Consider the following 91628-nt stretch of genomic DNA (forward strand, 5'->3'; position numbering starts at 1 on the left):
TTTTGTCAGATGTCAATCCAGTTTGGCTAACTGCTTTGATCTCATAGTTGTATGTTGTTTCTTCATTTAGTCCTGCATCTTTAAATTCTGGATCATTTGTATTACCAACTAATTCACCGTCACGGTAAACGTTGTATGATACAGTATTGGCTTGGCCATTCCATGCTAATTCTACAGAAGAAGCAGTCACATTTGCAGCACGTACATTTTGTGGTGCTTGTGGTTTCACAGGAATAGCTGAATCACCTTTCACATCAACATCAATCACGTTGTAGAATGCATTAGCTGTATCCGCTACATCCCAAACAGCTAAAATCACATGGTAACCTAAACGATCACTTGGTACGTTGATTGCGTGTGATGTCGTTGTTGCTGGTGTGCCATTATGGTTGATCGTACCAATCAATTCAAAATCAGAACGTTCTAATTTATCGTTTGGATTCCAATCTGCTTTTGTCATGTAATAATGCCATTTTGTTGTTGCATGTCCAACAGTATAGCGCCATGTAAATAAGTTTGCTCCTTGATCGATCGATTGTTTTGTCCAAAGTGATGAAGTTTGTTGATCAAGATTGAAATCACCAAGTGAACCACCTGCTGATGCAATTTGTCCATCAGCTGGTCCAGCTTGTGGGTATCCTTTTAAGGCTTCTAAAGATTGAGGTTCGTTGATAACCGCTCCATATTTTTGGAAAGCAACATTCCAGTTTGTGTCTCTGTCTAAATGTCCTTGGTACCCACGACTGATAGGAGACTGTACATATCCGTGTGCAGATGCTTCATTCCCACCAATTGCTAGACTTGCTCCAAATAAAATACTTGAGCATAAAATGGTTCCTAAAATTTATTTTTTCATGTTTCCCTCCGTAATTAACGATTAATATAGATAACTTCAACTTTTTTCAAAAATTTCATATTATGTATTTTTTTGTTATCTTAAACTAAGAATAACAGACAAATATGTTTAAATCTAACCAGTTATTACCGCAAGCAAGGTAATAATAAATTACAAAAAAAATGTTGAATCACCGTACAAAACGTTCTTTAAACAAGATTTTATGGATGTATTTTAGTATTGGAATAATTGAAAAAAATATTGATCGTCTATATTCTTGATTTTTTATTATAAATCAGCAAATTTTTAACTATTAAAATTTCGTTATTTCTTATTTATGAAAAAAACTATAACTCTAACTATAATAACAACTAACCCCTTACTCTTTTGCTAGTGTAAGTTCATTCATTTGCGGTATCGATTGCTTCATCATATGATGATACAAAGGGGGAGTATTTATGAAAGCTTGGCTGATCGTGCCCTTTGCCGTTTTATTGTTTTCATTAACGGGTTGTGAAGAGCCACAGCAGATGACTGTTCCTGATCAAACGAAAAGCACTAGTTCTACTGTCGAACAAATAACCACTGAACAAACCGATCATTTAATCGAAGAAACGGAGGAATCGCTTGTGAGTTACCCATCTGGCAGTTTATTAGCCGCAGTCGAAGACAACGATCGAAAGAAAGTTGAGGATATTTTACAAACAGAGTATTCAATCGATGAACAAAATGACAAAGGCGAAACACCTTTACTAATTGCCACACATCATGATTTTGTCGAGATCGCCAAACTTCTGATCGATCATGGTGCGTCAATCGATATCCAAGATGCGATTCAAGACAGCCCTTACCTTTACGCTGGAGCACAAGGAAAAACAGAGATCCTATCTTATATGTTGGAACAGCGTGAACCAAATCAAGCAATCGTCAATCGTTTTGGCGGTAATGTCTTGATTCCAGCAGCTGAAAAGGGCCATTTAGACAATGTGAAACTCCTGTTAACCGACGCACGTGTGGGCATCGACCATCAAAATAATTATGGTTATACCGCGTTGATTGAAGCAGTTGCTTTACGTGATGGTTCTGAAATCTATCAACAAATCGTTCAAGAACTGTTGAATCATGGCGCAGACAAAACGTTACGTGACAATCAAGGGAAAACTGCGGAAGATTACGCAAGAGAACTGGGATATACTGAGCTATTGGCACAACTATCTCAATCATAATATAAATATAAACGCTGAAAAAACTCCCTCAAATGCGGTGTACACGCATTTGAGGGAGTTTTTTCATCCTATTTTTATTTGCCGATCACGTTGAAATTATGATTCACTTTTGCATCTATCACTTTTTTTCGTTTGAAATAGTCGGCAATCAATTCGGTCATATCGATTGGATATTCTTTTACGATCTTCTCCGCTGAAAACATCTTATAATTTCCACCACCAACTGCTCGATATTGATTGATCACCACTTCTAGTGGTTTATCTAAGGGAATCGGTTCCCCTTCTTTTTCAAAGCGCGTTACACGATGCCCGATGGGGTGATTTAAATCAATTGTGTAATTGATACCTTCATACATATCATAGTTATAATATTGAGGTTTGGGTTGGATATACTTCGGATCAAACGTAATTCCTTCATCGGTTGCCATTAAGTAACCAGCCGTTTGTTCGAGTGCTGCTTTCAGTTCTTGTCCCGTCACACGTACAACAGCCAGAGTATTCGGGTAAATATAATTCGTAAGAATATGACGCATACTGACAGATTGTGGCAAACCAGTCACTTCATTATTGAATAAGGCTGTTCCTGAAATCTCTGCTCCAGTCGCATCCATCTGTATTCGATTGATCAATTCAATATATGGATGCTCATTGACTCTAGCTGCCATTGGATCAATAATCCGTAGATCGCCCAGCACTTCTCCCACTGGTTGGTCTAGCCACACATCTAATGCTTTTGAGACTAGTCCAACTTGTTCAAGAACACTAGGATCTGGAGATGCCTCGTTCGTCGGATAAAGTTGACACGAGTGGTCTAAGACGATAAACTTATTATCTTGCTTTTTGACAGTTAGTTTGATTGCTCCTACAAAAGCCCCACGATATCCTGGTTGGATCACTGGTACACCATTGACGACTTCAGCAATTTCACGATGTTGATGCCCTGTGACTAACGCATCGATCCCAGGTACTTCTTGTAATAATTGACTTCCTTCGTTTTCACCAGTCATTGCTTCAGTCGGCTCGTTTGTTGTTAGATCTTTTTCAAAACCACCATGGTATCCAACGACGACTAAATCTGCTAACTCACGTAATAGTGGCACGTACTTTTTGGCCGTTTCCACAGCCGACACAAAGTGAAGATCCTTGATTGTTTCAGGATTTTCCCAGTTTGGGATATACTGGGTCACTAGTCCCAAGACCGCCACTTTAATCCCTTGTTTCTCAATGATCTGATACGGAGGTAAAACCGATTCCTGTTGATTCTTCCTTAACATATTGGCTACGACTATTGGGAAATCATAGGATTGGATTGCTTCATTCAAATAGTTCCAGCCATAATTAAATTCATGATTACCTAACACACCTACATCATAGTTCATGCCGTTTAGAAGCTTTGTTAACGTCGAGACAGAATACTCCGGTTGTTTTGCAACAAAATAACTAAGTGGCGAACCTTGGATAAAGTCACCGTTCTCAATCATGAATACCGGACCGCTTGCTGCTTGTCTTAATTCCTTCAGTTTTCCAGCTACCTTCGCCACACCAAATGGTTGTTCTAGGTCACTGGCATAATTCGTCGGCAGAACGTAGCCGTGCATGTCACTTGTTGCAAGGATCGTCACTTCCATTATTTCACCCTCTCAGTCGTTTTTATTGGTTCCAAGCATCTTCTAACTGCGGTACTGAATCTGTGATCAATTGATCTGTATCTTGATTTGTGTTAGCTAATATATTCTCCATGATCGTACGTATTTCGTTGAACGCATTGTCACTATTCTCCACGACTGGAATCGAGAACAATTCTTTCGTTGCCTCTTCTAACTGTCGTGGGACTTTTGTTTCCGATGAATTTTTGTAGTCATCACTTTCTAATACTGATTCGATCGTTGGCATATAGCCAGTCATGGTTGCCCAATACAATTGGTTTTCTGGCTCTGATAAGAATTTCATATATAAAAACGCTGCTGTCCGTTCTTCTGGTGTGGCACTACTGAACATGTAGAGATCCGTTCCTTGTTGTAAATTGATTTTTTCAGGGCGTGGAGCAACATCATACGTAAATACACCTTCCGTATCTTTCTTCACATATCCTTCCCCTGCAATCGATCCGATAAACATAGCTACTTTTTGATTGGCAAAAGGCCCTGATAAATAGTTGTCTGATCCCGCAATCCGGAAGTATCCATCTTTGACACCCTCCGCGTAATAGTTGATCAATTCTTTTGATTTGTCACTGGTCAAATCTAACTCTTTGTTAAATTCAACCCCTTTGTTTTCCATACCGATCGTATAATAGTTGTTCAAAGAATCAAAGCCGGCACCTACAACTTCGCCATCCGTTGCTTCATAAATCTTTTGGGATGCTTCTTTGAGTTCAGCGAATGTCGTTGGTACAGCGACATCATATTTTTCCAACATATCTTTGTTATAAAAGAGCATTTCAGTCGATTTATTAAAAGGAATACCGTACTGGACATCATTGATCTTGGCGCCATCCAGCAAAGAGGTACGAATCGCTTCTTGGTCTTGCCAACCAATCGTGTCATTATCGATCAATGGTTGGAGATCAACGAGCATCTCGTCTTGTGCAGCATCGTATAACCAACCAGGATAAGCTTGAGTAATGGTTGGTAGATCTCCTGGTGACGGAAGAGTGGAGTTGATCTTTGCTTGTAGATCAGAATATTGGGCTTGGTTTTGTAATTCGACTTTGATAGTTGGGTTTGCTTTAACAAAATCATCAGTCATCTTTTGTAACGCTGTTTCTTGCGCACCGTTCATTGCATGCCAAAAGGTGATCGTCGTGTCTTTTGTTAAATCAGTGACAATTTCTTCACTTGACGAAGATGCGTTCGAGCCAGTGTTCCCACAGGCGCCTAAAGTCATTACAGCTGCTGATGCTACCAAAAACTTACTAATAGTTGTCCATTTCATTTTTCATTTTCCTCCAATTATAGTTGAATGGTTTCGCCTCTTTGTACTAATACTCTGCTTCCATATGGATTATGCATACTCTCAGGTTTTAACGTATGGATTGGGACCAACATAGCTGGTTTTATCCGATCGATGATTTCTGCTAGATCCGCAGGTTTTGCATGACCTGATAATGATAACTGCTTAAACTCCACTTGTTGCTTTTCAAAAGATGCTCTAAAAATCGCGTACTGGGGATCAAACTCGCCTAATGGTTGGGCATCACTGTGTATATACAGACCTCCTTTTTGTAATGAGTCAACCTTACCAACAAATTGCCAAAAATAATCTGTCGAATCTGCTAATAAAGTATCGTAAGAATACTCAAGTTGTGGATCTAATGTATCGATCCGCTCTTTCTTCTCAGCGTAGTAATAAGGGACTTCTCGTTTTGCGACTTTTTGTAAGAGTAAAGCCATTTCTGCTTCCACAACTACTTGTCGTGGGGAGGCATCGATCAAAGCTTCCCAGCGTTTGATGTTCGCTGGATAAAAATTGAAGGTCAATTGACGATTCTCGTTTTCTTGGATCAACTTCACCAGTTGCTCCGTCAGTCCTCTTTCGCTATCTAGTGATGTCACATGTTTCTTTTCTTTCTCTGGGAAACTAATGCTCACTCCTTCCAGCATCAATACATCGACCTTCTGTGCCGCTTCACAAAACTCTTCTGTCAAATGTCGGTCAAATCCATGAAGACGAAGGTCACCTGAATAAGCAATCAAAGCAGTTGGTGTTTCGATAAGAAAGGCTGCTGCCCCATATGCATCATGATCCACAGGAAACAAACGTATCGTTATTTCGCCAATGTGAATATCTTGATCAGGCGCAATCGTTTTGATCATTCGTGTATTTCCTTCTATATAAGGGGAAGGCAACAAGAATGTCCCGTTACGATTTAAGCTTTCCAATAAATCTTTGGTCGGCTCTAATGTATATAAGGGGATTTTTGGATCAAGATAATTGATCATTTTTGTATGATCCAAGTGAACATGCGATAAAAATACTGCAGTATTTTTAAACTTAGTCTCTTGCTTTTGTGTGGTCAATCGAGGATCATAAATATCAATTGCTGGAATAAATCCTACATCTAGTAAAGTTGGTAGCTCTTCATTTGGTAAGTTGATCTCAGGATGATATTCTGTCCCAAAGTCAAAAAAGATTCTATCGTCCCCGTAAGCAATTTCAATGACTGTTCCACCGATCGTCATGAGCCCACTATGAAAGGTAATACTTGTTTTTTGATTAGCCTTTGATCCCATTTTTTGCCACTCCTCGGATGATTTCTTTTCTAAAAATAAAGTAAATAAGCACAATTGGTAATACCGTTAAGGTGGCTGCTGCTAATTGTAAGTGGACATCACTGCCACTTTCGCTCGTAAATGCAGATAAGCCATTGTTCAATAATCGAAACCTTTTGTCATTTGTGACCAATAACGGCCATAAAAAGGAGTTCCAACTCGAAATGAAAGTCAAAATTCCTACTGTGACCAGCGCTGGCTTAGACATAGGAACAAGGATCTTTTTTATATATTCCATATCAGATGCGCCATCGATCTTAGCTGCTTGATAAAAGGAACGTGAAATACTTTTCAAGTAATTAGTCAAATAATAAATATAAAAAATACTCGTCAAAAACGGTAAAATCAAGGCAGTATAAGAGTTCAACAAGCCTAAACGTGCGATTGTATTATAATTCGTAAATATGATCGACTCGTATGGAATCATCAACAGAGAAATCAATCCTACCATCACTACTTTCTTGTAGCGAAATTCCAAAGTTGCTAAAGCAAATGCTGCCAACAGTGAAGTGATAATGGTTGCCAATGTGGTTACTAACGATACAAATGACGTGTTGATGAAGTATTGAATAAATGGCGCTTTTTCAAATACCGCGAAATAATTCACCCATTGAAAGGAATCAGGTATAACAGTTGGTGGAATACTTGTCGCTTCCCGATACGTCATCAATCCACCGAGTATCATATAGATAAATGGAAAAACAGTAATGATTCCTAGGAGTGTCAAAAATAAGAGTGAGAGCAATGTAACGATTTTTTTCATCTTTGTCTCCCCACTTTCTTCAAAATCAACTGTTGGAAAAAAGTAATACTTAGAATAAGCAAGAATAAAACAAGTGTTGCTGCCATAGCTAGACCTGGTCTACCTGCAACGTGGAACTTATCATAAATGTAAAATACTGCGGTCATCGCACTTTTTGCAATTCCAGCTTGACCACCAAACAGTGCATAAACTTGCGTGTAGATTTTAAATGCGCCAATCAAATTGACTGTTAAGAGAAACGTCAATGTAGGAAGCAGTTGGGGCAAAGTGATTTGTAAAAAAATCTCCCATTCATTTGCGCCAAACATTTTCGCGATCTTGTAATGCTCTTTGTCAATGTTACGGAATCCGGCTAATAATATGATGATATTGAAAGCTAGACTTGTCCAAATACCAAAGAGGATCAAAGTCGGCATACTCATTGACACACTATCTAACCAATTCACGCGGGGAAGCCCAACAAACTCGAGTAAATAATTGATGAGTCCGTAAGATCCGTTGAAAAAATAGCGAAAAACAATACCGATCGCTATTGTACTCGTGACATAGGGCATAAAAAAAATCGCTTCAAAAAATGACTTATACTTTACTTTTTCAAAAATCACCCACGCAATTGCTAATGAAAGAATCAAAGCAATTGGTACGACGGTAAAACTGTAGAATGCAGTATTTTTCAATGCGCGAAAAAATACCGGATCACTAAACAACCGTTGATAATTCTCAACTCCTGCAAAGCGAGGATTGATCAATGTCCCTTTTTGAAAGCTCATAAAAAAAGCTCGAAAAAGCGGATAAATATTGAATACGAAAATTGCAAGTAATGCTGGAAGCAAAAAATACCAAGCCTTTAGCTGATTTTCAGAGTTATAATTCTTCTTTCCCATCAATAGATCCTCTCTCCATCAAGACTGAATAAGAACACTTTAGGATAAGCCAAATTAAACGTAACCTCAGTTCCTTCAGTAATCTCATTTTCCACTCGTACAATCGACTTTACTCGCTCTCCTGCAAGTTCAAAGTGTAAAATCCGTTCACGACCGATCAACTCAACACTTTGAATCTTCCCTTTCAAAGGTCCATTATCGCTTGGAAAGATATCTTCAGGACGCATGCCTAAGTAATATTTACCATTTGTGATTGATTTTTTGAAACGCTTTTCCATAAAATGAGTAAGTGGTAAATCAAATGACGCATGTTTGACCCGATCATCGATGACTTCAATCGGTAAAAAATTAATAATTGGATTACCAATGAATTTCGCCACGAATAAATTTTCTGGCTCTAAATAGAGATTTTGAGGGTCATCTTCTTGTTGTATCTTGCCATCTTCCAACAAGATGATTTTGTCACTGATCGATAGAGCTTCCTCTTGATCGTGGGTGACAAAAATCGTCGTGATCCCCACTTCTTTCACTAACCTGCGAATTTCTTCACGGATCTTCAAGCGTAGTCGAGCATCGAGATTACTTAAAGGTTCATCCAATAATAAGACTTCTGGTTCTTGTACTAAGGCTCTCGTGATGGCTACTCGTTGTTGTTGCCCACCAGATAAAGTCCCAGGTTTCTTGTTCTGCAACTCTTTGATATTGGTTAAATCCATATATTTTTCAGCAATCACTTTTGCTTCGCCTTTTTTCTTTTTATTATCCCCAACTAATAAAGGAAACATGATGTTTTCTAAGACAGTCATGTGTGGATACAACGCGTAATTTTGAAAAACAAAGCCAATATTACGATCTTTAGGTTCTGTTTTTATGACCGATTGCCCGTTAAAACGAATATCGCCATCTGTCGGTTGTAATAGTCCTGCGATGAGGTTCAACATCGTTGATTTACCACAGCCACTAGGGCCTAAAAGACAAACAAGTTCTCCTCTTTCAATCGTAAAATCTACTTGCTTCAATGCTTCAAAGCCATTATCAAAAGTTTTCTGTAATCCGATCACCTCAATCATAAGTGACCCTCCGCTCTTCCTTATATTTTTTATGACAGTTGTTTTCTTTCACATCTTCATCTTAACGTTCGAATATTTAGATTACATATATTATTTGTAAATATCTTGAAAATATTCTTAACTCCTAGTTTTTATGTTTGTTTTATTGTAAAAAATTGAAATCAACGTTATAAAATGATGCTTATAAAAACTCTTCATATAATATTTCAATAAAAGGATAACAAAGAAAAAATGCTTTATCTATAGCAATATTTAACGTCAATACGAGAAATAACAGTTATCTAGCAGTTAAACCTCGAAGATTGCTATGGAATAAGCATTTTGTTATTTTTTTAATATCAAAAAAATCGTAATTTACATATTATTTTTATGATAAATACGGAATTCAAGTGACTTAACCGATTGATAAAAGACAAACAACGAATATTCGAAAATATGTACAAACAAACAGACCACAAAGAGTTAGAATAAAAACTACTCTTTGTGGTCTGTTAGAATGTTTAGTCGATCTCTTTCTTGATCAGATCATTACATCTGAGTAAGCGATCTTTGCTTAAAGCTTACGTGCAAAGAATGAAACGATCAATACTAAAATGATTGCTCCGATAAGTGATGGTACGATTGCCATTCCACCGATCACTGGACCCCAAGTACCTAAAAGTGCTTGACCAATAGCTGATCCAACTAAACCTGCGATCACATTCGCAATGATTCCCATTGAAGAACCTTTATTTGTGATTGCTCCTGCAATTGCTCCGATAATACCACCAACGATTAATGACCAAATAAATCCCATGATTATTTCCTCCTAAAATTCTATAAAATTAAGTTTATTGTACGCGTGGTTCATTGTTTTCTTTTACTTTTTGCGCACCTTTGCCAACAGCTGATTTTGCTTTGTCAGTTTGTTTTGAAGCAAATTGACCAGTTGATTTTGCTGCATCAGTTACTTTATCTTGTACTGTTTCTTGATCTTTTTCGTATTCTGCTTGTGTTTTGATGTCAACAACATTTACGTTAACTTCGATCACATCAAGATGAGTCATTTCATTTACTTCTGTGCTGATCAATTCTTTGATTTGATCGTAAATGTTTTCGATATCTTTTCCATATTCAACAACTACATCTAAATCAACAGCAACTTGTTTTTTACCAACTTCTGCGTTGATTCCAGCAGTCACGTTATCTGTATTGACTAATTTTTCAGCAATATTTGAGAAAAATCCGCCATCAAGAGTCAACAAACCGTCAACGTCTTTCAATGCGTAACCAATGATTTTTTGAATGACTTTGTCTTCATAAGTCAATTCACCTTTTGCTGCAGTATCAGCAACTGGATTTGTACCTGTAGTAGTGTTCACGTTTTTGAAATCTTTGTTTTCCATATTAAATTCCTCCTATGATTTGAAATATTCATCTAACAATTTGGTTTCTTTTAAATAAAAACCAATACCCACACCAATAGCGGTCATGATCAATATTAAAAGAGTTTTGAAAAATCCAACTGTTAACCATAAAACGGCTAATAGTAAGCCAAGACCCCCAAAGATAATAGGGAGCTTATATAGTGAAAAAAATTCTTTCATTTGTGTGCCCTCCTATTCTACTCGTGAGTGCTGGTTGTCTTCATGATCTTTTTCTTCTTGATAACTACTATAATTGACAGCTACTTTGATCTCTTGTTCTGAACCAAGGACATTGGCAACTTGATCTCTCACTTCTTGCATCAACATTTCTGTTTTGCCAATCAGAGAAGAAGTACGTTTTAGATCGCCTTTTACATGAATATTGATTTTCTGTTTTGTTGATCGTACTTTGACTTTTGGTGATTGGATGAACTCTTCTTCGTGTAGATACGAACGAGTCAGTCCTTCAATTGCTTTTTTATCCAACGTCAATTTTCCATCTTTGTGCTTTAATACGAATGTTCCTTTCGATTTTGGATAGAAAAGAACAAATAATAAGATGAGAACGACAACAATTGCAAAAACGACTGCAACCCAGAAAATAAATTGTTGCATATAATAATTTGTTATCGTAAAAAAGCGAAAACGTTCCAATTGTTCAGGTAAGATATATGGTGCATTAACTAGAGCGATGATCAAAAGTACTGAAAGTAAAATTATGCTTACAATTACACCGATGATCTTTACCCCCTTATTCATTTTCCACCTCCTAAGTATCTTATTTTTTATTTTTCAACACATGACCAACAAGTATATCGCTTGAGGAACCCATAGAAATACCTACCTAAAGTAAGCGCTACCAAAAAGTGCAGGCTCAAAATAACTTTGGTACTCCCTCCTGAATAGAAATCTTAAATAACAGTAACAATTATTATATAACTTCTATTGTTTCTTGCTGGCTATACTACAAGGATAGTATTCAAGATTAAAAATTGCAAAGATAATGCTCATTTATATTACAAAATAAAAAATAAAAATGACAAAATGCAGCAAGAAACGATCATTCCCCACTTTCAAACCAAATGTTTTAATGTTTTATTATAAAGGATGATACCCTTTTCAAAAACCATTAAAATATTTTATAATAAGTAAAAGAAAAATGTTAGAATAATAGTTATTCAATTTAGTAAAACTATTACTCTTAGAAAGAGGTGTCATATGCTAAAAAAATCCATATATGCATTTATAATAACGATTATTTACTTGATTGTTTCCAATGCTGGTAATCTATTTTTTGGGGTGTTTAAAGAATTTAGTTGGACCACTACTCTGTGGGAATCATTGTTTTTCTTTTTATTCGTTCTCTTACTACAAAATTATCGAAAGAAATGAATGGGTATGAATATCAAAAAAAAAAAAAGCGATTTAGATTTTTTCTAAATCGCTTTTTTATTTTTATTTATTCATTTCATTTTTTAATGCTTCAGGCATTTTGGGTTTGTAGATAACGAATGTGCAATCTGCACCGATCGTTCCCATTGCGTAAGTTGCGATAGCAATCGCCATTGTTGAGATAACCTGCATCATTTGTAATTTCTTTGTTTTTAGACTTGTTAACATATTTACTCTACCCCTTTATTTTTAATAAACATCAACAATATAGCAATTGCTAGACCTAACAAAAGATATGTACGAATACTGTCACTAGGTAAAAGCAAGCCGATCGTTGTGATGAACAAAATAATAAGAACCGCTTTTCTTAATCGGAAAGGTCCTTTTGCTTGATTGATCGTCCGCTCTTTTACGAATATTCCTAAACCCACAAATAGAATTCCGAGAACAAACACAGGACGAGTCGATTCAAAACCAAGCGAAGCGGTGATCCATGGCAAAACAACCAAGAAAAGCACACTAAGTATTGTACAAACTGCACTGTTACTTGCATGAAATCCTTTCGTGGTAAAACGAACTGAGATGAATACAAGGTGTGTGATGAATACTGCTCCCACAATATGTAAGAGAAACGCAATACCATACATCACGATCATCTTGAACAGATCAACAAATAGGATCGATAACCCATATTCCACCTTTGCTTGTTCAATCGGTGAAAGTCCTAATTGTGAAGCGAAATGTCCACTTATTTTCTTTGATAATTTTTCCTCTATTGAAATGTACTCTTCAGTCATCTTTCACGCTCCTTCGCAGTTTATTATACCTATTTTATAAATCTATGGATTATTTTATCAAAAGTGTTTCTTTTTTTGTCAAAAGTGCAAAAAACGATGCGTTTATGCTTTGGGCGAAAACTCATTTTCAAAACGAGTAGCTAATTTTTTTAAGTATCTGGTAGATACTAAACATTCTTCCCCGTTCGTCATAATCACTTTTCGCTCTTTTTTATTGATTTCTGCTATATTTGCCAAATTGACGACAAACGATTGGTGACAGCGACACAAAGAATCACTTAATTTTTCGATTTCTTTAATTCTCCCCGCATACTCAATCATGCGATTGTCCAAGTGTACGATCAATTTATGTGGTGTTGAACTTGAACTAAAAAAGAGAATTTCATCCACATATAATTTTACATCGACGGCACCGCTTTTTAACCAGATCTGTTCCCTGGTAGACAACGCAGTATTCATATAGCGTTCGATCGAAATTTCAATACAACTGTTGATTTTTTGTTGCAATTGTTCTTCATTATCTTTGATTATATAATCCAACGCCTCTACCTTATAAAGAAAAGTAAGATAGACAAAATCGGTATAAGTCGTAACAAAAATGATTTTGGCTGTTGGATCATACTGTCGGATCTGCTTTCCTAGTTCCACACCATTGATATCTGAATTTAAATCGATATCTAAAAAATAGATACCCTCTGTTTTGTTAGTTGACACGTAGGATAAAATATCATACGGGTTATCTGCAGCTAGTTGGAACTCCACATCATAGTCCATCATCATCACGTAATTTTTAATAATATTGGTGATGCGGTTACGATGGATCTCTTCATCATCACAAATAAAAATTTTTAACATAGTTACCCCTCTACCTCACATATAGTTATGATTTGTATAAACTTTTCATCTTGGATCTTTGTATCTAAAAATACATTTGCATTCAACTGGACTAGCTCATCCAGATTTGTCAAACCTATCCCAGAATTACCGGGTTTTGTCGTAAAACTTGCTTTCTTTAAATCATGTAATTTAGGCAAATCATGTGGACAGTTATTGATCAACATAAATGTACAGTCTTTATGGTCTGCCACGATTGCTAGTTCAATTTCTGGATGTTCAATTTCTTCTGAGGCTTCAATTGCATTGTCCAAGATGATCCCCAGCATTCTTACGAGTACCATCGTAGACACTTCCACATGATTGACCACTTCAGGCACAGAAATGCTCACATGGATTCCTTTCTGGTGTGCCATATATAACTTACTCATGATCACACTTTTGATTTCTCGAATTTTTATATTTGAAATCGAAGACATCCTAAAAATTTCTTGGTCAAAAATCGATCCTGTCGCTTTGATACTATTTCTAAAATAATCCTTTAGACCTGTTAAATCTTCAGTTTCGATATACTCTTCCAATGAAATTAGAATATTTTTGTAATCGTGTTTAAATTTTAGAATCTCTAAATAATTTTTTTCAGCTTGTTCACTATATTCGATCAAGTAACTCATTTGACGTTTTTGCTCTCTATTTTCATATTCCGTTCTTTTTATGAAAATAAAAGAAAAACAAATGATCGCTGACAACAGCCCATACAATATCATGAATAGCTCATGTGCATCGATCAAATAAATTCGCAAATTTGGAAATCTTTCAATGACCACCAGACAAAAATAGACACAAATCGTCGCTGTTGCGATGATTCCGCTGATTTTCATCGTCAAGAGATCTTTGTAGCACTTTTCTAATAACCATGTTTTGAAAATATATGCAAAGAAGAAAAAAAGAAGGGTTCCTAGAATCACAGTTAATCTTATGTTTAGAACCAAATGAAGAATCGTATAACTAAAATTGATGATATAATCGGAAAAAATATATAAACAGAATGTGACAGAAGGGATAAATAGCGCAATATAAATATTTCTCCGGAAGTAATAGGTTACGGCACATAAACTAGCCCATAAAACTGCAGTTGCAAAAAAATTCATCAAAAAATAAAGTGCCATATAGCAAATGATTCCAATGATTGACAAAATGACGTAATACCGATTTTTTAAATGCGTTTCCAAATAGCTAGTCACCCAAAAGATGCAAGCCGTTTGAACGATGACAATCAACAAGCTTTCCAGCGTGTCTAAATTCACAAAATATCCCCCTAATTTAAGTAAGTCCTCACGTGCACAACAAACCAAAAACAACAAAGAATTGCTTCATTACCCATTTCTCTTAGACAAAGACTAATTTCTTCATTTTATGTACCTTTCGATAACAAAAACGTTTTAATCCTTTTCACCAAAAAAGATTGTAGCACATTTCACTAGTCTTTTGGATTACATGTTGATTAATAAACTGCGTAGAACTTTTCATTTTTTCGGTGCAGCCAAGGATTTTTTCTGGAAGTAATAGTCTATTTACATCAATTGTATGTTGTGCTATAATAAATATATTGCGAATCATATGTTATACGACATCTTAATTTGTTTTTATGAAATTTAATCCCACTGGCGTAACTAAAGGGTTACAAGGATGTATTAGTGGTTAGGGAATACATTGTTTAAATGAGAAAGAGTTAATATAGAGTAATCGCCTCTTTAGAGGTTTTAAGTAACACCAATGCTTCGTTAGATTGCCTTTTCTTCGGAAAAGGCAATCGTTCAACCATCTTTTTATCGAAAAACGATATATTATAGTTGAATATCAATATATACATTCTATTAGGAGGTTAAATAAATGAAAAATCATTCACGCTTTTTAAAAACAACGACTATCGGAATATGTGTTGTTTTCGGACTCTTTGGTCTGTTGTTGGGTACTCAGTTACTGACCAAAGAATCAAATGCCCCCTTAGATTGGCAAACCACCCTATTGAGTTTAGTCATTTTCACCACTCTACTATCAGGTATCATTATTGGCGGTATCATTTTTAAATTATTAACAATCATCTCTAAAGACCAAACATTTTCTGATCATTCACATCGTTTAGTTAGCTATATCCGAAAAGTAATGATTTTCTTATCACTCAGTACTTTTGGTATTTTACCAAAATTCTATCAAATGGCAGATGCGGATGACGCGCCTGGATTGATGCTATTAGGTTTTGCACTGGTTTTCTTACCTTTTGCGGGGTTAGTATTAATGAATGTCTTGATCAAAATATTGGAAGAAGCAATTCGTTTGAAGAAAAATGACGAATTGACCGTGTGAGGTGTGAGATGGCGATCATTGTTAATTTAGACGTAATGTTAGCAAAGCGGAAAATGTCAGTAACAGAACTAAGTGAAAAAGTGGGTATTACCATGGCTAATCTTTCAATTTTAAAAACTGGAAAAGCGAAAGCGATTCGCTTCACCACATTAGATAAAATCTGTGAAGTTTTGAATTGTCAGCCAGGAGACCTTCTTGTCTTTGAAAAAGATCAAGAAATCTAAATAGTTTTGGTGTTATAAAAATGCAAGCTCCATAATCTCAAGATTTGGAGGACTTGCATTTTTTTATTCGTAATCAAGCCAGTAATTCTTGATAAAAGTTGATCAGATTATGGATCTCTCTCGCTTTTGGAAAGACGGATATACCGAATATAGGGATATTATAGGTTTTATCAATCGTAATATTTGAAATAATACAATCAAAATTTTCATAATTGATTAAATCTTGGGACAAGGTTTGATTATTTCTAGCAACAAATTCAAAATGATTACCCAATTGTTGGTCTAATTCACTGAGTAAATAGGCGTCATATTTTAGTGTAGAGTTGGTGATGACTAACGCGCGAACTTGCTTATTATCTTCGAATTTTTTTATTAAATCTGGCCAATACAATAATATTTCTGTAAACATAGTTGTCGCAAATTCTTCGAAATCATTTAGTAGGATATGATGTGTATGTACATAATGTTTTAACTTATTCCATAATCGAAGCTGGATTTTATTCATTTCTGAGTGACTATTTTTAAAAAAAAGAGAATTTTTTTGATAACTTATAGAGAAAGGCACCGTGCTTTGTTGTAATAAAATAGTTACTTTACGAAAGATCTTTTTTTTATCTTCGCACACAATTCCATATTTTTCTTCCACTTCTTTGATAAAACTATCAATTGCAAATAGAATTGGATTTTTTTGATTCAAAGAACCTCTGTCGAATAATTGAAAAATAAATGCTTGATCGAATATAAAACTTGCCAAGTGTTCATTAATCAATTCGTTGCTCTTTGGTAGACGCAAACGTTTATTTGATAGTATTTCGTACTTGAATTTTTTTTGTTTTTTACTAACCGAAACTACCCCATTATCATTTTGTAGCAATAATATCCGAGCAGCAATCCAAAAATGAAATATTTTTTCTTCTTGCGGTTCCAAACTAATCAGTGCTTGTTGCAAGTTGTTTTCTTCAACAAAATCCTGCGCAAGTTGAGTCACCATCAACCGAAAGGATGCAGGAAATGCATCTTCAAAATAATGATATTTTTCCATTAAGAACTGAACGGTCATTTCAGTAATGACTTGATCGTTTCCAACAAGTTTGATCAGTGCTTGTACTTTCAGATCATAACTCTGTAACATTGGATTGATTTTATCGACGATTCGCCGCAAGGTACTTTCAGAAATAAATAAATAGTCTGCTAATTCAAGATAATTCTTGAATTTATGTAATAAAATAGCTTCCAAGTAGCGATATTCAATCGACTCTTGCTTGATCACTTGATAGATATAATCTTCCGTGACATGAGGTAGAATTGTTGCTTTCACTCCCTCTTCTCGAGTCATTTGGATTTTGATATCGTTGGCATAAGAATGAATATCAAGCAAGTCATTTCTTAACGTTTTGGCTGAACAACCAAGTAAATTTTCTAAGTCGTTAAAGCGATAGGTATCACCTTCAAATAAGTATTCCAGTAACTTCAATTGTCTTTTTAATTTTTTTGACAAAATCTTCAACATTTCTATTCACCTCACAAACAAATAAAAAACACTCAAATTTGGGTTTCCCTTCCTTTGAGTGTTTCCCATATTTAATTTTAGAGGTCTTTTTTCTTCTCTAAAAACTATTTTTTCTACTATGAATAAAAAAGTGGATAAAAAATGTCTTAATTTTATTTATCGGACTCTTTTTCCAACTTTTCAGTCGATCGTTTTTTCCAGAAGAAGATACCGCCAACCAAGGCAAGTAACATAGTTCCTATTACTGAAAGAAGTGTGTTTCGAGTGTCATTTGTTTGTGGTAAGTTGCCTGTTGCTTCAAGATCACTTCTGTCATCTTGTCCACTTTCTCCATTTTCACAGCTTTCACTTCCAGCACCCTCTTCGCTAGCACCTGGTTTATCTTCTGCACCTGGTTTATCTTCTGCACCTTGTTCGTCCACTGAGTATCTTCCTTGAACACTCGCAGGACTCAATTCTAACTGCAATCCTTCATCTGGAACAATCGTCACATCCATACTTTCTATTGCTTCTCTGCCATCTTGGATACGCACTCTCGCATGCCAAATGAATTGCCTAAATTAGTGGTACTGATAGTATTTATCCACGTAAGTTGATAACTGCCATCATCCGCGATCGTAAATAGCTCTTGCGACATAGGATTCGAATCATTTTGACGCATCGTAACTTGAGGATTGGTCGTGGAAATCAATGGTTTTATTTCGATTTCAATAGGAAGCGTGACAGCAGGTCTACGGTTTGATCACTAACTCTAATTTCAATGCTTTACTTACCTCTAATTGACTTGTATCAGATTGCGTTACCCATTCATACTCTACCGTTCCCCTCGTATTGTGGGCATCCACAAAATTTTCTGGATCAGGAATACCCTGTTGATGTTCCAGAATCAATGACTCAGATTTTGGAGTAAGGCGAATACTGCCAATGTCAGTTCCAGAGAAATCGACAATGAAACTAGTTGAGCTACTCTCCAATTTCCAACATCCATTATTTATTCCCTGGGAATGTCCCCAGTAAGAAAATGGGAATCTGCGGATTTCGAATTCTTCTTCTTGAGGTAGTGCTATTTTTAAACGGGTAAAGACCACATTCATTTCCCCTTCTGTTCGAGTATTATGTAAGGCGCTTAATGAAGGTGTGACTTGCATTGGCCAAGTTCCCACTCTTTGGATCAGAAATCACCGTATAAACTGCTCGTTGAGTATGATCATTTCGGCGCAAAGGGCTTAGATCTTCGACGATATATCGAATAAAATCATTATAACCAAAACCCGGTGTTCGGTAGTACATAGGTGTGACATTTCTTAAAATAACTTTATCACCTATGTTAAAATTATCTTGTGTTAGATCTAGGTTGCTTCTGATCCCAGCTCTTAAATGCCCCGTCAACATGTCCCCTAATTGCCTATCCCGTAGGTTACTTACATACGGAATCCATGAAGGTAAATCTTGTGCGTGGATGGGATTTAATAGTTGATCTAACGAATCACTCCGTTCTATTATCTCTTCTTTACTTAAATTCTTTAACTCCTCTTTGCTTAGTTCATTTATTTCCTTCGAGTCATTTTGCTCTTTCTCTGGTTGTTTCACTTTTTCATTTGTTTCTTTTTTACTTTTTCCACATTCTTTTTTTTCCCTCTCATTAGTAGTCGTTCTTGCCTGTCTACTTTGAATCAGACCTAGTTCATGGAATGCGGTCACTGCTTGAACGACTATGTCATTGAGATTGCCTAAAGTCAAACCTAGGATCAAAGCACTGTTCAACAGTTTTCTTCTTGTTCTCAAATTATTTCCTCCCTTTATCAAACAATCAGAGAAAAACTTTTTTGTTTGGTTCATTCTCTGTCGATAGTCGTTTCTTTTTTTTAAAGGATGTTCATAGTAATTCAAATGACTCTTTTATAAAAACGTTATGTATTTTGCGTTTCTTAATCGTCTTTTTACTATTCACTCCTTTTTCAAATCATTTAGAAAAGCATTGAAAAGCTTTACTTCTTCAATTTTATCGGTCATCATCGTCTTGCGTAACGTCATTTTTCCCTTTTGATTAGGAGTAATTGAAAGAAGATTTTTTGTGAGAAAATAATTTACTAATCATCTACTTGCAAAAACGCCGAAAGGACAACAAAAAAGAAGGATCTTCACTTCGTTGAACAAGTCAACTTGTAAAGATCCTTCAATCAAATTCAAGATAATTGAATGTTACCGATTATTTCAAAGTAAAAGAATTTTTGCTTCCATTGCAAATTTCTTCTTTATTCTTATAATTTACGCGCAAAGAATGACACGATCAAAACTAAAATAATCGCACCAATCAATGAAGGCACGATTGCCATACCACCAATGACTGGTCCCCATGATCCTAATATTGCTTGTCCGATTGCTGAACCAACAAGTCCTGCAATGACGTTCGCAATGATTCCCATTGAAGAACCCTTATTTGTGATTGCTCCTGCAATTGCTCCGATAACTCCACCTACGATTAATGACCAAATAAAACCCATCTGTATTTCCTCCTATAGTGTCTAGCCGATTTTTTCAATGCGACATCTCATTTTTTAATTAAAAGTATTGACTCACCAAGATATTTTATTGTACTCTTGGCTCGTTATTTTCTTTTACTTTTTCTGTTCCTTTGCTTGCTGCATGTTTTGCTTTATCTGTTTGTTCTGACGCAAATTCTCCAGTTGCTTTTGCAGCATCCGTCACTTTATCTTGGACAGTGACTTGATCTTGTTCAAATTCTTCTTTTGATTTGATATCTGTTACATTGACATTCACTTCGATGACATCTAAGTGTGTCATATTCGCTACTTCTTCACTGATGATCTCTTTCATTTGTTTAAAGATATCTTCAATGTCTTTGCCGTATTCAACGACGATCGACATATCAACAGCCACTTGTTTCTTACCTACTTCTGTTTCGATCCCAGCTGTTTCATTGTCAGTATTGACTAATTTTCCAGCTACATTAGAGAAAAATCCTCCGTCTACTGTCAATAGTCCGTCGATACGTTCTAATGCGATCGCAATAATTTTTTGAATGACTTTGTCATCATAAGTTACTTCACCGTTCATCGATTCTTCACTGCCCTTCACTTCATTTTTCTGTTTGTTTGCCTCATGAGTTGGAGTATGCACACCAGGAGTTTTTGCTTCATGATGTGGATGATCGTGGTGTTCTTTTTGATCATGCGCTACTTTTTCTTCTACATGCGGCACCACTGGATCTGGATGTGCAGACACTGGCGCAGTTTTATTTTTTTCATCTTTGATCCCTTGTGCTTGATTCGGTGTTGTTGGATCTGGATGTGCTGATTTCGGTGTATTTCCGTTTTGATTTGAATGATTGTTTTCCATGGTAAAGCCTCCTAAGATTTAAAGTAATGTTCTAAAATTCCGGTTCTTTTTAAATACATGCCGATGGCTACACCAAGCGCAACCATAATCACGATCAGCAATGTTTTAAAAAATCCGACAGCTACTAGTAAAATAGCTAATATCAATCCAAGCGCGCCACAAATAATTGGGAGCTTGTATGTCGAAAAGATCTCGTTCATTTTCTCTCCCCCTTACTGTACTCGTGAGTGTTCGACTCTTTTTGATTGTGGTGAGTCAAAACCGGTATAATTGATCAGGACATTCACTGGTTCATCTGTACCGATGATTTGTTTTACATCACGCTCAATGTCTGTCATCAGTGCTCCTGTTTTACCGATTAATGATGACGTACGTTTCAACTCGCCTTTTACTTTTACGTCAATTTTATTTTTTGTTGCTTTGATCGTTACTTTTGGGGAAGAAACAAACTCTTCTTTCGTCAATCGTGAACGAACCATTCCTTCGATTGCTTTTTTGTCTAATGTTAACTCGCCATCACCTTTTTTTAGTAAGAATGAACGGTAAGTTTTTGGGTAGAATAATAAGACTAGAATCAATATAAGTGTCAACACAGCAAAAGCTGCGGTTACCCAAAAGACATATTGTTGTACGTAAAAGTTAGTTAATGATAAAAAGCGAAATTCTTCTAACTTAAACGGCAATGGATAAACTGAGCTTAGCAACATTGCAAATATTAAAATAGACAGCAGAAGGATCAGTAAGATCGCTCCTATCGTTTTGGCTCCTTTGTTCATTGTCTCGCCCTCCTAGCTTCTTGTCACTGATTATAGATTAATGGCTTCTCCACCAGTGATACCGTAAATCTGTGCTGTGACATAGCTTGCTTTGTTGGATGCAAGAAAGACATAAACAGGCGCTAATTCAGCTGGTTGTCCTGCACGTTCCAACAATGCTTGTTGACCAAACTCAGGTAGATCTTCTTTTGGTTGACCTGCATCTAGTTGTAATGGTGTCCAAATTGGTCCTGGTGCTACGCCGTTGACACGAATTCCTTTTGGTGCTAATTGTTTTGCTAAACCAATGGTGAAGTTTGCAATCGAAGCTTTAGTCGCTGCATAATCTAACAAGTGTTCACTTGGATTGAATGCTTGGACTGAAGTCGTTGTAAGGATTGCTCCTCCTGCTGGAATATGTGGAATTGCTTCCTTCACAAGTGCAAACATTGCGATGATATTTACAGCAAAAGTATCTTTTACTTGTTCCAATGGGATTTCTGCAATTGAAGGGGACGAAATTTGTTGCGCCGCATTAAGAACAAGTGTGTCTAATCCACCAAAAGCATCCACTGTTTTTTGGATGATTTCTTTTGGTGCAGCTTCATCTCGCAAATCATAAGGTAATAGTAATGCTTTACGTCCAGCTTCTTCGATATAATGGGCCACTTGTTGCGCGTCTTCTTCTTCACCTGGGAAAAATTGAATGGCTACATCTGCACCTTCTCGTGCAAAGGCAATAGCCGCGGCACGTCCAATACCAGAGTCTGCACCTGTGATCAAGACACGGCGATTTGCTAATTGCTCTGTGCCTTTATAGCTTTCTTCTCCACAATCAGGTACAGGTTTCATATCCTTTTGCAAAGCCGGAGTTTCTTGATCCTGTTTTGGAAATTCTTCTGTGTGATATAGTTTTCTTGGGTCGATTAAATTTGGTTCTGTCATGTTGATCCTCCTAGTTTTTAGTCATAACTGACGTTATAAATTTGGGCGTTTAAGCCCATATTGGTTATTTCGTGTAATCTTTTCTAAATAAGTGATACCCTAAAGCAGCAGCAGCAACGATTGAGCCCCCTAATACTAAGAGGAAACCAGTTGCTGAATCTTCTCCTGGTAAACCGCCTGTGTTCATTCCCCAAATACCTGCGATCATCGCAGGCACAGAGATGATCAATGCGGTAGAATCCAGATATTTCATCAGATGATTCAAATTGTTGTCCATCATGCCATTGAACAGATCACCGATACTTTCTAACAGATCGCGATAAATCAAAATCATCTTCTCTGTTTGACGTTGTCTCAAACGAACGTCATAAAGCAACTGTTCATCATTGACACGTTCTTTGAATTCAGGAGTCTCCCAGAGGAGGTCCATTGTCTCTTTTTGATCCCGCAACGTATGATCGATATAAACAATATCTCTTTCTAAATCAGCCTGCTTATACAATTCTTCATTTTCTGTCGTTTTTCGTGCTTCTTGATCTAGCGAATCAATACGCGTTTTCATTTCACGAAGTTCTTTGACAAAATGGGTATAAATATCTAATGCCGCATAAACAATCACTTTTTCGAAAGAATCGATTTTATTACCATGATGTTCAATCAGCCGATCGATAAAATTGGTTTTTTCGTCTCGACAAGTAATCAATAAGTCATTTGATATGACGAAAGATAATGGTGTCAGACGACGTTCGATTTTTTCTTTTTCACTTGAAAGGTTGAGCAGTACTAAGGAAATCGGGTTGTTCAAACTTGTTCCTGATAGATGTTCTAAGCGGGAGACCTCTTCTGGATAAGTCATACCAACAAATATATCTTCAGGGAGTTGATAGGTTCGAGTTACCTGTTCGATTTCCTCAGTATCGCTCGTATCAATAACAAGCCAATTAAAATGTTCTTCATCTGCGGCTATTACTTTCTTGTTTTCATCAATCAAGTAATATTCCAGCATGGTGAATCGTCCTTTCTAGTGTACACTCAGCTAAAGAAACAATTAGTTAGTTTGATGTTATGATCTAGTACAGCAATCTCGTTTTCCAATGAGAAACTATTTAATACATGATCATAATCCATCGTCAAATGTTTGCCTAAATAGCATTGTTCACTTTATGATGTATAGATTTCTAGCGAAGGATGATTGATTTTTGTGACGTATAGTCCAAACTCAGTAACAAAAGGGATAATTTGAAAAAAGCTACCTTTCGCACACGCTCCTTTGTCTCTAAGGAAAGGATCTTTACTATTGATCAATGCAAGCGCTAATTTTGATTGTTCGCCTGCTTTTTCCTTTAAGATGTCCATCGCATTTCTTGTCAGCGTAATTTCCATATCGATCATCTCCTCTATTAATAGTAAGTTTTTTCTATTATCGATCAATGACTCAATTCAGTATTTCGTTGAACACGAGCGTACAATGGATATTTAGGGAATGATTTAACACAACGAAAAGCGGTCATATTTGCATACTTTTCATAGTATTTTTTACTAGCACCTTTAAACTCTTCACTCCATGGTTTGATATGCCCAGAGTAATGGATGATATAAGGCTTACGACGTGCTTCTTCGTACTCTTCTTCTCCTTGAGCCGTTGGATGTTGTTTTGCTTTCGCCATGATGTAACCTTGTGCATTCCATTTTGGATGCAAAGCAATCCAACGATCGTGTAAGATAGCATTCAAAGCATCTTGGTCATGGAATCGAAGTTTTTCTGGGTTTTCTTCGATGAATTTTAGAACGTTTTTCGTGATGTTTTGTTCTAACCATTTTTCAACATTGATCAGCATCAAGCCGGAGTTAAAGTAACGCATTGAATCTGCTTCAATCTCCATTTTTTCAAGACGTTGGTGGAAACCAGCATCTTCAACTGCTGCCATCACTGCGCCATTAAACTCTAGATCCCATAGTTTACTGATATCATTCAACGCGATCATGTCACAGTCCATATAAAGGATACGTTCGACATTTTTCCCTCTAAATAACTCAGGGATCGCAATACGATAGTATGCTGTTTCAGGGATACGATCACTTGTCACTAAGTTTTTGAAGAATTTTTTGTTGATTTTCAAAAATTCAACATCTGTATTCATTCGTGAATTTTTCACTGAGTAACGTAAAAGATTTTTACTTTCTAATTCAATATCATCATCAATCACGTAGAAACGTACAAACACTTTCGGGTCACTATTTTCTAAAATCGACACAAACAGTGCTGCTAGATGAGGCACAAATTTTGTATTACAACTAGAGACAACTGCTACTTCTTTTCTTCTATTCATTTACCTCGCCTACTTTCATTAATACGCTATGCGCTAGATTTTTTAGATAGATTTGTGTATAAGGATGATCCTCTAATGTATTCCAAGGTTTATCATGCCCTGTGAAATGGACGATTGAAGGAGCTTCATTCCCGCTCTTATATAATTCTTCATATTTCTTATCTGGAGCTGGATGGCGTTCAAAAATCAATGAACATTGCATGTTCCATTTTGGATGAAGTTGTTCCCAATCTCCATATAAGACACCATTCAATGCGTCTTGGTCATGATAGATAATCTGTTCACCATTTTCTTTTAGGAATTGGATCGTTTTATCTGTAATGTCTTTTTCATTCCATTGATCAATATCGATCACCATGACACCTGAGTTAAAATAGTATTCTTCTGAATCGATCCCTAGGCGCTTCAACGCTTTTGTTTGTCCTGGATCAATTACTGCCCCAATTGTTTTACCGTTCAATGATTCGTCATATAATGCAACGATATCATCTAACACTAAAACGTCTGCATCTAGATACAACACTTTTTTATAATTGTATTTTGCTAAGATCTTAGGTAGAGAAATTCTTAAATACGCCGTTGTTGTAATGTGGTCACTGACTAAGAAATCTTCATATACATCTTTCTCCACTGTCAAGAATTGGATGCTTGCATGTTCTGAGTGTTGTGCAACTGTCTGACGCAATCCTTCTTTACTATATTCTGATAGGCCATCATCAATCACATAAAAATATATATGTCTCATCTTATTCGCATTTTCCAGTGCCGTTGCAATCATTACGCTTAGATAAGGAGCATAATTTTCATCTGAAGCAGTCACAACCGGTACAGTCCCATACTTAATCTCCATCAAAATCACTCCTTTTTTTAATCTTTTTCTAACCTGTTCTACATCTACAATATTCCTACTTTTTCATGAAAGCAAAAGATATGCTTTGTTTTTTATGAATATTACCCAAAATTTGCCCTTTTTTATGAAAATGAAAACGAAAACATTAAGATTGTTATGCTTTTTTATACAGAGGTCTTAACCATTTTCTTACTAATATTCTTTTCTCCATTTATGAAAAATCTTTTTTGAAAAAGTTCAAAGAGTTAAAGCATTTTATTTTTATTTTAGAAGTTTCTCATTTAAGCTATTGGTGAAAGAAAAAAGACTAAGGGAGCGTAAAAAGATGAAATTAGCAGCTATTGATCTAGACGGGACCTTGCTTGATTCCCAAGGAGTTGTCCCACAAGAAAATATACGCGCATTAAAAGCTTTCTCCTCTAATGGAGGAATCGTAACGATTGCAACAGGAAGAAATAGTATTTCTGCCAAGGATGTCTTTGCACAATTAGGCGTCAGCGGCTATTTGATTTCTTCTAACGGTGCATTGATTTCCGAAATGAAAGATGGCAAGATCGATTATGTATTAAGACGCTCAAAAATCGAAGTACCTATACTTAAAAAGGCCTTTTATTTAGCAAAAGAAGCAAAAATATCGATCATCGCAAGTCGAGAAACACAAGATGATCAAATCACTTTTGATGAAACTGCTTTAGTAAAAGACGATCCTTATTATCAACACTTCAACTTGCAAAATCATTCCTTTGATGAGATCACAAAACAGTTGGACGATCCTTCCTTAAGCTATTTGAAATTAGCTCTGACGGATAAAAATGAGGAAAAACTACAAAAAATCCAAGCAGAGTTGAAGAAAGAAGGAATTGATTCTGTTTTTTCAGACCCACATTTCCTAGAAATCACTCCTAAAAATATTACAAAGGCCCACTCACTCTTATTTCTAACTGAGTACTTAGGGTTATCTTCAGAAGACGTCATGGCGTTTGGTGATCAAGAAAATGATTTGGCAATGCTTGAATTCAGCGGATTAAGCGTGGCTATGGGCAATGCGCAAGAACATGTGAAGGATTTAGCAGATGAGGTGACAGAAACCAATGATGAAGCCGGTGTCGCAAACTTTTTGAATGATCACTTTTTATAAGGAGAGATGATAGATGTTAGTTGTTATCGATATGCAAAATCATATTTTAGATCCAACTAGTGAATTTTATATCGAAGATGCTGAAGCATTAGTTGAGCGAGTAAACACACGTTTAAACCAAGCACGTGCAGCGAATGAATACGTACTATTCACTCGTGATATCCCTATTGATCGGAAAGATGAGGCAGAAAGTGAAGATCTTAAAATCATTCCCACGCTCTCTCCTCTACCAAATGAGCGGGAAATCAAAAAATACTACTTTACTCTGCCGCCAGAAACATTAACAGAGATCAAGCATTCCATTTTTGAACGTAAAGAAGAACAAAAAACGATTGAAGTGGTTGGGATCGAAACTAATTTGTGTGTCTTATCCAACACAATCGCTTTACAAAGCGCCTTTCCAGAAGCTGACTTTATCATTGATTCGTCACTAGTCAGCAGCCGTGTTCACGAGCCACAAGCACTTAAACTTCTAAAAGACTTTAATGTCTATGTCAAAGATTAAATGGTCGAAACGAATCTAAAAACATAAAAAAAGGTGGAATGAAAGTTCCACCTTTTTTTATGTTTTTTTCAAATTATACGTCTACAGAAGAATCATGTTTTTTATCGAAATATTTGTTCAGAATCGCATAACATGCTATCTTTTATCTAGTGAATATAAATCTAGTATATTCTCAAATAGAATAACTCAAAATACAATTTATGCACGAATAAAATATAGCTATGGGAGTTTATTTATTATGCTGGAATTGAGCCGACTTGCTTTTATTTTTCCTGTTTTTATATTTGTACCGATTGTCTTTTCGTTTATCAAATGGACGAAAGAACGAAAAAAAATCGCTTTAAGTAGTTTGCCTGCGATCTATTTTATGTATAAAATATTAAACTATCAGTTTTTCGAACCCTTCCAGATCTTCACATTTAATTTAGTTGGGTTCATTTTCTCCATACTCTTTGTCATTGGGTATTTATTTTATCTAAACAGAAAAAATAAACGTTAACTCTCATAGATGATTATTTAGAGAAAGGTGAGGTAAAATGACGATTGAAGAAGCGATTTTACTGGATACACTGCATTGCCGTTTAAACTTCCTCAAAGATAAAAAGCATTTAACTACACCACAGGTTGCTGAAAAAGTGAACTTACCGATTGAGACATATAAAAACTATGAAGATGGAAAAAATATACCTAGTATCATCGAATTGATCTTTATCGCAGATTTTTACGACACGACCATCGATTATTTGATTGGTCGAACGGAAGCATCCTAAACACTTAATTCACTGTTTTAGAAAGAAGGAAATATTATATGCGCTTATGGCATCAAAGCCTCTTGCAATCACTTCCGCGCCAACAATTATTAGGACAACATCGCGAATGTTGTGCTCTGAGAGGCAATGGTTGGGGACGAAAACATGCGACTGTCGATTACGTTTTTACACATTCGCCTTACAAATTATTTCAGTATCATTTGTTAGTAATGGAAGAAATGAAGAAACAAAATTATAAACCTGGTGAGGAATGGTTTGATCCCTTGTATCGTGGAAAAATTTGTGAACCTTATTCTACCCTTTCCCCTATTGAATGGACCTCACCACTTTATCCAGAACATGATCAAATCTACTTAGCCGAATGTGTGGCAAACTTAGAACAGAAAGGGATCATCTTGTAAACAAGCAATAATACATTGCTCTATCAAACCTCTCGATTGCTGAATCGAGAGGCTTTTATTGAAATTAGACATAAAAAAAACTGCTCTTTCATAAGAAAGAGCAGTAAGATATCAATCGTTTGATTATGCTTTAACGATGTTGATTGCTTGAGGGCCACGTTGTCCATCTTCAACATCAAAAGTCACAGCTTGACCTTCGTCTAATGTTTTGAAACCGTCACCTTGGATAGCTGAAAAATGAGCGAATACGTCATTTCCATCTTCACCAGTGATAAATCCAAAACCTTTGTCTGCGTTAAACCATTTTACTGTACCGTTATTCATGTATATTTCCTCCTGATACGTATCAACGTACGTTTATAGTGCAATAAATATTTGATAGGCAAAAGGAGTCTTATAATGTTTAACTTATAGCTCAAATTACGTTTCAAAATAGATTACTTTTACACTATAGCATGCCCTTTTAGAAAATACAACTATAAACCCTCGGTACTTTCAATTTCTCTATTCATCTCATTTGTTTGATTTGTTCATTAGATGAAGCAATGTCTTTCTTCTGATAAATCATTCCTAACTTCTGCATCAAAAACCGGTCACTCACATTAGACAGCATTCGTCTAATTCCGCTGATAGCTTCCTCTGGCGCAGATCCTTGAACAAACCAGAAAACCGATTTTTGATACAAAGGAGCATCTGGTGTGTCTAACCCATACTCAAATAGATCCGTCCAGCGATCAATAAATGTTTTTAACAAACCGGTCACATCCCACCAGTAGATGGGCGTACCAATCACCAAGACGTCAGCTTGTTTGATTACTCCCATGACTTTGTCAAATTCATCCTTTTCGGTCATCTGTCCTAACTGATTGATCGAATAATCAACTAAATGCAGGACCGTATAGTCGATATCCTTTAAGATTTTTTCTCCCCATTTAACGGTCATCCCCTCTTTGTTCGGGCTTGCATTAATAAACAAAATGCGCATATTAACTCCTCCTCTACCCAGTTTTTCATCCTGACTCTCTTTTTCATGTAAACTCTTGGTTTATTTTTATATTCGAACGATTATGATATCAAAACGATACTTTTCTTCATCAAATATAACATTTTTTACATAAAAAAAACAAATATTAAAAAAATCATCATCCATTAAAACTCTCTGTTATTATGTTCATCTTAATGATAAAATAAAGTTTGTTTGTTATTATTTCTTTATATAATTATAACGTTGTGCTTTCTTCTACTACTTTTCTTTTTTGATTTATCTACACTCTCTAACTGGCTTTCGTCGGTTCGATTCCGACATAGAGAATACGGTCAATCACCGTAAATAAAACCAATCGCTTTTATTAGGGGGAGCTTTGCATGAAAGCGATCTATTTTTCGTAGAAACAGGAGGAAAAAATGAATTTATTGTTGTTATTGTTAGGATTAATCAGTTTGATGCTTGGTCTACATCTATTTAGTCGATCAAGTAAAAGAAATGGAAAAGCTTGGCAGCGCCATCTCATTTTATTTAGTGCTTTATTCGGTTTACTACTGGTCAGTAGCGCTTGCGGATCTGGTACCAATCAAGCGTCAAAAGCAGATACCGCTACTTCGGAAACAACTTCAACATCTAGTGAAGAAAAAGCCCAACGAGAAGCGGCGGAAAAGAAAGAATTAGAAGAGAAAAAGAAAGAAGAAAAATTAGCAGCTGAGAAAAAAGCACAAGAAGAACAAGCGAAACGTGAAGCAGATAAGAAAGCGCAAGAAGAACAAGCAAAACGTAAAGCAGATAAGAAAGCGCAAGAAGAACAAGCAAGACTTGAAGCGGAAAAGAAAGCTCAGGAAGAACAAGCTCGTCTCGAAGCAGAACAGGCAGCACAGGCAGCGGAACAAGCGCGTATCGCTGAAGAAGCTCGTGTAGCTGCTGAACAAGCAGAAGCCCAGCGCGTGGCACAAGAACAAGCAGCCGCAGCTCAAGCGCAACAGGCACAAGCAAATGAAGCACAAGTCTTAGTTACCAGAACTGGAGCAAAGTACCATACGCATAAGTGTGGTAACGGTGACTACTATCCTGCGACAATGAGTGAAGCATTGGCACGCGGATTGACCCCTTGCGAAAAATGTTACTAAAATAATTTATGCAGTATACGAAATGATCACTCTGATCTCGTATACTGCTTTTTTCTTATCAATTTCATAATCTAGTCTACATCTTCTTATCCCTCCTTTTCACTTATGTAATCCAATTTTTTTGTGTCAATGATCCACTTCAAATAATAATAATTATTATTTAATAAAAATACAGTTGATTCAATTCACCTATCTGTGCTATAATAGTTATGGAATTTCGTTATCAACGTATCGTTGCCTTTCAACAGAACAATAAGAAAGGAGAATGACTATGACATTCTATAACAAAGAATTACAATATCGTGTCACTCTTAATACCGATTTAAATCTTTTCGTCGTGTTCGACAAAGAAGATAGCAATCGTGTTGCGACTGGTGTAACGATCGAACAAGCAGTGCAAGAACTTAAAAAATCCGCATAGGAGTGAAAACCTCGAATGGACGATTGCAACTCTAGTTCACAATAAGACACCTACTTGAAAGGTCAAAGTAGGTGTCTTAAATTTTTATATGCGTGATGAAACTCCACTCTTATCTTACATATGACGATCGAATGATTCTAGCTTGTTCTTAGGAATATTCTCTTTTTCAATTATTTGATCCTATTTTTAGCAATTTGAATAAGTACCTGATTTGCACTAATCTTCAACTAATTCTTACAATCTTTTTTACTTTGTGCTAAAATTTCTTTTTCAAGATGAAAATATTTTTGTCTTTAGAAGCCGTTTACAAGGAGGTTTGGAAGTGAAATCAGCGATAGCTTATTCTTTATGTGATACAAGAAATTGACGCTTCGATGTTTTCAATATGCTATGGAAAAAAATCTAACCGTATGGATTTTACTATTATGTTTGATCATTGGACTAGCTTTATTACTTTTTAATGTGATTAGTTGGACAACATACTTTGTTGTAGTATTAATTATTGCTGGATTGACGTTCTTTGAAAAAAAGCGACGCTCAAACCTTAATAAGTAAAACTCTTTTGATTATATAAAGGCAACGAAATCTGCATTAGAAATGCATTGCTAAATAAGCGCCACTACTCGAAAATCATTTTCATGATTTCGAAAAGGGTGACGCTTATTTATAATGATGTGAATTTTAAACATTTCAATTATATTAAATGATAGAAGTGATGAGATGACAAATACACTTTTTATCCCACTAAGTTAGTGTAATAATTCTGGCAGTCCAAATACTTCAAATCCATAGATTCTTGCTGCAGTGTCTGATCCTTGTGTTGGTTTGTCAATACGTAATCGGACATATCGTGCAGATTGTACTGCAAAAGTCTCGCCGGAGCTACTCGCCGTATTATTGGTAGTTTTGGCAACTTCTTTATATATCGCTCCATCTTCACTTATTTCGATCGCATATGCTTTTGTATTCATGTCAGGACTTTCTCCACCTGCTTGCGCATGGTCTATGCGAACTTCACTAATGGTTTGAACATTCCCTAAATCAAGTGTCAATTCGTGTGGTGGCATACCCGTTGCACACCATTTAGTCGTCAAGTCGCCATCGATTGCAAAATGAGGGGCTTCCGCTTCGTTGGTATAAGAGGAAGCGGTCGCTTTCGCATTTCGTGATAACAGCGGTAACTCCATTGGTACTTTATTAGAAATTGTAATCAAACCATTTTTTTCAGCAGGTGTCTCCCCTGCTTGATTGCTTGCCGTTAATTTGACTTTATAAACACCTTCTTTGTGGTAAGTGACAACTGGCGAATGTTCATGACTTGTCGTAATATCCCCACCTTCAAATTCCCAAGTAACCGTTTCAGTGTTTAAGGATGACGTGTTTGTAAAAGTAATCGCTGATCCTGGAGCAGCTAACGTTCTTGAAGCAGTAAAATCAGCTCTCGGCACTTTATTATCCGGCCAATCAAAAGAAACGGCCTCTGAAGGTTCACCTTGATTACCCAGCGCATCAACAGGCACGACAATCAATTTGGTTTGCGCGGTGTCTAAGGTTCGTTCAAGGGCATTGATATAATGATTCGTAGCTGGTGTTGCTCCTAAGAAAGATTTTGAGTTATCAGGATTCAACCGGTAGATCTCATAGTAGCATGCTTGACTCTCCGTCTCATCCCAAGCCAGTCGTATGCCAGCGTATCGCCCTTCCTCTTCATCAAATGCAACATCTTCAAGCCTCAGTCCCGAAACTTTTGTGGTTGGAAGTTCCTTTCCATCTGTCAGTGCTAATTGACCCAAGTGTAGCGCGTAATCGGACTGAGTCTCTGAAGAAGCAAGCTGATAAGAGAGTGTGTTGATTTTTTCTCCTGCCAACCGACTGACATCATAGCTGACAGTCGTCCAATCACGACCGATTGGCTCACTTGCCGAGATGATTTCTTTTCGTCCGTCAGCCATTTCTAAAACTAAGTCAAGTTGGCTCATGCTCGTTGCTTTTGCCGTTGTTGTGATAGAAGTTTTATCGGAAATGATTCCATCCATTCGATACAGTTTGATTGTGCTTGTTGCCTCGTTCACCATACTCCCTTTAAGAAGCAAAGAATTTCCGCCACGAAACGCCTCATCGTAATCCATCTCAACGGCTAATTGATTTTCTCCTTGATGATCAAAGATCCAACGATACGTTGGCATCACGTCTTGCATACTGCGATTATTCCACTCTAGATCAGATACTTTTTTTCCATTGATAAAGTATCCATACCCATTCCCCATACTAAAATTCGTCACAAAAGGCATGCTGGTAATAGCGCTCTGCTCTACTGCATACGTAGAGATCCCAGGCCATTCTTTTTCTACCGGTGCCTTCCCTTTCGTTGGATCACCTTGTTCATTTACCCAAAAACGCAATTCACGACGTTGAAAAACAGCAGGATCACTAGCTGATGTGTATGTCCAACTTGGCACATATAGACCTAACGAAGTATACGGAGTGCCCGTTTCATCTGTGAACAACCGCCAATTCACTGGTGTATCATAGCCATTTTGTTGGACATCAATGCCCGCATATAATTGATAAGGATCAATGCCTAATTCATTTGCTTTCTTTTTAGAAGCTTTCAATAGCTCTTGACTAGCTAAACGATCGGTGTTCCACCAGAAATTCAAAAACATGCTATCTGCTAAAGGATTCATCTCCGCATCGACTAAAAAAGCTTGGTTTTTATCCGTCAGTGCATTTTGCCAATCCATCTTCCCTTCCGAAGTCATTGAATCATACCACATGATTTCTAATGCTGCTTCTTTTTGCTTGAATTGTTTGATGAATTCTTGCATCAAATCCGCATGTTTTTTACTCAATCCTTCTGTCGTATTCGCCCCTTCTACCTTTTTATGATTGTTTGCATCGTCAAAACTTGTGACTAATGTGTCCGTTTCCTGATTGATGAACCAGCCATCAAACCCATATCGAGTAGCTACTTCGATCAATTGATCGACTAAAGGAAAAGTACCATCCTCATCTTTTTGCAAGAATGTATCCAACCATTCGATTTTACCGCCATGAGCAGACTGCGGAAAGAAAACTGTCCCTAATACTGGCACGCCATTTTTATGGGCTGCATCAATGACATCAGGACTTGGCGGTACAATGATCCCTTCACCAGACGAACCACCCCAATACACAAGTTGATCGATATATTGCCAATTGGAAAATACATTGGCATCAAAAGTATTGATACCTCTAGGCGCATTCCCACTTGTACTGCTATTCATGATCGACAAAGCGACAACTTTCATTTCTGGTGTCTGCGTGTCATTTGAAGTTGCCAGTGCGTTTTTATCGATCCGTTTTGCCAAAGGTACTTGGCTAACATTATAAGGTGCATCTGGATCTTTAGAAAATTCCCATTCTAGCAAGTCTTTAGGAAACCAGTAAGACGATTCTGGCTGATTATCCATTCCTCGTTGGTAAGTTGCTGCTTCTGTTTCTTTGTAATCAAACGTTTTAGTCTCTGCGTGATACGTTGTCCCACTACCAATTGCACTTGCTATTACTACTGCACAAAAGAGTCCGACCGCCATTTTTTTCTTATCCTTCATCTCCGCTCCTCCTAAATTTAATTGATTCACAAAAATGATAACGTTTTCTTTGTTTTAGGTATATGAACAAATCATAGAACTTTCACAACAAATTATAGGTAACATGAACAAAAAAACTGATTTTGATCGTCGATCGAAATCAGTTTTTGTATTGTTGATTCGCTATTATGCCCTTTTACGATAGATTTTATTTGAAACCCTCATGAAACCAATCAACTATAATAAAACTTGGATTGTCTGTCAGCATGATTAGTTACTTCAACATTTTGACTTTTCGTCGTTTGTTCAGTGATGACGGATTTTTCAATCATTCATTCCCTCGCTGAAAACTCGAATCTCATAAACGATTTCTTCTAATGTTCCAGTGGAAGCTTCTGCTTCGATCGCAAGAACAGTCGACTTTTTTTTAAATATTTCTGGAAACAACTCTGGAAGGCGCTCACCGTAACTTTTAGGACTAAATCGGCATGCGTATTCTCCACTAGGTAAAATCTTGATATTGTTACCGACATTTTTTGTAGGCTTGATTTCTATATACATATACTGGTGCACGTTTTTATCAATAAATTCATAGAGAATACCAAAATCATATAAAGGCTCATACCCTGCTTCCATCGATCGATCAAACAAATTGGCTGCTTCTGTATAAAGTGTCTTTTTGTTATCAGTCTGTTGATAAGGAAAAACATATAAGTACTTTTCTGACAATTGCCGAATATGTTGCTTTTTAGAATGTCGATATGTTTTTAACAAATTAATTTCTTCTTTTACCTCTTGCATTCCTTTTAAATTTTGTTGGAGCGAATCGATTTTTTGTTTCATTAATTCTTCGCTATATGATAAAAAAGATAGGTAATCGATGGAATTATTCGGATCACTGAAGCGATGTAATTCCTTTAAAGGCAACCCAATCTCTACACATGCTTGAATCAGCTCGACCGCACTCACTTGCGCTAAGGAATAATAGCGATAGCCAGAATCTGGATTGATGTATACCGGCAATAATACCCCGACTTGTTCACAATATCTTAACGATTTAATATTGACACCGGTTATTTTCGCCAATTCTCCGATACTCAACAATTCACTTCTTTTGTCCATTTCTCTCATTATAATTCTCCTACATGATAATAATCTTTAATATCAAGCGTTCAGATACTGATTATATCATAAACTATTTTTACATATTATATTTTATCGTTATTTTTTAATCTAAAACCATTCACATAGATTGCTTTATTTAATATTTTTCATCCATAAATTTTGATAAACAGCTATATTTATAACGTTTTAAATTCATCTTTATTTTAGTTATATATAAAAAACAAATGAACCATTAACACAATTTCAATGATTCATTAGATAAAGATATAATAATTCCGAATCTTCTCTATTTTTGAGACAACTAAAAAAACTACCACCATCAACTTTATCTATGCTGATAGTAGCAGTTTTCTCTTACTTAATAGATATGATAATCCGACTGTCCTTCTTGTTCAATTGTAATGACTAGTCGATGCGGCAAACAGATACTTGTTTGTCCAGGTTCCGAGATCCAGCCAGTTCTGACAGCGATTTGATCGGGACTATTATCTTCTTTAACTCTGATCTTGCCTTCATGGATTTCGACAATATTGTATTGGGTATCAGATGGATAGTAAGTCACCATCTTGCTACTGATTTCATCTAAATCAAATCGTTCGACTTCTTTTCCGTCGATTTTGACTACTGCATACTTCACACTATTACCGATTTCTGCGTTATCAAATGACAAAGCAAAGACAATTGTCGGAACGAAAGAAGCAACTACCAGAATACTAATAATGATGATATCCCAAGGTTTTATACCTGATTTACGAAAGTTGTGCATATTGATTGTCCTTTTGGATTTTCTTATTCTATCCTTTTATCGATCTTCTAAATAGATGTTGATTTGTTGTTCGTCATCATAATCCAGTTGATCAGTTTCAAGCATTTCCATTAATTCTATTTTCAAGTCTACAGGAATCTCCCAGAAGCCGTCAATAGATTTGAACAAATCGGCGTCATACTTTTGAAAAATAGGATAAATGTCCAAAAATTCTTCAAAGGACAAGTTTTGTTTTTCGTAATAGTCTTTGACAAGGCCTTGCTCTAGCGCATGTTCTGTAGGAAGGCCAGTTTCTGTGATCAGTTTCTTATCGACCATCGCACGATAGAATTCCCCTTTATCTACAGGTTCTTTCACCGTTTCCGAATAATATTTGATTCCTTGTTCGACTAATGGCGGATAAATAATTTCCATTTCTTGAACCCCCTTGCAGCTTCCAATCGGTTATTCTGTCACTTTGCGTCCTTTATAGTAGCCTTTTAAAGAGACATGATGGCTTCGACGATAATCACCAGTCAACTCGTCAAAAGAAATCTCTGGTTTCGTCAAACTTTGGTGTGTTCGTCGCAAACGTTTTTTTGCTTTCGATGTTTTTCTTGCTGGTACTGCCATAACTTTTTCCTCCTATTTTACCAACTTGCTTTTTTAACTCCTGGGATCAATCCTTGATGTGCCAGTTCTCTAAAAGTGATTCGAGACATGCCAAATTTTCTCATGTAGCCTCGAGGACGTCCATCTGTTTGATCTCTAAGTTTTAAACGATTAGGATTAGACTCTTTGGGCAACTTAGCTAGTCCTTCATAATCATTTGCTGCTTTCAACTCTTGACGTTGTTCACTATATTTATTGATCAAAGCTACTTGCTTATTCATTTTTGCAATTTTTGATTTTTTTGCCACTAATAATCTGCTCCTTTATTTCACTTTATATTATACAAATCGTAACTATTACGTTTTAGGTAGAACAACAATACCATGTATTTATTTGTTTGTCAAAAAAGTAACACTAATAAAAAATATGGCTGATCGACCTTGTACTGAGCGTGTGTTTTTGAGAACATTGAAAAAGCACCCATGATATGTATCACATCCATCACGGTGAGCTTTTTTTATTATTAACTACCTCAAATGTAATTAAACAATTCAGCCATTATATATTGATTTTTTGCAATGCTTTCGTAGGCACTTCGTTTTCTGATACTTCACTCCAGCGCTTTCCTTGTAAACCTTTTGCATCGATTTTACAAGTATCGACCTTACTTTAATTTGTGATCCGCTAATTTTATTTACTGTTTGTTGAGTGTCATCTTCATCGTATCCTTCAAACGTCTAGAGATAATCCTTCCCTTTTTTATCCCCACTACTTGTTTTGACATAGTATTCTTTCACTTCTTTATCAGATAAAAAATTATCCGTTAATGCTTGAAAGCCTTCTGTCTTTGATTCAATAAAAAATGCACCGATTCCTAAAATAAGCGCAATTACTAATAATCCTTTTACTAGTTTTCCCATTATCATTTCCACTTCCCTATTCTTTTTCACTTCCTGTCTAAATTATAAAATAAGGCAATGATCCGAAATCTATTCTTCCTATGTTTAACTTACATTAACGTAATAGAATTTGTTTCTAACCATTGATTTTGAACTAGATAGAATAATGCAATAAAAAAAACCCATAAAATCCAAACTATTCTCGGATTTTACAGGTTATGGGAAAAGAATTACTGCAACCATTGTTTTTGTTAAGCTTTAGTCTATCTTACAACTACCGCATATTTACGTGCATTATAAATATTCTCAAATGTTGCCCGATTCATCCAATAAGAACCACTGATAGGATCAGATACATGGACTTGATTACTTCCTTTATTATATCCATCAAGAGTGACCGCATGATTATTATTCGCTGCGATACCAAAATTCCAATTTCCCCAACGGATTGGCTGAAAGTTGATCGTCACCCAAGCAACAACCGGATGGCCATTTTTGACTTCGTTTAACAACGTACTCATCGAGCTACCTGAAATATTTTGGACATTTCCGTACTTCTTGCCCCACGCCGTCAAAGGTGTAGGATAAATTGCAGAATAAGTCCATGAGTTTTCGACAAATGGGCTGCCGACAAAACCGCTGTTTGGATTACCATTCGGAGATTTAGGAATTGTATTCAAAAATTGAGTCAAACTCCAGTTGGTGATCTTTCCTTTATATTGAAGTGCCTGTAATAAAGAAGCCCCTTCACATCCACTTGGCGCACCCAACGCATATTGGTTGTAATTTTTCACACCCAATAGCTTATAGTCCTCTTGATTTTGTTGACCACTGCCAACTGCGTACCAACCAACACCTTCATAGACCCAGCCTTGTTTCGTGATTACTTTTTTCTCGTTTTCATCTAATGTGTAATGGTGCCAGTTCACTCGTTTACTATATAAACGACTGACAGGAATGGCATTCGCTCCTTTATAGGAATACCAACCGATTCCTTCATACTTCCAGCCTTGTTTCGTGATACTATCTCTTTCTTTTGCGTTCAACGTATAAAAATGTTCTCCATTGTAGCGATTGTACAAACGATAGACTGGATCACCACTTGTCGGTGCCTGCCAACCAACACCTTCGTAATTCCAACCAATCCTTCTTAAATGATCTCGTTCACCAGTATCTCTCGTGTAAAAATGCTCCCCACTATGTGGATTGAATAAACGATACATTGGAATCGTTTGCACAGCTGCTCGAAATAATCTTGGAGAACCTTCGATCAATTCCTCTTTTGGCGCTTGCGTGATATCAGCTTCGTTTTTACCAGCTTTTTCCGGCGCTTGCAAAACTACTTCTACTCCATCGACGATTGCAGTTTGTGGTTGCTCTGGTTGAGCTTCTTTTGCTTCACTCGCTTGTACTGGTGGTGTTTGTTGTGTCTCTTGCGCGGGTATCTCTGTTTCTTTCTCTTGACTGACTTCATTCGTTTCTGTACTTTTTATCTGTGGAGCTGCTGACGTTTGAGTCGATTCAGTCGAGGTTTCCATTGTAGACGAATCCTCTGCAAAAACTTGACTCACACCAAACGAACTCGCTAAAATCGCAAGTATCGTGAACCCACAAATCCCCTTAGAAATAAATCCCCTTTTCATCTTTTTCCTCCTCATAAATGAACAAAAAATAGCAATAGATTTTACATAAGATGTTTCCTAAAAATATTATAACGATAGTAATATAAACTCTGATTAAATTATACATGAATCTATTTTTTTGTCCGAATGATTTGTTTAATCTATTTGAGAACCAAAGGAAGCATACGCTAATTTCATTTAGTAAAAGTAGATGGAGCTAAGGTAGAAATGAATGAATCGTATCATTTAGAATATGAGGGTTTCCAATGTTGGCGAACTTATATTATTATGAATGCGCCCATCCTTTATAACAATTGCTCTGGAAGATTGACTGGCAAGCTCTAGATCATGAGTCAACATAACGATTGTCTTTCCTTTGCTTACTAATTCTTTAAGTACTTCCATAATAAGGATACGTGAGTGAGTATCTAATGCGCTAGTAGGTTCATCTAAAAACAATATTTCTGGATCTGCTAATATTGTGCGCCCAATTGCAACTTTTTGTTGTTCACCACCCGAAAGAGCATCAATAGGCTGGTGTAAATCCGCTTTTAATTCCAATCGTTCTGCCAAAGTATCGACATTTCCCCTTTTTATTTTGTGCCCATTCAATGTTCCTGGGAGTACCATATTATCGTAGGCTGACAATGAAGGTATGAGTTGAAAATCTTGAAAAATAAAACCAATTTTTTTACGACGAAACTTTGCTAATTTCGCTGCACTCCATCCATATGGTGATTAACCATCAATTAACACCTCTCCTTTTGTAGGAGGTAATAAGCTAGAAATACAATGAAGCAACGTTGTTTTTCCTGAACCAGAAGGTCCTACGATCGATACAAACTCTTGTTGCTTTACTTCAAAAGAAATATCAGTCAGCACTTGTAAAAGATTTCCTTTCGCAAGCTGTATCTCTTTTTTTAATTCGTTTATTGAAATAACTATCTCTCTCATCGATATTAACCTCCATAAAATCATTCTAGTTTATAAATCAAACTCTCATACAAAACTGTAGGACGCAAACTACTCATTGATAGTAGAAGGATCTCCCAATTCAGCAATTTCTTTCCTTCTTTCAATCTGAATTAATTACTTTCTTATGTTTGATTCAATTAAAACAATCTATTCTTTTAGTATATTAATAAATCTACTCGACATACTTTTTTAACGTATAGTGCTCAAACCAATAAATTGCAATAAAACATAAACCGAATATTAGAAAAGCGCCTAACGATAATAGGAGATTAACCGACCAATTTGCCTTAATAATATTGCCACCACCCAGATAGGTCACTCTTAGCAGTGGAATCGCAAACAATATTGTTCCAATGAAGGTAATTATTATTGAAATGAATGAAACTGAACTGATTTCAATGATTCTCATTTTAAAAATCCAATCTGGTGTACATCCAGTATAAAAATAATTTTTAGATTCAACTTTTGTTTTTATTCTAAAAAGGCAAATTGACACAATTACATTTGCTAAACTAATGAGTATTGGCGCCCCGAATACAAAAATAAGGTTGATGATCAAATCTGAGATATAAGAACTATCATTTGTTCCATCAATTAGTAGTTTAGTGTTGAGAAACAAAGCTATAAAATTCCCAACTAGCATAGTAATGATGCTGACTGGACGAATTAATTTTATTAATTCTTTTATATTGTATTGTATATTGTAAAGTGCAGTGCGGATCATCGGATTCTTTGTCATTTTTGGCACCCCAACAATTCTATGTACTATCCCTCGAAATATGGGACGAATCAAAAAATTCATAGTAATCAGTACAGACAACCACAGAAGAAGCAATAAATTCATCGAGTTACTCATACTTCGAGTATATTCTTTTATTAAAGTTGGATCAGGAACATTTTTTAAATATAAATATATTGTTGCCCCTACGCTCACTAGTGATGCAAGTATTCCCAAAAATTTGCCGCTATTCTTCATTTTAATAAACGCTCTGTTGGAAGAAAGGCTCCCCTTTCTTTTCTTATAATTTTTAAGACAATAACGCATACATGTATATAGAATAATTGCTAGTTGGATCAATATCACAACAAAAACAACATTCCATGAGAATTGAAGCGGGATATGTACAAGAGAATCTTTAGCAGAACTCGAAGGTAAGGTGGTCAAAAAAAGCTGTGAAGCTTTTAAGGAAAAGCCGCTCCCAATAACAGCTCCAATCATACCAATTACTAACATTTGTCCAGTCATCACCAAACTGATTTGAGCAGGAGAAGCTCCTAAAAGAAGCAATATGTCATTTGTTCCATCAAAAAAGTCTATACACTGTTTCATTGCATTGATAGTCAATAAAAAAAACATTACTATCCCTATTACTATTGGTAACTGCATAAAAACACCATAATCAACTGAACTGTTAAGATCAGCCCTACTTAAAGCATTTAATATCACAAAAGCAGTACTAAATATTAATCCAGAAACAATAAAAATAGGTAGGATGGATAGCCAAATTTTCCAATGCTGTAAAAATTGCTTTAAAATCAACTTAAACATTTATCTGTTGCCTCCTCATTTAACATATCTAAATTTAAGGTAGCATAAGAAAATTGTAGTAACAATTAGACTTTAGCCTTATTATGTATAAAGATTAAGTAATCAATCTAAAAAATACGCATCAAGAACCTACTATGTTTTAGCTATTCTAATAGAATGCTTGGATAGCTAACAATTATCTTAAGATATTAAAGCGAAACCCTTAAAGTGATAGAAGTCATTACCTTTTCAAATGAAGGATCTTGCTTCAACATGGAAAAACATTGTTTTCCAGAAAAAAAGACAGAAAGAAATTCTCCACTTCTTTCTGTCATAATTATTCTAATATTCCTCTTAACCAACATCATTTGACAAAGAACTAAGTTTTTTTGCAATAGCCTATTAGGCTATTTCTTCGGTTCGTCCTCATCCATTTTCAGAACAGCCATGAAGGCTTCTTGAGGGACTTCGACGTTACCGATTTGTTTCATTCGTTTCTTACCTTCTTTTTGTTTTTCAAGAAGTTTACGTTTACGGGAAACGTCACCACCGTAACATTTGGCCAACACGTTTTTACGTAAGGCTTTGATGTCTGAACGGGCAACGATTTTTTGTCCGATCGCCGCTTGGATCGGTACCTCGAATTGTTGACGAGGGATCAGTTTTTTCAGTTTTTCAACGATGGCTTTTCCGCGTTCATAGGCAAAATCACGGTGAACGATGAAGCTTAATGCGTCGACTTTTTCAGCATTCAGCAAGATATCCATTTTCACTAGCTTGCTCTTTTGATAACCTGACATTTCGTAGTCAAGTGAAGCGTAGCCTTTCGTGCTTGATTTTAGTTTGTCAAAGAAATCAAAGACGATCTCTGACAAAGGCAAGTTATAAACGACATTGACACGATAATCATCTAAATAATCCATTGTAATAAAATCGCCACGTTTACGTTGCGAAAGTTCCATGACTGCACCAACGTACTCATTAGGTACCATGATCTGTGCTTTCACAAAAGGTTCTTCGACATCTTGGATCGTGACTGGTTCAGGAAAATCAGCAGGATTATCAACAACGACCATCGAACCGTCTGTTTTGTTGACATGATAGATTACAGAAGGCGCTGTCGTGATCAATTCAAGATTGAACTCACGCTCTAAACGCTCTTGGACGACATCCATGTGAAGTAATCCTAAGAAGCCACAACGGAAACCAAAGCCAAGTGCTTGTGATGTTTCTGGTTCAAACTGCAAAGCAGCATCATTCAGTTGAAGTTTTTCCAATGCTTCACGCAGATCATTATATCGTGATGTGTCGATCGGGTATAAACCACAATAGACCATTGGGTTCATTTTACGATAACCTGGTAATGCTTCTGTAGCTGGATTATCCGCAAGTGTCACTGTATCCCCAACACTTGTATCTTGAACTGTCTTGATGCTTGCGGTGATATAACCGACATCACCGACCATCAAAAAGTCACGAGCAATCGTTTTTGGTGAGAAAACGCCGACTTCGGTCACATCGAAGGTCTTGCCATTACTCATCAATTTGATTTTATCCCCTGCTTTGACAACACCATCGGTGATACGTACGTTTAAAATAACCCCGCGGTAACTGTCATAGATCGAATCAAAAATCAAGGCTTTCAAAGGAGCTTCTAGATCGCCTGAAGGTGCTGGGACATATTCCACTACTTGTTCCAGTATTTCTTCGATACCAATTCCAGACTTCGCACTTGCTAAGACCGCTTCACTGGCATCGATGCCGATCACTTCTTCGATTTCATTACGCACACGCTCTGGATCTGCGGCTGGTAAATCGATCTTATTGATGACTGGTAAAATCTCTAGGTCATTATCTAATGCCAAATAAACATTGGCTAATGTTTGTGCTTCAATCCCTTGAGCGGCATCCACGACTAAGACTGCGCCTTCACAGGCAGCTAAACTTCGAGATACTTCATAGGTAAAATCGACGTGCCCTGGGGTATCGATCAAATGGAAGATGTACGTCTCCCCGTTTTTAGCCGTATAGTTCAATTCTACGGCATTAAGTTTGATCGTGATCCCACGTTCACGTTCTAGATCCATGGAGTCTAATAACTGATCTTGCATTTCGCGAGACGTCACAGTGTTCGTCTTTTCCAAAATCCGATCGGCCAAAGTTGATTTCCCATGGTCGATATGAGCAATGATCGAAAAATTTCGAATTTGCTGTTGGCGTTGTTTCATTTTCTTTATATCCATAGCGTCTCCTCTTTTCATATAATCAGCACTTTTCATTATACCAACGAAAAGGAGGAATTTAAAGACTTTTTCCTTCTAAGGACTTTAGAAGTTTTTTTTTTAAACTTTTGTTATACTGTGAACAAGTAACTAAATTGGAGTTGAAAAAATGGACCAAACAGATTTTAGAGAAAATTTTGAGTTGAAGCCTGTCACGGAGGAACATGTTGACCAGTTCAATGAGTTACTTTCCTACGTTTTTCAAGTCACTGACTCTGATATTGAAGAAAGTGGATTTGAAAACAAACGGGAATTTGTACGTTCCAAGCGACCGATTCTAGAATTATCAAATGTATTCGGCTGGTTTCATAAAGAAAAATTGATTTCTCAAATCGCGATCTATCCTTGCGAGGTTAATATCCACGGTACACGGTACCAAATGGGCGGAGTGACTGGTGTTGGAACCTATCCTGAATATGCCAACCACGGATTGATGCAAGACTTGATCATCGTCGCATTAGACAACATGCGCAAAAACAAACAGTGGGTCTCTTATCTTTATCCTTACAATATCCCTTATTACAGGCGTAAAGGTTGGGAAATCATGTCAGATAAGTTATCCTTTAAAATACGTGATACGCAACTACCTAAACAAGTACCTGTTTCTGGTATCGTGGAACGACTGCCTGTCGATCACGAAGATGTTTTCCGTGTCTATCAACAGTTTGCGGGAAAGAATCATGGTGCGCTGTTTCGTAGTGCCTTTCACTGGGAAGAATATTGGCGTTTTGAAAATGAAGAAGAACGGACTGCGGCGATTTATTACAATAGTGACAATGAACCAACCGGAGTGCTTTTTTATTGGGTCGCCGAAGAAGTCTTCCATGTCAAAGAGATGTTTTATTTGAACCAAGAGGCGCGTAACGGATTGTGGAACTTCATCTCTGCACATTTTTCAATGGTTTACTGGGTACATGGCGATATCTACAAAAATGAACCCCTTGCTTTTTTATTAGAAGATAGTCAAATCAAAGAACAGATCGAACCTTACTTTATGGCAAGGATCGTTGACGTCAAAGAATTTATCCAGCGCTTCCCTTTTTCTGGTACAGCAGAAGACTTCCATTTCATCGTGGAAGATTCCGTGGCACCTTGGAATAATGGCGTATTTGGCTTGACGTGGCGAGATGGCCACTTGTCAATCGTTAATGAACCGATTGGTAAAATGGTTCGTTTAGATATCCAAACATTGACGTGTCTAATGATGAATTATCGTCGTGCTTCTTACCTTGCTCGAATCGAGCGCATAACCACAGATGAGGAGATGGTCAAGACATTAGAGCGAATCATCCCAAACATGGAAGCTTATTTTAGTGACTATTTCTAATACAAAGGATGTTGAAACGAATGAATATTTATTTTGCAGCACCACTTTTTGCAAAAGGAGATTTGCTTTATAACGAATCTCTTGTCAAAAAAATCAGAGAGATTTCTTCTGATTTGTCGATCTATCTACCACAAGAAAACGAAGCAATCAATGATAAGACTGCATATGCAGACAGCAAAATGATTGCCTTGGCTGATACAGAAAAAGTACTAGAAAGTGACTTGATGATCGCACTTTTAGACGGATTGACGATCGATGCCGGAGTTGCTTCTGAGATCGGTGTCGCCTATGCTAAAGGCATCCCGATCATTGGTTTATATACAGACAGCCGCCAACAAGGTGCGACTCATCCAAAAAAAGTCGCTGCCTTGCAACAGGCTGGTGAAAATCAGTTCCATTATTTAAATCTTTATACGGTCGGCTTGATCAAGTTGAACGGAACGATCGTGTCTTCTGAAGAAGCATTGTTCAAAGCATTGAAATCATATCTAGCTGGGGGAAAAATTAGTGAGTAAGACAGTAAAAAAAGTTCAGATTGCATTAACGATTTTCGGTCTATTTGTTGTTGGTTATAACATTTTCGAATTTGTAACAAACAAATATTCGACCACACAAGGAATCACCTTTATCGTCGAATCACTGGCAGGTATCCTATTGATTTATTTGCCACAGATCGTTCGCCGATTATTCAAGATCCATGTTCCTGATGCCATTGTTTTATTTTATTGGTTTTTCTTGTTCATTTCTGTCTTTTTAGGAACAGGTATGCACTTGATCAGTATTATTTCATTTTGGGATAAAATCTTACACGCCGTTAGCCCGATGGTTCTGACTGCCTTAGGTTACGGTTTGATCGGCTTCTTGCTGAAAGACGCACCAATCGAGAAAACAAGTCCTTGGCTATTTCTTTTATTTGGATTTGCTTTTGCTGGGTTATGCGGTGTTTTCTGGGAATTCTGGGAGTTTTTATGCGACCAATTCTTAGGAATGAACTTGCAACGGTTTGCTACATCTGATGGTACACTCTTCGTCGGACGCGAAGCATTGATGGATACAATGGGAGATTTACTAACAAATACAGTCGGCGCCTTTATCATGGGTGTTTATGCGTGGGTCCAAGTGAAAAAAGACCCAGCACATTTTGAGAGTTACCGACTACAAAAATTAGATCACTGATCAATCGTAACAAGTATGATAGATAAATAAAAAAAATTGGCAAGGGATTTTGTTTGATCCTTTGTCATTTTTTTTCAATTCTTTATTTTAAAAGACTCATTCCAACCACACCCACTACATACACCAATGTACCCAAATAGATTGAGCGTTTTTCTAATGATGTCTTCTTCTCTCTCAAAATAATGATGCTTCCGTAAGTTGCGACAAGTAAACTCATTTGCGAAAAGGCATAAGTAATACCCACACCTAAAGACGCAGACACAGCAAATAACGTCGTGTTAGCGATCACCCAGGAACTACCAGTGAGGATATTTCGAGCGATAGCGTTGACTTTCAATTGTCTGATTTTCTTCATTGAGAGGATCATCCCTCCAACAAACATGCCGATGGATTGAGGTAGAAACACTTGCGGTCCATGAATATCAAAATAACTAGTGATCGTTACATATAGCATCAAAAACGCAGATGAAATGCACAAAAAGACAATCACTTGTTTCGCCACTGCGCTGTTTCCATTGCTTGTCTTAGTCACCAATAGCACACCGACTAAAATGACCCCCAACGCCACGATCGACATCATAGCGACAAAGAAACTCGTCCATTCCAATAAAAAAATTCCTGAAATAAGCGTGACAAAGGCTAATTGTGTCCCAACAGATATGGGCATCGCTTTTGACACTTCAGCCTTTTCTAATGCGCGGAACTGAAAATATTGCCCCACCGCCCAGAATACTCCGGACAAAAAACAAACAATGAATGAAACCGTTTGGTATGTTACTTGCTGAAACAAACTAAATATCAACCCAGATAATAAAGCAGCAATGGTGGTGCCAATCAATTGTTCTTCTGACTTGCCCCCCATGATCTTAGATAATATTGGCATCATGCCCCACCCTAATGCTGGGATCAAAGCTAAAAATAAAAGGTGTATCGCCATGATTTCTCCTCTTTCAATTTCACAACTAAACGGAGACACAAGTAGTCAACTTGCTGTTCCTAAAACCCGCTAAACGGTGTTCCAGAAGCAACTCCTTGAGAATCAACTTGTGCCTCAACGTTTTTTTATTTTGTTAATAAATAAGTGGCTAAGCCATAGCCGCTGATCGTTTTTGTCTCTGTCACTTCTTCTTCTAAGGCATTGATACGTGTGTATTTGAACCCTGCAAAAAGCTTCTCTGGCTCAAGGTAACGCTTTTCTGAAGTTCCATTAACTAATCGAATCACTACGCCTTCTGAATAATAAGCGTTATGGATCGCACTGACAGCCAATCCTTCTTCCAAATCTAACGAAATTTGCGTATACGTCGTTTCACTCAAAGAAAGTGGTTGGATTCTACTTTGGATCTTATTGTCGATTCGATAAACGAAATAATTCAAATCTTGCAATTGATACGAAATCGACGGTTGTTCTTTGTCTGATTTCCATGTCACTAATGTGTGTTCTGAAATATCAGTTGGCGCCATGCGCACTGAAAAGTCAAAATCGATCCGTTGATTTTCCATTTGAGCAAGCGGTGTCTCCATCATGATATGCCCTTTTTTCGTCGTATCTCCTGAAGCCCGCCCTGGACGATACAGCAAATCTGGTTTCCCTAACGAATCCGTCGTGGCTAATACCGTGACGTATAAGGAGTCATTGATATATTCGTATTCCTTACTTTGTTCGGTATAAAACACTAATGCCTCTTCAGAACTATACGCGATCACTTGTTTTTCAAAGGGCTCGATATTTACTGGCATCTCAGAGTATTTTTGTTCCCAATCGTTCATTGACTGGTTTGTTTTTTCTAAGTAACCAAATTGGATCGCAGAGACGACCTTTTCAATCGATTGATTCAACTTTGTTTTGATACGGACACGGTGATTTAATACAGAATTTCTAAAAGAAAGACAACCTTGGACCTCTCCCTGTTCCGTTAACTTCAATGTCAGCTGGTAAGCGAAGACTTTCGTTGTTTGACCGGTGATACGTTCTGCCAATGTATAAGGAAGCTCTAGTTTTCCTTCCAAGATCAAGGTTTCTTCGTTGCCTTTACATGAATCAAATGTCAAAGAGACTGGGTGATCATTAGGTATCGGCGAATAATCGTAAGTATCTCCGGCATTGCTATCATCCACGATTTTCAAGAAGTCTCTGATCGTTTGGTCACCATCTGAAAAGGCAAGTTGTCCCTCTTCAAAAGTCAAAGAATAGTTCCCTTTTGAGATCATCGTTCGTGGCGTCATATCAGGTAGATCAGCTGTAGTCTGTTCGACGAAATCGAAGACTTGATAACCTAGTCCATCAAAGGAACAATCAACTGCTACTTGTAAAATATAGTACCCTGGCTCTTCAATAAATCGATTGCCGGCAGGTGTTTCTTGCATGATATTTTGGCGGCTAGGCACATAATCCACCGAGATGACAGCAGAATCATGGCCCAATACTTCGATTTGATTGACTTTTGAGATAAGTTTTACCACTTTTTTTCCTTTGAAAGGTGTAACTGAAGTATTCAAAATCAAGAATTGTTGATCTGTCAGCTGTAGTCCTTCAGAAATTCTTTTCAATACCAAGTTTTCGATACTGTCACAGATTTCTGATACTTCTTTCAAACGATGGGCGATGTCTTGCGCAACACTATCTGACACACAGCCGGCTAAACTGTCATGTGCTTGGCACTCAAATAATTTTTTCCATGCCTTCATGACTAACCGATTGCTCAAAACGATGCCTAGCTCCTTGGCAATCACGACCATTGGTTCGATTTCATGTGTCAGTTTATTCTCTAATCTGAAAATCTCACGTTTTAGATCCATGCGGACAGAACCAATCGTCTTATGCACACGGGCAAAAACAGGCGCGCGAAACTCTCCTTGATACTCTTCCAGATCCTTTTGACGGACCAAATCCATGAACGCTTGATACGTGCTTGTTTTATAGTTATATTTACCGATTTGATTGATTTTATCGATTTTCTCTTCTAAAGACGAGATGATCCCTAATTGATCGTTTCCTGTTGGAATCAAAATTTCTGTTTCATCTGCGTAGTTCTTGATAAAATCAATGCCTTTGTCTAATCGTCCTTCCACATAACTCTTCGTTGGCTCTAGTTGTTGTTGCGCACCATATCCTTGGGGAAAGTTCACTGCATACAATTCATTCTCCCCGCTTAAACTCTTCCATTTGAAATATGGCGATTGGACATGTTCGCCTAAGTCGATCCCACGCCAAAAAATGATATTGTCAAACCCAGCTTCGTTTAAAATCGTCGGCATTTGTGCGTTGAATCCAAATGTATCTGGAAGATAACCAATAGGTAGATACTCCCCATATATTTTACTTTCAAAGACGCCCACCATTGCATTTCTTAAAATAGATTCCCCTGAGGCAAAAAACGCATCCGTTTGTGTGAACCAAGGGCCAATAAATAATTGACCCTTCGCAACTAATTCTTTGATCTCTGCTAATTTCTCTGGATATAGTTCCAAGTAATCATCGAGGATCGAAAGCTGTCCATCTAAAACAAAAGTAGCATTAGGTTGTCTTTTCAACTCTTCCAAAACATCTGTAAACAACTGATCACTTAAAACGATGCAATCCATTGAAGTAAAGTACCATTCTCTATCCCAATGTGTGTGATTTACAATGTGTATATTTGTCATAGTTACGCTTCCCATTGTTCTTCCCAAGCAGCTTCATCAAATTCTTCAACTGCTGATTCTACTTCTTGTCCAGCATCTTTTGAACGTAGCACGCTAGTTAGGATCGCGATAAACAACGCACCTGTAGCGATCGAAAGTACATAGATCGGCCATTTTTCTACGGTGAACCAGCCATAGAATCCTGAGATCGGTGCAGTGTTCACTGCCCCTAAACCAACTGCCAGCGCAGAACCTAAAGCAGAACCAATCATATTGATCGGGATAACTTTCAATGGATTTTCAACGGCAAACGGGATCGCTCCTTCAGAAATACCGACAAGCCCCATGATCACAGCTGATTTCCCAGCTTCTTTTAATTCATTGTTGTATTTATTTTTCGCAAAGATCGTGGCTAACCCTAATCCGATGGGTGGAATGATGATGGCCACTTGTGCCGCAGTATTTGGTGCATAAACATTACTAGTCAATAGTGCCATTGCTGTGGTCACGGCCGCTTTATTGACTGGTCCACCTAAGTCAAATCCAACCATTGCGCCAACGACCGCTGCCATAACGATGGCATTCCCACCACTTAAACCGTTCAACCATGATTCTAAACCAACGTTCAATGCTGCAAATGGCGTCCCAATCACATAATTGACTAATAGAACGGTGATCAATGTGCCTAATACTGGTACTAGAAATACTGGTACAACGGATGCCATTGATTTTGGCAATTTGATTTTGTTTTTGATCAACAAGCACGCATAACCAGCAATCAGACCAGAAACGATGGCGCCTAAAAAGCCTGCATTGATATCTTTCACTAGCATCCCACCAATTAAACCAGGAGCAATTCCTAATTTGTCTGAGATCGAATAGGCAATAAATGCGGAAATCACTGGGAACATCAAACCAAGGGCTGTGCCACCGAAGCCATCTAAACTATGCAATAAACGAATGATTGCATTACCACTCTCGCCATGAGAACCGTCCCAAATATCAACAATCCCGTAAAATGAACCACCCACACGAGAAATGGCCATGATGACCGCTCCAGCGATTACCAAAGGTATCATATAAGAAATTCCTGTTAAAACATGATTTTTTATTTCACTTGCTATTTTTTTCATTTACTTTCTCCCTCACTGATTAATTGATTAGTCGATCATTCCTAAAGCTTCTTCGATGACTTTTTCGGCATTCTTGATTGGTGCTGCGACTGGTACTTTTAAGATTGTTTTTCCTTTGAAACGCTCTTCATTTCTCACTTTTGTATCCACTGCAAAAATAACGACTTCGCCAATGTTGCAATCTTTTTCAGTCAATTCATTTTCGATACCTGTTGCTCCTTGTGTTTCCACTTTGATCAAATCTCCACGTTTTGCTGCTGCTTTTTTAAGTGCTTGGGCTGCCATATACGTATGAGCGACCCCTGTAGCACAGGCTGTAACTGCGATAATTTTTCTTTTCATCTCTTTTTCCTCTTTTCATTTGTTTATTCGCATAATAGTTTCGCGATTTGTTGTTTATCTGTCTCATTTTTTAACTGTGCCGTAATGTCATCATCCATCAATTTCATCGCAATTTCAGATAAGATCTTTAGATGAGTATCCCCTTTTTGTGACTCTGGGATCGCCAATAATATGACCACAAAGACTGGCTCTTCATCTAATGATTGCCAATCGATTGGTTGTTTCAATCTAGCAAAAACAATTGCTGGCTCACTGACTGCTTCACTTTTCCCATGAGGAATGGCAATATTGTTCCCAATGCCTGTTGTCGAATGTTCTTCTCTTTCTAATACAGACTGGATATATGCTTCTTTGTTGTTGATTAAGCCGTTATTCGTTAGAACTTCCCCTAATTGACGAATCGTTTCTTCTTTGGTTGTACTCTCCATATCTAAAAAAATATGATCAGAAGGTAGTAAAGTTGCAATGCTCATATTAAAATTCCTCTTTCAAATAGTTTTTGATCTCATTTTTTGTTCCCTTTAACAAATAGTTTTTTTCACCAGATTCGATGATCTCTAGCATGACATCATAGATTTCTTCCAGCTCTTGTGCTGTTTCATCTTTAATACAGATGAAAAATAAATATTTGACTTTCGTTTCTCCCCACATCAATTCATTAGCTAATCGTAAAAAGACGATCGCCGATTTTTTAACATATTTAGGGACCCCGTGTGGTGTTGCAAATTTTCCAAAAGAGGTAAAAGAAAGCTGTTCTCTTTCTAAAGAAGAAGAGATGATTTTTTCTTCTGCGTATCCTTTTTTAATCAATTGTTGTCCTACGAATTGGATCACTTCTTGATAGTCTGTGAATGAATGATCCAAAAAGATCAAGTCATCTTTGATCAACTTCCCAAAGTGATTCGTTGATTTGATTGGTTTATTTTGGGCATTTTTTAAAAATTGCTCGATTTTCTGACGTTCTAATTTGTTGAGAACCGGTGAAACATTGATCGTTGGTATCGTCTCTAGGTTCAAGTTGACAGTCGATATCACCAGATCTTCATCGATCGATGTCTGCATCAACTCTTGGATCGAAAGTATCCTAGAAATTTCGATCTTCTCATAATTTCTACGAAGTCGGGCAGCCAAGAGTTGTGAGGTGCCTTTGCCACTGCTACAAACAAGTAAGACACTGACTTTCTTTTGATGTTTTTCTTCTTTTTGCTCTTTCATTGCTTGGATATGGACAGCAAGAAAAGCGACTTCATCTTCTGGGACGTTGATGGAAAAATCTTGGCTTAAGGCATTCGCTAATTGGATGGCTTCTGTAAAAGCCACAGGAAAGTTTTTCTTCACATCTTGTAAAAAAGGATTATGGATCAATAATCCTTTTTTGATACGCAAGACTGCTTCTTTGATGTGCGTAACTAACCCTAAAATGATACTTTCGTTGTAAAGGGTTACATTTTCGTGAATCAATTGTCGAATGTGTTCATCTGTCACTTCATGCATTTGCTTCGTTTGTTCAAGCAATGTATCACCTTCTAAGTGTAAGAGAATATAACGGACTTCAGAAGAAGGTAATGTCAATAAGAAAGTTTTTTCTAATTTTCGAATGAATAAATCAAATGGTTTATTTTCTCTGACTTTTCCAAATACTCCTTCACTTTCTAAATAGTTATCTTCTCTTACGCGATCAATCATAATCAACAGATGGAGCAATAATGAATGGTAGGACGTATCATTCAACCTTATTTGTGCCTCTTTTAGGTATTCCTGCAATAATGTATCAACTAATGTGATGTTCTTCATGTCGATGAACTCATTGACAAAAGGAGGAATGCCTTGGATCGAGTGTAGATATAGTTGATTCTTTTTGGTGATTTTCCAATTACTACCCCAAAAATAGTAGATTAGATCAAATGCTAAGCGTCTTTTTTCTTGCTCTGATAAGTTTAGAAATGAACCTTTACCAGGCAGGCGATCGATGCTAACGTTGAAATGGCGGAAAATCTCATGGACTTGGTTCATATCACCTTCTAATGTCGATTTGCTGATAAATAGTGTATCTTGTAGTTCTTGGCGAGTGAAATAGGTCTTTTTTTTCAAGAGTTCAAAACAGAGGAATTGGATACGTTCTTTTTTAGAAGCTGGAACTGTTACCATTGTCGTCGTATCAAGCCCACTTAGTACTTCGTTTGGATCACCGTTGATCGAAACACCAACTCGTGGTTTTCTAATTAGTTCGATGGTTGTTCCGCTAAATAGTTCATCGATCAATTTTAATGATTGTGAAACTGTTTTATTCGATAAATTCATGTGTTTCGCTATTTTTGTGACCGTCGTATGTTCGTTCATCAAAATATATTGAATGATTGCTTTTTCTCGTTCCTTGATCATCACACTATCACCTCATCTACATTTCCTATCTTAGCTTGTCTACCGATTTATGAAAACACTTACTTTTACCGTTTTGAATACAGTAAATCATAGGTTTAGCCGTTAACTTGACGACCACCATTCATTTTCTAGTTCTGGTCCTTCAATGAACCATGTAATTGTTTATTAAGTATAGACGAAAAAAAATACCTGTCAAAGTGCAGACTATTAGTAATAGTCTTTTACTTTGACAGGTAATGCTTTCCCCTTCTGTCATGTATAAGGGTGGTACAAGCGTTTCTTATGATTCATCTTCGGGTAAGTTTTCAGTTGCGAATGCCAAGTGGTGATCAAACAAAGTGATCGTTACTTTCGATTTTGGCATAATTTTACCAGCTACGATTTCTTTAGCCAAAGGCGTTTCAACTTCTTTTGTGATGAATCGTTTCAATGGGCGTGCGCCATATGCAGGCTCGTACGCATTTTCTGCAATCCATGTTTTTGCTTCGTCACTGATTTCCAAAATGATTTCTTGATGTTCTAAACGATGTGCCAAATGAGAAATCATTTTGTCAACGATCCCTTTGACATTGTTTAGACTTAATGGCGTAAAGAGGATCGTGTCATCAATACGATTCAAGAATTCTGGTTTGAAATGACTACGAAGGAGCGTTCGCACTTGTTCTTCGACTTCTTCTGGAATCGTTCCTTCTGGAGTGACACCTTCTAACAATAATTGAGAACCGATATTGCTTGTCATGATCATCACCGTGTTTTTAAAGTCAACGAGACGACCTTTGGAATCCGTCAAACGACCATCGTCTAATACTTGTAATAAAATATTGAAGACGTCTGGATGTGCCTTTTCAATTTCATCGAGCAAAACGATCGTATATGGGTTTCGTCGCACAGCCTCTGTTAGCTGTCCACCTTCTTCGTAGCCAATGTAGCCTGGAGGCGCACCAACTAAACGAGAAACGGCATGTTTTTCCATGTATTCACTCATATCGATCCGCACCATATGCTCTTCAGAATCAAACAAGTTTTCTGCTAAAGCTTTTGCTAGTTCGGTTTTACCGACACCAGTTGGTCCTAAGAATAAGAATGAACCCAATGGTCGATTTGGATCTTGTAATCCCGCACGAGAACGAATGACCGCATCACTCACTGCGTCTACCGCTTCATCTTGCCCAATGACACGTTTATGAAGTGTTTCATTCAACTTGATTAGTTTTTCGCGTTCACCTTCCACGAGTTTTGTTACTGGAATCCCTGTTAAACGACCTACAACTTGCGCAATTTCATTTTCAGTGACAGATTCTTGTACCATCTTGATATCACTGTCTTTTGTTTTTGCTTCAAGTTCTGCTAGTTCTTTCTCTAATTGTGGAATGGTACCATGACGCAAAACAGCAGCACGCTCAAGATCATAATTGTTTTCTGCGTCTTCTAATTCATGTTTTGCCTTATCGATTTCTGCACGTTTAGAAGAAACGGTATTTACTTCTTCTTTTTCAGTTTCCCACTGCATCTTCATCGCATTGGCTTCTTCTCGAAGATCGGCTAATTCTTCTTGTAAGTTCTTCAAACGTTTTTTACTTGCATCATCAGATTCTTTCTTCAAAGCTGCTTCTTCGATCTCCAACTGCATCAAACGACGAGTCACTTGATCTAATTCCGTTGGCATGGAATTCATTTCTACTCGGATCGTAGCACTTGCTTCATCGATCAAATCAATGGCTTTATCAGGTAAAAAGCGGTCTGTGATATAGCGATCGGATAATGTAGCTGCCGCAACCAAGGCATTGTCATGGATATTGACGCTATGGTGGATCTCAAAACGCTCTTTCAATCCTCGAAGAATACTGATCGTATCTTCAACAGTTGGTTCCTTCACTAATACTTTTTGGAAACGGCGCTCTAACGCTTTGTCCTTTTCCATGTATTGGCGGTATTCATCTAAAGTAGTCGCCCCGATCAAATGAAGTTCCCCACGAGCTAACATCGGTTTAAGCAAGTTACCGGCATCCATACTACCTTCCGTTTTTCCTGCACCGACGATGTTGTGGATCTCATCGATGAACAAGATGATCCGTCCATCGCTTTTCTTCACTTCTTTCAATACTGCTTTTAAGCGTTCTTCAAACTCCCCACGGAATTTTGCTCCAGCAATCAAGGCACCCATATCTAAAGAAAAAATGGTTTTATCTTTTAAGTTTTCTGGTACATCTTTGCGAACGATACGTTGCGCTAATCCTTCAACGATCGCTGTTTTACCAACACCAGGTTCCCCGATCAACACAGGGTTGTTTTTAGTTTTACGTGACAAGATCCGGATCACATCACGAATTTCTTCATCTCGGCCAATGATCGGGTCCATTTTGCCACTACGAACTTGTTGGATGAGATCGACACCATATTTTTCTAACGCTTTATATTGTTCTTCTTGATTTTTTGAGGTCACACGCTCTCCTCCCCGCATGTCTTCGATATTTTTACGCAATTCTTTTTCATTCAGTCCCTGTTTTGTCAAATAAACAGTCAGTGGATAATTTTTTAATTTCATTAAAGCTAATAGTACGATCTCAGTGGATAAGAATTCATCACCAAAACTTTGTCTCAATTGATCCGCTTCATTCAATAAATGAAAAAGATTTTGACTAAGATTTTGTCCGTATTGGACATTGCTGCCTGAGACTGTTGGATACTCATCTAACACTCGATCAATCTCTTGTTCAAACACATCTGCATCGATACCTGCATCTGTATATAGATTACGGCCAAAATGATTTGGCTGTAAAAAGATCTTCCATAAATGAACGATGTCGATTTCTTGATGTTTTCTTGTCATCGCTACTTGTTGTGCTTCTGCAATCGCTTCTTGGAGCGTAGTTGTCATTTTTTCACTATTCATATATTTCCCTCCTGTAGTAGAAGTTGTTTGGTCAAAGTCAACTATAACTTTCTCTAACGTCTATAACATCCGTCTAAAGTCTCGTTTTCTTTAACCTTTACATGATTATTATACTCATTTGGTCAGCTTTGGTCAAAGATTATACTCTCGATTATTAAAAAATTTGAGACAAAAGTTACGGTAAATTTTGTCTGTCACTCTATACCAAATAAACGTCAAAAAAGAAACCTCTATAAAATAAGGGCAACAACCACAAGCATTTATAGAACAATTTCGTGATTGTTACCCTTAATTCTAGAGGTTGATTCTATTCCGACCTAGAGGTATTTATTTCTGATGATTGCTTAGCACAAACTAGTTGATTCATCGAAATCTAGTCATGATGATTGATTTTGATGAGCGAGGGTTGAAATAAAGTGACTGATATTTTTATATGAATCATTTAAACCAATTCCGCCTTTTTTAGGCATTTTGATTATGTTGATCTTTTCAGTGTAAATGGCAAAGGCAGGATTCTCTTCAGACATCGCTGCTACACTGGGAATTCCTTGTTCGCTGAAGGCCAAGGCTAATTGGGCTGCCATCATGCCAAAATTAGCATAATGCATCGCGGGTCCACAAAGAACAGCATCTGCACTAAATTTTTTGGCAAATCCTACAAATTTTTTATTCACCTCTTCTTGGTGATCGAGATAATACTGATCACCACAATACAATGTAGCAATGATTTCTGTATCGTGCTCTTGAAAAAGTGGATTTAAGGTACGCCCAGGTCCAAGGGCTGTTTTTTTGCCTCCAGGAGATAGCTGGGCATTTTCATCACTGCCCAAGCCTGCAGTTAAATGATTGAGAATCAAGACTATTTTTTTCATTCCTACGGCCTCTTTTCCTATAAATCATCAAAATCGAATTCGTCAAAATCGATTTCTTCTTCTTCCTGTATCGCCTCTGCTTCTTCTTTTAAATACTGATTATCTAGCACTTTGATAAAAGGATAATAAATAGCCATTCCTAGTAGGATCAGTAATGCTTGCAAAACAGATGCCTGCCACCCACTAACTAAGAAGCCAGAGATGATCGGTGGTGTTGTCCACGGCAGTTGAATACCATTTGTATAGTTTACTAATCCTAAATCCATACAAAAATAGGAAATGATGATATTGATCGTGGGTACGAGTGCAAATGGAATAAGTAAGACTGGATTTAAAACAATTGGTAAACCAAAAATAATCGGTTCATTGATTCCAAAAATCCCTGGTACTAGTGACAATTGCGACAGTTTTTTCACTCGTTGGCTTTTGCATACTAGAATCATGACTAGAATCAATGAAAGCGTAGATCCCCCACCACCAAAAGTAGCAAACATATCTTGAAATTGACCTGTGATGATATTTGGTATATCTGCGCCATTTTTGAAAGCATCTAAATTTTCAACGGATAGTGCTCGTAAAATCGGATTGAATACTGCCCCAACCACACTCGAACCGTTGATACCGAAAAACCAAAAAAAGTGCAAGAATAAGTAGGCTATGATCATCGCGCCTAGAGTATTTCCTAAGCTAAGTAAAGGAGTTTGTAGGAACTTAAATAGTATTTCTTGTAAATTACCATATGAGGTTAGATTGGCCAACCAATTGACAATCATAAAAAGAGTAACAATCACAAAACTTGGGATCAACGCTTCAAAGGATTGTACGACGGTTGGTGGCACACCTTCTGGCATTTTGATCGTCCAACCTTTACGTAATAAAGCGACAAAGAATCGGGTAGCAACCAAAGCCACGACCATCCCTAAGAACAGGCCACTAGAGCCCATCCAACGTAATGGCAAGCTTCCTACTTCATAGACTTCAGTGGAGCCTTCTGGTGTAAACAGGGTTGTAAAAGGGGTCACGATAAAAAAAGCGACCAATGAAATAATTGCCGCTTGCATGGCATCTACTTTAAATTGTTTTGCCAGACTATAGCCAATACCCCCAACTGCTAAAATCGTCATAATATCAAAACTTGCCGTGGCAGGCATATTCAACATCGTTGACCAGTTATCTCCGAGAATATGGCTCATCGTTTCATTCCAATTTGGAATTGGAAAATTAGTCAAAACTAAAAAGAGCGATCCTACGATCAATAAGGGTGTTGATAGCAAAAAACCATCACGAATCGCAATCAAATACTTGTTTTCACCGATTGTTTTCGCCATTGGTGTTAACACACGTTCTAACCAATCCAAAAATTTTTGCATGTTTCTTCCTCCCATCCAGTTGCTTTATTTTTGTTTGAGGACATAATTCTTCGATCGAAAATCTCATTTTGTCACTCTACTTTGTCGCTTTTGATTTTTTTATCAAACCCAAGACATCTTTCAACGCTTTTTCTCCGTCCATCATGCCATATGTTTCTGGAGCAATCGTGCCAACAGGAATCCCCATTGGGTCAAACGTTTCTTTCATTTTACTCGCTAAATGACGGACTTGAGGCCCTAATAAAATAGCCACAGGTTTTTCTTGTGCGACTTTTTCTTCCGCATGGATCGCAGGAAAAGCGGCAATTTCTAATGGCATTTTGTGTTTTCTGACGACGTCCATCATTTTATTGACCATAATACTTGTTGACATTCCTGCTTCACAAAACAAATAAATTTTTTTAGTTGTCATATTTATTCCTCCATTTTATTCTTGTTAACCGTTTATCCGATTCGCTGTTAAATTGGTGCTTTGATACGTGCTTCATAGGCATCAAGCCATTCTTGCGTGATTGGTGTGATCACTGTCGTCTGATCTGGACCAGGGTTGGCCATGAAAATTGCTGGTTCTTGAGCCATCGTTGCAACACTAAATGTAAATTCAACGTTCGTAGCTACCCCCCATTCGCCATATTTATCTAATGCTATTAACGAGAACGCCCCCGCTTTGCCATAACGTTTGCGCAATCGCTCATCAAATCCATAAACGGCTCGATCACAAGCCACTTGTGGCGTACATCCATTCCCCATCAATCGAACGATTTCATAAGAGAGACAGCCCTTCATAAGATCTTCCCCTAAGCCTGTAGCTGCTGCACCGCCAATCGTACTATCCACATAAAATCCCGACCCAGATAATGGCGAATCTCCTACACGTCCATGTTTTTTCATAAACAAACCGGAACTGGATGTTCCTACTGCCATCTGTTGTTGCGTATCGAGCGCGACAACTCCGACCGTATCATGGCCATCATAAGGATCTAAATTCAACGTGGCGATTTCTTTTACTCGTTGTTTCCATATTTTTTTTGCACGTGCCGTTAACATATTTTTTCGTTCAAAACCAGATAGCATTGCATATTCTGTTGCTCCTTGCCCTACTCGAAAACTATTGAATTTTTCATCGCTTAATTGCCGAGCAACAGAAATCGGATTGGCTACATCAGTAATCCCAGCAACTGCACCAATCTTAAATGTTTCTCCATCCATAAAAGCAGCATCCATTTCTACGATCCCTTTTTCATTTGGTAACCCACCATAACCAACGGATTTATAAAATGGATAATCTTCTACCACTTTGATCGCCGTTTCCACAGCATCTTTACATGAAAACTGTGCTTCTAATTGTTGTTTAGCGGCCAAGACACCTTCATGTGCCATGCGCCAGGTTGCAATCATTCCCCACATTTTTTTCCCTCCATCACCTAACATTTGTAGCGCTTTCAAGTATATTCTATACGGTATATACTATTATGTCTATACTAAAAAACGAGTTTCTTTTTAAAACTCATCGTTTTATTAGAAACTCGTTTTACATGAAATTTATTTTTCAATTGTTTATTCTATCTGAATGTTTTATTCTGTTAATGCTTGGAGGCTGCGCATGTAGATTTCTAAATTTGTTCTTAAATCTGCGGAATCCATATATTCATTCGCCGTATGGGCAATTCCTTTTTGCGCTGGAAATGAAGGGCCAAATGCTAAGATATTCGGCATTTTACGCGCATACGTGGCGCCTGTTGTTGTCACTGGTTTAGGATCATTACCGGTGACTTGATGATAGATCGTTGAAAGTATATCGATTTTTTTTGACTCTTCTGTCCGACAAAATCCAGGAATACTACGAACGACTTCTAAATCAACACCTAAAGGTAATTGGTTTTTCAAACGTGACACGACTTGTTTTTCTGATACGGTCACCGGGTAACGTAAGGCAATTTCTAATAGCAAGCCTTCTGGAGACTTTTGCAGCACAACAGGTGTCAAAATCAACTTGCCTGAATCTTCGTCTTCAAACGCTAAATCGATCCCTTCTCCAAAATGTTTTTGATGAAAGCTTTGACAAATCCAGCGGAAATGACCCTGTGCAACTGGCGGGATCATTCGTTCTTCAGTTAGTTTTGTCGCCAAGATCGTGATAGCATTTTCTCCTAACTCAGGCGCGTTACTTGGTGCTCGTTTACCACTGGCGCTTATTTCTTTTTTGGCAATTCTCACGTGCAATTGGTCTGGAACATGATCACGGAACTGGTCCCCTTCGAATCGACTGATTTGTTGATGTTCCTCTTCAGGTAAAGTAAAGTGGAGTACAACATTTACGATACCACGTTCGCCATAGATCACAGGATATTTACAATCGGGCGTGAAACCAAATGACGGAGGGCTTTCCTCGGCTAAGTAATGAGAAATATCTGACATGCCACTTTCTTCATCCGTTCCAAAGATGATCCGCAGATTCTTTTTTGGCTGGTGACCTAGGTCTTTTAATAGTTTCATGCCATACAGACAACAAATGATAGGTCCTTTGTTGTCTAATATTCCTCGACCATAAAAACGATCCTTTTTCTCACTGAGATCAAACGGTGGAAACTCCCATCCTTGACCAGCCGGGACAACATCGAGATGTCCCAGAACCCCGATATACTCACTTCCATCATTTCCCCACTTGGCATAGCCGATCGCATCATCGATTACTTTTGTTTGGAACCCATATCCGGCACTTTTGTCCATGACCAAAGAAAGAACCGAGCGTGCTTCTATACCAAAGGGTGCTCCTGGTCCAGCTTTTGATTTAACACTAGGAACTTGCATGACTTGTTTGAGTAAATCCAGAAAATCCAGCCAATTCTCTTCGATTGCTGTGTTGATTTGATCCATTTTTCACCTCTTATTTTTGACGTATCAATGTATTCTTAAACGTATATTGATCTGCACGATAAAAAGACGTGTCGAACAATATCGGTTTAGCAGAAGGAGAATAAGTCATCGAATGGACGAGAAGCATTGGATCATCTTCTGATACATGCAATAACTTGGCAATATCTGGCGGACTTATAACTGCTTCAACTTCTTGATGCGCGTAGCCAATCTCAATGTTTTCTTCAATTATTTCATACAATGAAGATGCCAGCTGAGCTTGAGGGATCTCACCACTTTCATTTTGCAAATAACGTTTTAGTATATAGAGGTTTTCTACTGTCATTGGTTCATCATCAAAGTAACGTAAACGAGACAGATAAACCATGGCTTCATTTCCATAGTCAGCGAACATCTGGCGAATCTTCAGCGGTACTTCTTTTACGATTCCAACTTGCAATACTTCTGTCCGGGTCTTTTTTCCTTGAGCCTTGGCAGTTTCAGTAAAACTTTGTAAGCCACCGGAACCGCTTTGGATCTTCGGTTGCTTCATAACATAAGTTCCTTTTCCTCTTTCTTTCACTAAAATATTTTGACTGATCAAAAGATCAATTGCTTTGCGCACCGTCAGTCGACTGCATTGAAATTCTTCCGCTAAATCATAATCTGAAGGTAACTTTTGACTGGTCACGTAAGTTCCATCATTGACTCGTTGTGCAATTTTTTCAGCTATATCTTGGAAAACCGCTTGTTTTTTCACTTTATTACCTACTTTCTAACTACATATCATTCATCAAACAGTCGATTCGTTCTGACACCAAAAGTCAAACGTCTAAAAGTTGAACGGTTAAAAAATGAAAGAGCAACTTTTATCGTCTTTTATCCTGTTTGTAGGATGAGTAAAATCAAGAAAATCTTTCTTGTCGAGAGCTAAGCTTTCTATTTATTTTATATATAGTATATACCATTAAGTATAAACTTTCAGCAACTAATCGAGGGATTTTAATTTTACCCTTCCGGTGTTGATTGTTTCTTCCATACATTTGGGAAACTGGCTTGTTTTAGAGATAGCAACGTCTAGCCTATTCTGCGTGAAAGCAATTGCTGAACAGATATTGTTCAACAAACAAAAAAGAATCAATCTAAGCATTTTCAGCTCAGACTGATTCTCCATTTGAATTCTCCTTGAAAGATGTTCAAATTATTTAAATTTTCCCCTTTGTACGCTTTTTTTCTGCCTTTACTTCATGGATATCTTGACGTAAGATATTCCGTCTTTCTGCAATCACATAGAAAAAGCCATAAATGAATGGCAAGATGAACGAGCCAAATCGATAAAGCAATAAGGAAGAAACAGCATCTACCGTTCCAACAACAGGTCGAAAGAGCAATAGATAAACAAATTCAAACGAGCCAATGCCTGCGGGTGTTGGTAAGACTCCTGATAAAACCACTGCAAAGCTGATAAATGAAAATGTCAAAAGAAAATCAAGATGTGGATGATTTTCTACTAAAAACAGATAAGGCATCACATACCAACAGAGTAGTTTTAGCAGGTTCCAACAATAGATCCTGATCAATGCGGTGCGGTCCTGGATGATCGTTTGCACCGTTTCTCTCAGTGAATAGATCTGGCTGTTGCACGTATCGACCCAGTGACGTAAACGTTCAGTTTTGAATAAACGATTGGACACTTTGACGAAAAAAACTTGAAGATTCAAACTGACGGAGACGGTCACAAGAAATAAAATGATCAAAGCCGTCAAAATGATACCAGCAATGATAACCCAAATCATATTTGGTGCCTTTTCGTAGAACAAAGAAAATTGAACAATCAAGCCAATGACTGCATAAGTGATCACCGCTAATTTATACATGATCATATGCAGGGCAGTGACTCCTGCTCCTTGAGAAAACTTCATCCCTTTTTTATTGTAAAAATAAATTTCTGAGATCAGTGTACCCGTTCCAAATGAGACAATCCGATAAAAGGCAATATAACAAGACGTCCAGAATCCATCACTTGTACTGAAGGATTTGGAAAACGGCTTAGCGATCTCTTTGATTGAGCGACCTTCTACAATTTGATAAAGTGTACCGAAAAAAAACATCGCCAGAAGCACTTGGACACTTGTTGAAAGCAACTCCTTGAAAATATCCGCAAAAGATTGATTGATCAAATAATAAATAATAGCGAGAATAATAGTCAATAATAATAAATTAATGATGATTTTGATTTTTGTTCCTTTAGTAGACATGTACGACTCCTTAATGGAAAAAATAGATCAAGACGAGATCAATCATGATTCCTAACATGAAAACGATCGTGAACTTCTTTTTTTTAGTTTTGTGACGAAATATGCGTTGTGCGAACAAACCGCCCAAACCACCGCCTAACAAGCTAACAAACAACAAATTACTTTCTGGTACACGCCAAGCGCCTTTTTTTGCCTGACGTTTATCATAACCCATCAAGCCAAATAGATAAACATTCACAATGAATAAATAAAACCATAAGGGATTATGCATCAATACTTCCATCAACTTCCTCCAATTATTGCTCATTTTTTGGTACATAGATCGTTATACCTTCTGGGATGACTTTTAATTCGATCGGTAAGTCATCTGTAGTATCACCATCCGTCCGAGTCGTCACTTTCTTTTCTCGTGCCTGGATATTGACTTGACTAGCTGTCAGATATTTGATTTCAGGAACAGAATAGATCTTACCTTTGATCATACGTGGGAGATAAAATGCAAACCGGAAAAAATCTAATGAGGGCACGATGGTGATGTGGAACTTGCCATCATCTGGCGCAGCAGAATCATCGAAACCAGTAAAACCGCCTACTGAGTTGGACATCGTGATCGTCAACAACTGTGCTTTTCCCTTCCAATGCTCTTCTTCCGTTTTGATATCCAAATGATATTTTTTCTTTTTTAGCAATAATTTTACGAAACGTTTGATAAAGATCCATGAACCATATTTTTGCTTTTCTTTTTGGCTGATCCAGACCGCTGTGTCTGCTAATATGCCAATAGTCAAAGTAGAAATGACTACTTTATCATTCACTTTCCCATAATCGATTTTGCGGATCGATTCCTCTAACATCATTGCTGCTGCTTCTTCTTTCTCAAAAGGAATGCCTAACACTTTCGCTAAGTTATTGATCGTTCCACCAGGTAATAAGCCAACATGGTAATGGTCTAATTCATCTTGGAATGCTTGGATGATATGGTGGATCGTGCCATCACCACCAATGATGACTAGTGTATCTACCTCATGTTCTTTTGCTTTTTCCCTCAATGTTTCATCTTTGATCGACGGTCCAGTTTCTGTTAGATAAACCTCTAGTTCTGGTCGGTGTTTTGCGACGTACTCCTTGAACCATTCTGCTAATTGTTCCCCTTCATCCTTTCCTGAACTTTTGTTATAAAATACCAGTAACTTCTTCATAAACCATATTCCTCCTACTTTCCTGCAAAAAACAAAGGGAGTGGATGCGAAATAAACGCTCACCCTCCCCCATGAACAGTGATTCGAGCACTGACTAAAATAGCCTCGAATCAATCATATGTCAATGCAGTGTAGCAATCAACCAATAATGTGAGATTATTGGTTGAAATTTAATCTTTTTTATCAATGAAACGGATCAATTACACCTGCGTATTCAACTCCGCGATTTTAACAATGACATCTGTCGCTTTTTCCATGACTTGTAGAGACACAAATTCAAAACGTCCGTGCATGTTTTCGCCACCTGCAAATAGATTTGGTGTTGGTATCCCCAGATAAGAGATTTTTGAGCCATCTGTCCCACCACGTACCGGTTCGATCACTGGCTTGATGTCTAGTTCGATCATTGCTTTTTCAGCTAGATCAACGATACTCATATCCTTTTCGATGATTTCACGCATATTGTAGTATTGATCATACATTTCTACTTGAATACGCTCTTGGTCAAACCGTTGATTCATTTTTTCTTGAATGCTTGTGATCATTGCTTTTCTTGCTTCAAATGACTCACGTTTATGGTCACGAATGATATAGCTCATTTTCGCCTCTTCTGGACTACCATTCAAAGCCATCAAATGGAAGAATCCTTCATAACCATCTGTTTTTTCAGGAACTTCATCAGCTGGCAATTCATTGTGGAAGTCGATCGCTAATTGTAAAGCATTGATCATTGTATTCTTCGCTGTACCGGGATGGACATTTTTCCCTTGGATCGTGATGTTTGCTTGCGCTGCACTAAACGTTTCGTATTGTAACTCTCCTAAAGGTCCACCATCGATCGTGTAAGCAAAATCCACGTTGAACTGTTCTACGTCAAATTTGTCCGCACCAACTCCGATTTCTTCATCTGGACCAAAAGCGACTTTGATCTCCCCATGAGGAATGGAAGGATTTTTCAACAAAATCTCCATAGCTGTCATGATTTCTGCAATACCTGCTTTGTCATCTGCGCCTAATAATGTCGTACCATCAGTTGTGATCAACGTATGGCCATCATAATTTTTTAAATTAGGGAAATCTTTGACATTCAAGGTAAAGCGCCCTTCTTTATCTAGAACGATCGTTGATTCTCCATCATAATTTTCAATGATCTGAGGATTTACACCTACTGCATTGAAATCAGCTGTATCCATGTGAGCAATAAAACCAATCGAACGTACGTCATGATCGATATTACTAGGTAGTGTAGCTATCACAAAACCGTTTTCTGTATTATATGTTACATCAGACAAGCCTAGATCTTCTAATTCTTTTTTCAAAACTTGCGCAAACTCTACTTGCGTTTGGGTAGATGGCGTAGTATGACTTGTTGGATCGGATTGTGTTTCCGTTTTGACATATCTTAAAAGTCGCGGTAATAAGTTCTCGTACATAAATGACTCTCCTTTTTATTTAAATTCAAATGGATTGGTCGATGTTTCTGAAACAAAAAAGTCAACCGTCCAATTCTCTTCGTTTTTCCACTTTTCAAACTTCTCTACAAATTTTTCCTTACACAATGATTCGATATAATGGCCAGGATCAATTGCAGCTAATCCCGCACTTTGCATATCTTGCGCTGTATGGAAATAAATATCGCCAGTAATATAGACATCCGCTCCTTGAGCCAAGGCTGCGGGGTAAAACTTCTCACCACTTCCACCACAAATAGCGACTCGTTTGATCATTTTTTGTGGACTTGTCGTTGGGCGAACCACACGTAAACCTTCCAATTGAAAAACTTCTTTTACATGGGCTGCGAAATTATCCAAGCTCTGTTCTTTTGCTAGTTCCCCAATACGACCTAATCCCCAGGTTTTAACTGGTGCATCGATCGAGAACAAATCAAATGCTGGTTTTTCGTAAGGATGTGCTGCAAACATCGCTTGTAAGACTTTCTCTTCTATATTTTCTGGGAAGATCACTTCGACTTTGGCTTCTTGGACTTGTTCCCCACGGCCGACTTCACCAATTGTTGGATTCGCTCCAGCTTTTGGGCGGAATCGACCTTGGCCAATCGAGGTAAAACTTGTACTATCATACTCTCCTTGTTCTCCGGCACCCGCTTTTGCTAAGGCAGCTCTTAAACGCGGAGCATCCTCCACTGGAAGATAACTGATCAATTTTTTGTAGCCACGTTCATGTGTTCGAACAAGATGACCTGTGACCTCAATTCCTAATTGCTCACAAAACCAATCGTTCAACCCATCTTCAATGATATCCATGTTTGTGTGGGCTGCATAGACTGCAATATCATGTTTCAACAAATCAGCGTACATTTTTTCTTGTGGAGAATCAGTAATCAAGCGTTTGACTGGTCTAAAAATCGGGGGATGTTTTGCAATCAAAAGATCGATTTTTTTCTCAATGGCTTCTGCCACCACTTCTGGTCGGACATCTAAAGTCATCATCACACGTTGGATCGGTTTGTCCAAGGTGCCGATGTGCAACCCAACTGGATCGCCTTCTTCTGCTAACCATTGCGGGCAATAGCTTTCAAATTTTTTGATGAAATCTTGTGCTTTAATGGACATGTCATAAAACCTCCTTGATCCATTCCACCTCTTGTTGGATTGTCTCATATCTGTTTTGTTCACTCGCATTTTTTAATTGCTCTAAGATCACTTCACGTTGTTTAAGCTCACGTTGCCATTTTGCCGAAAAAGCAGCGTTTTTCTCTTCGAGTAAGAATGGCCCAAACATCAGCTCTTTTTCAGAATAGTCGATGGGCTGTTCTTTCTTTTCAGCTACGATGATCTCATAGATTTTTTTGTTTTCTTCGATGATTTCTTCTGCAATGATCTGATAGTTATTTTCTTTCAGCCACGTTCTTAAAGTTTTTTCGCCAATATTGGGCTGTAGAATCAAACGTTCTTCTCCCGATAAGCGCTGGTTTTGTCGACCAGATTCTAAGATGTCGCGAATCAAAGAGCCTCCCATGCCAGCAATCGTGATCGCGCTGATTTGATCGTCCTTTTCGATGGCCTCTAATCCATTGGCCAAGCGTACCTCGATTCGCTCAGACAGTCCATTTTTCATCACCTGTCGTTTTGCCGATTCAAAAGGTCCTTTAACGACTTCTCCAGCTATAGCAAAGTCGATTTTCCCTTTTAGCATCAATGCGACGGGTAAGTACGCATGATCTGAACCGATATCTGCTAAACGAGCAGCTTCCGGTACAAAACGTCCAACAGTTTCAAGACGTTTCGATAACTCTGTGTGATTCATTTTTCCACTCCTTAACTACTGAATGTTTGGATGTCATCCAATTTGTCATGACTTTAGACAAACACTTACTTATTAAAGTTATCCTACTTATTTACATTTTTATGATAACTAATGTTCTTATCCCTATCATAACATTAGTTTATGTTCAATAGAAAAAAGAACTGGGAAAATATCCCAGTCTTTTTTTAGCAAGTAATCAAAAGATTTCGATTGATTCTTTTTTTATTGGGCAGTGATCTCAATGATCGAATTTCCAGGAACTTGTGGAGGGATCGACATCGTCATGACCGCCATTTCTACCAATTTAAATTCGATTTTTTCTCCTTCTTTCAAGGAATCGACACCACCAGTGATTTGATCCACTGAAGCATTTAAGATCACCCCATCATTGCTGAAGGACGTACCGATATTTGCTGGATCTTCTATTTCTTCTACATCTTTGACGGTGATTTGGTATACATCACCTTCCGCTTCGCCGAAGCTTTCGATCGTACCTGTAAACACACTTTGCTTTTGTTCGGTAGAACTATCTGTTTCCACTGTCGATTCTGCATTGATCGAATCGATTGAACCTGTACTTCCTTCTTCGTTGCCGCAGCCTGCCAATGCAAACAAGAGACCGGCAGCAACTAGACCAGTTAAAATAGCTTTCATCATACATCCTCCGTGTAATTTCTTGCGTTACTGCTTTGATGATTCCATCCGGTTATTTCTTCAAGTCCATGGATTCGTTTCATCTTAACTTTGTTCATTTTATGAATTTTTATTGAAAAGGTGAAAAACAGTGACAGTTGAGTAGATACTCCAACCTGTTTCTGTAAAAATCATTTAATGACATTAGCCATTTCGGCGATTTCGGCCTGTCATTTCGATTTCTTTTGTCAAATAGCGGATTCGTTCCATGATCCGTTTGGCTTTCAACGGTTCCTCATCGCCTCGTTGTGTCACCGTCAAATGCTGTTCTAATTCGTTCATCGTGAAGTTTGAAGAAAAGAACGTTGGCAATTGTTCTTGCATCCGATACTGTAAGATGACACCAAATACTTCGTCACGGATCCAACTACTCATCGCATCCGCTCCAATATCATCGATCATCAAGATCGGCGATTTCTTCACCGCATCTAACTTCTCAGCCACTTGATCTTTACCGATGGCTTGCTTCATTTCCACTGCAAATGTTGGAAAATGAACCAACGTTGTGGTGAATCCTTTGATTGCCAGTTCTTTCGCTGTTGCACCTAAAAGATAGGTTTTCCCGATACCAAAACTTCCGACCAAGTACAACCCTTTGTGAAAGCTTTTAGGATCAGCTGAATATTGTTCAACGAAGTCTAATGCTTCCAAGCTTGCATAGCCACGTCCATCTGTTCGTTCGAAATTTTCAAAGGAAGCAGATTGGATGTCTTTGGGCATATCCATTGCTTTCACACGACTCTTGATCTCTTCTTGTTTTTGACGAGCTAAGAGTGCTTCTGTCGGCACGTAGGTGACGTCGACATAGTGGAAATTCAATGTCAATTTTGGTTCATATCCGGGAGCGATCATGGTTGGATCGTTCGTTTGATATTTTCTTTTTTCTTGGACATACTCATAGAGTTTGGCATAACTTTTTTCGATATCCGCTTGCGTCAATCGGTCTTGATGGGCTGACAGAAAGGCTTGAACATCCGCATCATTCAAAACTTCAGCAATCATCTCGGAATACTTTTCTTGGTAGTTGCGTTTACTGATGATTTTCTTCAGTTCTTTTCCCACATCTTCCATTAGCTCTCACCTTCCTTTTTAGCCAGATACTCTTTGAAGCGACGATCGATCTCGGCTTTTTTCTCTGTACTGATTTGCGTTTCGTCTTTTGGTTGATTGACCCAATCAGGCAATTTTTCTCGCCTTACATTTCGGCGATAATTTGACGTGTTGTTTTGTTTTGACGCTTTCGGTTGTTTCGCTTTCGTACTCAAGGTATGGAGATGTTCAATCGCTTCTTCTGGCGTACTGATTTTTTTTTGCGCCCACTCATTAGCGATCGTATTCACGAAGCTCGCATTTAAGCTCGCATGGTTTTTTATAACTAACACATAGTTGATCAAAATGTTGATGACACTGCTAGACAGACCGGATTGAGTGACCAAATCTTGCAACAACCAATTTTCCTGTTTGGAAACATACCCGCCTTTTTCTTTTTTTATCGCTTCGAGATAACGCATCGGTGGGGTTTGGCGTGCGACTTGGATCAATTGTTGTGCAGCACTAGGCAACGCCTGATTGACAGGGACACCTGTTTCAGCAGACTGATCGGTAACCAGAGTGTTGCTCGATTGTCGCAACGTATTCTGCTGTTGCTGCCGTAACAAGACGATCCGTTGGAGTTCTTTTAAAGATACTTCTTCTGTCGTAAAATCAAATGACTGTAGAAGCAACTCTCCTAAAGTCAGTTCATCGAAGCCATAGAGTTGTTGGTATGTTTTCGCTTGTTGCAGAACTGGTTCTGTCAACTGATTGATGTGTTGTTTCTTCAACCAATCGGTTAAAAACGTCCAGTCAAACGAGTCTGAATCTGCGATCAATGATTTGGGTTCAAAAGGTGTGAATTTTTGCTGGATCGATTCCACTTGTTCTTGGTTTGCTGCATAGACTGTTTCATTGAACCGATAGACTTCCAAAAACTTCTTAGTGATTTTTTGATAGCCTTCATGCGAAAGATTTTTTGGCTTAAATAATTCCGTCAATTGGTTGAATCGACGTTCGCCAACTTTTTCTAAAAGTAAAAAAGAAAGTAACGTGTCATTGAAAAACGTAGGAACGTCCATCGGTTCTAGCAACTCATAAAGAAAACAATTACCCAAATTTTCATCTTTTTTGAAATAGACTTCTAAAAGACCGATTCCTTCTAATTTTTTTCGTGCCTCATAAAATTGCGGTAATCCACAACTTAGACTACTCAATAAATCGGCGTGTAATCCTTCAGGACCTACGCCAGTTTCTAGCGAGATCTCCGAATACAACGTCAAGTAAAGACTCAACGCTTCTCCCCCGATCAATGGTTGGTAAAGGGATAACAAGGCAGACTTTCCTTCTTCTTTTAAAGGACTGCTTTTTCTTCCTTGGTAAATATTTTTCGGTTGTAATTCTTTCCACGCATTTTCCAAGGAATGCTCCCTCCTTTATTAATTACGCATCATTTTCACTATTACTCGTATCTTTTGCTTTATCAACAATGTCTTGTAATTCTTTCAAAAAGACAGACATATCTTTGAATTGACGATAGACACTCGCAAAACGAATATAGGCGATTTCATCTAAGTTCACTAAATCTTCCATGACGTATTCACCGATCAGATTAGTTGAAACCTCATTTTCGCCAAGACTTCTTACACGATTTTCAACATGGTTGACGATCTGTTCCATTTGTTCCATCGCTACTGGCCGTTTTTCGGCAGAACGGATCAATCCACGTAAAATCTTGTCACGATTGAATTCTTCTCGTTCACCATTTTTCTTGATGACTAATAAAGGTGCCGCTTCAATTCGTTCAAAGGTTGTAAAACGGAAGGAACATTTTTCGCACTCACGGCGTCTTCTTATCGCTCGACCATCGTCAGCTTGACGACTATCGATCACTCTTGAGTTATTATGTTGACATCTAGGACATCTCATCGTAATTTTCACCTCTCTTGGTGTAGTTTGATCGCTTATTTGAATGTACCATATGAAGTTGTTCTATCAGTTGATTTTTAACACCAATTATGAATCATTGGTGTTAAAAAGGCTGGTTTTCAACACTAAGCTTAAAAATTATAAAATATGAAAAGGATTTTTTCAATTTATATCTTATTGCTCAGTTCAAAGTGATTTTCACAACTTCACTGCTTATTGTTTTAGATTTTTTTCCACTGATTTTTTATTGAACTAATTCAAGTGGATCGTAATAAACGTTTTCTTATTACTAACTTTAGTATAACATGAAACAATTAAGCAATGCGACTGTCCCAGTTAAAAAATCGCTTGAACTGAAAGATTTGTTGTGTTTTTATCTCAACGAACGAAAACAGACTGGCGTTCAGCACCAGCCTGTTTCTTTTTGATTTTCTATTTTAATCAATGCTTGGGTAATCCCTATAGTTTATCTTCGATTCCCGTGTAATGTTTCATTCGTTCTTCTTCGATTTTTTGTTCTGTTGAACGATGATCGAATTGGGGGTCTTGGTTTACTTCAGGACTTGTTTCCGGATCTTTGCGTTCTGTGGTTAAGTCCTGTCGCTTGGATTCTTTTTCGACATGTTGGTCTTCTAACTCAGCAATTCTCGCCCGGTATTCATCTTCACGAATTTTACCTTCTTCTGCTTGGATCTGTCCCTTTTCCTGTAAATCTTCTTTGTGGAGAATCTCACCAATTTTTTCTTTCGCAGAACCTACTACTTTATCTTTTTGGTTTTTGAATGTACCCATCGTATCATCTCCCCCTCTTTCTTTATATAAATAGCATAGCAAAATGTTGCGATTTACTCAAAGAAAGCGATTAAGCAACAACCATTTTTTGATTTCAGCGGATAAATCTTCCTTGGTTTGGCGATTATCGAATACGATATCCGCACGTTGTTTCTTTTCCTCGATTGACAGTTGGCTTTTCACCCGTTGTTCTGCTTCTTGCTTCGATAATTGATTGCGTACCATCAAGCGTTCGATTTGCTGAGATTCTGGGATATAGACAACTGCGACGGCATCCATTTGTGTATCATACTGTCCTTCAAACAATAAAGGAATATCGACAACGATCAACGGATATTGTGCTTTCTTCTCTGTGATTTCTTCAGTGATTCTCCCACGGATAAATGGATCTAATACTTGATTCAATTGCTCACGTGCAGTGACAGAGCCGAAAATCAATTGTCCAAGTTTTGCCCGATCTAACTGACCATCTTGTTGGAGGATCTCTTTGCCGAATGCTTGAACCAACGCTTGAAGTCCTGGCGTATCCGGTTCAACGACCTCTCTTGCCACTATATCGGCATCGATCACTGGAAAGCCATATTGTTGGAAAATAGCAGCGGCAGTACTCTTGCCTGTCGCAATTCCCCCTGTCAAACCTAAAACAAATCCTACTTGGGTATTCTTAATTTCTGACATGTTGGACAATAGTGCGTCCCCCTTTGCGCAACTTTCGTTTTCACGATTGGTGTTTGACAACGAATACATGCTTCTCCTGTCTGTCCATAGACATGTAAAGCCACTTGGAAACTCCCTGACTCACCTAACGCATTGAGATAACTTCGGATCGTTGTTCCCCCTGCTTCAACTGCTCGTGACAACACATCGATGATTGCTTGACGGAGTAATTTGATTTCTTTTGGGCGTAAAGAATCAGCTGGTTGCTCTGGATGGATCTTCGCTTCCCATAATGCTTCATCTACGTAGATATTTCCTAGTCCTGTGACCAACTTTTGATCAAGTAATAAAGGTTTGATGGCTTTGTGTGACTTTTGTAGCCCTACGGTAAAGTCTTTTAATAAGAATAAATCTGGTAAAGGCTCTGGACCTAATTTCAAGATTCCTTTATAGGTATTGCTCGCTCCTTTTTCAACGATCGTCATGCGGCCGAATTTCCGTACATCGTGGTATCGTAATTGGCTGCCATCTTCAAAAGAAAAAATCACATGTGTGTGTTTGTCGATCGGTTCTTCTTTTTCAAAATATTGATATTTCCCCTCCATCCGTAAATGGGAAATCATTTCATAATGACTCAAGTGAAAAATCAAAAATTTCCCTCTGCGACCGATCGATTCGATCGTTTCACCAATTAACGTTGCTTCAAAAATCGGTACCTCCGGTTGTTCAATGATTTTCGGCCATAGCACTTGGACGTTTTTTATTTTTTTGTTTTTCACTAATTTTTCTAATCCTCTACGGACAGTTTCAACTTCTGGTAATTCGGGCATCCTTTTTCTCACCTACAATTTTCACTTATTTGATTTTGAATCGAACTTATCTGTGACAAAAATAAAAGCTATTTTGTTCCTGAACTTAAAACAGAATAAACGGTGTTCCATAAGCTGACCTTCAACATTAAGCTAAAAATTGTAAAAATATGAAAAGCTATTTTTCATTTTTCTATCTTACTGCTCAGATCAAAACGCTTTTGTCACAACCTTGATAAACAGTGTCCCCGAAGCAACTACTTCAGAAATAAGCCAAGAAACCCCAAAATTTGAAAAACAATTTTCGGGTTTCTCGCCTTATTCTCAGAGCTGGACAGCTCTGTCAAAATCTACTCCTGCATCGAACGAACCCGATCCAAGATTTTCCCTCGATGTTTGTCTATCGGTATAAAAGTAAAGAATTATTTGGCTTCATACCATGTTTTGCCCCAGCTGCTGTCTGTGATCAGTGGAACATGTAAAGCAACCGCCTGTTCCATTACTTCGCTGACTAATTTATCTAACATCTCTAATTCACTTTCTGGCACTTCAAAGACTAATTCATCGTGCACTTGAAGTAACATCGTCGCTTGCAAGTCCGATTCTTTCAAGCGTTTGTCCAATTCGATCATGGCGATTTTCAGGATATCCGCCGCACTTCCTTGGATCGGCGTATTGATTGCTGTTCGTTCGGCAAATGAACGAATGTTGTAGTTCCTTGAATTGATATCTGGTAAATAGCGACGACGATGGTATAACGTTTCTACAAAACCTTGATCTTTCGCTTCACGAACAATACGCTCCATGTATTCTTTGACACCTGGATATTTTTCAAAGTACGTATCGATATATTGTTGAGCCGCTTTACGCGTAATGCCTAAGTTTTGTGATAACCCATAATCAGAAATTCCATAAACGATTCCGAAATTGACTGCTTTCGCTTGACGACGCATATTTGGTGTGACGTCTTCGGCTTTTTCAATGCCGAACACACGCATTGCTGTACTTGAATGGATATCTTGTCCTTCTAAAAAGGCAGCTTTTAAATGCTCGTCATCTGAGATATGCGCCAATACACGTAATTCGATCTGAGAATAGTCAGAAGAATAGATCAACCAATCTTCGTTTCTAGGAACGAATGCTTGACGGATCTTGCGACCTTCATCTAAACGGATCGGAATATTTTGTAAGTTGGGATCAACTGAACTCAAACGGCCTGTCTGCGTCAATGTTTGAACATAGCGAGTATGGACTTTCCCGTCCGATTGGATCACTTTCAGTAAACCTTCGACATAGGTCGATTGGATTTTAGCGATTTGGCGATAAATCAAAATATCGTCAACGATCGGTGCTTGCTCACGCAATTGTTCTAAGACATCAACCGCAGTCGAATAGCCTGTTTTGGTTTTTTTGATCACTGGAAGACCCATCTTTTCAAAAAGGATCACACCTAATTGTTTAGGTGAGTTTAGATTGAATTCTTCTCCAGCCTCTTCATAGATTTTTCGTTCGATCTCTCTCAATCGATCCGAAAATTCGATTTTCATTTCTTGAAGACGAGTCGCATCCACTTTGATCCCACTGATTTCCATTTCAGCCAAGATGATCGACAAAGGTAATTCCATTTTTCGGAAAAGATCTTCTTGATTTTTTTCTGCTAATTCTTGACTTAGTTTAGGCGTCAAACCATTGATTGCTGAAACTTTTCGTGCTAGGTGGGCAAAGAAAACTTCTTCATCTTCTGGTAGACCTTTCTTCGCGCCTTTTCCGTAGATTGCTTCATCCGATTGGATATCATGATACCCGTAATGTGACGCTATCCCTTCGATGTCCTCACTTTTCTCGTTCGTATCCAATAAATAAGCACCTAGTAAGACATCAAAGTCGATCCCTTGTAATTTCGCTGCATAGCGGTTCAATGCCACATACGTACGCTTAGCATCATATACATTTTTCAGACGAGTCTTGTCCCCGACCCATGAAAGAAAGGTTTCATTTTCAAAAATCGCTAAGTCATTTGTCACATAGATTTTCTCTGGTGTTCCCCATGCCACACCAACGATGTCTTCTGTATGATAGTTGTCGCCCATCATCTCAACATATAAAGCCATATTTGTCTGGAACATGCTCTCATCATATTCATGGACCACTTCAAACAAAATATCTTTCATTTCTACTTGTTCTTCGACCACATCTAATTTAGCAAGAAATTGTTTGAAATCCATTTCCTTGAAGAAAGGCACCAATTTATCTAAGTCTTTTCCTTGATAGGCAAGGGAGTCAATATCAACTTCTACTGGCGCATCGGTATCGATCGTTGCTAATTTTTTGGACAAGAAAGCTTGCTCTTTGTCATTGATCAGATTTTCTTTCATCTTACTTTGTTTCATTTCGTCGATATGTTCATAGATCCCTTCAACAGAGCCATATTGATTCAATAATTTGATCGCTGTTTTTTCACCGATCTTTGTTACGCCAGGGATATTATCTGAAGCATCCCCTGCTAATCCCTTCATATCGATGATTTGTTTCGGTGTAAGGCCATCATATTTTTCCGCCACATGTTCTGGCGTATAACTTTCAATATCACTTACACCTTTCACAGTGATATCGACTTTGATTTCTTTTGATGCCAATTGTGTTAAATCTCGGTCACCGGACAAGACAACTACATCGAATATTTCTTTATCCACTTTTTCTGCCAAAGTACCGATGATATCGTCTGCCTCATAGTTCGGTAACTCGTAATACTTCACACCCAGACCGGTTAGAAGCTCACGGATATAAGGCATTTGTTCTTTGAATTCTCCCGGTGTCTTTGAACGGCCACCTTTGTATTCTGCGTACATTTCTGTTCGGAATGTTGTTTTCCCTGCATCAAAAGCAACCAAAACATGCGTTGGTTGTTCTTTTTGCATGACATTTTCAAACATATTATGAAACGCATAGATTGCGTTGGTATGCAACCCATTACGATTTTTAAAACGTTCCAACGAATTGTGCAACGCAAAGAATGCACGAAAGGCCACACTATTTCCGTCAACGAGTAATAATTTATTTTTAGTCATCCGCTTAACTCCTTACTATAAAGTTCTTTCTCATTCTAACAAAGAATGCCAAAGAATGCGAAAAGAAAAAACGGACAGGCAAAAGGTTGTTAGAAAAGCGGTACGTACTAAGGCGTAAGACACCAGTCTTACTTTTTGAATACCGTTTATCCTAGATTGCGAACAAAGTAATTTAGGATAAAAATAGTGATTACTGGTATCGAGGACCCAAAAAAGAACCCACTAGAATTTGACGATCAAATTCTGTGGATTCTTTCTTTTCATATGAGAGATATTTTTATCTTGCTCTTCGTTTATTGCTTAGTTATTACGTCCAAAGATTCGTAAGAATGCCAAGAACAAGTTGATGAAATCTAGATATAGTTGAAGTGCCAAGAATACGGCAATCCCACTATTTGCTTGTCCATTTGATTGAACATATACATTTGCGATCTTTTGGTTATCATAAGCAGTAATACCTGCAAAAATCACGACAAGTAGTAATGAGATGAACAGTTCAACTGCACTACTTCTTAAAATAAAAACATTCAAGACCATCGCAATGATCACACCGATCAACGCTGCCATTCCGGCACGACCCACACCTGATAGATCTTTTTTAGTGAACATCCCGATTGCTGACATCCCAATGAACATCCCAGTTGCTGAAATAAAAGCAGTTGTGATCGTTCCGATATCATAAAAAGCTAATGTAACAGCTAAAACGATACCATTCAATAAGGAATATGCGATAAATCCACCGATTGCTAAGCTTGGATTTTTTTGTGCTTTTGCTCCTAAAACTAAAACCAAAATGATTTGGACAATCCATAATCCCATAAAACCTAATGGAAAATTATTGATGAAGCTTGCTACTTGATAAGGAAAAACTTGGATCGCTAAATAGGAAGTGATCGCACTCAGCGCTAGACCGATTCCTAAAAATCCGTAGACTTTCGCATAAAAGCGGTTGATACTATTTGATATGATTTGATTGTTCATCTTATTCACCTTCACTTTCAAGAGTTAATTCTTGTTCTAATTCTGGTGGTTGTACCATGACTACTGCATCTAATACACGATTGTCTTGTGTATTCGTGGCCTCCACTGAAATAGTCACAACATTTTTCATCTTATCCACTCGAATGACTTCAAACTGAAAAGTCAATGTTTCATAATGAAAAACCGGCTCGACAAAATTAGCTGAAAAATTCACCACATGAGAACCTGGACCAGGCAAGTGTTTTGACACTGCACTTGTTATGATTCCCATTAACATCACAGTTGGAACAATGGGTTGATGATATTCCGTTTTCTGTGCAAAATCATGTTGGATATATAAAGGATTGGCATCGTTTGTTAATCCTAAATATAATAATAACTGACTATCTTCAATTGATTCTGTTAAAGATAACGAGTCGCCTTCCTCGATTTCATTGATTGTTTTTCCTAATTTACGCGGTTTACTTATGTTCAAGTTTAAACCCTCCAGTTTATTTATTCATTCGTACCAATTGTACCAAATCATACAAAAAACGCAAGTTACAGAACATGCTTTGGTCTTTCACTTATGTAAGCAATCACTTCGATGATCGTACATTATTTATTGAAGACTATAGCATAGTTGAATAAAAACCGTTCGTATTTTGTCTGGATACTTTAGGATTTCTTAATTCGATTGAATACTTACGGTCACTATAAGCAGGCGAAACATTACTGAAAAAGAACTCTACCTATCACCCACAAATAAACGCCAAAAGGGGCTGCCACCTGACAATCCCTTTTGACGCTAACTTCTTTTATTCACTTAGATGATTACAGAACGTTTTTCGTTGTACTGCTCAATAATTTTTCATAGGCTTGTTCAAATTTTTGAACATCACCAGCACCCATGAAAATAATCACTGCTTCGTGGTAGTCTAATAACGGCGAAACGTTATCTTCTTTGATTACTTGACCACCTTTTTTGATTTTTGCCCCTAGGTCTTCGATTTTAACGTCCCCTTGTTCTTCACGGGCAGAACCAAAAATATCACATAGATACACACGGTCAGCTAAATCTAAGGCTTCGGCAAATTCATCCATCAAGGCAATCGTACGAGTAAATGTATGTGGTTGGAAGACTGCAATGATTTCTTTGTCTGGATATTTCTGACGTGCGCCATCAATAGTTGCTTTGATTTCTGCTGGATGGTGAGCATAGTCATCAACGACTGTCATATCAGCCACGATTTTCTCGCTAAAACGACGTTTCACTCCAGGGAATGTCAACATTTCGTCAGCAACTTCTTTCACGTCTAACTTCTCGAAGTAGGCAACTGCGATAACACCAAGTGCATTCAAAATATTATGTTTTCCAAATGCTGGAACTGTAAAGTGTCCAACAAACTCTTCGCCATGGAACACATCAAAAGCTGAACCAGTTGTCGTACGTTCAATATTACGTGCTTGGATATCGTCATCTTCATTCATACCGTAATAATAGATCGGCACATCCGCTTCTAACTTTCTTAGATAGTCGTCATCTCCGTAAGCAAAGATCGCTTTTTTGACTTGTTTTGCCATCGTTTGGAAAGCGGAGAAAACATCATCGATACTTGTATAATAATCAGGATGATCAAAATCGATATTCGTCATGATCACATAATCAGGAGAGTAAGCTAAAAAGTGGCGACGATATTCACATGCTTCAAAAGCAAAGAATTCTGCCTCTGGATCACCATGACCAGTGCCGTCACCAATCAAGTAACTTGTCGGACGAATCCCTGTCAATACATGTGATAATAGACCTGTCGTACTTGTTTTCCCATGGGAACCAGTGACAGCGATACTCGTATAATTTTGGATAAAATCTGCAATAAAATCATGGTAACGGATCACTTCTAATCCAAGCTCTTTTGCACGTTGGATCTCTTCGTGTGAATCTGGAAAAGCATTGCCGGCGATCACGATCATTCCTGGTTTGACGTTTTCTGCATCAAACGGCAAGATAGAGATATTGGCTTTTTCTAAATCTCTTTGAGTAAAGAAATATTTTTCGATATCTGATCCTTGGACGTTTAATCCTTTTTCATGTAATACAAGTGCCAAAGAGCTCATTCCTGAGCCTTTAATACCAACAAAGTGGTACAAATTTTCTTGATTTTTCATTTGAATCCTCTTCTCTTAACTATCATCCATTATTTTATTCATACATTCAACACGAAACCCATTATCTTATAAACAATAAAAAATTTCAACCAAATTTATTCGGATGATTTTTAGTTCCTTAAATATTAGTGCCCTGATTACCTTTTTAGCGAAACTTTTTCATTCATCGCTAAGAGACGTAAATAAGCAGACCACACCTCATCTGGGATGTCGACATGACCGATAAATCCCGTTCCATTAGGTCCGTAACCTTGGGCATCATCTTTCAAACGAACTATTTCTCCAAATACTAAGGCTTGGAAATAATCAGAAGGCCACAAGTCATTTAGTCTTTGATCAGAGAAGTTGAATCCCTTGGTACTTTCTGTCACTTGTGGAAGTATCGGTACATAATTATAAAAATGAATAGACTCATTGCCCCATTTCTTCTCAAAAGTCGCCTTTGTTCGTCGTTGCAAGGTGGGATCATTCATTAAAAGAACACGTTCAGGTAATGGGCCCTGTGCTTTTAATAAATTGTAAGAAAATGAAGCATTCTCGCCACAATTGGTTGACTTCGTTTCTAACAATAGTGCCTGTTCAGGTAACCTATATTTTTCAAGCAAATAGCGGGCACAAATCTCACTTTCACTTAAACCTTGTTCAAATAAGAATCCTTGTTTTTCAAAATTTTTATAGAGATACTTCGTCGCATGTCCGATCCCACCAACTAAAACGATTTGCGCAACCTGCTGGTTCAAGTAAGCCTTTGCTGCTTCATCTACTAGGACGGGCAGACAATTCCCAGCTAAAATCAGTGTTGGTGCTTTTAGTTCCGAACACTCCTGTGGGTCAGGGTCTGCTAAAAAATCCAATAAGCAATTCCAGTCTGCAATTCTTGATGGTTCACCTGTCATTCTGTTTCTCTCCTCATACAATTATTCAACATCCAAGTACGTGGTTTTTTGCCATACCAATCGTCCTCTACAACGCCCACACAAATAGCGATCTGTATTGATTTTCCTTTTACGATAAATCCATTCAGCACACTTTTGGCATTGATATCCTTCGATTTTTTGCCTTCTATTTGAAGGAATAGCAGGTGCATAACGTAAGCCACCCGTCTTTACCAATAACTGTTTGAAATCTGAGTCACGATGGCGATACCCTTTTCCAGTCAAGTGAAGATGATAATGACACAGCTCATGTTTGATGATCCCGATGATCGTTGCTTGATCGGCTACTGCAAACATCGTCGGATTAAAATCCAAATGGTGATCATTTAAATGATACCTACCACCTGTTGTTTTCAAACGTTTGTTGAACATTGCTTGGTGCATGAACGGACGCTGGAAGCTTGTCCAAGAAATCTCTTCGACTAACTGTTGCAATTCTTCTTGTGTCACGCTTGATCCTCGTAAGGCGAAAGCATCGTCAGACTGATACGCCCTTTGTTCGTATCCACTTGTTCGATCCAAACAGTGACGACATCACCAACGGAAACCACGTCAGTTGGATGTTTGACGAATTTATTGCTTAATTTAGAAATGTGGACTAAACCATCTTGTTTCACACCAATATCGACGAATGCGCCAAAATCGATGACATTGCGAACTGTTCCTTTTAATTCCATGCCGGGTTTTAAATCTTCCATACTCAATACATCTGAACGTAAAAGTGGCGCAGGCATTTCATCTCGCATATCTCGTCCTGGTTGGGTCAACCCCTCAAGAATATCTTTTAATGTTTCTTCACCCACTTGCACTTGTTGTGCCAAGCGTTGTGGAGAAATCTGACTTAATTTTTCAATTGCTTCTTTCGTTCCTAAATCCTTTTCAGATAATTGGTTTGCCTGTAAGATCTCTTTTGCTACTGCATAACTCTCTGGATGGATCGCGGTGTTGTCCAGTACATGTTTGCCACCAGGCACACGTAGGAAACCGATTGCTTGTTCATATGCTTTTGGCCCTAAACGTGGGACCTTCTTCAATTGCGTTCGAGAAGCAAATGCACCATTTTCTTCACGATACGTTACGATGTTTTGAGCAGTCGTCTTATTTAGACCAGAAATATGTTGCAACAACTGAGGACTCGCTGTATTGACATCGACCCCTACTTGGTTCACTGCCGTTTCAACAACAAAATCTAACTGTTCTGCTAATCTTTTTTGTGAAACATCATGTTGATATTGTCCCACGCCAACAGCCTTCGGATCGATTTTCACTAGTTCAGCCAACGGGTCTTGTAATCTTCGAGCAATCGAAACTGCACTCCGTTCTTCGACTTGTAAATCAGGAAATTCTTTACGGGCAATATCACTTGCGGAATAGACAGAAGCTCCGGCTTCATTGACGATGGCATAAAACGCTTGATGTTTGGCTAACTTCAACTGTTCTGCCACAAATAACTCCGATTCACGGCTCGCCGTCCCATTACCGATTGCAACCATATCCACGTGGTACTGATCAATCAATTTCACAAATGCAGGACCTGCTTCGGCTCTTTTTGCTTGATTTGCCGGTTTATGCGGGTAAATCACTTCGATCGCTAAAACCTTACCAGTCGCATCCACCACTGCTAATTTACAGCCGGTACGATAAGCTGGGTCAAAGCCTAAGACAACTTTCCCTTTTAAAGGTGGTTGTAATAACAAGTTACGCAGATTTTCACCAAATATAGCGATGGCTTGCTCGTCCGCTTTTTCGGTCAATTCATTACGGACCTCCCGCTCAATCGCAGGTTGGATGAATCGTTTGTAACTATCGTGAATCGCTAAACGAACAGAATTAGCAGAAGACGAAGCTGTATCAGGAATCAATTGTTTCTCCAAATAAGTTAAAATCGCAGCTTCATCAACCGTAAGATTGACTTTCAACACTTCTTCTTTTTCTCCACGATTGGTTGCTAAGATGCGATGAGAAACAATTTTATGAATTGGTTCAGAAAACTCGTAATACATTTCATATACGCCTTTTTCATCATTTTCTTTGTTCTTGACGGTACTTTCGTATAGCCCCTTATTGTACGTATATGAGCGGACCCATGTTCTGAATTTTGCATTGTCACTTACCTGCTCTGCAATGATCTCATGGGCACCTTGTAAGGCTTCTTCAGGAGACGGAACTTCTTCAGTGACGTATTTAGTTGCTTCGGTCAAAACATCTTCAGATGAAAAGGTCAATAACCAAGTTGCTAAAGGTTCTAACCCTTTTTCTTTCGCAATCGTCGCTTTCGTTCTTCGTTTTTGTTTGTATGGACGATACAAATCCTCTACTTGTTGCATCTTTACAGATTGTGTAATACTTTGTTGTAATTCTGGAGTCAATTTTCCTTGTTCATCAATCAAACGCAAGACTTCGGTTTTACGTTTTTCCAAATTTGCTAAATAAGCATAGCGCTCTTCAATTTCACGGATTTGTACTTCGTCCAAGCTTCCGGTCATTTCTTTACGGTAACGAGCAATAAAAGGCACCGTATTTCCTTCTGCTAATAGATTTAAAACAGTCGTCAACTGTTTTGCTTGATAATCTGCCAATTCTTTCTTTACAAGATCTAGAATCGTTGGATTTACTTTGTCTGTCATTAAATAGCCTCTTTTCTAAGTCGAAATCGATTCCTACTACGGTTTATTCATTAAAAAGCAAGAATCAAAAAATCATACTGATTTATTTTAGCATAGATTCTGGTATTTCTAAATGTAACTAAACAGTGTCTAGAACAAAAATAAAATTCATTTTTGTTTTTAATTTGAAAATGTATAATCGGTTTTCCAAAATCTGACCTTCAGGACTAAGCTTAAAAGCCCAAAAATTTGAAGAACAAATTTCGGGTTTCTCGGCTTATTTATCAGAACTATACACTTTTATCAAAAACTTTTTCTGATCAATCACGTGGTTGCCATGGTCCTTGATTGTTTTGATACTCGATATCTTGGATGATTCCAGTTGGTTCAAAAACGACACCATGCATCGATCCGCCAAAGACAGCCCCACCGTCGATCCCGATTTTCTGATCTTGTATCCACAAATCAGTTGTCTGCATATCTCCATGGAGTAATGGCGTGATCGTATGACCAAATACGATCGTCTTATCAGTCCGATTCTTATGCTCATGAAAAGGCTCTCTGATCCATAAAAAATCTCCAGGGCTAGTATCACGCCAATCTTTTTTAGTTAGATCAACACCCGCATGGACAAAAAGATAGTTTTCCCATTCATAATATAAAGGCAAATTACATAAAAAATCGACCAATTCACGATATCTTGAACGAATCATCATGGCAATCTCAGTTGGTGAATATTCTTCTGCTGCACCTGGATGCAAAAGACTTTCCATTGTTTCTCTTCCACCGTTTCTTAAGTAAGACGGATACCAGTCTTCTGGTTCTTGGAGAAACTGTAAGAAGTACTCTTCATGATTGCCTCGTAAGTAGACCGCACCAGTTTCTTTCACTAACTTCATTCCTAGTAATAAGCAATCTTTTGTTTTTGGTCCACGATCATTCAAATCACCAATCAAGACTAATTGATGAATATGTGGATCATAATGTGTTAATAGCTTTTGAAAAAGATTATAACTTCCATGGACATCACCGATTGCATAGACAAATGGTTTATTCATGACACCACCACCTTTTCATTTGATTATATCGCAATTTTATCCTCATAGGTAGCAACAATTTCCGAATAGTTAAGAGAAAAATCTCCTGATTTCAGATGAAAATGAGAGCCACGAAAATTTGAAGAACAAATTTCATGACTCTCATTTTATTTTATAAACACTAACTACGTCAGCTTTGATTTTTAGAAAAATTATACAAATGCTGCTAAATGAGCGTCGATTTCTTCCGCAGATAGATTTCTTTCTTTGACATAGCGATTATGCGGATGTTTAGCACAGGCTACTGAACATGAGCCTAAATGTTTTTCTTCATTTTCCACTGAGGCTAACATTTGACGATTACACTCTGGATTTCCACAGTTGATGTAGCGTTCGCAAGGAGTACCATCAAACCAGTCTTTCCCAACGATCTGCTTATCTACGCGATTGATATCGACAGCGATACGCTCGTCAAAAACGTACATTTTGCCATCCCATAGTTCTCCTTGGACTTCTGGATCTTTACCATAGGTCGCAATCCCCCCATGCAATTGACCGACATCTTTGAATCCTTCTCTCACTAACCACCCAGAAAATTTCTCACAGCGAATCCCGCCCGTACAATAAGTCACGACCCGTTTTTCCATAAACTCTTCTTTATGGTCACGAATCCATTGTGGTAGTTCTCTAAAGCTACGGATATCAGGACGAACCGCTCCTCTAAAATGCCCGAGATCATATTCATAGTCATTTCGTGCATCGATCACAACCGTATCTTCATCAAGAATCGCTTCTTTAAACTCTTTAGGCGACAAATAAGCGCCCGTCATTTCTTTTGGATCAATGTCATCTTCTAGTTTTAGTGAAACTAGTTCAGGACGCGCACGAACAAACATTTTTTTGAAGGCATGACCCTCGCTAGGATCAATTTTGAAAAATGTGTCAGCAAAACGTTCATCTGCCAACATCGCTTCCATGTATGCCTCAGTTTCTGCGATCGTTCCAGAAACTGTCCCATTGATCCCCTCTTCTGCGACAAGGATACGTCCTTTTAAATTTAGTGATTGGCAAAAAGCAAGATGCTCTTTCGCAAAAAGTTCAGGTTCTGTGATTGTTGTATATTTATAATATAGTAGTACTTGGTAATCCATTTAGTTACTTCCTTCCATCAATTCATTCCATAACAGTATAAAGAAGTATAAATGAAATGACGATATTTCTGCTTGTGTATTTTTGCGCAAGTATAGTTTACATAATATAAATATCGTAATTTTATGTATTCAAAGACACAAAAAAACCGACTAAAATTTCAGTCGGAGTTCTTGCTTCATTCTTACTAAGTAAGTTATTTTCCTGTCACAGCAAAGTAATTGCCATCGGGATCTGCAAAATTGAATACATATTCTTCACCTAAATGGACTAAATCACCTAATGTCACTTCTAATTGTTGCATCTTTTTGTATAAACCAAAAATATTCTCACTATAAAACATCAAAGAAGGTGCCCCACTAGCTGTACCTGGTGAATGCTGTTCGATAAATTCACGATCATATAAAACAAACGCAGTACCCGCATCTTTTGATTGGGCAATCTCAATAATCAATGTACCATCCATTTCTTGACGATCCAACACAACAAAACCGATCTGCTGCCAGAAATTTGCATTTTTTTCAACATCATCTACGTATAACATGATTTTCATTTCATTTGTAAACATCTATTCATTCCTCCACTTTTTTCGTCCTAGCTAGTTTAGCATAGCTGGTACTGAAAATCTATGTTGGAGAGGTACGAATGAGAAAAGTGATTTATGTCATTCATTTTATAAGTAAACTCATCTTTTACTAGTCAAGTCTATGCTATATCATAGTCATCAGTTTTTTTATCTACTATATATTCTTCATTTAAACTTTTAACAATGTGTTTGATGTTAAATCCATAAATTATATCTGTGAACATATCACCTTCTGATACATCACAATCACTACAAAAACATTCAATGGAATATAAGCCATCTGAAAGTAAAATATCAGCTTCTCCTGAGTCTTCATCTATTCAGTTTACTTTTTTTATATTAATCATCTTGTATTATTTCCTGTGGTTTTAAAAGATACAATTTCATTAATTAAAACATTGATTTCAAAGTTCTTCTATTTTTATTTATCCGCCCTATATTTTTTTATCCAGTCAAGAGTTTCTTCTTTATTTGTTATTAGAATAATAAAACTTTCTTCCGTAAATTTTACACGGGTGTCTTTTACACTAACACCATGATCCTCACTTATCATATCTATTATCGTTACTTCTCCTACAGAACTAGCTAATAAATATTGATTACCTTCTAAAAATATTCCCTCGTATTCGTCTCCTTCATACAACTCATCTTTAAAATTACTATTTTTACTAGTATCATCAGAAACTACGAAATCTATTGTATCTTGTATGTTATTTTTATCAATTTCTGAAATTAAGAAGTCTTCAATTTTAAATATTTGTTGTTTTCCATACAATTGTAAGACGTTTTCTATTTGTTTTTCCTTCACTATATTTTCCTCCAATTAACTGACAAGTAATAAAATATCTGTATTTGATCTGGGATTAAAATCTAAGTTTCAATCCTTTTCTTCATACGTTACTTGTCCGTTAATTCTTTCATTCTCAAATTTTAGATTTAGTTTTATCATTTTTTACCCTATTAAACTAGTTTTTCTATCTAAAATGTTTTTTTCATTTTATGATTTCTCCTCATAGACTATGGAGCAGGAGTTGAAAATGTACGTATAGCCTAAAAATCATTGTTAAGATTCATTCACGTGTTGTATTTTCGATGTACAACTTAAAGTATCAAGAACAAAAAATCATCCACATACCAGTGATGTGATGATTTTTTGTTCTTGAAATACCTTACTTGCTATTTTCTAAAGTTTATAATTTTAATTTCTCTACTAATTTTTTAAAATTACGAATGTTTTTATTTTGCAAAGAATTTAGTTTAATTATTTCTGATAAATAATACTCTGATTTCTCTAATACTTCTGTTCTGAAGTCAGAAAATAGCATTTTTTTATCTTTCCAGAATTGATAATCCAGATTTGAAAGTTTCTCTGTGCGAATCCACCCTCCTTGACCCACTTTAGTACCTAAAACCTTACTAATAGATAGGATTTCTTTATCTCTATAAATTTCTATCCACGTATTAAAAGATTCAATATCATTAATCAAAACATAGTTTTCTGTTTTTAAAATCTCTAAGGCCCTTAAAAAACTGATAAACCAATCATATAGAGATACAGTAAAATCTTCTAGTTCTTCTTCCAAAATAATCCCGTAGTATTCATTATCAATTCTGACACTAAAATAGCCATACTCTCCGATAAGATTTTCTGTGTCAACATCTTTAACTATTATAAATTTTATTTCAAAAATTTTTTTCACCCTATTTCTTAAGATTTTTAAATCATCTTAAAGAATATTGATACTTAATATAATTCGCCTGCATAGCTTAATAACTTCAAGTTTTTTCTGGTTCGAATTCGCTGATTAGTTGTATCCATACTAGGCGGATAACTATTCATTCGTGCGTTCACAAGTCAAGGCTATAAAGTATAATGAGCGCAAAGAATCAGCTAGTTCATCGGTTTCATTTTAAAAAATATATAATATATCTTGTTCTGAAATGAAAGAACTAGGGATGACTTCTTCTAATTTTTCTATTCTAGCGATCATGTATTCCTGCTTTTCTCCTTGAAGATTTGCTGTCGCCCATTTCTTCAATAAATCTAATTCTTCCATGATAACTTCTAATTTTGTATTATCAAATTCCGAGCCATCTTGTATATATTTGATGCCTAACTCTTCTATAGCTTTTTCCCAATACCTTTCATAAAATGATTGCGAGGATATATTTTCACTTAATATAACTTCAGAGTTTACTTCATAGATATCCCCATCATACTTAAATAATCCTACTGACATTAGTCCTCACTTCCACATATTTCATCAAATTCGCCAATAATATATCATTTTTATTTATTATGTTTTATTCGATAATCTAGTTCTGACAATGCTTATTCAACGTTTTCTTTTAATCTCGAGTTTCCTTTATACGATTCAATAATTTGTCTATATTTTACATTCCCAGAATTTCCAAGCAAGCTTAAGATATAACTCAAACATTCATCATTAAAGTCATTTAAGTGATGAATAATTGGATTTAAGTCAATTGATTTTTCAAGATCTGGATCTTTCGACCCTTCTAATATTGCATCTAATATTAATTCCTTTATGTCATCATCATCCTGTAACGTAGCTTGGACAGCCAGATTATCGATAAATTTCTTAGCATTATTCTTTGACATATCACCATAATCTAAAATGTCTCTTATATAGCCCACCGCCTCCAACTTGTCATTCTTATTTTTCTGTTGATTTTTTAGAGTATCTAACCAATCCATTAAGATACTTCCTTCTATTTTTTTGGTGTCTCAATCGGAATATGGGTACTATTTATAAGATCTTCATTATAAAATTTACTAGTGGGTCTCGAAATTCCGGGAGGTTGAAAATTACCAGAAATTGGATCTAAATTTTTTTTACCTTTATTTATTAATTAATTTCGTTTGCTACCATATCTAGAAGAAATTCTCCAAAATTATTGTATAATGCTTCATTTTTCTGTGAACCTTCAGAGAAACCAGGGAAATATGAAGTTATTTTAGGTTCGCTATTTTCATTTAATTCTTGATAATTCAAGCAATACATTTCTCCCATTCCAGTGTTATACAGAATAACTAAGTGGGCTGGCATATTTACTAATTTCCGTTCATTCAAAGTTGCCCAAACGGCATCGGGAACGCCAGAATTTTCAAAATCCTCTCTAAAAACCCCATAAATTTCAATTGAACCAAACGTCAAAGCACCAAAAGACGATAAAAAACGTTTATAATCCTCTGGAAATCGTAAATTAAGTTCTACTTGGGCCTTGCGTATGATAACATCAGTAGCTCCACCAAAATCATCCGCTAAATCCTTATTTTCTTCAATTATTTTCTTCGCCTTATTGTAATCATTAACCATTCCATTGTCTCCTTTATTTAAAATCATTTGCTCTATTTTTCCAATAGTCAGCACGCCATTTATTAAAAGATTTTCTATCTATTCCAGATGGCACTGAGTTAGAGTTGATATGAATCGTTTTAGAATTAATTTGATGGAAAGATTGTTCCACCTCAGCAATAGAACTTATATCTCGTTGCGTCATATGATGTAAATTTATAGGATTATCGTCTGGCCCTAGTGGAGCTAATCCCAGTTCCATTCTTTGCAGATTAGATCGCCCTTTCACATCTATTTTATTGATATCAATTATACTATCTCTTTGATAAACTTTCGTACCTTTAAAATCAACATCTTTTTTCCAGTATTCTCTTAGTTGTGAGTAATTATTAGTAGCTTCTCCACCACCCACCTCCTTAAGCTTACCACTCTCTACCTGCTTCACACCAGTGGTCGTCAAGACTTTGTAAGACGCATACGTAAAGCCTAAGATCATCAGGGCTTGGCCGAGTTCGGATTCGTTGATCCATGTGTAGCCGTCTTTGACGTATTGCGAGGTAGAGACGATACTGCCTAAAAGTGGGTCTAGTTTTTCACCAGTTTCATAATTAACACCTTGGCGCCAAGCCACATTGACTTTTTCTTGGTAAGTATC

Annotated in this window: 94 protein-coding genes and 2 pseudogenes (1 of these 96 only partly in view); 12 read left to right on the top strand and 84 right to left on the bottom strand. The window is 37.4% G+C overall.

Going from position 1 to position 91628, the window contains the following annotated elements; genetic code table 11:
- Window positions 1-844 carry the 5' portion of a lytic polysaccharide monooxygenase gene (locus tag ACH0AK_RS05530; protein WP_499796787.1) on the bottom strand. Its footprint begins 488 nt before the window's first position, so the window shows 844 of its 1332 coding nt (coding positions 1-844); the start codon lies at window positions 842-844; its stop codon lies off the left edge, out of view.
- Between the two features lie 449 nt (window positions 845-1293).
- On the opposite strand from ACH0AK_RS05530, the gene ACH0AK_RS05535 reads away from it, so the two are divergent.
- Window positions 1294-2061 (top strand): ankyrin repeat domain-containing protein, encoded by a 768-nt coding sequence (locus ACH0AK_RS05535; protein ID WP_438846519.1) that lies wholly within the window; start codon window positions 1294-1296, stop codon window positions 2059-2061.
- Window positions 2062-2135: 74 nt separating this feature from the next.
- Here the strand turns inward: ACH0AK_RS05535 and ACH0AK_RS05540 are convergent, their stop codons facing one another.
- The 14 genes from ACH0AK_RS05540 to ACH0AK_RS05605 form a co-directional block, all read right to left on the bottom strand.
- A complete protein-coding gene (locus tag ACH0AK_RS05540; protein ID WP_023519717.1) occupies window positions 2136-3689 on the bottom strand; it encodes a bifunctional metallophosphatase/5'-nucleotidase in 1554 nt (517 codons plus the stop codon).
- Between the two features lie 22 nt (window positions 3690-3711).
- Complete coding sequence (locus ACH0AK_RS05545; RefSeq protein WP_023519718.1) at window positions 3712-4995, bottom strand: extracellular solute-binding protein; 1284 nt, start codon at window positions 4993-4995, stop codon at window positions 3712-3714.
- 17 nt (window positions 4996-5012) lie between these two features.
- Window positions 5013-6293, bottom strand: coding sequence for an MBL fold metallo-hydrolase (locus tag ACH0AK_RS05550; RefSeq protein ID WP_178946390.1), 1281 nt, complete (start codon window positions 6291-6293; stop codon window positions 5013-5015).
- A complete protein-coding gene (locus ACH0AK_RS05555) occupies window positions 6277-7095 on the bottom strand; it encodes a carbohydrate ABC transporter permease (RefSeq protein ID WP_010735390.1) in 819 nt (272 codons plus the stop codon). The genes ACH0AK_RS05550 and ACH0AK_RS05555 overlap by 17 nt, the downstream gene beginning before the upstream one ends.
- Window positions 7092-7979: a carbohydrate ABC transporter permease gene (locus ACH0AK_RS05560; RefSeq protein ID WP_041684204.1), complete on the bottom strand. Its 888-nt coding sequence runs from the start codon at window positions 7977-7979 to the stop codon at window positions 7092-7094. Before ACH0AK_RS05560 ends, ACH0AK_RS05555 begins: the two co-directional genes overlap by 4 nt.
- Window positions 7979-9049 (bottom strand): ABC transporter ATP-binding protein, encoded by a 1071-nt coding sequence (locus ACH0AK_RS05565; protein WP_499796776.1) that lies wholly within the window; start codon window positions 9047-9049, stop codon window positions 7979-7981. Before ACH0AK_RS05565 ends, ACH0AK_RS05560 begins: the two co-directional genes overlap by 1 nt.
- A 553-nt stretch (window positions 9050-9602) precedes the next feature.
- Window positions 9603-9845 (bottom strand): GlsB/YeaQ/YmgE family stress response membrane protein, encoded by a 243-nt coding sequence (locus ACH0AK_RS05570; protein WP_010735387.1) that lies wholly within the window; start codon window positions 9843-9845, stop codon window positions 9603-9605.
- A 34-nt stretch (window positions 9846-9879) separates the two neighbouring features.
- Entirely contained in the window at window positions 9880-10434 is a 555-nt protein-coding gene (locus ACH0AK_RS05575; protein WP_019724584.1) for an Asp23/Gls24 family envelope stress response protein, read from the bottom strand.
- 12 nt (window positions 10435-10446) lie between these two features.
- The gene (locus ACH0AK_RS05580; RefSeq protein WP_010735385.1) at window positions 10447-10635 is read right to left on the bottom strand and encodes a DUF2273 domain-containing protein; all 189 of its coding nucleotides are present in this window, start codon (window positions 10633-10635) and stop codon (window positions 10447-10449) included.
- A gap of 12 nt (window positions 10636-10647) precedes the next feature.
- Window positions 10648-11214: an alkaline shock response membrane anchor protein AmaP gene (amaP, locus tag ACH0AK_RS05585; RefSeq protein ID WP_023519722.1), complete on the bottom strand. Its 567-nt coding sequence runs from the start codon at window positions 11212-11214 to the stop codon at window positions 10648-10650.
- Window positions 11215-11910: 696 nt separating this feature from the next.
- Window positions 11911-12075, bottom strand: coding sequence for a cyclic lactone autoinducer peptide (locus ACH0AK_RS05590; RefSeq protein WP_023519723.1), 165 nt, complete (start codon window positions 12073-12075; stop codon window positions 11911-11913).
- 2 nt (window positions 12076-12077) lie between these two features.
- Window positions 12078-12644: an accessory gene regulator B family protein gene (locus tag ACH0AK_RS05595; RefSeq protein WP_137072478.1), complete on the bottom strand. Its 567-nt coding sequence runs from the start codon at window positions 12642-12644 to the stop codon at window positions 12078-12080.
- A gap of 102 nt (window positions 12645-12746) precedes the next feature.
- Window positions 12747-13499, bottom strand: a complete 753-nt coding sequence (locus ACH0AK_RS05600; RefSeq protein ID WP_499796777.1) for a LytR/AlgR family response regulator transcription factor — start codon at window positions 13497-13499, stop codon at window positions 12747-12749.
- Window positions 13500-13501: 2 nt separating this feature from the next.
- Window positions 13502-14785: a GHKL domain-containing protein gene (locus ACH0AK_RS05605; protein WP_023519726.1), complete on the bottom strand. Its 1284-nt coding sequence runs from the start codon at window positions 14783-14785 to the stop codon at window positions 13502-13504.
- Window positions 14786-15371: 586 nt separating this feature from the next.
- Here ACH0AK_RS05605 and ACH0AK_RS05610 point away from each other — a divergent pair.
- Entirely contained in the window at window positions 15372-15845 is a 474-nt protein-coding gene (locus ACH0AK_RS05610; RefSeq protein WP_010735377.1) for a DUF2975 domain-containing protein, read from the top strand.
- 8 nt (window positions 15846-15853) lie between these two features.
- Window positions 15854-16069 carry a helix-turn-helix domain-containing protein gene (locus ACH0AK_RS05615; RefSeq protein WP_010735376.1) on the top strand — a complete coding sequence of 72 codons (216 nt, stop codon included), beginning with the start codon at window positions 15854-15856 and terminating at the stop codon, window positions 16067-16069.
- A gap of 73 nt (window positions 16070-16142) precedes the next feature.
- On the opposite strand, the gene ACH0AK_RS05620 is transcribed toward ACH0AK_RS05615, so the two are convergent.
- From ACH0AK_RS05620 to ACH0AK_RS05680, 13 genes and pseudogenes are all read right to left on the bottom strand, one after another.
- Window positions 16143-17579, bottom strand: coding sequence for an AcpB/EbpR/MafR family transcriptional regulator (locus ACH0AK_RS05620; protein WP_153829808.1), 1437 nt, complete (start codon window positions 17577-17579; stop codon window positions 16143-16145).
- 152 nt (window positions 17580-17731) lie between these two features.
- Window positions 17732-18112 carry an LPXTG cell wall anchor domain-containing protein gene (locus ACH0AK_RS05625; protein WP_137072480.1) on the bottom strand — a complete coding sequence of 127 codons (381 nt, stop codon included), beginning with the start codon at window positions 18110-18112 and terminating at the stop codon, window positions 17732-17734.
- A 198-nt stretch (window positions 18113-18310) separates the two neighbouring features.
- Complete coding sequence (locus ACH0AK_RS05630; protein ID WP_226076483.1) at window positions 18311-18727, bottom strand: hypothetical protein; 417 nt, start codon at window positions 18725-18727, stop codon at window positions 18311-18313.
- Window positions 18693-19364, bottom strand: a complete 672-nt coding sequence (locus ACH0AK_RS05635; protein WP_226076481.1) for a hypothetical protein — start codon at window positions 19362-19364, stop codon at window positions 18693-18695. The genes ACH0AK_RS05630 and ACH0AK_RS05635 overlap by 35 nt, the downstream gene beginning before the upstream one ends.
- A gap of 476 nt (window positions 19365-19840) precedes the next feature.
- Window positions 19841-20083, bottom strand: coding sequence for a GlsB/YeaQ/YmgE family stress response membrane protein (locus tag ACH0AK_RS05640; RefSeq protein WP_010735371.1), 243 nt, complete (start codon window positions 20081-20083; stop codon window positions 19841-19843).
- Between the two features lie 85 nt (window positions 20084-20168).
- On the bottom strand, window positions 20169-20939 hold the full coding sequence (locus ACH0AK_RS05645) for an Asp23/Gls24 family envelope stress response protein (protein WP_010735370.1): 771 nt from the start codon (window positions 20937-20939) through the stop codon (window positions 20169-20171).
- A gap of 11 nt (window positions 20940-20950) precedes the next feature.
- Window positions 20951-21139 carry a DUF2273 domain-containing protein gene (locus ACH0AK_RS05650; RefSeq protein WP_010735369.1) on the bottom strand — a complete coding sequence of 63 codons (189 nt, stop codon included), beginning with the start codon at window positions 21137-21139 and terminating at the stop codon, window positions 20951-20953.
- A 12-nt stretch (window positions 21140-21151) separates the two neighbouring features.
- Entirely contained in the window at window positions 21152-21715 is a 564-nt protein-coding gene (amaP, locus tag ACH0AK_RS05655; RefSeq protein ID WP_153829805.1) for an alkaline shock response membrane anchor protein AmaP, read from the bottom strand.
- A 30-nt stretch (window positions 21716-21745) separates the two neighbouring features.
- Window positions 21746-22639, bottom strand: a complete 894-nt coding sequence (locus ACH0AK_RS05660) for an SDR family oxidoreductase (protein WP_023519734.1) — start codon at window positions 22637-22639, stop codon at window positions 21746-21748.
- A gap of 64 nt (window positions 22640-22703) precedes the next feature.
- Window positions 22704-23645, bottom strand: coding sequence for a magnesium transporter CorA family protein (locus ACH0AK_RS05665; protein WP_023519735.1), 942 nt, complete (start codon window positions 23643-23645; stop codon window positions 22704-22706).
- A 26-nt stretch (window positions 23646-23671) separates the two neighbouring features.
- Window positions 23672-24022 (bottom strand): annotated as a pseudogene (locus ACH0AK_RS05670) (iron-sulfur cluster biosynthesis family protein).
- 44 nt (window positions 24023-24066) lie between these two features.
- Window positions 24067-24969, bottom strand: coding sequence for a glycosyltransferase family 8 protein (locus ACH0AK_RS05675; protein ID WP_023519737.1), 903 nt, complete (start codon window positions 24967-24969; stop codon window positions 24067-24069).
- Complete coding sequence (locus tag ACH0AK_RS05680; RefSeq protein WP_010735363.1) at window positions 24962-25819, bottom strand: glycosyltransferase family 8 protein; 858 nt, start codon at window positions 25817-25819, stop codon at window positions 24962-24964. Before ACH0AK_RS05680 ends, ACH0AK_RS05675 begins: the two co-directional genes overlap by 8 nt.
- Window positions 25820-26144: 325 nt before the next feature.
- Here ACH0AK_RS05680 and ACH0AK_RS05685 point away from each other — a divergent pair, with 325 nt between their 5' ends.
- From ACH0AK_RS05685 to ACH0AK_RS05700, 4 genes are all read left to right on the top strand, one after another.
- Complete coding sequence (locus ACH0AK_RS05685; RefSeq protein WP_023519738.1) at window positions 26145-26957, top strand: Cof-type HAD-IIB family hydrolase; 813 nt, start codon at window positions 26145-26147, stop codon at window positions 26955-26957.
- 13 nt (window positions 26958-26970) lie between these two features.
- Complete coding sequence (locus ACH0AK_RS05690; RefSeq protein ID WP_499796778.1) at window positions 26971-27462, top strand: cysteine hydrolase family protein; 492 nt, start codon at window positions 26971-26973, stop codon at window positions 27460-27462.
- Between the two features lie 536 nt (window positions 27463-27998).
- On the top strand, window positions 27999-28232 hold the full coding sequence (locus ACH0AK_RS05695) for a helix-turn-helix domain-containing protein (protein ID WP_010735359.1): 234 nt from the start codon (window positions 27999-28001) through the stop codon (window positions 28230-28232).
- A 38-nt stretch (window positions 28233-28270) separates the two neighbouring features.
- Window positions 28271-28633, top strand: coding sequence for a TIGR02328 family protein (locus tag ACH0AK_RS05700; RefSeq protein WP_023519740.1), 363 nt, complete (start codon window positions 28271-28273; stop codon window positions 28631-28633).
- A 123-nt stretch (window positions 28634-28756) separates the two neighbouring features.
- Here the strand turns inward: ACH0AK_RS05700 and ACH0AK_RS05705 are convergent, their stop codons facing one another.
- Complete coding sequence (locus ACH0AK_RS05705; RefSeq protein WP_010735357.1) at window positions 28757-28957, bottom strand: cold-shock protein; 201 nt, start codon at window positions 28955-28957, stop codon at window positions 28757-28759.
- Window positions 28958-29141: 184 nt separating this feature from the next.
- The gene (locus ACH0AK_RS05710; protein WP_023519741.1) at window positions 29142-29618 is read right to left on the bottom strand and encodes a flavodoxin family protein; all 477 of its coding nucleotides are present in this window, start codon (window positions 29616-29618) and stop codon (window positions 29142-29144) included.
- Window positions 29619-30037: 419 nt separating this feature from the next.
- Here ACH0AK_RS05710 and ACH0AK_RS05715 point away from each other — a divergent pair, with 419 nt between their 5' ends.
- Window positions 30038-30751: a hypothetical protein gene (locus tag ACH0AK_RS05715; RefSeq protein ID WP_023519742.1), complete on the top strand. Its 714-nt coding sequence runs from the start codon at window positions 30038-30040 to the stop codon at window positions 30749-30751.
- A gap of 271 nt (window positions 30752-31022) precedes the next feature.
- The gene (locus tag ACH0AK_RS05720) at window positions 31023-31172 is read left to right on the top strand and encodes a hypothetical protein (protein ID WP_010735353.1); all 150 of its coding nucleotides are present in this window, start codon (window positions 31023-31025) and stop codon (window positions 31170-31172) included.
- A gap of 749 nt (window positions 31173-31921) precedes the next feature.
- Here ACH0AK_RS05720 and ACH0AK_RS05725 read toward each other — a convergent pair.
- The 11 genes and pseudogenes from ACH0AK_RS05725 to lepA form a co-directional block, all read right to left on the bottom strand.
- Window positions 31922-34765 (bottom strand): endo-beta-N-acetylglucosaminidase, encoded by a 2844-nt coding sequence (locus tag ACH0AK_RS05725; RefSeq protein WP_023519743.1) that lies wholly within the window; start codon window positions 34763-34765, stop codon window positions 31922-31924.
- A 303-nt stretch (window positions 34766-35068) separates the two neighbouring features.
- The gene (locus tag ACH0AK_RS05730; protein WP_023519744.1) at window positions 35069-35875 is read right to left on the bottom strand and encodes a MerR family transcriptional regulator; all 807 of its coding nucleotides are present in this window, start codon (window positions 35873-35875) and stop codon (window positions 35069-35071) included.
- A gap of 352 nt (window positions 35876-36227) precedes the next feature.
- Window positions 36228-36635: a NusG domain II-containing protein gene (locus ACH0AK_RS05735; protein ID WP_023519745.1), complete on the bottom strand. Its 408-nt coding sequence runs from the start codon at window positions 36633-36635 to the stop codon at window positions 36228-36230.
- A gap of 36 nt (window positions 36636-36671) precedes the next feature.
- Window positions 36672-37049 carry a hypothetical protein gene (locus ACH0AK_RS05740; RefSeq protein ID WP_023519746.1) on the bottom strand — a complete coding sequence of 126 codons (378 nt, stop codon included), beginning with the start codon at window positions 37047-37049 and terminating at the stop codon, window positions 36672-36674.
- 30 nt (window positions 37050-37079) lie between these two features.
- Complete coding sequence (gene rpmF, locus ACH0AK_RS05745) at window positions 37080-37247, bottom strand: 50S ribosomal protein L32 (RefSeq protein WP_010735347.1); 168 nt, start codon at window positions 37245-37247, stop codon at window positions 37080-37082.
- A gap of 17 nt (window positions 37248-37264) precedes the next feature.
- Complete coding sequence (rpsN, locus tag ACH0AK_RS05750; protein WP_010735346.1) at window positions 37265-37534, bottom strand: 30S ribosomal protein S14; 270 nt, start codon at window positions 37532-37534, stop codon at window positions 37265-37267.
- A 429-nt stretch (window positions 37535-37963) separates the two neighbouring features.
- Complete coding sequence (locus ACH0AK_RS05755; protein ID WP_023519747.1) at window positions 37964-38146, bottom strand: hypothetical protein; 183 nt, start codon at window positions 38144-38146, stop codon at window positions 37964-37966.
- A gap of 242 nt (window positions 38147-38388) precedes the next feature.
- On the bottom strand, window positions 38389-39768 hold the full coding sequence (locus ACH0AK_RS05760; protein ID WP_023519748.1) for a C39 family peptidase: 1380 nt from the start codon (window positions 39766-39768) through the stop codon (window positions 38389-38391).
- A 225-nt stretch (window positions 39769-39993) separates the two neighbouring features.
- Window positions 39994-40701 (bottom strand): annotated as a pseudogene (locus ACH0AK_RS05765) (ABC transporter ATP-binding protein).
- 193 nt (window positions 40702-40894) lie between these two features.
- Window positions 40895-42271, bottom strand: a complete 1377-nt coding sequence (locus tag ACH0AK_RS05770) for a hypothetical protein (RefSeq protein WP_499796779.1) — start codon at window positions 42269-42271, stop codon at window positions 40895-40897.
- A 386-nt stretch (window positions 42272-42657) separates the two neighbouring features.
- Window positions 42658-44493: a translation elongation factor 4 gene (gene lepA / locus ACH0AK_RS05775; RefSeq protein ID WP_010735341.1), complete on the bottom strand. Its 1836-nt coding sequence runs from the start codon at window positions 44491-44493 to the stop codon at window positions 42658-42660.
- 148 nt (window positions 44494-44641) lie between these two features.
- Between lepA and ACH0AK_RS05780 the strand changes: the two genes are divergently transcribed.
- The 3 genes from ACH0AK_RS05780 to ACH0AK_RS05790 are packed head-to-tail and all read left to right on the top strand — an operon-like array spanning window position 44642 to window position 47035.
- Window positions 44642-45859: a GNAT family N-acetyltransferase gene (locus ACH0AK_RS05780; RefSeq protein WP_023519751.1), complete on the top strand. Its 1218-nt coding sequence runs from the start codon at window positions 44642-44644 to the stop codon at window positions 45857-45859.
- 20 nt (window positions 45860-45879) lie between these two features.
- On the top strand, window positions 45880-46374 hold the full coding sequence (locus ACH0AK_RS05785; protein ID WP_010735339.1) for a nucleoside 2-deoxyribosyltransferase: 495 nt from the start codon (window positions 45880-45882) through the stop codon (window positions 46372-46374).
- Complete coding sequence (locus tag ACH0AK_RS05790; protein ID WP_226076475.1) at window positions 46367-47035, top strand: DUF2238 domain-containing protein; 669 nt, start codon at window positions 46367-46369, stop codon at window positions 47033-47035. The genes ACH0AK_RS05785 and ACH0AK_RS05790 overlap by 8 nt, the downstream gene beginning before the upstream one ends.
- Before the next feature lie 82 nt (window positions 47036-47117).
- Here ACH0AK_RS05790 and ACH0AK_RS05795 read toward each other — a convergent pair whose 3' ends face one another.
- The 43 genes from ACH0AK_RS05795 to ACH0AK_RS06005 all read right to left on the bottom strand — a co-directional run.
- Entirely contained in the window at window positions 47118-47972 is an 855-nt protein-coding gene (locus tag ACH0AK_RS05795; protein WP_226076474.1) for a GRP family sugar transporter, read from the bottom strand.
- A 125-nt stretch (window positions 47973-48097) separates the two neighbouring features.
- On the bottom strand, window positions 48098-50680 hold the full coding sequence (locus ACH0AK_RS05800) for a glycoside hydrolase family 38 N-terminal domain-containing protein (RefSeq protein ID WP_499796780.1): 2583 nt from the start codon (window positions 50678-50680) through the stop codon (window positions 48098-48100).
- A 2-nt stretch (window positions 50681-50682) separates the two neighbouring features.
- Window positions 50683-51792, bottom strand: coding sequence for a PTS fructose transporter subunit IIC (locus ACH0AK_RS05805; protein WP_023519754.1), 1110 nt, complete (start codon window positions 51790-51792; stop codon window positions 50683-50685).
- A gap of 27 nt (window positions 51793-51819) precedes the next feature.
- Complete coding sequence (locus ACH0AK_RS05810; RefSeq protein ID WP_010735334.1) at window positions 51820-52134, bottom strand: PTS fructose transporter subunit IIB; 315 nt, start codon at window positions 52132-52134, stop codon at window positions 51820-51822.
- 23 nt (window positions 52135-52157) lie between these two features.
- On the bottom strand, window positions 52158-52607 hold the full coding sequence (locus ACH0AK_RS05815; RefSeq protein WP_194180088.1) for a PTS sugar transporter subunit IIA: 450 nt from the start codon (window positions 52605-52607) through the stop codon (window positions 52158-52160).
- Window position 52608: 1 nt separating this feature from the next.
- Window positions 52609-54516: a BglG family transcription antiterminator gene (locus ACH0AK_RS05820; protein ID WP_224434804.1), complete on the bottom strand. Its 1908-nt coding sequence runs from the start codon at window positions 54514-54516 to the stop codon at window positions 52609-52611.
- A gap of 280 nt (window positions 54517-54796) precedes the next feature.
- On the bottom strand, window positions 54797-57409 hold the full coding sequence (clpB, locus tag ACH0AK_RS05825; protein WP_349519535.1) for an ATP-dependent chaperone ClpB: 2613 nt from the start codon (window positions 57407-57409) through the stop codon (window positions 54797-54799).
- Window positions 57410-57786: 377 nt separating this feature from the next.
- The gene (locus ACH0AK_RS05830; RefSeq protein ID WP_194180091.1) at window positions 57787-58281 is read right to left on the bottom strand and encodes a GrdB-related putative oxidoreductase; all 495 of its coding nucleotides are present in this window, start codon (window positions 58279-58281) and stop codon (window positions 57787-57789) included.
- A 17-nt stretch (window positions 58282-58298) separates the two neighbouring features.
- Window positions 58299-59651, bottom strand: coding sequence for a PTS cellobiose transporter subunit IIC (celB, locus tag ACH0AK_RS05835; RefSeq protein ID WP_010735329.1), 1353 nt, complete (start codon window positions 59649-59651; stop codon window positions 58299-58301).
- Window positions 59652-59727: 76 nt separating this feature from the next.
- Window positions 59728-60063 (bottom strand): PTS sugar transporter subunit IIB, encoded by a 336-nt coding sequence (locus ACH0AK_RS05840; RefSeq protein WP_010735328.1) that lies wholly within the window; start codon window positions 60061-60063, stop codon window positions 59728-59730.
- 47 nt (window positions 60064-60110) lie between these two features.
- Window positions 60111-61058, bottom strand: a complete 948-nt coding sequence (locus tag ACH0AK_RS05845) for a glycosylasparaginase (protein ID WP_153829794.1) — start codon at window positions 61056-61058, stop codon at window positions 60111-60113.
- Window positions 61059-61226: 168 nt separating this feature from the next.
- Window positions 61227-62528, bottom strand: coding sequence for a Sapep family Mn(2+)-dependent dipeptidase (locus ACH0AK_RS05850; protein WP_438846531.1), 1302 nt, complete (start codon window positions 62526-62528; stop codon window positions 61227-61229).
- A 10-nt stretch (window positions 62529-62538) separates the two neighbouring features.
- Window positions 62539-63267 (bottom strand): GntR family transcriptional regulator, LSA1692 subfamily, encoded by a 729-nt coding sequence (locus tag ACH0AK_RS05855; RefSeq protein ID WP_010735324.1) that lies wholly within the window; start codon window positions 63265-63267, stop codon window positions 62539-62541.
- 445 nt (window positions 63268-63712) lie between these two features.
- Window positions 63713-64765: a lysylphosphatidylglycerol synthase transmembrane domain-containing protein gene (locus ACH0AK_RS05860; RefSeq protein WP_438846533.1), complete on the bottom strand. Its 1053-nt coding sequence runs from the start codon at window positions 64763-64765 to the stop codon at window positions 63713-63715.
- A 10-nt stretch (window positions 64766-64775) separates the two neighbouring features.
- The gene (locus ACH0AK_RS05865) at window positions 64776-65048 is read right to left on the bottom strand and encodes a DUF1294 domain-containing protein (RefSeq protein WP_010735321.1); all 273 of its coding nucleotides are present in this window, start codon (window positions 65046-65048) and stop codon (window positions 64776-64778) included.
- A 13-nt stretch (window positions 65049-65061) separates the two neighbouring features.
- Window positions 65062-65964 carry a diacylglycerol/lipid kinase family protein gene (locus ACH0AK_RS05870; protein ID WP_499796783.1) on the bottom strand — a complete coding sequence of 301 codons (903 nt, stop codon included), beginning with the start codon at window positions 65962-65964 and terminating at the stop codon, window positions 65062-65064.
- 200 nt (window positions 65965-66164) lie between these two features.
- On the bottom strand, window positions 66165-67397 hold the full coding sequence (gene pepT / locus ACH0AK_RS05875; RefSeq protein WP_438846534.1) for a peptidase T: 1233 nt from the start codon (window positions 67395-67397) through the stop codon (window positions 66165-66167).
- Between the two features lie 15 nt (window positions 67398-67412).
- A complete protein-coding gene (locus ACH0AK_RS05880) occupies window positions 67413-68537 on the bottom strand; it encodes a Nif3-like dinuclear metal center hexameric protein (RefSeq protein ID WP_438846535.1) in 1125 nt (374 codons plus the stop codon).
- 1 nt (window position 68538) lies between these two features.
- Window positions 68539-69231 (bottom strand): tRNA (adenine(22)-N(1))-methyltransferase, encoded by a 693-nt coding sequence (locus tag ACH0AK_RS05885; protein ID WP_137072496.1) that lies wholly within the window; start codon window positions 69229-69231, stop codon window positions 68539-68541.
- Between the two features lie 222 nt (window positions 69232-69453).
- Window positions 69454-69885 carry a lipoprotein gene (locus tag ACH0AK_RS05890; protein WP_010735316.1) on the bottom strand — a complete coding sequence of 144 codons (432 nt, stop codon included), beginning with the start codon at window positions 69883-69885 and terminating at the stop codon, window positions 69454-69456.
- Between the two features lie 183 nt (window positions 69886-70068).
- The gene (gene dnaI, locus ACH0AK_RS05895; RefSeq protein WP_010735315.1) at window positions 70069-70995 is read right to left on the bottom strand and encodes a primosomal protein DnaI; all 927 of its coding nucleotides are present in this window, start codon (window positions 70993-70995) and stop codon (window positions 70069-70071) included.
- Complete coding sequence (locus ACH0AK_RS05900) at window positions 70995-72377, bottom strand: replication initiation and membrane attachment family protein (protein ID WP_438846536.1); 1383 nt, start codon at window positions 72375-72377, stop codon at window positions 70995-70997. The genes dnaI and ACH0AK_RS05900 overlap by 1 nt, the downstream gene beginning before the upstream one ends.
- Window positions 72378-72399: 22 nt before the next feature.
- Complete coding sequence (nrdR, locus tag ACH0AK_RS05905) at window positions 72400-72885, bottom strand: transcriptional regulator NrdR (protein WP_010735313.1); 486 nt, start codon at window positions 72883-72885, stop codon at window positions 72400-72402.
- Window positions 72886-73344: 459 nt separating this feature from the next.
- Entirely contained in the window at window positions 73345-73677 is a 333-nt protein-coding gene (locus tag ACH0AK_RS05910; RefSeq protein ID WP_019722654.1) for a hypothetical protein, read from the bottom strand.
- A 57-nt stretch (window positions 73678-73734) separates the two neighbouring features.
- Complete coding sequence (gene coaE, locus ACH0AK_RS05915; RefSeq protein ID WP_041684210.1) at window positions 73735-74355, bottom strand: dephospho-CoA kinase; 621 nt, start codon at window positions 74353-74355, stop codon at window positions 73735-73737.
- Window positions 74328-75164, bottom strand: coding sequence for a DNA-formamidopyrimidine glycosylase (gene mutM / locus ACH0AK_RS05920; RefSeq protein WP_010735310.1), 837 nt, complete (start codon window positions 75162-75164; stop codon window positions 74328-74330). Before mutM ends, coaE begins: the two co-directional genes overlap by 28 nt.
- A 401-nt stretch (window positions 75165-75565) precedes the next feature.
- Window positions 75566-78211: a DNA polymerase I gene (gene polA, locus ACH0AK_RS05925; protein WP_010735309.1), complete on the bottom strand. Its 2646-nt coding sequence runs from the start codon at window positions 78209-78211 to the stop codon at window positions 75566-75568.
- A 300-nt stretch (window positions 78212-78511) separates the two neighbouring features.
- Window positions 78512-79192: a Bax inhibitor-1/YccA family protein gene (locus tag ACH0AK_RS05930; protein ID WP_019722650.1), complete on the bottom strand. Its 681-nt coding sequence runs from the start codon at window positions 79190-79192 to the stop codon at window positions 78512-78514.
- A gap of 1 nt (window position 79193) precedes the next feature.
- Window positions 79194-79667 carry a MaoC/PaaZ C-terminal domain-containing protein gene (locus tag ACH0AK_RS05935; RefSeq protein WP_010735307.1) on the bottom strand — a complete coding sequence of 158 codons (474 nt, stop codon included), beginning with the start codon at window positions 79665-79667 and terminating at the stop codon, window positions 79194-79196.
- A gap of 338 nt (window positions 79668-80005) precedes the next feature.
- On the bottom strand, window positions 80006-81340 hold the full coding sequence (gene murC, locus ACH0AK_RS05940; RefSeq protein WP_010735306.1) for a UDP-N-acetylmuramate--L-alanine ligase: 1335 nt from the start codon (window positions 81338-81340) through the stop codon (window positions 80006-80008).
- Window positions 81341-81477: 137 nt separating this feature from the next.
- Window positions 81478-82236 carry a YdcF family protein gene (locus ACH0AK_RS05945; protein ID WP_023519770.1) on the bottom strand — a complete coding sequence of 253 codons (759 nt, stop codon included), beginning with the start codon at window positions 82234-82236 and terminating at the stop codon, window positions 81478-81480.
- Window positions 82237-82257: 21 nt separating this feature from the next.
- The gene (locus ACH0AK_RS05950) at window positions 82258-82725 is read right to left on the bottom strand and encodes a SprT family protein (protein WP_010735304.1); all 468 of its coding nucleotides are present in this window, start codon (window positions 82723-82725) and stop codon (window positions 82258-82260) included.
- Window positions 82722-84902: a Tex family protein gene (locus ACH0AK_RS05955; protein ID WP_224434809.1), complete on the bottom strand. Its 2181-nt coding sequence runs from the start codon at window positions 84900-84902 to the stop codon at window positions 82722-82724. The genes ACH0AK_RS05950 and ACH0AK_RS05955 overlap by 4 nt, the downstream gene beginning before the upstream one ends.
- 299 nt (window positions 84903-85201) lie before the next feature.
- On the bottom strand, window positions 85202-85939 hold the full coding sequence (locus ACH0AK_RS05960; RefSeq protein WP_010735302.1) for a metallophosphoesterase: 738 nt from the start codon (window positions 85937-85939) through the stop codon (window positions 85202-85204).
- A gap of 191 nt (window positions 85940-86130) precedes the next feature.
- Window positions 86131-87069, bottom strand: a complete 939-nt coding sequence (trhO, locus tag ACH0AK_RS05965) for an oxygen-dependent tRNA uridine(34) hydroxylase TrhO (RefSeq protein WP_023519774.1) — start codon at window positions 87067-87069, stop codon at window positions 86131-86133.
- A 194-nt stretch (window positions 87070-87263) separates the two neighbouring features.
- Complete coding sequence (locus ACH0AK_RS05970; protein ID WP_226076442.1) at window positions 87264-87635, bottom strand: VOC family protein; 372 nt, start codon at window positions 87633-87635, stop codon at window positions 87264-87266.
- A 439-nt stretch (window positions 87636-88074) separates the two neighbouring features.
- Window positions 88075-88461: a hypothetical protein gene (locus ACH0AK_RS05975; protein WP_226076431.1), complete on the bottom strand. Its 387-nt coding sequence runs from the start codon at window positions 88459-88461 to the stop codon at window positions 88075-88077.
- A 382-nt stretch (window positions 88462-88843) separates the two neighbouring features.
- Window positions 88844-89353 carry a hypothetical protein gene (locus ACH0AK_RS05980; protein ID WP_499796784.1) on the bottom strand — a complete coding sequence of 170 codons (510 nt, stop codon included), beginning with the start codon at window positions 89351-89353 and terminating at the stop codon, window positions 88844-88846.
- Window positions 89354-89563: 210 nt separating this feature from the next.
- Window positions 89564-89893 (bottom strand): hypothetical protein, encoded by a 330-nt coding sequence (locus tag ACH0AK_RS05985; protein WP_499796785.1) that lies wholly within the window; start codon window positions 89891-89893, stop codon window positions 89564-89566.
- Window positions 89894-89985: 92 nt separating this feature from the next.
- A complete protein-coding gene (locus ACH0AK_RS05990) occupies window positions 89986-90372 on the bottom strand; it encodes a hypothetical protein (protein WP_023519778.1) in 387 nt (128 codons plus the stop codon).
- 14 nt (window positions 90373-90386) lie between these two features.
- A complete protein-coding gene (locus ACH0AK_RS05995; RefSeq protein ID WP_169059247.1) occupies window positions 90387-90524 on the bottom strand; it encodes a polymorphic toxin type 30 domain-containing protein in 138 nt (45 codons plus the stop codon).
- Entirely contained in the window at window positions 90524-90994 is a 471-nt protein-coding gene (locus tag ACH0AK_RS06000; RefSeq protein ID WP_065095971.1) for an SMI1/KNR4 family protein, read from the bottom strand. Before ACH0AK_RS06000 ends, ACH0AK_RS05995 begins: the two co-directional genes overlap by 1 nt.
- Window positions 90995-91007: 13 nt before the next feature.
- Window positions 91008-91628, bottom strand: a 621-nt coding sequence (locus tag ACH0AK_RS06005) for an HNH/ENDO VII family nuclease (RefSeq protein ID WP_499796786.1), incomplete at its 5' end; no start/stop codon positions are given.

The organism is Enterococcus pernyi (genome assembly GCF_045371165.1).
GTDB classification, from domain to species: Bacteria; Bacillota; Bacilli; order Lactobacillales; family Enterococcaceae; genus Enterococcus_B; species Enterococcus_B pernyi.

Bases quoted from the DNA above. Each gene is read 5' to 3' on its own strand.
- ACH0AK_RS05535 (WP_438846519.1), top strand. From the start codon at position 1,294: ATGAAAGCTTGGCTGATCGTGCCCTTTGCCGTTTTATTGTTTTCATTA.
- ACH0AK_RS05540 (WP_023519717.1), bottom strand. From the start codon at position 3,689: ATGGAAGTGACGATCCTTGCAACAAGTGACATGCACGGCTACGTTCTG.
- ACH0AK_RS05545 (WP_023519718.1), bottom strand. From the start codon at position 4,995: ATGAAATGGACAACTATTAGTAAGTTTTTGGTAGCATCAGCAGCTGTA.
- ACH0AK_RS05550 (WP_178946390.1), bottom strand. From the start codon at position 6,293: ATGGGATCAAAGGCTAATCAAAAAACAAGTATTACCTTTCATAGTGGG.
- ACH0AK_RS05555 (WP_010735390.1), bottom strand. From the start codon at position 7,095: ATGAAAAAAATCGTTACATTGCTCTCACTCTTATTTTTGACACTCCTA.
- ACH0AK_RS05560 (WP_041684204.1), bottom strand. From the start codon at position 7,979: ATGGGAAAGAAGAATTATAACTCTGAAAATCAGCTAAAGGCTTGGTAT.
- ACH0AK_RS05565 (WP_499796776.1), bottom strand. From the start codon at position 9,049: ATGATTGAGGTGATCGGATTACAGAAAACTTTTGATAATGGCTTTGAA.
- ACH0AK_RS05570 (WP_010735387.1), bottom strand. From the start codon at position 9,845: ATGGGATTTATTTGGTCATTAATCGTTGGTGGTATTATCGGAGCAATT.
- ACH0AK_RS05575 (WP_019724584.1), bottom strand. From the start codon at position 10,434: ATGGAAAACAAAGATTTCAAAAACGTGAACACTACTACAGGTACAAAT.
- ACH0AK_RS05580 (WP_010735385.1), bottom strand. From the start codon at position 10,635: ATGAAAGAATTTTTTTCACTATATAAGCTCCCTATTATCTTTGGGGGT.
- amaP (WP_023519722.1), bottom strand. From the start codon at position 11,214: ATGAATAAGGGGGTAAAGATCATCGGTGTAATTGTAAGCATAATTTTA.
- ACH0AK_RS05590 (WP_023519723.1), bottom strand. From the start codon at position 12,075: ATGTTAACAAGTCTAAAAACAAAGAAATTACAAATGATGCAGGTTATC.
- ACH0AK_RS05595 (WP_137072478.1), bottom strand. From the start codon at position 12,644: ATGACTGAAGAGTACATTTCAATAGAGGAAAAATTATCAAAGAAAATA.
- ACH0AK_RS05600 (WP_499796777.1), bottom strand. From the start codon at position 13,499: ATGTTAAAAATTTTTATTTGTGATGATGAAGAGATCCATCGTAACCGC.
- ACH0AK_RS05610 (WP_010735377.1), top strand. From the start codon at position 15,372: ATGAAAAATCATTCACGCTTTTTAAAAACAACGACTATCGGAATATGT.
- ACH0AK_RS05615 (WP_010735376.1), top strand. From the start codon at position 15,854: ATGGCGATCATTGTTAATTTAGACGTAATGTTAGCAAAGCGGAAAATG.
- ACH0AK_RS05620 (WP_153829808.1), bottom strand. From the start codon at position 17,579: ATGTTGAAGATTTTGTCAAAAAAATTAAAAAGACAATTGAAGTTACTG.
- ACH0AK_RS05630 (WP_226076483.1), bottom strand. From the start codon at position 18,727: ATGCAAGTCACACCTTCATTAAGCGCCTTACATAATACTCGAACAGAA.
- ACH0AK_RS05640 (WP_010735371.1), bottom strand. From the start codon at position 20,083: ATGGGTTTTATTTGGTCATTAATCGTAGGTGGAGTTATCGGAGCAATT.
- ACH0AK_RS05645 (WP_010735370.1), bottom strand. From the start codon at position 20,939: ATGGAAAACAATCATTCAAATCAAAACGGAAATACACCGAAATCAGCA.
- ACH0AK_RS05650 (WP_010735369.1), bottom strand. From the start codon at position 21,139: ATGAACGAGATCTTTTCGACATACAAGCTCCCAATTATTTGTGGCGCG.
- amaP (WP_153829805.1), bottom strand. From the start codon at position 21,715: ATGAACAAAGGAGCCAAAACGATAGGAGCGATCTTACTGATCCTTCTG.
- ACH0AK_RS05660 (WP_023519734.1), bottom strand. From the start codon at position 22,639: ATGACAGAACCAAATTTAATCGACCCAAGAAAACTATATCACACAGAA.
- ACH0AK_RS05665 (WP_023519735.1), bottom strand. From the start codon at position 23,645: ATGCTGGAATATTACTTGATTGATGAAAACAAGAAAGTAATAGCCGCA.
- ACH0AK_RS05675 (WP_023519737.1), bottom strand. From the start codon at position 24,969: ATGAATAGAAGAAAAGAAGTAGCAGTTGTCTCTAGTTGTAATACAAAA.
- ACH0AK_RS05680 (WP_010735363.1), bottom strand. From the start codon at position 25,819: ATGGAGATTAAGTATGGGACTGTACCGGTTGTGACTGCTTCAGATGAA.
- ACH0AK_RS05685 (WP_023519738.1), top strand. From the start codon at position 26,145: ATGAAATTAGCAGCTATTGATCTAGACGGGACCTTGCTTGATTCCCAA.
- ACH0AK_RS05690 (WP_499796778.1), top strand. From the start codon at position 26,971: ATGTTAGTTGTTATCGATATGCAAAATCATATTTTAGATCCAACTAGT.
- ACH0AK_RS05695 (WP_010735359.1), top strand. From the start codon at position 27,999: ATGACGATTGAAGAAGCGATTTTACTGGATACACTGCATTGCCGTTTA.
- ACH0AK_RS05700 (WP_023519740.1), top strand. From the start codon at position 28,271: ATGCGCTTATGGCATCAAAGCCTCTTGCAATCACTTCCGCGCCAACAA.
- ACH0AK_RS05705 (WP_010735357.1), bottom strand. From the start codon at position 28,957: ATGAATAACGGTACAGTAAAATGGTTTAACGCAGACAAAGGTTTTGGA.
- ACH0AK_RS05710 (WP_023519741.1), bottom strand. From the start codon at position 29,618: ATGCGCATTTTGTTTATTAATGCAAGCCCGAACAAAGAGGGGATGACC.
- ACH0AK_RS05715 (WP_023519742.1), top strand. From the start codon at position 30,038: ATGAATTTATTGTTGTTATTGTTAGGATTAATCAGTTTGATGCTTGGT.
- ACH0AK_RS05720 (WP_010735353.1), top strand. From the start codon at position 31,023: ATGACATTCTATAACAAAGAATTACAATATCGTGTCACTCTTAATACC.
- ACH0AK_RS05725 (WP_023519743.1), bottom strand. From the start codon at position 34,765: ATGAAGGATAAGAAAAAAATGGCGGTCGGACTCTTTTGTGCAGTAGTA.
- ACH0AK_RS05730 (WP_023519744.1), bottom strand. From the start codon at position 35,875: ATGAGAGAAATGGACAAAAGAAGTGAATTGTTGAGTATCGGAGAATTG.
- ACH0AK_RS05735 (WP_023519745.1), bottom strand. From the start codon at position 36,635: ATGCACAACTTTCGTAAATCAGGTATAAAACCTTGGGATATCATCATT.
- ACH0AK_RS05740 (WP_023519746.1), bottom strand. From the start codon at position 37,049: ATGGAAATTATTTATCCGCCATTAGTCGAACAAGGAATCAAATATTAT.
- rpmF (WP_010735347.1), bottom strand. From the start codon at position 37,247: ATGGCAGTACCAGCAAGAAAAACATCGAAAGCAAAAAAACGTTTGCGA.
- ACH0AK_RS05755 (WP_023519747.1), bottom strand. From the start codon at position 38,146: ATGGGAAAACTAGTAAAAGGATTATTAGTAATTGCGCTTATTTTAGGA.
- ACH0AK_RS05760 (WP_023519748.1), bottom strand. From the start codon at position 39,768: ATGAAAAGGGGATTTATTTCTAAGGGGATTTGTGGGTTCACGATACTT.
- ACH0AK_RS05770 (WP_499796779.1), bottom strand. From the start codon at position 42,271: ATGTTTAAGTTGATTTTAAAGCAATTTTTACAGCATTGGAAAATTTGG.
- lepA (WP_010735341.1), bottom strand. From the start codon at position 44,493: ATGGATATAAAGAAAATGAAACAACGCCAACAGCAAATTCGAAATTTT.
- ACH0AK_RS05780 (WP_023519751.1), top strand. From the start codon at position 44,642: ATGGACCAAACAGATTTTAGAGAAAATTTTGAGTTGAAGCCTGTCACG.
- ACH0AK_RS05785 (WP_010735339.1), top strand. From the start codon at position 45,880: ATGAATATTTATTTTGCAGCACCACTTTTTGCAAAAGGAGATTTGCTT.
- ACH0AK_RS05795 (WP_226076474.1), bottom strand. From the start codon at position 47,972: ATGGCGATACACCTTTTATTTTTAGCTTTGATCCCAGCATTAGGGTGG.
- ACH0AK_RS05800 (WP_499796780.1), bottom strand. From the start codon at position 50,680: ATGACAAATATACACATTGTAAATCACACACATTGGGATAGAGAATGG.
- ACH0AK_RS05805 (WP_023519754.1), bottom strand. From the start codon at position 51,792: ATGAAAAAAATAGCAAGTGAAATAAAAAATCATGTTTTAACAGGAATT.
- ACH0AK_RS05810 (WP_010735334.1), bottom strand. From the start codon at position 52,134: ATGAAAAGAAAAATTATCGCAGTTACAGCCTGTGCTACAGGGGTCGCT.
- ACH0AK_RS05815 (WP_194180088.1), bottom strand. From the start codon at position 52,607: ATGAGCATTGCAACTTTACTACCTTCTGATCATATTTTTTTAGATATG.
- ACH0AK_RS05820 (WP_224434804.1), bottom strand. From the start codon at position 54,516: ATGATCAAGGAACGAGAAAAAGCAATCATTCAATATATTTTGATGAAC.
- clpB (WP_349519535.1), bottom strand. From the start codon at position 57,409: ATGAATAGTGAAAAAATGACAACTACGCTCCAAGAAGCGATTGCAGAA.
- ACH0AK_RS05830 (WP_194180091.1), bottom strand. From the start codon at position 58,281: ATGAAAAAAATAGTCTTGATTCTCAATCATTTAACTGCAGGCTTGGGC.
- celB (WP_010735329.1), bottom strand. From the start codon at position 59,651: ATGCAAAAATTTTTGGATTGGTTAGAACGTGTGTTAACACCAATGGCG.
- ACH0AK_RS05840 (WP_010735328.1), bottom strand. From the start codon at position 60,063: ATGACAACTAAAAAAATTTATTTGTTTTGTGAAGCAGGAATGTCAACA.
- ACH0AK_RS05845 (WP_153829794.1), bottom strand. From the start codon at position 61,058: ATGTGGGGAATGATTGCAACCTGGCGCATGGCACATGAAGGTGTCTTG.
- ACH0AK_RS05850 (WP_438846531.1), bottom strand. From the start codon at position 62,528: ATGGATCAAATCAACACAGCAATCGAAGAGAATTGGCTGGATTTTCTG.
- ACH0AK_RS05860 (WP_438846533.1), bottom strand. From the start codon at position 64,765: ATGTCTACTAAAGGAACAAAAATCAAAATCATCATTAATTTATTATTA.
- ACH0AK_RS05865 (WP_010735321.1), bottom strand. From the start codon at position 65,048: ATGGAAGTATTGATGCATAATCCCTTATGGTTTTATTTATTCATTGTG.
- ACH0AK_RS05870 (WP_499796783.1), bottom strand. From the start codon at position 65,964: ATGAAGAAGTTACTGGTATTTTATAACAAAAGTTCAGGAAAGGATGAA.
- pepT (WP_438846534.1), bottom strand. From the start codon at position 67,397: ATGTACGAGAACTTATTACCGCGACTTTTAAGATATGTCAAAACGGAA.
- ACH0AK_RS05880 (WP_438846535.1), bottom strand. From the start codon at position 68,537: ATGTCCATTAAAGCACAAGATTTCATCAAAAAATTTGAAAGCTATTGC.
- ACH0AK_RS05885 (WP_137072496.1), bottom strand. From the start codon at position 69,231: ATGAATCACACAGAGTTATCGAAACGTCTTGAAACTGTTGGACGTTTT.
- ACH0AK_RS05890 (WP_010735316.1), bottom strand. From the start codon at position 69,885: ATGAAAGCTATTTTAACTGGTCTAGTTGCTGCCGGTCTCTTGTTTGCA.
- dnaI (WP_010735315.1), bottom strand. From the start codon at position 70,995: ATGGAAGATGTGGGAAAAGAACTGAAGAAAATCATCAGTAAACGCAAC.
- nrdR (WP_010735313.1), bottom strand. From the start codon at position 72,885: ATGAGATGTCCTAGATGTCAACATAATAACTCAAGAGTGATCGATAGT.
- ACH0AK_RS05910 (WP_019722654.1), bottom strand. From the start codon at position 73,677: ATGGGTACATTCAAAAACCAAAAAGATAAAGTAGTAGGTTCTGCGAAA.
- coaE (WP_041684210.1), bottom strand. From the start codon at position 74,355: ATGTCAGAAATTAAGAATACCCAAGTAGGATTTGTTTTAGGTTTGACA.
- mutM (WP_010735310.1), bottom strand. From the start codon at position 75,164: ATGCCCGAATTACCAGAAGTTGAAACTGTCCGTAGAGGATTAGAAAAA.
- polA (WP_010735309.1), bottom strand. From the start codon at position 78,211: ATGACTAAAAATAAATTATTACTCGTTGACGGAAATAGTGTGGCCTTT.
- ACH0AK_RS05930 (WP_019722650.1), bottom strand. From the start codon at position 79,192: ATGAACAATCAAATCATATCAAATAGTATCAACCGCTTTTATGCGAAA.
- murC (WP_010735306.1), bottom strand. From the start codon at position 81,340: ATGAAAAATCAAGAAAATTTGTACCACTTTGTTGGTATTAAAGGCTCA.
- ACH0AK_RS05945 (WP_023519770.1), bottom strand. From the start codon at position 82,236: ATGACAGGTGAACCATCAAGAATTGCAGACTGGAATTGCTTATTGGAT.
- ACH0AK_RS05955 (WP_224434809.1), bottom strand. From the start codon at position 84,902: ATGACAGACAAAGTAAATCCAACGATTCTAGATCTTGTAAAGAAAGAA.
- ACH0AK_RS05960 (WP_010735302.1), bottom strand. From the start codon at position 85,939: ATGAATAAACCATTTGTCTATGCAATCGGTGATGTCCATGGAAGTTAT.
- trhO (WP_023519774.1), bottom strand. From the start codon at position 87,069: ATGGATTACCAAGTACTACTATATTATAAATATACAACAATCACAGAA.
- ACH0AK_RS05970 (WP_226076442.1), bottom strand. From the start codon at position 87,635: ATGTTTACAAATGAAATGAAAATCATGTTATACGTAGATGATGTTGAA.
- ACH0AK_RS05985 (WP_499796785.1), bottom strand. From the start codon at position 89,893: ATGTCAGTAGGATTATTTAAGTATGATGGGGATATCTATGAAGTAAAC.
- ACH0AK_RS05990 (WP_023519778.1), bottom strand. From the start codon at position 90,372: ATGGATTGGTTAGATACTCTAAAAAATCAACAGAAAAATAAGAATGAC.
- ACH0AK_RS06000 (WP_065095971.1), bottom strand. From the start codon at position 90,994: ATGGTTAATGATTACAATAAGGCGAAGAAAATAATTGAAGAAAATAAG.